We start from the raw sequence: 115,343 nt of genomic DNA, 5'->3' as shown, positions 1-115,343 counted from the left end.
GGCGGCCAAGACCGGCCGGGCAATCAACGTCAAGAAGGGCCAGTTCCTCGCCCCCTGGGACATGAAGAACGTACTGGCGAAATTCACCGAGAGCGGCAACCCGAATGTCATGCTCTGCGAGCGCGGCGCCTCCTTCGGCTACAATACGCTCGTGTCCGACATGCGCTCGCTGCCGATCATGGCTTCCCTCGGCGCACCCGTCGTTTTCGATGCGACCCATTCCGTGCAGCAGCCGGGCGGGCAGGGCGGCTCTTCGGGCGGCCAGCGTGAATTCGTCGAGACCTTGGCGCGCGCCGCCGTCGCGGTCGGTGTCGCCGGTGTGTTCGTCGAGACGCACGAAGATCCGGACAACGCGCCGTCGGACGGTCCGAACATGGTGCACCTGAAAGACATGCCGCGGCTGCTCGAAAAGCTGCTCGCCTTCGACGCGATCGCCAAGGGCTGAGCCATCAGCGGCGCTTCGTGAAATTTTCATGAACCGCAATGGCGCGAACGGTTTTGCATCTTGCGCGCCATTGAAATTTCGAGGCCTTGGCGTATGACAGGCCCCGACCATTCCACCGTCCTCAAGCAGGGAAGAGATCATGACTGCAATCATCGACATCATCGGCCGAGAAATTCTGGACAGCCGCGGCAACCCGACCGTCGAGGTCGACGTGTACCTGGAAGACGGAAGCTTCGGCCGTGCGGCGGTCCCGTCGGGCGCCTCGACCGGTGCGCATGAGGCTGTCGAGCTGCGCGATGGTGGTACGCGTTACCTCGGCAAGGGCGTCGAGCGCGCCGTCGAAGCCGTCAATGGCGAGATCTTCGAAGCGATCGGCGGTCTCGATGCCGAGAACCAGATCCAGATCGACAAGACCATGATCGAACTCGACGGCACGGCCAACAAGTCGCGCCTCGGCGCCAACGCCATCCTCGGCGTTTCGCTGGCCGTCGCCAAGGCTGCGGCCGAAGCGGCCGGCCTGCCGCTCTACCGTTATGTCGGCGGCCCGAACGCCCACGTGCTTCCGGTTCCGATGATGAACATCATCAACGGCGGTGCCCATGCCGATAACCCGATCGACTTCCAGGAATTCATGATCGTTCCGGTTGGTGCCGATACGATGCGCGATGCGGTCCGCATGGGCTCGGAAGTGTTCCACACGCTGAAGAAGCAGCTTGCAGCCGACGGCCACAACACCAATGTCGGTGACGAAGGCGGCTTCGCTCCGGGCCTCGCTTCCGCTCCGGCAGCGCTCGACTTCATCATGAAGTCGATCGAGAAGGCCGGCTACAAGCCGGGCGAAGACATGTTCGTCGCGCTTGATTGCGCCGCGACCGAATTCTTCAAGGACGGCAAGTACGTGCTCGAAGGTGAAGGCCGCACGCTGGAGCCGGGCGCAATGGCTGAATACCTGGCGGAACTCGCTGCCAAGTACCCGATCTTCTCGATCGAAGACGGCATGGCGGAAGACGACTGGGACGGCTGGAAAGCCGTGACCGACCTCATCGGCAACAAGTGCCAGCTCGTCGGCGACGACCTGTTCGTCACCAACTCGGCGCGCTTGCGCGACGGTATCAAGATGGGCGTCGCCAACTCGATCCTCGTCAAGGTCAACCAGATCGGTTCGCTCTCCGAGACGCTCGATGCCGTCGAGACCGCACACAAGGCACGCTACACGGCCGTCATGTCGCACCGCTCGGGCGAAACCGAAGACGCCACGATCGCCGATCTCGCGGTTGCCACCAACTGCGGCCAGATCAAGACCGGTTCGCTCGCCCGTTCGGACCGGCTCGCCAAGTACAACCAGCTGATCCGCATTGAAGAGCAGCTCGGCCTGCAGGCCACGTACGCCGGCCGTTCGATCCTGCGCGGCTGATCCTGTAGCGCCGCGCGTCTTGTCAGACGCGCAAAGGTCGCTGTAGCTGACAAATGAAGTCCGCCCACGTTCCCACGTGGGCGGGTTTCTGTTTTCCTGCCATTCATGGTCAACGGTCGGTTAATCAATCGCCGCTAGTCTCATCTCCGTAATGCGTATCAGGGCGTGAATGGATGTGGACACGGCATCATAAGAAACGGAAACTGGGCCGGCTGGTTATGCCGTTGATCGCGGTCGCCTTTCTCTCATACTTCGGCTATCATTCCATCCACGGCGGCTATGGCTTGAAGGCGACGGAGCAATTCGATCGCCAGATCGTCGAGCGGCAGGCGCGGCTGGATGAACTCACGAAGCGGCGAATGATCCTCGAGCGAGAGGTTCAGCTGATGAGTGACGGGTCGTTGGAACGGGACATGCTGGATGAAAAGGCTCGCCTCGCGCTCAACATGTCGCGAAGTGATGAAATTGTTATTTTTCATCGCGCCCAAAATTAACTTGAATTCAGTTAATTGAAATTTGTAAAGTAAATTCAATTGTTTGCGTGGAATGCGAGCCATGCAAATATGGCATTGCTGTGGCGCTTTTCTTTCCCTATGGTAACCGCCAAAGGCTAACCATTGGGAGGAATGAATGGCTCCGCGAAAAACCGCGTCCGTCTCCAGCCGTAAGGCCGCCGCAAAGCCGGCCAAGAAGGACTTCAACGGCGGCACCATCGCCGATTTCACCAAAGAAGATGACCTGAAGGCTTACCGCGAAATGCTGCTCATCCGGCGTTTCGAGGAAAAGGCCGGCCAGCTCTATGGCATGGGTTTCATCGGCGGCTTCTGTCACCTCTACATCGGCCAGGAGGCTGTTGTCGTCGGCATGCAGATGGCGCTGAAGGACGGTGATCAGGTCATCACCGCCTATCGTGACCATGGCCACATGCTGGCCTGCGGCATGAGCGCTCGTGGCGTCATGGCCGAACTCACCGGTCGTCGCAGCGGTCTTTCCAAGGGGAAGGGCGGCTCGATGCACATGTTCTCCAAGGAAAAGCACTTCTACGGCGGTCACGGCATCGTCGGCGCGCAGGTGTCGCTCGGCACCGGTCTTGCGTTTGCCAACCGCTACCGCGGCAACGACAATGTCAGCGTTGCCTATTTCGGCGACGGTGCTGCCAACCAGGGCCAGGTCTACGAAAGCTTCAACATGGCGCAGCTCTGGAAGCTGCCGGTGATCTACGTGATCGAGAACAACCGCTACGCCATGGGTACGGCAGTATCGCGTGCCTCGGCCCAGACCGACTTTTCGCAGCGCGGCGTTTCCTTCAACATTCCGGGCTTCCAGGTCGACGGCATGGACGTTCGCGCCGTCAAGGCGGCCGCCGACGAGGCCGTCGAGTATTGCCGTTCCGGCAAGGGCCCGATCATCCTCGAAATGCAGACCTACCGTTATCGTGGTCACTCCATGTCCGACCCGGCGAAATACCGCTCGAAGGACGAAGTGCAGAAGATGCGGTCGGAACACGACCCGATCGAGCAGGTGAAAGCCCGTCTGACCGAAAAGGGTTGGGCGAGCGAGGAAGAGCTGAAGCAGGTCGACAAGGACGTCCGCGACATCGTCGCCGACAGCGCCGATTTTGCCCAGGCTGATCCGGAGCCGGATGCATCCGAGCTCTACACCGATATCCTGCTTTGATCCGGGGAGGGACAAACATGCCAGTAGAAATTCTTATGCCCGCCCTTTCCCCGACGATGGAGGAAGGAACACTCTCGAAATGGCTGAAGAACGAGGGCGACAAGGTGTCCTCCGGCGACGTCATCGCTGAAATCGAGACCGACAAAGCGACGATGGAAGTCGAAGCCGTCGATGAAGGCACGATCGGCAAGCTCTTGATTGCCGCCGGCACCGAGGGCGTCAAGGTCAACACGCCGATCGCCGTGTTGCTGCAGGACGGCGAAGCGGCAGGCGACATCGCCGCTCCGAAGGCCGAAGCGCCGAAGGCGGCAGCCACTGAGGCTCCGGCTGCGTCCGCGCCGGCGCCGGTCGCCGCCCAGCCGAAGGTTGAAGTTGCCGCCGACCCGGCAATCCCGGCCGGCACCGAAATGGTGACGATGACCGTTCGCGAAGCGCTTCGCGACGCCATGGCCGAAGAAATGCGCTTGAGCGACGACGTTTTCGTCATGGGCGAAGAAGTCGCCGAGTACCAGGGCGCCTACAAGATCACCCAGGGCCTGCTGCAGGAATTCGGTTCGCGTCGCGTCATCGACACCCCGATCACCGAGCACGGCTTTGCCGGTGTCGGCGTCGGCGCTGCCATGACCGGTCTTCGACCGATCGTCGAGTTCATGACCTTCAACTTCGCCATGCAGGCGATCGACCAGATCATCAACTCCGCCGCCAAGACGCTTTACATGTCCGGCGGCCAGATGGGCGCTCCGATCGTCTTCCGTGGCCCGAGCGGTGCCGCTGCCCGCGTGGCCGCCCAGCACTCGCAGTGCTACGCCGCCTGGTACAGCCATATCCCCGGCCTCAAGGTCGTCATGCCCTACACGGCTGCCGACGCCAAGGGCCTGCTCAAGGCTGCGATCCGCGACCCGAACCCGGTCATCTTCCTCGAAAACGAAATCCTTTACGGTCACTCCTTCGAAGTGCCGAAGCTTGACGATTTCGTGCTGCCGATCGGCAAGGCCCGTATCCACAAGGTCGGCAAGGACGCAACGATCGTTTCCTTCGGTATCGGCATGACCTACGCCGTCAAGGCGGTTGCCGAACTCGAAGCCCAGGGCATCGATGTCGAACTGATCGACCTGCGCACCATCCGTCCGATGGACCTGCCGACGGTCATCGAATCGGTCAAGAAGACCGGTCGCCTCGTCACCGTCGAAGAAGGCTACCCGCAGTCGTCCGTCGGTACCGAGATCGCGACCCGCGTCATGCAGCAGGCCTTCGACTACCTTGACGCCCCGATCCTGACGATCGCCGGCAAGGATGTGCCGATGCCTTACGCCGCGAACCTCGAGAAGCTCGCGCTTCCGAACGTCGCAGAGGTTGTCGATGCGGTGAAAGCCGTTTGCTACAAATAAGGGGAGGGCCCTTCGATGCCTATCAACATCACAATGCCTGCCCTCTCTCCGACGATGGAAGAAGGCAATCTGGCCAAGTGGCTGGTCAAGGAAGGCGATAAGGTCAAGTCCGGTGACGTGATTGCCGAGATCGAGACCGACAAGGCGACGATGGAAGTCGAAGCTGTCGACGAAGGCACCGTTGCCAAGATCGTCGTTCCCGCCGGCACCGATGGCGTCAAGGTCAATGCGCTGATCGCCGTTCTCGCCGCCGATGGCGAGGATGTCGCTGCCGCCGCAAAGGGTGGCAACGGCGCAGCCGCACCGGCTCCCGCGGCCAAGGCGGAAGCACCGGCACCGGTAGCGCCGAGCGCACCGGCTGCGGCTGCTCCGGCTCCGGTTGCAGCCCAGCCGGCGAAGTCCGAGGGCGCTCGCGTCTTCTCCTCGCCGCTCGCCCGTCGCCTGGCCAAGGACGCCGGCATCGACCTGTCGGCAATCGCCGGCACCGGCCCGCATGGCCGCGTCGTCAAGAAGGACGTCGAAACTGCCGTTGCCGGCGGTACGGCGAAGCCCGCAGCCGCCCCGGCTGCCGGCACTGCCGCTCCCGCGGCCGCTCCGCTTGCTAAGGGCCCGTCGGACGACGCCGTTCTCAAGCTGTTCGAGCCGGGCTCTTACGAGCTCGTACCGCATGACGGCATGCGCAAGACGATCGCCAAGCGCCTCGTCGAATCCAAGCAGACGATCCCGCACTTCTACGTGTCGCTCGACTGCGAACTCGACGCGCTTCTTGCACTGCGCGCCCAGCTCAATGCCGCTGCTCCGGAGCAGGGCGGCAAGCCGGTCTACAAGCTCTCCGTCAACGACATGGTCATCAAGGCCCTGGCGCTGGCGCTGCGCGACGTTCCGAATGCGAACGTCTCCTGGACCGAGAGCAATATGGTCAAGCACAAGCACGCCGACGTCGGCGTTGCCGTGTCGATCCCGGGCGGCCTGATCACCCCGATCGTGCGCCAGGCGGAGCTGAAGAGCCTGTCTGCCATCTCCAACGAGATGAAGGACCTCGGCCAGCGCGCCAAGGACCGCAAGCTGAAGCCCGAGGAGTACCAGGGCGGCACCACGGCGGTCTCCAACATGGGCATGATGGGCGTCAAGAACTTCGCCGCCGTCGTCAATCCGCCGCATGCCACGATCCTCGCGGTCGGTGCGGGCGAGGAGCGCGTCGTCGTCAAGAACAAGCAGATGGTCATCGCCAATGTCATGACCGTCACGCTCTCGACCGACCATCGCTGCGTCGATGGCGCGCTCGGCGCCGAACTGCTCGGAGCCTTCAAGCGCTACATCGAAAACCCGATGGGCATGCTGGTCTGAGTTGGATAGGGACCGGCCTTCGGGCCGGTCCGTTCCATTTCGCGCAGTCGAAGGCGGGCCCGGACGATGAAAACAGTTCTCTGCTATGGCGACAGTCTGACCTGGGGCTACGATGCCGCGGATGGCGGTCGTCACGCGTTTGCCGATCGCTGGCCGAGTGTCCTCCAGAAAGCGCTGGGCGCGGATGTCCAGGTCATCGCCGAGGGACTGAACGGTCGTACGACCGCCTATGACGATCATCTCGCCGATTGCGACCGCAACGGCGCAAAAGTGCTGCCGACGGTGCTGCACAGCCATGCGCCGCTCGATCTCATTATTTTCCTTCTCGGCGCCAACGACATGAAGCCGGTGATCCACGGAACCGCCTTCGGTGCCGTGAAGGGCGTCGAGCGTCTGGTCAATCTCGTGCGCCGGCATGACTGGCCGGTCGAAGACGAGGCTGGGCCGGAGATCCTGATCGTGTCGCCGCCGGTGCTTTGTGACACGGCCAATGCCGGCTTCGGCGCGATGTACGCCGGCGGTGTCGAGCAGTCGGCGATGCTGGCACCGCTCTATCGCGATCTCGCCGACGAACTCGATTGCGGCTTCTTCGATGCCGGCTCGGTCGCTCAGACCACGCCGCTCGATGGTGTGCATCTCGATGCGGAGAATACGCGTGCGATCGGCCGGGGTCTCGAACCGGTCGTGCGGATGATGCTTGGGGTCTAGGGATGGTGGGGGGCGTCACCATTCGTCCGGCGGAAAAGCGCGAGGCGGCCGAGCTTGCCATCCTCGTCGATATCGCCGCGCATGGCTTTGCCTCCTGGCTCTGGTACGGCGCCGTTCTTCATGCGGTGACGGATACGGCCTTCGAGCGTGGCCGCAACAAGCTGCGCGGAGAGCCCGGGCCTGGAAACTGGCGCGACGCTCTCGTTGCTGAAGTTGAGGATGAGGTTGCCGGCCTGACGGTCGGTTATTCGATCGGTCCGGAAGTGCTGGAGATCGTTCCCAAGCATCCGGTTCTGGAACCCTTGCTGGCACTGCAGAGGCAGATCGTCGGTCACTGGTTCATCGAGAGCCTCGGCGTCTATCGCCATCAGCGCCGCCGGGGAATCGGCAGCGCGCTCCTGACAAAGGAATTCGAACGCGCCGGATCGGCGCCGGTGAGCCTGATCACCGAAAGCCACAACGACAGGGCCCAGGCATTATACAGAGCAAACGGTTTCGGCGAGGCAGCGCGCGCCGGGGCGGTTCCGCTCTTTGAGGAAAGCAAGAAACACGACTGGGTGCTGTTCACCCGCAAGGTCGCTTGAGACAAAGGCAGGAAACATATGGCTGAGAATTACGACGTCATCGTCATCGGTTCGGGTCCAGGGGGCTATATCGCCGCCATCCGTGCGGCGCAGTTGGGTCTCAAGACCGCGGTCGTCGAGCGCGAGCATCTGGCCGGCATCTGCTCCAACTGGGGCTGCATCCCGACCAAGGCGCTGCTGCGCTCCGCCGAAGTGCTGCACTACGCCCAGCATCCTGGCGCCTATGGCGTCAAGATCGAAGGCACGGTGACACCGGACCTGAAGGCGATCGTCGCACGCTCGCGCGGCATTGCCGAACGCATGAACGGCGGCGTCGGCTTCCTGATGAAGAAAAACAAAGTCGATGTGATCTGGGGCGAGGCGAAGCTGACGAAGCCCGGCGAGATCGTCGTCGGCAAGTCGACGAAGCCGGTCGTCCAGCCGCAGGCGCCGCTGCCGAAGAACACCAAGGGCGAGGGCACCTACACCGCCAAGCACATCATCATCGCGACCGGTGCCCGGCCGCGCGCGCTTCCGGGTATCGAGCCCGATGGCAAGCTGATCTGGACCTATTTCGAGGCGATGAAGCCCGAGGAAATGCCGAAGTCGCTGCTGGTCATGGGCTCTGGTGCGATCGGCATCGAATTCGCCTCGTTCTACCGCACCATGGGCGTCGACGTGACGGTCGTCGAACTCTTGTCGACCGTCATGCCGGTCGAAGATGCGGAAATCTCGGCGATTGCCAAGAAGCAGTTCGAGAAACAGGGCATGAAGATCCATCTCGACGCCAAGGTGACGAAGGTCGAGAAGGGCGCCAACTCGATCACCGCTCATGTCGAGATGAAGGACGGCAAGGTCGAGAAGATCACCGCCGATCGTTTGATCTCGGCCGTCGGCGTCCAGGGCAACATCGAGAACCTTGGTCTTGAAGCGCTTGGCGTGAAGACCGACCGCGGCTGCATCGTCATCGACGGCTATGGCAAGACTAATGTTCCCGGCGTCTACGCGATTGGCGACGTCGCCGGTCCGCCGATGCTCGCCCACAAGGCCGAGCACGAGGCCGTGATCTGCGTCGAAAAGATCGCCGGCCTGCCGAACGTCCATCCGATGGACAAGCTGAAGATCCCGGGCTGCACCTATTGCCATCCGCAGGTCGCCTCCGTCGGCCTCACCGAAGCCAAGGCCAAGGAACTCGGCCGCGACATCCGCGTCGGTCGTTTCCCCTTCGTTGCCAACGGCAAGGCGATCGCGCTCGGCGAGGACCAGGGCATGGTCAAGACGATCTTCGACAAGAAGACCGGCGAGTTGCTCGGTGCCCACATGGTTGGCGCCGAAGTCACCGAGCTCATCCAGGGTTTTGTCGTCGCGATGAACCTCGAGACAACAGAAGAAGACCTGATGCACACAATCTTCCCGCATCCGACGATCTCGGAAACGATGAAGGAAAGCGTGCTCGACGCTTACGGCCGCGCGCTCAACGCCTGATGGTTTCGGCGCCGGAGCTTTTGGTGTAGCTTTGCCATTGATAATGGGCGCATTTTCAATGCACGGAGACCAAAATGAGCGTGAACGGCGTCGGTATTCTGGCTGCGATCATCATCGGCGGGTTGGCCGGGTGGCTCGCGGAGAAGTTTATGAGCAGCAATATGGGGCTGTTCATGAACATACTGCTCGGCATCATCGGCGCGGTGGTGCTGAATTTCGTCCTGGCGGCCCTCGGCATGGCCTTTGCCGGCTGGATCGCCTACCTGGTCATCGGCTTCATCGGCGCCTGCCTGTTGATCGCCGTTGCTCGAGTTGTGAAACGATAGCCTGCCGGGCCATCTGCGCTTCCGTCGGGCATGTGCTTAAGACGGCCTGACATTTCTGGTCGGGCCGTCTATATAGAGCGAAAATGGGTCAACCGGCCTGATGCCGGCCCACCGCGACGAGGAAGACAGTATGGTAACGGTATTCGATGCCGTCTCTGACCGGGCGCAGCGCGTCCGCCATCCGGAAAAGGCCCACAAGCCCGATACGGAAGTGATGCGCAAGCCGGAGTGGATCCGCGTCAAGGCGCCGATGTCCAAGGGATATCAGGAGACGCGTTCGATCGTGAAGAGCAACAAGCTCGTCACTGTTTGCGAAGAAGCGGGCTGCCCGAACATCGGCGAATGCTGGGACAAGAAGCACGCCACCTTCATGATCATGGGCGAGATCTGTACCCGCGCCTGCGCCTTCTGCAACGTCGCGACCGGCAAGCCGAATGCGCTCGATCTCGAAGAGCCGGCGAACATCGCCAAGGCCGTCAAGCAGATGGGCCTCAGCCACGTCGTCATCACCTCCGTCGACCGAGACGATCTGGAAGATGGCGGCGCCGAGCACTTCGAGAAGGTCATCTGGGCGATCCGCGAAGCGTCGCCGGCGACGACTATCGAGATCCTGACGCCGGACTTCCTGAAGAAGCCGGGTGCACTGGAGCGCGTCGTTGCCGCCAAGCCTGACGTCTTCAACCACAATATGGAAACCGTGCCGGGCAACTATCTGACGGTCCGTCCGGGTGCGCGCTACTTCCACTCCGTCCGCCTGTTGCAGCGCGTGAAGGAGCTGGACCCGACGATGTTCACCAAGTCCGGCATCATGGTCGGCCTCGGCGAAGAGCGCAACGAAGTGCTGCAGCTGATGGACGACCTCAGAACCGCCGATGTCGACTTCCTGACGATCGGCCAGTACCTGCAGCCGACGCGCAAGCACCACAAGGTCGAGAAGTTCGTGACCCCCGAGGAATTCAAGTCCTACGAGACCGTCGCCTACACCAAGGGCTTCCTCATGGTCTCCTCAAGCCCGCTGACGCGCTCGTCGCACCATGCCGGCGACGACTTCGCCCGCCTCAGGGCAGCGCGCGAGAAGAAGCTGCAGGCTGCCGAGTAAGGCAGGCTGCGGTTTTCGAGAACGATCGGCTCCGGCGCTTGCGCCGGAGTTTTTGTTTTGGGGAGGGCATTGGAGCGACATCGGGCCGCTCGCGCCAGACTTGCGTCCGCCCTCTCGATCGCCTAACGGCTGTCTCCAGAGGAGGCGAGCCGATGCCGCGAAACATGAGCAACTGGGACGGAGCGGCGTCGCATCTCAAGAATGCGCAACGTATTCTGGTGATCGGCTGTTCCGGCAGCGGCAAGAGCACGCTTTCTCGGGAGTTGTCCGAGCGGCTCGGCCTGCCGCATCTGGCCATGGATCGCGAGTTCTTCTGGCTGCCGGGATGGCAGCTGCGGCCGCGGCACGAAATGCTGGCTTTGATCTCGAAGGCCGCGGCTGGCGAACGCTGGATCATGGATGGTACCAGTCCGAAGACGCTGCCGCTCCGCCTGCCACGCACACACGTGGTGATCTGGATGCGGCCGTCGCGCTGGATTTCGTTGCGCGGTGTGCTCTGGCGCTGGTTCGCCCATTGGAAAAAGACCCGCCCGGATATGGCCGACGATTGTCCGGAGAAAGTCGATCTCGATTTCCTTCGCTACATCTGGAACTTCGAGCGCAGGGATGCGGTTGAGATCGAGGCGCAGCTGGCCGGTCATGCCAACCTGCCGGTTCTCGTGTTGAAATCGCACGCGGAAACGGCGTTACTACTTGCGAAGATAAAGCCGGGCGACTAGCTCTCGATCATGCCGCATTTCGAAACCAACCATGTCGTCAAGCATACCGCCGACCAGATGTTCGATCTGGTTGCCGATGTCGAGCACTATCCCGAGTTCCTGCCGCTCTGCGAGGCACTGACGGTGCGCACGCGCAAGGAGCGCGACGGCAAGGTGTTGCTGCTGGCCGACATGACCGTCGGCTACAAGGCGATCCGCGAGACTTTCACGACGCAGGTGCTGTTGAACAAGGCCGAGCGGGCGATCGACGTCAAGTACATCGACGGGCCGTTCAAATATCTCGACAACCGCTGGCGCTTCGAACCCGCGGGCGAGGGGCAGTCGATCGTGCATTTCTACATCGACTACGAGTTCAAGAGCCGCATTCTCGGCGCCTTGATGGGATCGATGTTCGACCGCGCCTTCCGCATGTTCTCCGACGCCTTCGAAAAGCGCGCCGACAACATCTATACGGCCTGAGCGATTTCCATGAGCATGTCGAGCGCGGTGCGGACGGTCGCAAGCCGGATGCCGCTGCGGCCGATATCGCCATAGCGCATCTCCCGATGCAGCATCGCGCCGCTTCGCCCGGATGCCGCAAGGTGCACGAGGCCGACGGGCTTCTCGACGGAACCGCCGCTGGGACCCGCAATGCCCGTGACGGCAACGGCGAAATCCGCTGCCGAATGCGAGATGGCGCCACGCGCCATTTCGATTGCCGTCTCCCGCGAAACAGCGCCATGAGCCGCAAGCGTCGCGGTCTCGACGCCAAGCATCGCGACCTTCGCCTCGTTGGAATAGGTGACGAAGCCGCGATCGAAGACCGCGGACGAACCGGAAATTTCGGTCAGCGCCCCCGCGATCAGGCCGCCGGTGCAGGATTCGGCGGTGGCGACTTTGAGGTCCCGCGCCGTGAACTTGGCGATGATCTCACCGGCTTTGACTTCGATATCGGCGGGCCACATTACGAAAGGCTCCCATAGACGACGGTCGCCGTGGCGATGGCGGCAATGCCTTCATCGCGGCCGACGAAGCCGAGGCGTTCGTTGGTCGTTGCCTTGACCGAGCAGCGGTCGAGCGAGATGCCGAGCATGTCTGCAAGGTTCTCGCGCATCGTCAGCCGATGCGGGCCGACCTTCGGTGCCTCCGCGATCAGGGAAACGTCCGCATTGGTGATGATGCCGCCGCGCTCGCGCACGATCCGTGCGGCATGCTCCAGGAAGATGCGTGACGGCGCGCCCTTCCATTGCGGGTCGGACGGTGGGAAATGGTCGCCAATGTCGCCGGCGCCACAGGTGGCAAGCAGCGCGTCGGTGAGCGCGTGCAGCGCCACATCGGCATCGGAATGGCCCGAGAGTTTCTTCGTATGCGGGATGAAGACGCCGCAGAGCGTGACGCCGTCGCCCTCGATGAGCTGGTGCACGTCGTAACCGTTGCCCGTGCGTACATCGGGCAGGGCGGTCCGCGTGAGTTTCTCGTCGGCCATGGCGATATCCCTTTTCAATGTCAGCTTGATGTTGTCGATCGTGCCCTCGACAAGGACGACCTTGAGGCCGGCCCATTCGGCGATCGAGGCATCGTCAGTAAAATCGGTGCGGCCGCTCTTGGCTGCATCCCGGTGGGCAGCAAGAATGGCGGGAAGATCAAAGGTCTGCGGTGTTTGCGCGCCATAGAGACCGTCGCGCGGCACCGTCTCCAGTACGACGCCATCCTTGCCCGCGCGCTTCAGCGTGTCAGCGACGGCAACCGCCGGCAACACGGCCTTGACGTCGTCGCTGAGAGCGGCTGCGCAGCGCGAGAGTAGTGCGTGATCGGCAAAGGGACGGACCGCATCGTGGATCATCACATGGCCGACGCCAGTCTCAGCGAGGGCTTCGAGGCCCGCGAGTACGGAGATCTGCCGTGTCGCGCCACCATGGACGATGATCACATCGCCGACGACTGAGCGTTTGCGTGCTGCATCGAACAGGGCCTCGTCGTCCGGATGGATGACAACGACGATCGGGCCGGCGCCCGGCCATGTCGCGAAAGTGTCAAGCGTATGGGCGATAACGGGCCGGTCGCCGATGGTTCGATACTGCTTCGGGCCTTCGGCGGATTGCCCGGCACGCTCGCCGCGTCCGGCCGCAACGATCACCACGCCGCACTTAAGCTGTTCTTGAGGCTGCATCTTCTGTATGAGGTCCCGCATTCGCCGATCTTCGCCGTGATGTACCGCGAAGGGTCGTGCTTTGCCAGCACTGCATAATTCCTTAGATCGGAATCGATCTAAGGAATTATGCAGCAGGTCTAAAATCTTACAGCGACCTTAGTGCCTCTTGAGGGACGCGCGGCGCTGTAAGCCGGGAATTTTGCGCAAGGCGCCGAAATCGCTTGGCAAGCCTGAGAACAATGTCTAAAAATAGTGCAGGAACAACATGTGCCTGAAAGATATGCATTTGCCAATTCCGGCTCTTTCGTCTCCGCTCCGGATCGGGACTATCGAACTCCGCAATCGCGTTGCGCTTGCGCCTATGTCCGGCGTCACCGATCTCCCGTTCCGCAGGCTCGCCTGGCGTTTCGGTGCCGGATTTGTCGTGACCGAGATGGTGGCGAGCCGCGAACTGGTCGGCAACGCGTCTGAATCGTGGGCGCGCCTCAAAAACTCGGGCATCGAGCCGCATATCGTTCAGCTTGCCGGCCGTGAGGCCCATTGGATGGCGGAAGCCGCCAAGATCGCTGCAGACAATGGTGCCGATATCATCGACATCAACATGGGTTGCCCGGCCAAGAAGGTGACGGGCGGCTACTCCGGCTCGGCGCTCATGCGCGATCCCGATCACGCGCTGTCGCTGGTGGAGGCGACCGTCAACGCGGTCGAAGTGCCGGTCACACTGAAGATGCGGCTCGGTTGGGACGAAAACTCGATCAATGCGCCGCTCATCGCCAAGCGCGCCGAAGACGCCGGGGTGAAGGCGATCACCGTGCACGGCCGCACGCGCATGCAGTTCTACAACGGCAAGGCGGATTGGGATGCCATTCGCCCAGTTCGCGAGGTCATTACCGTCCCCCTGGTCGCCAATGGCGACGTCGAGACGATCGCCGACGCGGAAGAGATTCTCCGCCGGTCGGGCGCTGATGCCGTGATGGCCGGGCGTTCGTCGCAGGGACGCCCGTGGCACGTCGGTTTTCTTGCCGGTGCCGTCGAGCACCCGTCACAGGCGGAAATCGCCGATATCTTTGCGGAGCACTACGAAATGATGCTCGAATTCTATGGCGTCGAGGTCGCCGTGCGGCACGCGCGCAAACATGTCGCCTGGTACCTTGACCGCTTCGCCCCTGATATCGCAGGCCCGGAAAAGGCAGCGATCCTGACTTCGACCGATGCCCGTTTCGTCTGCGACAGGGCACGCGCCGTGATACGCGACGCCGCTCCGGCCAAGCTGGATGGCGAGGCGGTCGCGGAAGGAATGGCCGCATGACCGAGAAACCGAGCATTCCCGATGCGGCCGCAAACGGTCTGTCGATGGCGGTTCTGAACGCCATTCAGAACCCGGTGATTCTGGTCGATGCCAATGGTTTGGTCGCGTTTGCCAACTGGGAAGCCGAATCGTTTTTCGGCGCCAGTGCTCATCACCTTGCGCGTCATAACATCAGCGCCTTCATCCCCTTCGGCAGCCCGCTCTTGACCCTGATCGAGCAAGTTCGCGAACGCAAGGCGCCGGTCAACGAGTATCGCGTCGACCTGAGTTCGCCGCGTCTCGGCGCCGATAAGCTCGTCGATCTCTATGTCGCCCCGGTCCTTTCCGAGCCAGGCTCGGTCGTCGTCGTCTTCCAGGAACGTTCGATGGCCGACAAGATCGACAGGCAGTTGACCCATCGCGGTGCTGCCCGTTCGGTGACCGGGCTTGCCTCGATGCTGGCGCACGAAATCAAGAACCCGCTTTCGGGCATCCGCGGAGCCGCCCAACTGCTGGAAACCTCCGCCAATGACGAAGACAGGGCGCTGACGCGTCTGATCTGCGATGAGACCGACCGCATCGTCTCGCTGGTCGATCGCATGGAGGTGTTTTCCGACGAGCGCCCCGTGGATCGCGTGCCGCTGAACATCCATTCGGTGCTCGACCACGTGAAGGCGATCGCCAAGGCAGGCTTTGCCCGTCACATCAAGTTCGCCGAAAACTACGATCCGTCCCTGCCGCCCGTTTATGCCAATCGCGACCAACTGGTTCAGGTGTTCCTGAACCTGATCAAGAATGCGGCCGAAGCGATCGGCGATCGCAGCGATGGCGAGATCGTGCTGACGACAGCCTACAGGCCGGGCATCCGCCTGTCGGTCGCCGGGACGCGTGAGAAGATCTCGCTGCCACTGGAATTCTGCGTGCACGACAATGGACCGGGCGTGCCGTCCGATCTGCTGCCGCTGCTCTTCGATCCCTTCATCACCACCAAGACCAACGGTTCCGGCCTGGGGCTGGCGCTGGTCGCCAAGATCATCGGTGCCCATGGCGGCATCGTCGAATGCGACAGCCAGCAGAACCGAACGACTTTCCGTGTCCTGATGCCGGCCTCCAAAGGCCAGGCAGCGGATGAAGACGACATGCCGATGACAAAAGGAAACCTTGCATGACGGGTGCCACGATCCTCGTTGCGGATGACGATGCCGCCATTCGCACCGTGCTGAACCAGGCGCTGAGCCGCGCCGGCTACGATGTCCGCATCACCTCCAATGCGGCGACGCTCTGGCGCTGGATCGCGGCGGGCGACGGCGATCTCGTCGTGACCGACGTTGTCATGCCCGACGAGAATGCCTTCGATCTCCTGCCGCGCATCAAGAAGGCACGTCCCGATCTGCCGGTGCTGGTCATGAGTGCCCAGAACACCTTCATGACGGCGATCAAGGCTTCGGAGAAGGGTGCCTACGACTATTTGCCGAAGCCCTTCGACCTGACCGAATTGATCGGTATCATCGGCCGGGCGCTGTCGGAGCCCAAGCGCCGGCCGGCCAAGCTCGACGACGACACCCAGGACGGCATGCCGCTGGTTGGTCGTTCGGCGGCGATGCAGGAAATCTACCGGGTGCTGGCGCGCCTGATGCAGACGGATCTGACCCTGATGATCACCGGCGAGTCCGGCACCGGCAAGGAGCTCGTCGCCCGCGCGCTGCACGATTATGGCAAGCGGCGCAACGGTCCGTTCGTTGCGATTAACATGGCGGCGATCCCGCGCGACCTGATCGAATCGGAGCTTTTCGGCCACGAGAAGGGCGCCTTCACCGGTGCCCAGGTGCGCTCGACCGGCCGTTTCGAACAGGCCGAGGGCGGCACGCTCTTCCTTGATGAAATCGGCGACATGCCGATGGACGCACAGACCCGCCTGCTGCGCGTGCTGCAGCAGGGCGAATACACGACCGTTGGCGGCCGCACACCGATCCGTTCGGACGTGCGCATCGTGGCGGCGACCAACAAGGACCTGAAGCAATCGATCAATCAGGGCCTGTTCCGCGAAGACCTCTATTACCGCCTCAACGTCGTGCCGCTGCGTCTGCCGCCGCTGCGTGACCGCGCGGAAGACATTCCGGATCTCGTTCGTCACTTCGTCCAGCAGGCCGAAAAGGAAGGGCTCGACGTCAAGCGCTTCGATCACGAAGCGCTGGAACTGATGAAGGCGCATGCCTGGCCGGGCAATGTGCGCGAGCTGGAAAACCTGGTGCGGCGCCTGACGGCACTTTATCCACAGGACGTGATCACCCGCGAGATCATCGAAAACGAGTTGCGTTCCGAGATACCGGACAGCCCGATCGAAAAGACCGCGGCGCGGCCTGGATCGCTCACCATCTCGCAGGCCGTCGAAGAAAACATGCGCCAGTATTTCGCAAGCTTCGGCGAAGCTTTGCCTCCGGCCGGCCTTTACGATCGCGTGCTTGCCGAAATGGAGTATCCGCTGATCCTTGCGGCGCTCACCGCAACCCGTGGTAACCAGATCAAGGCGGCCGATTTGCTCGGCCTCAACCGTAACACGCTGCGCAAGAAAATCCGCGAACTCGGCGTTTCGGTCTATCGCAGCTCACGCAGCGCTTGACTTGCACACGGCCACCGTTGCATTTTCGCCACAATGCGTTGCTTGAACGTGTGACGATCGCCGAATCGCGTGTCGTTGCCGTCTCGTTCAATCGATTTGACCCAATTGATTGACTGGGGGCGCAACGCGGCAGCCCATTTGGGCGGTGAGGTCAACCTTTGACCAGAGAATGCTCGCAAGTGATGCCGTCGCCGGCTGGCGCCGGTTGGGGGAACGCTTTTCATGGTGGACGCAATGGCCTTGCCGCTGGGCACAGATGAGGGACTGGCGGCGCAGGACCGGCGCGCGTCCTTTGCCCTGCCGGGGCTGATGCTGGCGACCGGCGCCTTGATCTGCGCCACCGTCTCGCTGCTCGTCCTCCTCGGATTGACGCCGATACGGCTCGAGCGAAATGTCGTCATCGCCTGCGCTGCCATCAACAGCCTGTTCGTCGTCGGCCTGATCTACCTGATCGCTCGTGAAATCCTGCGGCTGCTGCGCGCCCGCAGCAAAGGCCGCGCCGCCGCGCGCCTTCACGTGCGCATCGTTGCCCTGTTTTCGATCGTGGCGATCACGCCTGCGGTTCTTGTCGCGATCTTTGCCAGCATCACCCTCGACGTCGGTCTCGACCGCTGGTTTTCGCTTCGGACCCAGGCGATCGTCCGCTCGTCGATCAACGTCGCCCAGGCCTATGTACTCGAGAATGCCAGCTATCTGCAGGGCCAGACCGTGTCGATGGCGAACGACCTCGAACGCAACCGCCAGCTCTACAGCCTCGATCGCACCGGTTTCACGGAACTGATGACCCGCCAGGCACGCGGCCGCGGCATGCTTGGCGCATTCCTGGTTCGTGCCGATGGGAGCGCCATTATTCAGGCCAACATCTCCACGGACCGTCCGCTGCCCTCCATTCCGCCAGACGCGCTGAAGAGCTCGGTATCCGGTCAACCGACGCTGATTCCGCCAGGGGTCACCAACCTTGTCGGGGCCGTTATTCCGCTCGACGACATTCCGGGCACCTATCTCTACACGGTTCGCAATGTCGATCCGGAAGTGATGCGCTCGCTGCGGCTGATGGAAGAGAACACGGCCGAGTACAAGATGCTTGAGGCCGGACGAACCTTCACGCAGATCGCCTTCGGTGTTCTCTACATCGGGTTTGCGCTCATCGTTCTCCTGGCTGCGATCTGGACCGCGATCGCGGTTGCCGACCGGATCGTCAGGCCCATTCGCCAGTTGATCGGCGCAGCCGACAGTGTCGCTTCCGGCAATCTCGATGTTGTCGTGCCGGTCCGTGCCGTCGACGGCGACGTTGGTAACCTGTCGCGCACCTTCAACAAGATGGTCTCGGAGATCCGCAGCCAGCAGGAACAGATCCTGGAGGCCAAGGACGAAGTCGACCATCGCCGTCGTTTCATCGAGGCTGTTCTTTCAGGCGTGACTGCGGCGGTGATCGGTGTCGGGCGCGATCGACAGATCACCATCGTCAACTCGTTTTCCGAAGAATTCCTGAAGAAGGCGGCACCTGAGCTTCTCGGCGCGGACCTGCGCACGGTGGCGCCGGAGGTCGAAGAGGTTCTGGTGGAGGCCGAAAGCCGCCATCGCAACGACTACCGCAAGCAGATCAACATCATGCGCGGCGGAACCGAGCGGACGCTGAACGTTCAGGTGACGCGTGAAGAGGGTGGCGAAGCGAACGAATCCTACGTCATCACCATCGATGACATTACCGACCTCGTCATCGCCCAGCGTTCGACCGCTTGGGCCGACGTGGCGCGCCGTATCGCGCACGAGATCAAGAACCCGCTGACGCCGATCCAGCTCTCCGCCGAACGCCTGAAGCGCCGTTATGGCAAGCAGATCAACCAGGAAGACAAGGCTATCTTCGACCAGTGCACCGATACGATCGTGCGCCAGGTGGAAGACATCGGCCGCATGGTGGACGAGTTCTCGGCCTTCGCGCGCATGCCGAAGCCGACCAAGGAGAAGGCAGATCTCCGCGCGATCCTGAAGGATGCGGTGTTCCTGCGCGAGATGGGCAACAATCACATCGAATTCGTGCGGGACTTCGGCGAAGAGCCGCTCGAGGGCCTGTTCGACGGGCGAATGCTCGGCCAGGCCTTCGGCAATATCGTCAAGAACGCGGTCGAATCGATCGAGGCGGTGCCGGCCGATGCGGTGCGCGGCCACCCGAGGATCGTCGCACGAGCACGAACCGACGTGGCAACGGGTCGCTTTGTCGTCGATATCATCGACAACGGCAAAGGCCTGCCGACGGAGAACCGGCACAGGATTCTGGAGCCATACATGACGATGCGCGAGAAGGGCACGGGCCTGGGCCTCGCCATCGTGAAGAAGATCATTGAGGACCATGGCGGACAATTGGAATTGCACGACGCGCCAGCCGATTTTGACGGCGGTGTCGGGGCGATGATCCGCGTGGTCCTGCCGCCTGCCGGAGAAACCGGGGGCGAGGACAGTTTGAAGGATAAGGGTGCGAGCGATGGCCGCTGATATTCTGGTTGTGGACGATGAGGAAGATATCCGCGAGATCGTGTCGGGTATTCTCTCTGACGAAGGGCATGAGACCCGCACCGCCTTCGACAGCGACAGTGCGCTGGCGGCGATCAGCGATCGCGTGCCGCGCCTGGTCTTCCTCGATATCTGGATGCAGGGAAGTCGGCTCGACGGACTGGCGCTGCTCGACGAGATCAAGGGGCGGTATCCGGATCTTCCGGTCGTCATGATTTCCGGTCACGGCAATATCGAGACCGCCGTCAACGCCATCAAGCGTGGCGCCTACGATTTCATCGAGAAGCCCTTCAAGGCCGACCGGCTGATCCTGATTGCCGAGCGGGCGCTGGAAAACTCGAAGCTCAAGCGTGAAGTCTCGGAGCTGAAGAAGAAGTCCGGCGATCCGGTCGAACTGATCGGGACGTCGGTTGCCGTGTCGCAGCTTCGTCAGACGATCGAGAAGGTCGCGCCGACCAACAGCCGCATCATGATCCAGGGGCCGTCAGGATCGGGCAAGGAACTGGTTGCGCGGATGATCCACCGCAAGTCGACGCGGTCGACCGGTCCTTTCGTGGCGCTGAACGCGGCGGCGATCACGCCGGACCGCATGGAAATCGCGCTGTTCGGAACCGAGGGAACGCCGGGACAGCCACGCCGCACCGGTGCGCTCGAGGAAGCCCATGGCGGCATCCTCTATCTCGACGAAATCGGCGAGATGCCGCGCGAGACGCAGAACAAGATTCTTCGGGTGCTCGTCGACCAGCAGTTCGAGCGTGTCGGCGGTACCAAGCGCGTCAAGGTCGATGTCCGGATCATCTCCTCGACCGCGTACAATCTCGAGAACATGATCTCCGAGGGCCTGTTCCGCGAAGACCTGTTCCACCGGCTTGCCGTCATCCCGGTGCGGGTGCCGGCGCTCGCCGAGCGGCGCGAGGATATTCCGTTCCTCGTCGACATGTTCATGCGCCAGGTCAGCGAACAGGCCGGCATCCGGCCGCGCAAGATCGGCGACGATGCCCTGGCCGTGCTCCAGGCCCACGACTGGCCGGGCAACATCCGCCAGCTTCGCAACAACATCGAACGCCTGATGATCCTTGCCCGCAGCGACGGTCCGGACACGCCGATCTCCGCAGACATGCTGCCGACGGAGGTGGGCGATACGCTGCCGAAGATCTCCGCGCAGGGCGACCAGCACATCATGACGTTGCCGTTGCGCGAGGCTCGCGAAATGTTCGAGCGTGATTATCTGATCGCGCAGATCAACCGATTTGGCGGCAATATTTCGCGCACGGCGGAGTTTGTCGGCATGGAGCGGTCGGCGCTGCATCGCAAGCTGAAGTCGCTGGGCGTCTGAGACATTTTCCCGGCCATCGCGGCAGCGCTCCCACGTGAAAGTACGACATGAAGATAGTCATTTGTGGTGCGGGCCAGGTGGGGTACGGCATTGCCGAGCGGCTGGCGCAGGAAGATAACGACGTATCGGTGATCGATACGTCGGCGGCGCTGATTGCCAACATCACCGAAAGCCTGGACGTGCGCGGCTATGTCGGCCACGGCGCGCATCCGGATGTGCTGGCCAAGGCAGGCGCCGACCAGGCCGACATGCTGATTGCCGTCACGCTCTCCGACGAGGTCAATATCGTCGCCTGCGAAGTCGCCCATGCGATCTTCAACGTGCCGACGAAGGTCGCGCGCATCCGGGCGCAAAGCTATCTCGCGCCCGAGTATTCGAATCTGTTCTCGCGTGAAAACGTGCCGATCGACGTCACCATCTCGCCCGAAGTCGAGGTTGGGCGGCTGGTGCTGCGCCGTATTTCCTTTCCCGGCGCGATCGACGTCGTGCGTTTCGCCGAAGATCGTATCGCCATGGTCGCCTTCGAGTGCCTGGAAGATTGCCCGGTCGTCGGCACGCCGCTGCAACAGCTGAGCGAACTGTTCCCCGATCTACTTGCAACAGTCACCGGCATCTTCCGCAACGGCAAGGTCATGGTGCCGCATTCGGATGACCAGCTGCAGGCCGGCGATATCGCCTATGTCGTTTGCGACCGGGACCACGCCCGCCGGACCTTGACGCTCTTCGGCCATGAGGAGCAGGAAGCGCGGCGCATCATCATCTTCGGCGGCGGCAATGTCGGCTACTTCGTTGCCAAGTCCATCGAGGAGCATCAGCCGCGGACCCGGGTGAAATTGATCGAAAGCGATCGCGACCGGGCCGTGGTGATGGCGGATAAGCTGAGCAACACGGTTGTGCTCAACGGCTCGGCGATGGATCAACGGATTCTGACACAAGCTGACGTTCAAGATGCCGATCTCGTGGTAGCGCTGACGAACAACGACCAGATCAACATCCTCGGCAGCATGATGGCGAAGCGGCTGGGCGCGAAGTCGACGCTGGTGCTGATCAACGAGCCGTCCTATCAGGATTTTGCCGGCACGGCTGGTGTCGACGCCTATGTGAACCCACGTGCCGTTACCATCTCGCGCGTGCTGCAGCATGTCCGCAAGGGGCGCATCCGCTCCGTCTATGCGGTGCAGAAGGGCATGGCCGAGGTGATCGAGGCCGAAGCATTGGAAACCTCGCCGCTCGTTGGCAGGGTACTGCGTGACCTCGATCTTCCCGAAGGCATCCGCATCGGTGCACTCTATCGCGACAAGACGTTTATTCGCCCGGACGGCAATACAAAGATCAAGGCGAAGGACCGTGTTGTGCTCTTTGCCACCGCCGATGCCGTACGGCACGTCGAACAGCTTTTCCGCGTCAGCATCCAGTACTTCTAGGGCCGAGATCCATGCCGAGAATTGCCTATGTCAACGGTGCCTACGTGCCGCATGCCGACGCCGGTATCCATATCGAGGATCGCGGTTATCAATTTGCGGACGGCGTCTACGAAGTCTGTGAGGTACGCCATGGTTACATCGTCGATCTCAGCCGGCATCTCGATCGCCTCGACCGTTCGCTTCGTGAACTGCGCATCGACCGCCCGATGAGCCGGGCGGCGCTTGTGCATGTGATCCGCGAGGTGGTCCGGCGCAACCGGGTCCGTAATGGTCTGTTCTACATCCAGGTCACGCGCGGCGTGGCGCGCCGTGATCATGTGTTTCCAGCCAAGGAGACGATGCCGACGATCGTGGTGACGGCGAAGCGCACCGATGCCGAGGCCATCGCCAAAAAGGCGACGCATGGGATCGCGGCGATCACCGTGCCGGAAAACCGCTGGGACCGGGTGGACATCAAGTCCGTAGGCCTCCTTCCCAATGTGCTCGCACGCCAGAAGGCGAAGGAGGAGGGCGCGCAGGAGGCGATTTTCGTCGATGCCGACGGCACGGTGAAGGAGGGCGCCGCGACCAATGTCTGGATCGTCGATGGCGACGGAACGCTGCGCACACGTCCGGCCGAGCACGGAATTTTGAAGGGAATCACTCGCACCACCCTGATGGATGTGGCGGGCCCACTCGGGCTGAAGGTTGAGGAGAGAGCGTTCTCGGTCGAGGAAATGCTCGCGGCGCGCGAGGTCTTCATTACCGCTGCCACCAGCATCTGCTTTCCGGTCATTTCGGTGGACGGCAGGCCGATCGGCAATGGTCATCCGGGAAGCATAGCACAGAATATTCGTGAAGCCTTTTTCGGCGTTGCGGAAAAGACATTGATTTGATACCAAACTTAAAGAGGTGTCGGGGAAGGTACTTGTGGCGCCTCTGATTGCAGATATCGACAAAAATGCACCGGCGCGAAACGCCGGCAAATAAGAAAGAAGCGGCGCGATGGCGGAACGTTCTCAAAACTTGCAGGATCTCTTTCTCAATACGGTCCGCAAGCAAAAGATTTCATTGACAATTTTTCTTATCAACGGTGTCAAGCTCACCGGCGTCGTGACGTCTTTTGACAATTTCTGCGTCCTGTTGCGTCGCGATGGCCATTCGCAACTGGTCTACAAGCACGCAATCTCGACCATCATGCCCGGCCAGCCGCTGCAGATGTTCGAGAACGAAGAAGCTGCATCCTGACGGGACGTTAGGCACATTACCAAGCGAGATTCAAAGTCGTCGTCGATCATTCCGGAGCTCGAAAAGCTCCGCGACGACATGCGCGCGGTCGTCATCGTTCCGGTCTTGAAGAAGACCGGAAGGCAGTCCGCGGAAATCCTCTCGACGACAACCACGCGTACCGACGAAAGTCGCCTTGAAGAGGCGACCGGTCTGGCGATGGCGATCGATCTGGAAGTCGTGCATGGCGCCATCGTTCCGGTGTCGCAGCCCAAGCCAGGCACGCTGCTCGGCAGCGGCAAGATCGAGGAAATCGGTCATATCCTCGTCGAGCTTGATGCTGGCCTGGTGATCGTCGATCACCCGTTGACGCCGGTGCAGCAGCGCAATCTCGAGAAGGAATGGAACGCCAAGGTCATCGACCGAACCGGCCTCATCCTCGAGATTTTCGGTCGCCGCGCCTCCACCAAGGAAGGCACGCTGCAGGTCGATCTCGCCCATCTCAATTACCAGAAGGGCCGCCTGGTCCGAAGCTGGACCCACCTTGAGCGTCAGCGCGGCGGCGGCGGCTTCATGGGCGGTCCGGGTGAAACCCAGATCGAAGCGGACCGGCGCTTGCTGCAGGACCGCATCGTCAAGCTCGAGCGCGAATTGGAGCACGTCCGCCGGACCCGGCAGTTGCACCGTTCAAAGCGCAAGAAGGTGCCGCATCCGATCGTCGCACTCGTCGGCTACACCAACGCTGGCAAATCCACGCTTTTCAATCGCATGACCGGGGCGGGCGTTCTGGCCGAGGACATGCTGTTTGCGACGCTGGATCCGACCCTTCGGCGCTTGAAGCTGCCGCATGGCCGCATGGTCATCCTCTCCGACACCGTCGGGTTCATTTCCGATCTGCCGACGCACTTGGTCGCCGCCTTCCGTGCGACGCTTGAAGAGGTGCTGGAAGCGGACCTGATCCTGCATGTGCGCGATCTCTCGGATCCGGATAACCAGGCGCAGGCAAGTGATGTGCTTCGCATTCTCGCCGATCTCGGCATCGACGAGAAGGAAGCCTCCGAACGGCTGATCGAGGTCTGGAACAAGATCGACCGGCTCGATGCCGAATCGCGTGAGGCGCTGCAGAGCAAGGCGGCAACCTCGTGCAACACGGTTGCTGTCTCGGCGATCACCGGTGAGGGCGTCGACGAACTGCTCGCCGAAATCGGCCGACGGCTGTCGGGCGTTCTGACGGAATGCACCGTCGTGCTCGGCATCGATCAGTTGCAGCTTCTGCCGTGGATCTATCAGCACGCCATCGTCGATGGCCGTGCGGACCTGGAGGACGGGCGTGTGAGCCTTGAACTCAGGCTGACCGAAAACGAGGCCGCCGATCTGGAACGCCGCCTCGGAAACGGGCCAAAGCCCGTTGAGGAAGACTGGTAGGCCTGCGCCTTCCTCCGATTCGCTTACTGTTGGCCTCAGCTTTCGCGCGAGGGGGCGCATAGGATATATGCGCTCCCGATTGCCTTAGAGCAATTCACTGTTTCATTGAAACAGTGAATTGCTCCAACTGTTTGAAATTGCGCAATTCCGGACGGAAAACCGTTTCACACTTTATCCTGGAATTGCTCTAGCCGAGTTGCCGCTCGATTGACTTGGCTGCCTGCCAAAGCTCTTCCATCCGCTCGAGCGTCGCGCCGTCCAGCGTCTCGCCGGCGTCGCCGAGTTCGCGCTCGATATGGGCGAAGCGGCGGCGGAACTTGGTGTTGGTGCCGCGAAGGGCCATTTCCGGATCGGTCCCGACGTGACGGCCGATATTGACCACCGCAAAGATCAGGTCGCCCAGTTCGTCGCTGACCTTGGCGCGGTCCTTTTCGCGCAGCGCCTGGCGCAATTCGCCGATCTCCTCCTCGATCTTATCGAGAATAGGCTCGGGCTCCGACCAGTCGAAGCCGACCTTGGCGGCCCGTTCCTGCAGTTTCAGCGCCTCGACCAGTGCCGGAAACGATCGCTGGACCGAGCCGAGATGGCTTGCGGCGGCGTCCGGAAAAAGGCCGCGCTTAGCGCGCTTTTCCTGCCGCTCAGCCTTTTCGGCCTGCTTGATCTCGTCCCACTGCAACTTGACCGCTTCAGGCGTATCGGCATCGGAACGCGCAAAGACATGCGGATGGCGGCGGATCATCTTGCGCGTTACCGCCTCGACGACGTCGCCGAAGGCGAAGTCACCGGCTTCCTCCGCCATACGGGCGTGGAAGACGACTTGCAGCAGCAGATCGCCGAGTTCGTCGCAGAGGTCGTGCATGTCGCCGCGCTCGATGGCGTCGGCAACCTCATAGGCTTCCTCGATCGTGTAGGGTTTGATCGTCTCGAAGGTCTGGACGATGTCCCAGGGGCAACCGGTTTCCGGCTGCCGGAGTGCTGCCATAATATCGAGCAGGCGTTTTATATCGCGTGAAGGTTCCATGGATCTCAGTTCAGCGGAATGGCGTTGTCGTCCTTGCCCGACTGGTAGTTGTCGGAAAGGCTCTGGTAGCGGGCGCGGATGCGCAAATCTTGTTCGGCGAGCCGCGCCTTGGTCACAGGGTCGGCATCCCTGACGAGCGCGGCGATCGAGGCCGAATGCCAGAAGGCGTTGTCCTGCGCATAGCCGCCCGGCTCCAGCCGAAAGACTTCCTTCAGGATCTTGAGGTCATGCGGGATCGCGAAGCTGTCACGCGAATCCTCGTGGCTGAAGAAGTAATAGAAATTGTCGAAGCCGGCCCAGGTGATGGCCGAAAGGCACATGGAGCAGGGCTCGTGCGTCGAAAGAAAGATGAGGTCGCGGGTATCGGGCTTTTCCGCCATCTCGTAGAAACGCTTCAGCGTGTGAACCTCGCCATGCCAGAGCGGATTTTCCGTCTCGTTGTTGGTTTCGGCCAGCACCAGCGACAGATCGGACTTGCGCAGGATCGCGGCGCCAAACACCTTGTTTCCGGCGGCCACACCCTTTTCGGTGAGCGGCAGGATATCCTGCTCGATGACGGTCAAAAGCCGTTCGGCGAGTTCGGTTTGCGTCATGTCTTGCATCTCCGGCAGGTCAGTGACCGCATTTAACGGAGGTTGCCCCCGTGGCGCAATGGCTGCGGAACTTCAGGCGATTTGGTGACCTCGGAGATATTTGCTCAAAATGATGCACCGCCGAGCAAAACAATACGTGCCCGGAAAGGCAATGAAATTTCTGTTCCTTCAAATGTGATGCCCTATGCGGGATATTCGGCGCAGCCTGTAGAAGGAACCGTTTGCCAGACCATGACGCAGCAGCTCGCCGTTTTCCCCGCATTCTTTCGCGTCGCGCAGAAGCGCGTGGCGGTGTTCGGCAATGGCGACGAGGCCTACGCGAAGGTGCGGCTGCTGTTGAACACGGAAGCGGCTCTCGTCGTCTTTGCTGATGAGCCTGAAGCGGATTTTGCACAGTATCTGCGCGACCGCGGCGTTGAACATGTTCGGGCTGCCTTCGCAGCCGAGCAGCTTGACGGCGCCATCCTCGTTTTCGCCGCAACCGGCGACGCCGCGGAGGATCGCCGTATTGTCACTGCGGCGCGCGCGCAGAAAATCCCGGCCAACGCCGTCGACCAGCCCGACTATTGCGATTTCTTCACCCCCGCGCTCGTCAACCGCGCGCCGGTCGCCGTTGCCATCGGTACCGAAGGTGCGGGCCCGGTGCTCGCGCAGATGATCCGCGCCCAGATCGACCAGCTTCTTTCGCCGTCGCTCGGAGTCGTCGCCTCGCTTGCGGCAAGCTACCGCGAAGCGGTTGATCGCCTGGTGCCACGTGGCGTGGCGCGCCGGCTCTTCTGGCGCCGGTTCTTCCAGGGGCCGGTTGCCGACAAGGTCGCTGTTGGTGATCTGGCCGCTGCGCGCCGTGAGGCTTCACGTCTGCTCGATGCGCCCGAGAAGGCTCCGGGCCATGTTTGGCTCGTGGGCGCCGGTCCGGGCGCTGAAGATTTGCTGACGCTGCGCGCCCAGCGCGTGATGATGGAAGCCGACGCGATCGTCTATGACGCGCTGGTGCCGCAGGCGATCGTCGACATGGGCCGCCGCGATGCCGAGCGTCTCTCCGTCGGCAAGCGCAAGGGCTGCCACACGAAGTCTCAAGGTGAGATCAACCAGTTGCTGGTGACGCTCGCGGCCGAAGGCAAGCGCGTCGTTCGTCTGAAGTCCGGAGATCCGCTGGTTTACGGCCGTGCCGGTGAAGAGATGGCCGCGCTGCGCGAAGCCGGCATCAGCTATGAGATCGTCCCGGGTATTACGTCGGCCTTCGCCGCTGCCGCTGATTTCGAACTGCCGCTGACGCTTCGGGGTGTCGCATCGTCGCTGGTCTTCACGACAGGTCACGATCTGACCGGCGAGGTCCTGCCCGATTGGGCGCGGCTTACCGTTTCGGGCGCGACGATCGCTGTCTATATGGGCCGCACGGTCGCGGCCTCCGTCGCCGAGCGACTGATGCAGGCGGGTCTGCCTGCGGAAACCACGGTCGCGGTCATCGAGAATGCCAGCCGCGCGGATCGCCGCCTGCTGCATGGCACGCTCAAGGACCTTCCGGACCTGGAAAACCGGACGGAGCTTTCGGGTCCGGTGATGGTCATCATCGGCGATGCCGTCGCCGGCGCCAATTTCGAGCGGTCCGAGCCGCTTGTGGTCGGTACCAAGCGCGGGCCCGAGCGCGGGGTTGAAGTCGTCGCCGCGCGTAACGAACAGATTTTGAACTGAGGAAGAGGTCATGGTGAGCAAGGTTTTGACGGCAAACAGGCTTTCGGACGGCATTTCCGTCTGGCTGGATGCCGCGGGCAACTGGGTCGAGTCGCTTCAGGACGCCTTCATCGCCCGCCATGCCGAGGCCGTGACGGCGCTCGAAGCCACGGGCAAACAGGCTTTTGAGGATAACAAGGTCGTCGACGTCAACGTCGTCGATGTCGAAGAGGTCAATGGCACACTTCGGCCGCTGCGCATGCGCGAGCGCATTCGTGCCGAAGGCCCGTCGATCCCCTATGCTGCCGGCTACAACGGGCTGGCCGGCCCGAAACACGCTGCCTGAGGAACCGATACCCGATGTACCGCTACGATGAATTCGATCATTCCTTCGTTTCCTCCCGCGTCGAACAGTTTCGCGACCAGGTCGAGCGCCGCCTGAGCGGCGAGCTCGCCGAGGACGCCTTCAAGCCGCTGCGCCTGATGAACGGCGTCTATCTGCAGCTCCACGCCTATATGCTGCGCGTCGCCATTCCCTATGGCACGCTGTCCAGCCGCCAGATGCGCATGCTTGCCCATATTGCGCGCAAGTATGACCGCGGCTACGGCCACTTCACCACGCGTCAGAACATCCAGTACAACTGGCCGCGCCTGTCGGACACGCCGGATATCCTGCAGGAACTGGCAAGTGTTGAGATGCATGCGCTGCAGACGTCAGGCAATTGCATTCGCAACGTCACAGCCGACCATTTCGCCGGCGCGGCTGCCGATGAAGTCGCCGATCCAAGACCTTACGCCGAAATCTTAAGGCAGTGGTCGAGCGTGCATCCGGAATTCTCGTTCCTGCCGCGCAAGTTCAAGATTGCCGTGACCGGCGCCGAGCGCGACCGCGCCGCGATCCAGGTTCATGACATCGGCCTGCACCTGAAGAAGGACGAGAACGGCCGCATAGGCTTTGCCGTCTATGTCGGCGGTGGCCAGGGCCGCACGCCGATGATCGCCAAGAAGATCCGCGACTTCCTGCCGGAAGAGGATCTGCTGTCCTACACCACGGCGATCATGCGCGTGTACAACCTGCATGGCCGTCGCGATAACAAGTACAAGGCGCGCATCAAAATCCTTGTGCACGAAACCGGTGCCGAGGAACTGTCGCGTCAGGTCGAAGTCGAATTCGCGGCGTTGAAGGACACCGAGCTGAAGCTGCCGGAAACCGACATCCAGGCGATCTCCACCTATTTCGCGCCGCCCGCGCTCGAAAACCGCGCCGAGGGCTGGGAAAGCCTCGCACGCTGGAAGAAGACAGATCCGGAGTTTTCGCGCTGGGTCCACCAGAACGTCCAGCCGCACAAGCACCCGGACTACGGCATGGTGACGATCTCGCTGAAGCCGATCGGCGGCATTCCGGGTGACGCCAGCGACGCGCAGATGGATGCCGTTGCCGATATCGCCGAGGAGTATGCCTTCGACGAGATTCGCGTCAGCCATGAGCAGAACCTCATCCTGCCGCATGTGGCGCTGGCCGATCTTGAGCCGGTCTACCGTGCGCTGGTCGCCGCAGGGCTTGCTACCGCCAATGCCGGCCTGATCACGGACATCATTGCCTGTCCCGGGCTGGACTATTGCGCGCTCGCCAATGCGCGCTCCATTCCGGTGGCCCAGGAGATTTCGACCCGCTTCGGTTCGCCCGAGCGCCAGGCCGAGATCGGAGAGTTGAAGATCAAGATCTCCGGCTGCATCAACGCCTGCGGTCATCACCATGTCGGCCATATCGGCCTGCTCGGCGTCGAGAAGAAGGGTGCGGAACTCTATCAGATCACGCTCGGTGGCTCCGGCGACGAGAACACGTCGATCGGCGAGATCATCGGCCGCGGCTTTGAACCGGAGAAGGTGACCGATGCCGTCGAGACGATCGTCGACACCTATCTGGGACTGCGCCGCGACAGGCAAGAGACTTTCCTCGAAGCCTATCGCCGCGTCGGCCCGCAACCCTTCAAGGATGCGCTCTATGGCAGCGCGCAGGAAGCTGCCTGAGGCGCAAGGAACGGACATGACGAAAATCTGGAAGGAAACCGGCTTCGTGGGCGATGATCCCTGGATCATCGAGACCGAGGAAACGAAGGCAGGCTCGAACGAGAAGGCGATCGTCGGCCTCGACGCATTCCTCGCCAAGGTGGAGACGAGCGACGAAACCGGCCTCGGAGTGGCCATTGCGCCGGCGGACGACGTGACGAAGCTTGCGCCCCATCTCGATCGCGTTGCTCTTGTGGCAGTGGTGTTCCCGGCGTTCAACGACGGCCGCGCCTTCAGCCATGCGTCGCTGCTGCGTTCGCGCCTGGGCTTTGGCGGCGAGGTGAGGGCAGTCGGCGACGTGCTGATCGACCAGATCCCGCTGATGCTGCGCTGTGGCGTCGACAGCTTTACCGTCAGCAATGCGACGGCTCTCAAGCGCCTTGCAGAGGGACGCCTGCCGGGCATCGCCGTGCACTACCAGCCGACGGCAAAGCCTTCGGCCGACGCGAAATCCTATAGCTGGCGGCGGGTTTCTTAAGTTTCGATCAGCCGCGACAGTGTGAAGCACGCGGAAATCCCCGAAAGCGACTATATTTGGAAGGGTTTTCCTTCCCATTGCGCGTGGCTTGGAATATCCGATCATTGTTGATAAACAGGGTCATCATTACAGGACTTTAGCCAGATGAATGCTCCGGCAAAAACGGAAGATTTCGCGATCCAGGCACCGGCAGGCGTATACGTCGAGACGGTGACGAGCGTTGAGCACTACACGGATCGGCTCTTCCGCTTCCGCATGACCCGCCCTGCCGAATTCCGCTTCCGCTCGGGCGAATTCGCTATGATCGGCCTGATGGTCGGCGACAAGCCGGTCTATCGCGCCTATTCGATCGCCAGCCCCGCCTGGGACGAAGAGCTGGAGTTCTTCTCGATCAAGGTGCCGGATGGCCCGCTGACCTCGCATCTGCAGGCGATCAAGCCCGGCGATAAGGTGCTGATGCGCAAGAAGCCGACCGGCACGCTGGTGCTCGATGCGCTGGTTCCCGGCCGCAGGCTCTACATGTTCTCGACCGGCACCGGCATTGCGCCCTTCGCAAGCCTCATCCGTGATCCGGAAACCTATGAGAAGTTCGAGGAAGTGATCCTCACCCATACCTGCCGCGACGTTGCCGAGCTGAAATACGGCTTCGACCTCGTCGATGAAATCCGCAACCACGAGTTCCTGAACGAAATCGTCGGCGACAAGCTGCGCCACTATGCGACAGTCACGCGCGAGGATTATCCGTTCAAGGGCCGCGTCACCGACCTGATGGTCAACGGCAAGTTCTTCTCCGATCTCGGCCTTCCGCCGCTCGATCCGGCGATCGATCGCGGCATGATTTGCGGCTCGACGGCGATGCTGAAGGACACCAAGGAAATCCTCGAAGCTGCGGGCTTGACCGAAGGCGCCAACAACAAGCCGGCCGAATTCGTGATCGAGCGGGCCTTCGTCGGCTGATCCTTTTTGTACAGTCTTATCGTTTGAAGGGCGCGCCTTGGGTGCGCCCTTCGTCGTTTGCGGCGATGCGTGGTGGAGCTATGCATTTGCGGTAGCTCGGCCCTGTCCATTCTGCGTAACGTGCAGCTTCGCCAAGGGCTATCGTGCCTCCGTAAAACTTCATAACGTGTGCGTGCAGCCATGCAGATTTAGCGCACCAAAACCAAGCCCGCGCCGTCCTGATGTGAGCCCCGCGGGCTCTGCAGGGAGTGCCCGATGAGCCGCGATACTCGAACAAGCCTTGAGACCAGGATTCGCTGCAAGCCGCTGCGTGATCGCATCGCCACGCCGGAAGCGGCGGCCGCGCTCATCAAGGATGGCATGACGATCGGCATGAGCGGTTTCACCAAGGCGGGCGATGCCAAGGCGGTTCCGCTCGCGATGGCCGAACGTGCCGCCACGGAGAAATTTCGCATCACTCTGCTGACCGGCGCTTCGCTCGGTCACGATATCGACAAGACGCTGACGGAAGCCGGCGTCCTTGCGCGGCGCCTGCCGTTTCAGTCCGATCCGGTTTTGAGGGCCGCGATCAACCGCGGCGAGGTGATGTTCATCGACCAGCATCTCTCGGAAACCGTCGAGCAGTTGCGCTCCGGACAGATCAGCCCGATCGACTATGCGGTGGTCGAGGCGGTGGCGATCACCGAGGATGGCGGCATTGTGCCGTCGACATCGGTCGGCAACTCCGCAAGCTTCGCGATCCTGGCGAAGAAGGTGATCGTCGAGCTCAATCTCAGCCATAGCCCCGAGCTCGAAGGCCTGCACGACATCTACATTCCGGCGAAGCGTCCGAGCCGCACGCCGATCCCGGTCGTTGCTTGCGACAGTCGGGCGGGTTCGCCCTATATTCCCGTTGATACCAACAAGATCGTCGCCATCGTCGTCACGGAGAAACAGGATAGTGCCGCGCGCATCTCGCCGCCGGATGCGGAGACCACCGCGATTGCCGGCCACCTGATCGGCTTCCTGCAGGAAGAGGTGCGCAAGGGGCGCCTCGACATGACGCTCAATCCGCTGCAGGCCGGCATCGGCGTGATCGCCAATTCAGTGCTGAGCGGTCTCGTCGACAGTCCCTTCCATGATCTGCGCATGTATAGCGAGGTGCTTCAGGACAGCACTTTCGAGCTCTTCGAGGCAGGTAAGCTGAGCTTCGCTTCGGCATCGTCGATGACGCTGAGCAGCGCCTGGGCCGATCGGGTGTTCCGCAACATCGGCGCGTACAAGGACAAGCTGGTCCTCAGGCCGCAGGAGGTGAGCAACCATCCGGAGATCATTCGCCGCCTGGGTGTCATCGGCATCAACACGGCGCTCGAATTCGATTCTACGGCAACGTCAATTCGACCCATGTCGGCGGCACCGACATGATGAACGGCATTGGAGGCTCTGGCGATTTCGCCCGCAACGCCTTCTTGTCCATCTTCGTCGCCAAATCGGTTGCGAAGGGCGGCGCCATCTCGTCCGTCGTGCCGATGGTGTCCCATGTCGACCACACGGAGCATGACGTCGATATTCTTGTGACTGAGCACGGACTTGCCGATCTGCGCGGGCTGGCGCCGAGGGAGCGTGCGCCCGTCGTCATCAGCAACTGTTGCCACCCGGCCTACCGCGAATTGCTCTCCGCCTACTTCGAACGTGCGGTCGCGACCCGTGGGGGTCAGACGCCGCATATCCTTGAAGAGGCATTCGATTGGCATGTACGACGCCTGAAGACTGGAACCATGATGCCAACTGCGTGATTTGAAGGATTGAAGGCGAAGAAATAATTGTGAAAGCAAATGCTTGTGATGATTTCTTCGAGTTCATTCCAGCATCTTCATGCGTCTGAAAGATAGTTCATCAACTCCGTCATGGCTGCCGACGCACCTGGAGCGTCAGCCCTCTCGATCGCTTCGATCACGATGACATGGCGGCGGACGGATCCCGCCATCTTCTCGGGAGAGGATGACGCAAACCAGATCCGGCGCGCATGCGTCTGCAAAGGCGCCAGCGCCGCAGTCAGGAAGCGGTTGGGACAGGCCTCCTCCATCAGTTCGTCAAAGACCTTGTCGGCCACGAGGAACCCTTCCATGTCGCCTGCGTCGAGGCGGGCGGCCATTTCCGCGCCGCAGGCTTTCATCGCGCTCCTGTCATCGGCGCTCGCGTGTGTCGCTACCAAAGCGGCCGCAAGCGGCTCCAACTTCTGCCGGGCCTGCATGACATGGACCTGGTCGTCGGGGCGGATCGTGGTGATCTGCAGGCCGACGCGTGGTCGCACCTCCATCAGGCCCTGCCAGGCAAGCTTCTGGATCGCCTCGCGAACCGGCGTTCGGCCAAGCCCAGCGAGCTCGATCAATTGCCTCTCGGTGACCAGCGCCCCGGGCTCGAGCTTCAGTGTAACGATGAGGCGTTCGAGCGCGAGGTAGGCGAGGTGAGCATGGGATTGCAGTGACATGCCGTTCCTTTGCTTCTGATATATCAGGAGCTTGCACAATTATTCAGAGGGAGGCAAGCAAGGCGATCGTCGCATCTCTGTATCGCCTTTCAAGCTGATGCGAGCCTTGAGAAACATAATTAAGCGAGCGCTCAAAAATCACAAATTTCAAAGGCATGAATAAAGGAAGCTCATAGGCCGTTTCCAAGGGGATTGATGTTGACGAATGGTAAGGGGCTTGTCAGTCTTCCCCTTGGCAACAACCGTCTGACATCGGCGTTGAGGGGCGCAAGGTGCAAGTGGGCGCGTTTCTGGTCTGGTCGCTGATGGCATTTGCAGGGCTGCTGGCCGTACCGGCGGTCAGTCACACCAATGCATTGACGACATTCTCGCTGATGGCGTCGTCCACGGCCTTCGTCGGCATGGCGATCGCCCAGTTCATGGCGACCCGCCCACCATTCGTCGAAGCCTTGTTCGGCGGGCTCGATCGCGTTTATCACTTCCACCGCAGGATCGGCATCTCGGTGCTGTGCCTTATCCTCATCCATTATTTCCTGAAACCGGATTTCAAGGGCTTGGCGCTGACGAGCGGTTTGAACCAGCTGGCGGCTTCTGCCGGAAAATACGCCTTCTATGGTTTCGTCGTCTTGCTCGTTCTCAGCATCGTCAAGATCATCCCGAGGACGAAGATCGAGATTCCCTACCATCTCTGGCGCTACACCCACCGCCTCATCGGCTTGCTCTTCGTCCTGGTCGCCTTCCATCAGATGTTCATCAAGCGTCCCTATGACGGCACCGCGCTGCTGGCGGTTTATCTCAATGCCTTCGCCGCGCTCGGCATCCTGAGCTATGCCTACACGCAGCTTCTGCCGTGGCTCAGAACACGCGGCTACGAAGTTTTCGAGGTGGTGAGGGAGGAGGGCGCGACGGTGATTGCGGCGCGGCCGTTGGGGCGTCGGCTCCGTGCGAAGCCGGGGCAGTTCGGCTTCCTGCGCGTGATGAAGCCAGGCCTGCGCGAGCCGCATCCGTTTACGATCGCCGGCATCGACGCTGACGGCATCCTGCGCTTCGCGATCAAGCCGCTGGGTGACTATACGCGGGCGCTGCGCGATGGTGTCGCGGTCGGTGACCGGCTGAAGCTCGAAGGTGGCTATGGCCGCTTCAACCATCGCCGCGGCGGCAAGAAGCAGATCTGGCTTGCCGGCGGCATCGGCGTCACGCCGTTTCTGGCAATGGCCAGGCACCTGAAGGGCGATGAAGGCCAGGAGATCCATATGGTCTATTGCGTGCGCGACCGTCGCGAGGCGATCGGTCTCGAAACCTTCGAGGGGCAGGCGCAGAAGCTCGGAAACTTCAGTTTTGTCCTGCACGATTCTTCCGTGGACGGGCGCTTGGACGCTGCCAAGCTGGCGACCGGAAGCGCGATCGATCCGGCGGAGGCCGACCTTTGGTTCTGCGGTCCGCCGCCGCTGAGGGAGGCAATCGTCAAAGGCTTGAAAGATCTTGGCAAGAGGCCGCGTCGGGTCGAATTCGAGCGATTTCAGTTTCGATAACAGCAGATTTCATTAGCGACTTTTTGATTGAGGAGAGGGTTTCATGCGTGGTCTGCGGAAAAGGCGGGAGAACGTCTCGCAAGGAGCCGGCCTTGGCGCACGATCATTGGCAGCGTCGGCGATGGCCGTGCTCGCCGTCTCGCTCTGTCCCGCCCTTGCCGAAGCGCGCGACGCCTTCGCTGACGACGCGTTTTCGACCTACAGGGCCAATGTCGATAACGGCAAATACATGTTCAACGCCGCGGGCTGCGGCGCCTGTCATGGTTCCGGCGACGACACGGAACTGCTTTCCGGCGGCATGGAGATGAACACGGCGATCGGCACCTTCTATGCGCCGAACATATCGCCCCACGCCAACGGCATCGGCGGCTGGACCAACGCCCAGTTCTTGAACGCTGTGCTGGTCGGCCTCGACCGGGACGGCAACAATCTCTACCCGGTCATGCCCTATACATCCTATGGCGGGATGAAGCCGGAGGATGCGCTCGACATCAAGGCCTATATCGAGACGCTGCCGCAGTCTGACGCCGCGTCGAAGGAACACGAGATCGCCTTCCCCTTCAGTCGTCAGACGACGATCACGCTGTGGAAGCGCAGCCACTTCACGGTGCCGGGCTATCAGCCCCGCGAAGAGACGCAAGCCGAGCGCGGCCGCTACCTTGTCGAGAACGTCGGCGGTTGCGGCGACTGCCATACGCCGCGCACCACCACCTACGGGCTCGATCTGGAGCGCGCCTACCAGGGTGAAAAGGATCTGACGGGTGCGGTCGCCCCGGACATCAGCAAAGCGAAGATGGCGGGGCTTGCTTCGCCCGATGCGTTCACCAGGGGCCTGATCGACGAGGGCAAGAAACTCTCGGGCGCGCCGGTCAGCGATCCCGGGATGCGACGCATCGCCAAGGGCCTGAGCGTTCTGACGGAGGAAGACCGCCGGGCGATCTACGCCTTCCTCTCCGATCGTGAGGTGAAGGCACCGGCGCCGGTGGCGCAATCTGTAACCGCCGTCTGCAAGGAAAATACCGCCGCGGAAGCGCTCGGCGGCGACAATGCGGTTCTGGCACAGCAGGCGGATGCCTTCATCGGCAAATATTGCCGTAACTGCCACGGGCCGGGCGAAAGTTCGCAGGGGAGCTACCCTGCCGGCGACCTCGCCTCGATCGGCGCGGATGCCAATTTCGTGGCGCCGGGCGACGCATCGAAGTCACGCCTCTACACGACCGTCGTTAGCGGCCGCATGCCGCTTGGCAAGCGGCCCTCGGCCGAAGAGATCAAGGTGCTGGAGGACTGGATCAATTCCCTCAGCGAGAAGAGCCTGCCGCAAACGGCGGCGGCCAAGCCCGACCGTTCCCGCCCGATGCTGAGCTATGTCCAGTTCGTCGAGGCGGCGCTGAAGGACATCGGCAAGGTCAACGAACTCGACCGTCCGTTCATGCGCTATTTTTCCTACCGCGACCAGTATAACGGCATGATGGGTTGCGAGGACGACCAGACCTTCATGAAGCGCATGGACGTGCTTGCCGGCGGCTTCAAGAAACTGCTGAATTCACTCTCCTACGGTCCGAAACTGGTCGTGCCAACCGAAGTCGATGGCACCAATGGGTTGCTCGTGCGTGTCGATCTGCGCGAGCTGCAATGGGAAACCGCGGACTACGACTTCCTGATCAAGCGCTATTTCTACGGTGTCGACCCTGAGAGCGATGCGTCGTTGGCCGCACTTTCCAAGGAGACGGCGACGCAATTGCCGATCATGCGGATCGACTGGTTCATGAGCAATGGCGCACGGCCGGAGATCTACAACCGGCTGATGCGGCTGCCGACTGAGATCAGCGAACTCGAAAAGCGCTTCAAGATCGACGTGGCCGACAACATTCGCCGGCGCAACGTCCTGCGCGCCGGTTTCGCCGATGGTTCGTCGGGCGTTTCCGACCACAACCGCATGCTGGAGCGGCACGATATGCCGTTCGGCGGCTACTACTGGAAGTCCTATGATTTCGGCGGCGACCTGGGCAAGCAGGTGCTGAAGCGCTTCCCGCACGGGCCGAAGGAACTCGCTCCGCTCGACGCCGGTTTGGTGCCGTTCGAACACGACGGCGGCGAAATGATCTTCTCGCTCCCGAACGGTCTGCAGGGCTACTACCTCTCCACCTCCGCGGGCAAGCAGCTCGATGTTGGCCCCACGACCATCGTGTCGTTTCGCAAGCGCCCGATCGGCAAGGGCGTTGAGATCATCAATGCGCGTTCCTGCGTCGATTGCCACGCCGACGGCATTCTATCGAAGCGCGATCAGTTGCGTGACCATATCGAGACATCGACGCTCTTCAGCAAGGACCAGCAGGACGTGCTGCTCGCCATGTATGTGAAGCAGGAGGAATTGGACGAGGCCTATCGGAACGACCGCGAGCGCTTCGTCAATGCGCTGAAGGCGCTGGGTGTCACCGAGCCGACGCCGGATGGCGGTCTCCAGAGCAAGCACGCGCCAGGCGATGCAGAGATCATCACCTACTTCGCGGACAAATACGAAGACGAGCTCGACTTTGACGGTTTGGCGGCCGAGTTCGACATGACGCCGAAGCAATTCTCCGATGCGATCAAGCGCGTGACGAATACGGATGTTCTGCGCCTGGGGTTGGACTGGGTAACGACGCTCGAAGCAGGCGGAACGATCCCGCGCAACGAGGTCGAACAGCAATATGCCTTGCTGCTGGAACCCTTGCTGCAGCGTCGCCCGCTGGATACCGCAGCGATCGTCGTTGCCGGTTCCGAGCAACCGGTGGATGCCAAGACGCAATCGATCGTGGCTGCCGTGCCCGAGTATCGCAAGGAGGATGCGGCGGCTGGCAACAAGCTCGCGCTCGCGCTCAACGTGAAGTCGACGACGGCGAAAGTTGGCGATCAGCTTTCTTTCGAACTTAGCGCCAACCAAGCCTGCGAGTTGCAGATCCTCTATGTCGAGGAGAATGGCAATGTCGAGGTCATCCCGGATGTGATGATCGGCAACATCACGCTGCAGCCGGGCGAACGGCGCCTTATCCCGCAGCCGGGGACGGGCACGCTGACGTTCGACACCCCCGCGCCATCCGAGTCGATGTTGGCCTTCTGCCGTGTCGGCGGGCTTGGCGATCAGAGGCTCACCGTGGAGAAGGCGCGGGACTACGTGGCGAAGTCGAGGCTGCCACCGACAAGGGGGCTGGCAATCAACCTGGCCAAACAGGCCCAGGGCGATGCTGGGGCCAGCAGCGTTCAGATGGTGACCTTCGAGATCAGGAACTGACGAGCGAACGATGGCAAAGGTGATCCGGTCTCTTATTCTCGCGTCGGCAATGGTGCTGCCAGTCGCCGCGCCCGCGATGGCCTGCGACGGCCTTCGCCAGGCGTCCGAAGCGCTGAACCGCGGCGACGAGGCGGCCGCGCGTGCTGCCGCTGCTCCGGAGAGGGTGGCGGGATGCTCGCCAACCGAGATCGCGCTGACGCGTCGCGTCGTGGCGCTGGCGACCTTCAACCGTGTCGCGGCTGCCGTGGGGCAGGGCGCCAAGCTCGAAAGCTTCGAAGGCGATCTGACGACAGCGAGCAGAGACGCCGGCGGCCCGTGGCAGATCCTCGATGCGCTCGGCGACATTAGCCGGGAGCGCCGGGACTATGAGGCGGCAGCGACCTATTATCAGCAGGCGCTGGAGGATACCGCGAACGAAGAACTGACGCCCGATTGGATGGCGCCGGACAAGGACTACATTCTGCGGCTGGACAGGCTGGCCTCGGAAATGCGGCTTGCGGCAACCAAGCCCGTCAGGCTTGCCGCGCGCGGCGCCTGCAAGTTTTCCTATCGCGGCATCTCGATCAAGAAGAAGGCCACACCGGTGCGCTACGTCTTCGGCACCGCCGAATTCACGCCGGAGGGGCTGCAGTCGGCAAAGGACCTCTTCGAATGCCTGAAGTCGGCGAAACCGCCGACAATCACCCTGATTGGCCATACCGATCCGGTTGGCACGACCGAGGCGAACAAGGCATTGTCCATCGCCCGCGCCGAGGCCTTGGCGCATTACCTTGTGGATGCCGGATATCCGGGTACTTGGACAGCCGTCGGCAAGGGCGAGGAAGAGCCGTTCAAGCCGGATGACCCGAGCGCCTACGACGAGGCGATGCTGCACCAGCTCGACCGGCGGGTGGAAGTGGACGTGGGGAACTAGTTGTGTTGCACAGAATCCTGCTTTCGACAGTCCTGTTCGTCCTGCCCGTGCCCCCCGTCCTCGCGGCCACGTCGGCGCTGGTCGTCGGGGTGGATGCCTATCCGCATGAAGTGAGCCTCGACGGCGCAGTGAAGGATGCACGCGATGTCGCGCAGGCGCTAAAGGCGGCCAATGTCGACACGATACGGCAGTTCATCAATGAGCAGGCGACGAAGGACGCCATCCGCTCCGCCTGGACCGAACTGGTCGCCGGCGCAGCCCGCGGCGATACGATCGTCTTCACCTATGCCGGGCACGGCGCGCAGATGCCGGAGTTGATTGCGGGCAGCGAAGAAGACGGTCTGGACGAGTTCCTGGAACTACCCGGCTTCGACAGGAGCCGCGCGGAAGAAACCAGCAAGGAGATCATTGTCGACAACGAGCTGAACGCCTGGTTCGCGGAAGCGGAGGCTAAAGGCATTCAGGTTCTGTTCCTTTCCGACAGTTGCTTTTCCGGCGGCATGAACCGTTCCATTTCCGGTAAAACGCGGCTTGCGCCGATCGTGCGTGCGAAGGTGCCGCCGCCGTCCGAAGAGGCGCTCAGGGGCGCGAAGGTGAACGATGGGGACCTGTCTCGGGTGACGGTCCTGGCTGCGTCGCTCGAAAGCCAGCCGACGCCGGAGGTGGTGATCGGCGGCGAGCCGCGCGGCGCCCTGAGCTGGAGCTTTGCCCGCGCCATAGAGGGGGCTGCGGATCGTGACGGTGATGGCCGGATCTCGCGCATCGAGCTCGAGGATTATGTCTTCTCCAACGTCAAGCTTCAGTCGGAAGCGCTGCAGGTGCCGAATTTCACGCCGCAAGTGCCGCGCTCCGACAAGGAGATTGTTCTGTCCCTGCCGCGAAGCGCGACCATCGGCGCGGGCGCGACCGGCGATGCCGGAGCGAAATTGAAGTCGCCGCGTGAAATGGGCTGGACGGGGAAACTGGCGCTGAGCGTCACCGCTACAGCGCCGCCGCTCAACAATCTCGGCGGCAGCGGCGTACCCTATCGCTGGGATGCGGCCACCGGCGTATTCTACACGCCGAACGGCGATGTCGCCGGCGAACATATCACGTCCAACATGCTCCAGGGCGCCGTCGACAAGTATATCCTGGTCGATTTCCTGAAGGCCCTGGCGACGCAGAGCCCCGGCAGCGTTTCGCTCACGCCGTTGAAGGACATCTACGCGGCAGGCGACAGGCTGAATTTCAAGGCGGCGCAGGGCGACTACGCCAACATGCTGGTTTTCAATCTGGCGAATACCGGCGAAGCACAGCTTCTCGACGCGCAGATTGCCGGCAGTGGCAGCCACGCGTTTCAGCTTCAGGGCCTGGAGGTGGTGAAACCCTTCGGCGCCGATCACCTCGTCGTCATATCGACGAATGCGCCGATCGACGCCATCGTGGCGGCTTTCTCCAATTCGAAGCTCGATCCCGCAGCACTTCTACGCCTTCTTGAGGCGCGGTTGGGGGGCAGTGAAAGCACGATCGCCATCCAACCGCTTTACACCAGGGACCGGGGCCAATGAGCACGCGTGGCAAGTCCTGGTGTACCGCGCTTTCTGTGGTGACATGTCTCGCCTTGCATGCGGCTCCGGCCGTGGCCGGCGACCGCGCCTTGCTCATCGGTGTCGGAAGCTATCCGAACCTCTCGCCTAAGTTCGCGCTGCAAGGTCCGAAGAACGATCTCGTGGCAATGCAGGGCCTGCTGACGGGAAAACTTGGTTTCGATCCGTCCTCGATCCGCATTTTGAAGGACGAGCAGGCGACGCGAGCAGAAATACTCTCGTCCTTGAACACGTGGCTTGGCGAAGCCACCGGTCCCGGCGATCGCGTCTACATCTACTTTTCCGGCCACGGCCTTCAGGTGACGGACGGGGATGGCGACGAGGAGGATGGACTGGACGAGGCACTGGCGCCCGTCGATATCGTCTCCGGTGAAACGGACTGGCAAGGCGCGATCCTCGACGATGAGATCGACCGGATCCTGGAGCGATTGCAGGGGCGGGCGGTAACGATGGTGATCGACGCCTGCCATTCCGGCACGATCTCGCCTTCGCTCTCCGCTGACGTCTCATCGGGCATCGAGGGCGCTCGTTTCCTACCGCGCCCCCACGCCAAACCGGTTGAGCAGGCATCGACCCGCGGCCTCAGGATCGACCTTGCCGTAGTCGATAAGCCGAAGCTGGTGGAAGCGGGCGTGACCGCCTGGAGCGCGGCTGCCCCCTATCAGGTGGCCTGGGACGATGTGCGGCTTCCCGTCGAGGATCGGCACGGCGTGTTCACCGCGGCTTTCGTCGCTGGCCAGACCGGCAATGCGGCGGACGCCAACGGCAACGGCTTGACGAGCAACGCCGAACTGCTCGAATTCGCAAAGGCGCAGTCGACCGCCTACTGCTCCTCACAAGAAAAATGCGGCAATCTCGACCCGCAATTGGAAAGCAAGGCGCAGACGCTTGGCGATAGTGCAATCACACCTGAAAAGCTCGGTGCGGGTGGCAACGGGCAGGGGACTTACCAGCAATCAAGCGCTCCAAGTGGGACGCCGACGACCTATCAGGACTCCGATGCGGTCAACGCCGTCGGTGACATCATCGGCAAGACCGAGACCGGCGAAGTGAAACTCGCCATAGACCGACCCACGACCATGAAGGCCGGCGACGTTTTCAAGCTGACCGTCACCAGCCGAACCAGCGGCGACCTGCTGCTCTTCGACGTGAACAGCCAGGGCAAGGCCACGCAGATCTTCCCGAACGAGTTCGCGCAGAAGATCACGCCGCTTGCGCCAGACGTGCCGCTGACATTGCCTGACGACTACTATGGCTTTGATTTCGAAGCGTCGGGTGAGGGCGAGAGTGCCTTCATTGCACTCGTGGTCAGCGATGCCGTCAATTTGAGCGACGTCGCGCCGAAATCCCGTGGGCTGAAGGTTGAGCTGAATACCCGGGAGACCTTGAGCGACATCGTCGCGCGGCTACAGAAGACCTGGGCCGATGATCTTGACAGGCGTAGTATCCGCTGGTCCGTCGGCACTTTGCGCTATCGCGTTGAATAGGACCGAGCCAAGCAATCCGAATAGAAAAAGCCCGCCTCGATGAGACGGGCTTCCTTGTGAAGGTGTCTGCCGATCCTAGTGCAGGATCTGGCTGAGGAAGAGCTTGGTGCGCTCGTGCTGCGGATTGTCGAAGAACTCGGCCGGCGAGTTCTGCTCGACGATCTGGCCCTGGTCCATAAAGATCACGCGGTTGGCGACCTGGCGGGCAAAGCCCATTTCGTGGGTCACGCAGAGCATGGTCATGCCTTCCTCGGCGAGGCCGACCATCGTGTCGAGCACTTCCTTGATCATTTCCGGGTCGAGCGCCGAAGTCGGCTCGTCGAACAGCATTATCTTCGGATTCATGCACAGCGAGCGGGCGATCGCCACGCGCTGCTGCTGACCGCCGGAGAGCTGGCCCGGATATTTGTTCGCCTGTTCCGGGATCTTGACGCGCTTCAGGAAGTGCATCGCGATTTCTTCCGCCTGCTTCTTCGGCATCTTGCGCACCCAGATCGGCGCAAGCGTGCAGTTTTCGAGGATCGTCAGGTGCGGGAAGAGGTTGAAGTGCTGGAACACCATGCCGACTTCGCGGCGCACTTCGTCGATCTTCTTGAGGTCGTTGGTCAGCTCGATACCGTCAACGACGATCTTGCCCTTCTGGTGCTCTTCGAGGCGATTGATGCAGCGGATCATCGTCGACTTGCCGGAGCCCGACGGGCCGGCAATGACAATGCGCTCGCCTTTCATAACCTTCAGGTTGATGTCACGAAGGACGTGGAAGTCCCCGTACCACTTGTTCATTCCAGTGATTTCAACCGCGACATCGGTTGCGGAAACAGTCATTTTGGAAGCAGTGGCTGCGTTTGCCATGCGATCCTCCCCTCTTTTTATCGTTTATGGGCCGTGTCGAGCACGCGTTCCATGAAGCCTGAATAGCGCGACATACCGAAGCAGAAAAGCCAGAATATGAAGCCAGCGAAAATAAGGCCAGAGATCGGCGTGACCGAAGAGGCCCAGTTGGCATCGGTGAAGTTGAAGCGAACGATGCCGAGCAGATCGAACATGCCGATGATCGAAACCAGCGACGTATCCTTGAACAGGCCGATGAAGGTATTGACGATACCCGGGATCACCAGCTTCAGCGCCTGCGGCAGCACGATGAGGTTCATCTTTTGCCAGAAGCTGAGACCAAGCGAATCCGCTCCTTCATACTGCCCCTTCGGAATGGCCTGGAGACCGCCGCGCACCACTTCGGCCATGTAGGCCGAGGCAAAGAGCGACACGCCGATCAGCGCACGGAGGAACTTGTCGAAGGTGACACCCTGCGGCAGGAACAAGGGCAGCATGACGCTGGCCATGAACAGGACGGTGATCAGCGGAATGCCGCGCACCAGCTCGATGAAAGCGGTGCAGAGCATCTTGATCACGGGCATGTGTGATCGCCGGCCAAGTGCTAGCAGGATGCCGAGCGGCAACGACACGGCGATGCCGACGAAAGAGAGAATGAGCGTCACCATCAGGCCGCCCCAGAGCGGCGTCTCGACGAATGTCAGCCCAAACCAGCCGCCCGGAAGCAGGATCAAGGAGATGAGCGGCAGAACGGCGAAAAGCAGGATGGCGTTGATGCCCTTGTAAGGGACCTTCGGTATCGCCATCGGCACGAGGAAAAGAATGAAGAGGATGCCGACCAGCGTCGGTCTCCAGCGTTCATCGAGCGGGTAGCGGCCGTAGACGAACTGGTCGAGCTTCGCGTTGACGAAGGCCCAGCAAGCACCGCTCCAGCCTTCCGGCTGCGAGCCGCCCTGTGCAACCGTGGCGCAGACGCCACGGCCGCCGCCGGTCCAGGCGGCGTCAAGGAACAGCCACTGGATTGCAGGCGGCAGGAACCACGCGAGCGCAAGCGCGCCGATGATGGTAAGCACCGTATCCTTCGGCGTGGCGAAAAGGTTCTCGCGCAGCCAGTGGACGACGCCGCCTTCTGCGATCGGCGGTGCTGAAGCCTCGATCATCGAGGCGCGGACGAAAGTTGCCTGGGGTGTGTTCATGGTCTTATCTCTCCACCAGGGCCATTCGAGCATTGAACCAGTTCATGAACAGCGACGTCGCGAGGCTCAGCGACAGGTATACGACGATCCAGATTGAAACGATCTCGATCGACTGCCCCGTCTGGTTGAGGATCGTGCCGCCGACGGCCACGAGATCGGCGTAGCCGATGGCTACGGCGAGCGACGAGTTCTTGGTCAGGTTCAGATACTGGCTGGTAAGCGGTGGAATGATGATTCTCAGCGCCTGCGGAACCACCACGAGGCGCGTCGTCAGACCCGGGCGGATGCCGAGCGCGTGCGCGGCCTCCGTCTGCCCCTTGGACACGCCGCGAATGCCGGCGCGCACGATTTCCGCGATGAAGGCTGCGGTGTAGAACGAGAGCGCCAGGAACAGCGACAGGAATTCTGGCCCGATGACCGAGCCGCCGGTGAGGTTGAACTTGCCGGCGACAGGGACGTCGAAGGTGATCGGCGATCCCGTGGCAAGGAACGTCAGCAACGGCAGGCCGATGATCAGACCGAGAGCCGTCCAAAGAACCGGGAAGCGCTGTCCGGTGGCCTCCTGCTTCTTGCGCGCATACCGCGCCACGAAGAAGCTGGCGACGATCGCGATGACGAGGGCAAGAACCGTGTACAGCGAGCCGTCGCCAAAGATCGGTTTGGGAAAGGCAAGGCCGCGGTTGTTGAGGAACATGTTGAGCGGCAGTGCCGCCGATTCGCGCGGCTGCGGCAGGATCGCCAGAACGCCGCTGTACCAGAAGAAGATGACGAGCAGCGGCGGGATATTGCGGAAGATCTCGACATAGGCGAGCGACAGCTTGGCGATCAGCCAGTTGTGCGACAGCCGGCCGATGCCGACCGCAAAGCCGATGATGGTGGCGGTGAAAATACCGCAGACAGCGACCAGCAGCGTGTTGAGCAGACCAACGACAAGCGCGCGCTGATAGGTCGAATCGCTGGTAAAGGTGATCAGCGACTGTCCGACGTCGAAGCCGGCGCGCCCATTCAGGAAGCCGTAACCGGAAGCGATATTCGCCCGTTTGAGGTTCTCGATCGTATTGTCGGCGATCCAATAGACGAAGGCCGCGAGAACGACGAGGGTGAGTACCTGATAGAAGATCCCGCGCACTTGCGGGTCGTTGATGATCGACCCCGACGGTTTGCTTTTCTCAGGCGTAGTTGTGACGCCAATCGCCATGCAATGCCTCTTTCCCCTTTGTCACCCTTTGGGTGTTTTTATCGTTGGATGGGGAAGCGGTGACCCGCTTCCCCAGTCTCGGATAATCGCTTAGCGGACCGGCGGGGCGTACTGGATGCCGCCCTTGCTCCACAATGCGTTCAGGCCACGCTCGATCTTGAGCGGGCTGCCGGCGCCGATGTTGCGATCGAAGACTTCGCCGTAGTTGCCGACGGCCTTGATGATGTTCACGGCCCATTCGTTGGTGAGGCCGAGGTCAGTGCCGATCTTGCTGTCAGCTTCGACGCCGAGGAAGCGCTGAACGTCCGGGTTGGCGGACTTCTTCATTTCTTCGACGTTAGCCTGGGTGATGCCGAAATCTTCGGCCTGGATCAGCGCGTAGTGAACCCAGCTGACGATATCGAACCACTGGTCGTCACCTTGGCGTACGGCCGGACCGAGCGGCTCCTTCGAGATGATTTCCGGCAGGATCATGTGATCGTCGGGCTTCGACAGCGTCAGACGCAGCGAATAGAGGCCCGACTGGTCGGTCGTGTAGACGTCGCAACGGCCGGCGTCATAGGCGGCGTTCACTTCTTCGAGCTTTTCGAAGACCACCGGATTGTACTGCAGGTTGTTGGACTTGAAGTAGTCGGCAAGGTTGAGTTCGGTGGTGGTACCGGTCTGCACGCAGACGGCTGCGCCCGAAAGCTCGAGGGCCGATTTGACGTTCAGGCTCTTGCGAACCATGAAGCCCTGGCCGTCATAGTAGTTGACCGGGCGGAAGTTGAAGCCGAGCGCGGTGTCGCGGTTGATCGTCCAGGTGGTGTTACGCGCAAGGACATCGACCTCGCCGGACTGCAGCGCCGGGAAGCGTTCCTTGGCGGAGGTGGGCGTGTACTTCACCTTGCTGGCATCCGCGAAGATCGCGGCGGCGATTGCCTTGCAGTAGTCGACGTCGAAACCGCTCCAGTTGCCCGAGGCATCCGGGGCAGCAAAGCCGGCGAGACCGGTGTTCACGCCGCATTGGACAAAGCCCTTGGCCTTCACGTCATCAAGGGTAGCGCCCGAAGCCGCCTGTGTGCCAATCCCCATGACAGCGGCGCCAACGAGAGCTGTCAGAATTCTTTTTGCCATTTTTAGAACCTTTTTCTGTTGTCGTTAGTTCCCGTCTGCACCGGCGCGTCTCCTGGCGCGTGCAGCCTCCGCCACCCTCCTGGCGCGAGTACCGGCTATCTCATGCTCAAATTCCATGAGGGTCAAGAGAGGTCGCCGATTTTCTGGTTTTGCATGTGAAAAACCCGAAACAAGCCAGAAAGTTAGGCAGTTTTCAGGGAGGATGAGCAGACCCTGGGCGAAAAATCGCCAAATGCCGGCCTGTGACGGCCAAAACGACACTTCATGATTTTTGCCACTTGACCGCGGTTGTGGCTCATTCGAAGAGTTTCTCTTTCGAAATCAGAAGCGGAACATGCAATGGCAGACAGCGGCAATGTGAATGGCAAGGCGGGCATCAACACCCGTCTCGCTCATAGCGGCAACAATCCCTCCGACTATTTCGGCTTCGTCAACCCGCCCGTGGTACATGCCTCCACCGTGTTGTTTCCGAATGCGAAGTCGATGGAAATGCGCGCGCAGAAATACACCTACGGCACGCGCGGAACGCCGACCACGGATGCGCTTTGCGACGCGATCAACGAACTTGAAGGTTCCGCCGGGACGATTCTCGTACCCTCGGGCTTGGCCGCCGTAACGGTGCCGTTCCTTGCCTATCTCTCGGCAGGCGATCACGCGCTGATCGTCGATTCGGTCTATTTCCCCACGCGCCACTTCTGCGACACGATGCTGAAGCGTCTTGGCGTCACCGTCGAATACTACGATCCGATGATCGGTGCCGGGATCGAAAACCTGATCCGCCCGAACACGCGCCTGGTGCATACCGAAGCGCCGGGTTCGAACACGTTCGAGATGCAGGACATTCGCGCCATTGCAGACGCTGCCCATCGCCATGGCTGCGTCGTCACCATGGACAACACCTGGGCGACGCCGGTTTACTTCAGGCCGCTCGATCACGGCGTCGATGTGTCGATCCATGCGTCCACCAAGTATCCGTCCGGTCATTCAGATGTTCTCCTGGGTACGGTGTCGGCGAACGCCGCCCACTGGCCGGAGTTGACGGAAGCGATGGTGACGCTTGGTGTCTGCGTTTCGCCCGACGACAGCTACCAAATCCTGCGTGGCCTCAGAACCATGGGCATTCGCCTCGAACGCCATCAGGAAAGTGCCCTGGCGTTGGCGCAGTGGCTCGAAACGCGGGACGAGGTCGCCCGCGTTCTGCATCCGGCACTGCCGAGCTTCCCTGGCCACGAACTCTGGAAGCGCGACTTTACCGGCGCAAGCGGCATCTTCTCCTTTGTGCTGAAGGCGGAAAATTCGGATCGTTTCAAGGCCAAGGCGCACGCCTTCCTCGATGCGCTGAAACTCTTCGGGCTTGGCTATTCCTGGGGCGGCTTCGAGAGCCTCGCGCTCCATGTCAGCCTGTCGGACCGCAAGGTGGCGCTGGCGCCGACAGAAGGTCCGGTCATCCGCCTGCAGATTGGGCTTGAGGACGTGCCGGATATCCGTCGCGACATCGAAGCCGGATTGGCCGCGGCCAACGCCGTTTGACGGCCTGAGGCGCCGCGTTCATTCGCGGCGCCTCGTCACCACCGACTATGGAATCTGCGTGTTGCCCAGTCGCCTGTCCGCAGTCAGCGCTGGGCGCCGTAGCCGTAGAGCCAGTCAAGGTCGGCTGCGAGCGCGTCCGGTCCCTTGAGTTTCAGGACGATGTCGCGGCCGAGGCGTAGCGGCCCACGGGCGTGGTAGGCGAAATGATTGAACGCCGCACGGCGCCGGACCCGGGCGATGCGTGGTCGGCGCCTCGCTTCGAATGCAGCTAGCGCCTTCGGGATATCGATGCCGGTCGCCAGGCAGTCGGAAAGCTCGAAGGCGTCCTCGATCGCCATGGCCGCGCCCTGCGCTGCAAAGGGCGTCATCGCATGGGCCGCATCGCCGATCAGCACGGTCTTTCGCCCGTCTTGCCAGGCCCCGTCGTCGACTGTGCACAATGGCCAGTAGGTGGGGGCGGCAGCCTTTTCGAGCAGCGAGCGGATGCCCGGATTCCAGCCCGAGAAGGCATTCAGACAATCCTGACGCCGCTTGTCCGAATCCTTGCCGACCCAGACGGCGTCGGTCTCCTTGCCCTCGATGATCGCGACGAGATTGAAACCGTCAACTTCCCGCAACGGATAGGCGACGAGATGGGCGCGAGGGCCGAGGAACGCCGTGACCTGGTTCGGCTTGAGAAGGCCGGCGGCCGTGTTGCGGGCGAGCGTCATGCGCCAGGCAACGTTGCCTGAAAAGCGTACGCGACCAGCACCGGGGACGCCGTTGCGCAACTGCGACCAGATCCCGTCGGCGCCGACGATGATGTCCGGGCGGCGCCCCGTCAGTGTTATGATCGTCTGCTCATCAGGATTGTCGATATGGCAGCCGAGTTGCAGGCGGCAGCGCGGTTCTGCCTCCACGGCGGCAAGCAGGACTTTCTGCAGGCTCGCGCGGTGCATGACGGCGTAGGGCGCGTGCCAGCGGCGACGCGCGAAAGCGCCCGCCGATACGCTGGCAAGAGGGCTCAAGGATACGCCGTCAACCAGGCCGATGTGCTCGGGCTCGCTCCAGTAGGCTTCGAGTTCCGCAAGCAGGCCGAGCTCGATGAGGATACGTGAGGCGTTCGGCGACAATTGCAGGCCGGCGCCGACCTCGGTCAGCGCCGTTGCCCGTTCAATGATGTCGACTTCGAAGCCTCGGCGGGCGAGGCAAAGCGCAGCGGTAAGCCCGCCGATGCCGGCGCCGATGATCGCGACAGGGCGCGACATCGTGGCCTATCAGGCGGCTTTGTGGGCGAAGAGGCAGCCCGGCGGGTTGGTTTCCGTCGCCTTCAGCTTCGGATTGTAGCGATAGAGCGTGGAGCAGTAGGAGCAGACCTTCTCGTTGTCGTCGCCCATATCGATGAAGATGTGCGGGTGATCGTACGGAATGGACGCGCCGGTGCACATGAATTCCTTGACGCCGATTTCGATTGCCTGATGTCCGCCGTCGTTTTGGAAGTGCGGGATGCTGTGGCCGGCCATGTCATGCTCCGATGAATGCAAGTCTCTAAAGTTGGCGGCACCATAGTGAGCTTTGCTGCAAAAGTGTAGCGGCAAACACGCCGCAGCTGTGGTTTTTGCCAGGGCGGGGTTTCACTCGTCAGAGCGACGAACTAGGTTGCGCCGGATCGATACCTCCCAGGATGATAAAGATGGATCTCACTCCGCCGCCGTTTTCCCGCTTTACCCATGAAGGCCTGGAGATCGCCTTCTTCGACGAAGGTGATCCAGCCGGCGCGCCCATTCTCCTCATTCATGGTTTTGCATCGAGCGCCAACGTCAACTGGGTTTTCCCGGGCTGGCTGAAGACGCTGGGCGACGCCGGCTACCGTGTGATCGCGCTCGACAACCGTGGGCATGGCAAAAGCAGTAAACCCTACGATCCAGTGCTTTATCATCCGCAGCAGATGGCGGGCGACGCCGTTGCGCTTTTGGGTCATCTCGGCATCGCCGAAGCGCATGTGATGGGCTATTCGATGGGCGCACGTATCTCGGCCTTCCTGGCACTCGCCCATCCCGACCGCGTCCGCTCGCTGGTCTTTGGCGGGCTCGGCATCGGCATGGTGACGGGGGTAGGGGATTGGGACCCGATTGCAGATGCCTTGTCGGCGCCGTCTCTGGATGTCGTGACGCATGCACGCGGCCGCATGTTCCGCGCCTTTGCCGACCAGACCAAAAGCGACAGGCAGGCGCTTGCGGCCTGCATCTCGACGTCTCGCGACCTGCTGACGGCTGAGGACATGGGACGCATCGACGTGCCGACCCTGATCGGTGTCGGGACCAAGGACGACATTGCCGGCTCACCGCAGGAGCTAGCGGAGTTGATGCCCAACGCGCGTGCGCTTGATATTCCGGGCAGGGATCATATGCTCGCCGTGGGTGACCGGGTTTTCAAGAAGGCCGTGGTCGAATTCCTCGAGGAAGTGGGGCGCGCCTAGACTGCCGAACGAGACGGAACGCGGGAAGCACCGCACGCTTGCCCGCTTCCGAGCCGTTCGACCGAGGGTGGAACTGAGGCCGGGCCATTTAAGTCATACCGGATTTCCCCTATAGTGACTGTAGGACGGACAGGAAGGAGAGCGACGATGGTCGCCAAGACCGAACTTCGCCAGACGGAAGCTTTGAAGGTGATGGACCCGATCTGGAACAGCCTGCGTGAGGAGGCCCGCGTGGCAGCCGAGCAGGACCCGATGCTTGCGGCCTTCCTCTATTCGACGGTGGTCAATCAGCACTCGCTCGAAGAAAGCGTCATCTATCGCATCTGCGAAAGGCTCGATCATCCCGATCTTCAGGCGAACCTCTTGCGACAGACCTTCTCGGAGATGCAGGAGGATTGGCCGGAATGGGGCACCATTCTGCGTGTCGACATCCAGGCCGTCTATGACCGCGATCCCGCCTGCACCCGTTTCATCGAGCCAGTACTCTACTTCAAGGGCTTCCATGCCATCCAGACGCACCGCCTGGCCCATTGGCTGCTGAAGCGCGGCCGCAAGGATTTCGCGTTCTATCTGCAGAGCCGCGCGTCGAGCGTTTTCCAGACGGACATCAATCCCGCTGCCCGCATCGGGCGCGGCATCTTCCTTGATCACGCCACCGGTCTTGTCGTCGGCGAGACGGCGGTGATCGGAGACAATGTCTCCATCCTGCACGGCGTGACGCTCGGTGGCACGGGCAAGGAGGGCAGCGACCGCCATCCGAAGATCGCCGATGGCGTCCTGATCGGCGCCGGCGCCAAGATCCTCGGCAACATCCATATCGGCCATTGCTCGCGGATCGCCGCCGGCTCGGTCGTGTTGAAGCCAGTGCCGCCGAAAACGACGGTCGCAGGCGTGCCGGCGAAGGTGGTGGGCGAGGCCGGTTGCTCCGAGCCGTCGCGTCAGATGGACCAGATCCTGAGCAGCTTCGATATCTGAACATACGGGAACCGTGCGTAAGCCTCTTTCGAGGGGTTTACACCCGGCGATGCAGCGTGCGAGAAGCGCCGCACAGATAAACGGCTACGGAGACGTGTTTTGAAGCCCGAAGAAATCCGCAAGCTTGAAGCCTATTTCAAGCGCACCTTCAACCAGCAGATGGTCGTCAAGGCTCGCCCGAAGAAGGACGAGTCCGCTGAAGTCTATCTCGGTGACGAGTTCCTCGGTGTCGTTTTCCGCGATGAGGAAGATGGCGAGCTTTCCTACAATTTCTCCATGGCAATCCTCGACATCGACCTCTAAGTCTGACGAGGACGTGCGGAGACAATAAACCCCGAAAATCCCCTGAGATTTTCGGGGTTTATTGTTTTTGGTGGGGATTTATGCATTGCGCTGAGCAATTGCTCGCGTCGCTCATCTTGGTTCTTCATCGCGCCGTAAGAATTTTTTTCGCGAGAGCGCATTTCTTCATCAAGTTGTTGCATCCGTTGCGTTTTATTGCGTCGCACACTCGTCTTGACTTTTTGTGCAGTGCACATAAACTGAAGCCTCCAGATCAGGCCGTCACTAAGGAGACACCCGATGTTCAACTTCGACGATGCAAACAAGAAGAGCAAAGAAGCCATTGACGTGGCTGTAAAGAGCTATTCCGCTTGGACCAAGGGTCTCCAGGCTATCGCGACTGAAGCTGCGGACTACTCCAAGAAGTCCTTTGAAGATGGCGTCGCGCACGTCGAGAAGCTGTCGAGCACCAAGAGTGTCGAAGCTGTTTTCGAACTGCAGACCAATTTCATCAAGGCGAGCTACGAAGGCTTCGTCGCCGAGGCAACGAAGATCGGCGAAATGTACGCTGATCTCGCCAAGGACGCTTACAAGCCCTACGAAGCGCCGGTTGCCAAGGCAACGGCAGCAGTGAAGGCGGCCGCTGCCGCCGCCTGATCGCTAAGTACAGAGCAAGTTTCTCAAGGGCCGGTCGCAGCGATTGCGACCGGCCCTTTTATTTTCCCGCTTTAGCTGTGAGCAGCCCGAAGAAAGTTGATCAATCTTGCGCGCGGTCGTGCGATTATGATTGCAGTGCGTTGGTTCGGTCTTAAAATCTGGAAACGAACCATTAGATAAAGGGCAAGCACGCTGCGGCCAAGTTCAGTGGGGTCGCTGCTGTACAAGGAACTGACAAGAATGATCGCCATGCCGGTCCGGATGCAGCAAGGTAGCGATGACGAGGGAAACGGCAACAACCGCAGCACGTCCGTCATCACGCGTACCAAGCCGAAGACCAAAAAGCCGAGTTTGTATCGTGTTCTGCTTTTGAATGACGATTACACGCCGATGGAATTTGTCATCCATATTCTGGAGCGCTTCTTTCAGAAGAACCCGGAAGAGGCGACCCGCATTATGCTTCATGTCCACAATCATGGCGTGGGAGAGTGCGGCGTCTTCACCTATGAGGTCGCCGAAACCAAGGTGACGCAGGTGATGGATTTTGCCCGGCAGCATCAGCATCCGTTGCAATGCGTCATGGAAAAGAAATGAGGAACTAACGTGCCAACATTTTCGCCCAGTCTCGAAAAGGCGCTACACCAGGCACTGACTTTTGCCAACGAGCGCCACCATGAATACGCCACGCTCGAGCATCTGCTTCTGGCATTGATCGATGATGCCGACGCGGCGGCCGTGATGGGCGCCTGCAACGTCAATCTCGAGACGCTGCGCAAGACCGTGACGGATTATGTCGACAACGAGCTTTCCAATCTCGTGACCGGCTACGACGAGGATTCCAAGCCGACGGCGGGATTCCAGCGTGTCATCCAGCGCGCGGTCATCCATGTCCAGTCGTCCGGCCGCGAGGAAGTGACCGGCGCCAATGTGCTGGTTGCCATCTTCGCCGAGCGCGAAAGCCACGCTGCCTATTTCCTGCAGGAGCAGGAAATGACGCGTTACGACGCCGTCAACTTCATTTCACACGGCATCGGCAAGCGCCCCGGCAGCTCCGAGTCCCGGCCGGTACGCGGCGCCGACGATCACGAATCCGAGCAGAAGCCTTCGCGCGACACCGAGGAAACTGGCGCCAAGAAGCAGCAGGACGCGCTCACGGCCTATTGCGTCAACCTCAACGAAAAGGCGAAGTCCGGCAAGATCGACCCGCTGATCGGGCGTCACGCCGAGGTGAACCGCACCATCCAGGTGCTGTGCCGCCGCTCGAAGAACAATCCGCTCTATGTCGGCGACCCCGGCGTCGGCAAGACGGCGATCGCCGAAGGCCTTGCCAAGCGGATCGTCGAAAAGAAGGTACCGGAAGCGCTGCAGGATGCGACGATCTTCTCGCTGGATATGGGCACCTTGCTCGCCGGCACGCGCTATCGCGGTGATTTCGAAGAGCGCCTGAAGCAGGTCGTCAAGGAGCTTGAGGACTATCCGGGCGCCGTGCTCTTCATCGACGAGATCCACACCGTCATCGGCGCTGGAGCCACCTCCGGTGGCGCGATGGATGCGTCCAATCTCCTGAAGCCGGCACTCTCCTCCGGCGCGATCCGTTGCATCGGTTCGACCACCTACAAGGAGTACCGCCAGTTCTTCGAAAAGGACCGGGCACTTGTCCGCCGCTTCCAGAAGATCGACGTGAACGAGCCGACGATTGCCGACGCGATCGAGATCATGAAGGGGCTGAAGCCTTACTTCGAGGAATATCATCACCTGAAGTACTCGAACGAGGCGATCAAGGCCGCGGTTGAGCTTTCGGCCCGCTATATCAACGACCGCAAGCTGCCTGACAAGGCGATCGACGTGATCGACGAATCCGGCGCGGCACAGATGCTGTTGCCCGCAAGCAAGCGCCGCAAACTGATCACCGAGAGGGAGATCGAGGCGACGGTCGCGACGATGGCGCGCATCCCGCCGAAGACCGTTTCGAAGGACGACGAGGCGGTGCTCGCCAACCTTGAAAAGGAACTGCGGTCCGTTGTCTATGGCCAGGACCTGGCGATCGAAGCGCTCGCGTCTTCGATCAAGCTGGCGCGTGCGGGCCTGCGGGAGCCGAACAAGCCGATCGGCTGCTACGTCTTCTCCGGCCCGACCGGCGTCGGCAAGACGGAAGTCGCCAAGCAGCTTGCGACGTCGCTCGGCGTCGAGCTCCTGCGCTTCGACATGTCGGAATACATGGAGCGGCACACGGTTTCGCGTCTGCTCGGTGCACCTCCCGGCTATGTCGGCTTCGACCAGGGCGGCCTGTTGACCGATGGCGTAGACCAGCATCCGCATTGCGTGCTGCTGCTCGACGAGATCGAAAAGGCGCATCCGGACCTGTTCAACATCCTGTTGCAGGTCATGGACCACGGCTCGCTGACCGATCACAACGGCAAGAAGATCGACTTCCGCAACGTCATTCTGATCATGACCACCAATGCCGGCGCATCGGAAATGGCCCGGGCCGCCATCGGCTTCGGTTCTTCCAAGCGTACGGGTGAAGACGAAGAGGCGCTGAACCGCCTGTTCACGCCGGAATTCCGCAACCGTCTGGACGCGGTCATTCCCTTCGCTTCGCTGCCGACCCCGGTTATCCACCAGGTCGTGCAGAAGTTCGTCATGCAGCTGGAGACCCAGCTTGCCGAGCGCAACGTCACCTTCGACCTCGCGCCCGAGGCAATCGCCTGGCTCGCCGAGAAGGGCTATGACGAGAAGATGGGTGCCCGGCCGCTCGCCCGCGTCATCCAGGAAAACGTCAAGAAGCCGCTCGCCGATGAAATCCTCTTCGGCAAGTTGAAGAAGGGCGGCGTCGTCAAGGTGACGATCGGCACCAAGGCCGATGGCACCAAGGGCTTGCTGCTCGATGCGGTTCCGGAAACGACGCCGATCAAGCCGAAGGCGGAGGTTTCCCGCCCGGCGATGAAGGCGACCAAACCGAAGAAGGCTGATGACAAGGAAGAAGTGGGCGCCGAGCCTGCACCGAAGTCCAAACCGAAGAAGGCCGCCGCCAAGGCATCGTCCGATGGCGAGGCCGGGGCAGGCGACGCGGCTCCGAGAAAGGGCCGCACGGTGCCGAAGGTGCCACGCAAGAAATAGGCCCCTGCAAGAGATGTTACGGTGCCGGATGCAAACCATCCGGCACCGTTTTTTTAAGAGCGGGATGAGGAAAAGTGTGCGCGGTTTTTCGCCCGCATCCCGCTCCAATAACCTATATTCGATCACGATGATCTCGGGTCGATTCGACCCAAGATCATCGTGATCGGAATCAAACACAATCCGGAATTGCCAATGGATAGGGAAGAAGACGAGCAATCATCGCTCGCCTGGTTCGCGAAGGGTATGCGCGGCATCTTCAGCCTGCCAGCCTTCATCCTGATGCTGTCCTTCGTCGGCTTCTGTTCACTGACGGCGCAAGCCGGTATCCCAGTGCAGCAGGTCGTCTTCATGGTCGGCATGGTCTGGGCGCTTCCGGCCAAGGTCATTCTTGTCAGTTCGATGATGAGCGGCGCGAACTTGGCGGCGGCTTTCCTGGCGGTTTCGCTGTCGTCCGTCCGGCTGATGCCGATGGTTGCAGCACTCGTCCCGGAACTGCGCACATCGAGAACGCCGACCTGGCTGCTCCTCTTCCTTTCGCACTTCGTCGCGATCACAGCCTGGGTATTCGCAATGGAGAAGGTGCCGAAGGTGCCGCGTGAGCGGCGCGTTGCCTTCTTTGCCGGCTTCGGCATCACGCTCGTTGCGGCGAACATGCTGCTGGTTGCGGTCGTCTACCATTTCGTCGCGGACTTCCCGCCGATCGTTGCCGGCTGCCTGTTCTTCCTGACGCCTGTCTATTTCCTCGCATCGATCTGGCATTCGGCGCGCCACCCCGTCGTCTACGTCGCGCTGCTCTTCGGCCTTGCCGGCGGGCCGCTGTTCTATTGGCTGTTTCCGGAATTCGACATCCTGCTCGCCGGCCTTGTCGGCGGCACGCTCGCCTGGTTGGGCGAGCGCCTCTGGCGCCAGCGCAAGGAGGTGGGCGCATGACGTGGCAGGACGGTTGGTGGGCCTATGCCTTCATCGCGATTGCCGGCTGGCTCGCGACCGACATCTGGCGCTGGCTCGGCGTCGTTGCCGGCAACAAGCTACGGGACGATTCCGAGGCGCTGAACTGGGTGAGGGCGGTCGCGACCGCTCTTGTCGCCGCGGTCATCGCGAAGCTCATTCTTTATCCGACAGGCGTTCTCGAACAATCCCCGCTCTGGCTGCGCGTGGGGTCCGTCACACTTGGGGCGGTCGCTTTCTTTCTGTTCGGACGAAAGCCGGCGATCGGAATAGCGACAGCCATCGCAGCGCTCGCCCTGGGGCTCTGGCTACTCGGCTTTTGATCGCGCACTCTGCAGAGCTGGTCCCGGGAGAAAGCCTTCCGCCGAGCCGTGAAGCCGGCTCGGCGGAGCAACATTTCTGAGGTGGCTTGAAGGCGCGATCAGAGCGCCTGCCGAACCTTTTCGGCATTGGCCGCCAGCACAGCGCCGTCTTCCATCGTGCCGGAATGCGGCTTCAGCGGCACGCCGGCCCGTCGCGGAATGACATGGAAGTGCAGGTGGAAGACCGATTGGCCGGCCGGTGCCTCGTTGAACTGCATGACCGTCACGCCATCGGCCTCGAAGGCCTCTTGCGCCGCGACCGCCAGTTTCTGCACGGTGGCGATCAGCGCTGGCAGCGTCGCCGGATCCGCATCGAGCAAGTTGCGCGAGGGCGTCTTCGGAACGACGAGCAAGTGGCCTTCGGCCTGCGGCATGACATCCATGAACGCGATCGTCGCGTCATCCTCGTAGACGCGGTGCGAGGGAATTTCGCCGCGCAGGATCTTGGCGAAGATGTTGCTGTCGTCGTAGCTCATTGTTCTTCCTCGTGAATTGGCGCGGGCGGACCTGACCGAAAGCCGTTCAGTCGTCTTGCCGCTCACCTTTGCGGAAAGGCCCGTGTTCTGCAAGAATCTCGCCCGTTTCCTCCACATCCCTGCGCTCGCGCTGGAGATAATCGGCGACAGCGCGGGCGAGCCCTGGATGCGTGATGAAATGCGCGGAATGGGTGGTGACGGGCATGTAGCCGCGCGCGAGCTTGTGTTCGCCTTGGGCACCGGCCTCGACCCTCTTCAGTCCCTTGGCGATCGCGAAATCGATCGCCTGGTGATAGCAGATCTCGAAATGGAGGAACGGATGGTCTTCGATGCAGCCCCAGTGCCGGCCATAAAGCGCGTCGCCGCCGATGAAGTTGATTGCGCCTGCGATGTAGCGTCCGTTGCGGCGCGCCATCACCAGCAGGATATCGTCGGCCATGCGCTCGCCAATCAGCGAATAGAAGGCGCGTGTCAGATAGGGCCGGCCCCACTTGCGGCCGCCGGTATCCATGTAGAAGGCGAAGAACTGATCCCAGATCGCTTCGGTCAGATCGCTGCCGGTCAGCCAGTCGATCGAGATGCCGTTTTCGAGCGCAGCCCTGCGTTCTTTCTTGAGTGCCTTGCGCTTGCGTGAGGCAAGGGTCTCCAGGAAGTCGGCGTGCGATCCATAGCCTTCGTTGGTGAAATGGAACTGCTGGTCGGTGCGGTGCAGGAATCCGGCGCGCTCCAGGGCAGGCATTTCGGCTTCCGGCACGAAGGTGACATGCGCCGACGAGACATCGTGTCTGCGCGCAAGCTCCTTCAAGCCTGCGGCGAGCGCATCTTCAACGGCGCTCTGGTTTTCACCCGGCGCCGCAAGCAGCCTCGGTCCGGTGGCTGGCGTGAAGGGAATGGAGCTTTGCAGTTTCGGATAATAGCGCCCGCCGGCCCGCTCGAAAGCGTCGGCCCAGCCATGGTCGAAGACATATTCGCCCTGGCTGTGGTTCTTCAGATAGCAGACAAGGCCGCCGCGCAGATGGCCGTCCGACCCTTCGAGAAGCAGGTGTTGGCCGAGCCAGCCTGTTTTCGCGGTTGCGGATCCGGATTCCTCGAGAGCCGAGAGATAGGCATGCGAGAGGAAGGGATTGTAGACGCCGCCGGGATGTTCCTTCGATGCGCCAGAAAGCACGTTCCAGCGTGCTGCCGGCACATCGGCGAAGGATTGGGCTATGCGGATGGTGACGGCGTCTGACATCAGATCAGGAAACCAGGGCCTCCCGCGGGTCGAAGCCCTCGAAGGTCATCTGATCCGCGTTGGCGAACGTGTAGGCCTCGGCCTGGCGGTCGCGCACGGTCCAGGTGATGATCGTCTTGCCGAGCGTTCGCTCCTTGGTGATGAACGAGTTCGGCAGGTGGCCGTAGTGGTAGGAGATGAAGTCGAGCCCGAGCTGCATGGCTTCCTCGTGCACGAAGAACGTCTCGGGATTGGCGCCTTCCGCAGTGAGGCCGAGCGGGTAGGGCGCGTCGAGCGCCTTCAGGTCCTTGAGCAGCCAGTGATCGAAGCTCATCAGGGCGACGTGTCCCTTGTAGCCTTCGAGCGTCTCCAGCACGGCGGCGGCAAAGCCCTCGTCGTCGCCTTTGCGGCCCTTGAGTTCGATGACCAGCGGTACCTTGCCTGCGACCAGGCGCAGCATCTGCGTCAGCGTCGGCACCTTGTCCTTCGTCCCGCCGATCGCCATCAGGCCGAGCTCGCCGGCGGTGCGCGAGCGCACGTCGCCCTTGATGCCGCAAAGGCGCTGGGTGTCGTCATCATGGAAGACGACCGGGATGCTGTCGGCGGTGTATTGCAGGTCGCACTCGATGGCGAAACCGGCATCAACGGCGCGGGAGAATGCCGAAAGCGTGTTCTCCCACACGTCTCTGTTCATGTCGTGATAGCCGCGATGGGCGATCGGTTGGGCCTTCAGCCAGGAAATGTCAGCCATGGTGCGCACCTTGATCAGGCGATCTCGATGACGGCGTCGATCTCGACGGCGGCATTGAAGGGAAGCGAGGCCATGCCGACGGCGGCGCGGGCATGTTTGCCGGCTTCACCGAGCACGGTGGCCAGCAGATTGGAGGCGCCGTTGATGACGAGGTGCTGCTCGACAAATTCCGGCGTCGAGGCGACGAAACCGTTGATCTTCACCAGACGACGGATGCGTCCGAGGTCGCCGCCGAGCGCGGATTTTGCCTGTGCGAGGATGTTGATCGAGCAGAGTTCGGCGGCGCGTTGCGCGCGGGCGACGTCGACATCCTTGCCGACAATGCCTGTCACGGCGACCTTGCCGTCCTCCATCGGAAGCTGTCCGGAGATGTAGAGCATCGAGCCGCTGATCACGTACGGCACATAGTTCGCGACCGGGGTCGCAGCCTGGGGAAGGGTGACGCCGAGGTCCTTGAGGCGCGTTTCGATCTCTGCGGACATGGAAAGCTCCATTGTTGTCTTTTGTGTTAAAATCCTGCATTCAGGCCGGATCGCGGCGGGCGCCGGCTTTTTCCTGCAAACACCGCCTCGCTTCTGCCGAACGCTTGTTTATAGCATTGCCGGCGAGTCCAATAGGAGGAAACGGATGTTTCATAAAGGCTTCGGTCTCGTCACTCTGGGCAGCGTTTGTTTCGCCGTCGTGACGGCGTCAGGTGCTACGGCGGCGAGTGCGAATGTCCTCGTGCCGCATCGCGCCGTCTATGATCTTGAGCTCAAGGATGCGTCGGATCGTTCGGGCATTGCCGGAATGTATGGTCGCATGGTCTATGAATTCAATGGTTCGTCCTGCGAGGGCTACACGGTCAGCTTCCGCTTCGTCACCCAGGTCGACACCGGCGAGGAAGTTCGCCTCACGGATCAGCAGACGACCACCTATGAGGATCTGAAGACGGGTAACTTCCGCTTCCTGACGCGCTCTTTCACCGACGAGAAGCTGGACAAGGAAGTGCGCGGAACGGCGCATGAGGAAAAAAGCGGCGTCAAGGTGGAGCTGACCGCGCCCGACAAGCGCGAAGTGGAACTTGCGGCCAGCCGTTTCCCGACTGCCCACATGATGGAAGTGATCTCGCGGGCGAAAAAGGGGGAAGGCCTGTTTGAGGCACGCATCTTCGACGGCTCCGATTCGGGCGACAAGACGCTGATCACCTCGACCTTTGTCGGTAAATCGCGCAAGCCCACCGCCGATGAGCCGGATGCCGGCAAGGCTGGCAAGTTCGGCAGCGAAGCCTATTGGCCGGTGACGATCTCCTATTTCAATGACGACAAGAGCGGCGATGCGCTGCCGATCTATCGCATGTCGTTCAAGCTCTACGAAAACGGAATCACCCGCGACCTGACGATGGACTACGGCGATTTTGTCCTCAGCGGTAAGCTTGCCGATCTCGAAGTCTTCAAATCCGAGGACTGCAAATAGCCGATCTCGTCGAAAAGCGGCTTGCGCGTCTTGATTTCTTGGGCGGTTGCGGTTAAGGGGCTGCCATTCCACACGTGAAGCAAGGGATGTTCCGGGAGAAATCCGGATCGTTCCGCCGGTGGGCTGTTCGAAAGACCATGCTCGACGCTTCGCGGAGGTTCAACCGGAAAAGGAGAAAAAGGCATGGCATTGCCTGATTTTAGCATGCGTCAGCTTCTGGAAGCTGGCGTTCACTTCGGCCACCAGACGCACCGCTGGAACCCGAAGATGAAGCCGTACATTTTCGGCGATCGTAACAACGTTCACATCATCGACCTCGCTCAGACCGTACCGATGCTGTCGCGCGCCCTTCAGATCGTCAGCGACACCGTCGCCAACGGCGGCCGCGTTCTGTTCGTCGGCACCAAGCGCCAGGCTTCGGAAATCATCGCTGACGCTGCCAAGCGTTCGGCCCAGTACTACGTCAACGCTCGCTGGCTCGGCGGCATGATGACCAACTGGAAGACGATTTCGAACTCGATCCAGCGCCTGCGCAAGCTCGACGAAATCCTCGCTTCGGAAGCTTCGGGCTTCACCAAGAAGGAACGCCTGAACCTCGAGCGCGAGCGCGAGAAGCTGAACCGCGCTCTCGGCGGTATCCGCGACATGGGCGGCACTCCGGACCTGATGTTCATCATCGACACCAACAAGGAATCGATCGCGATCGACGAAGCCAAGCGCCTCGGCATCCCGGTTGTTGCCGTGATCGACTCGAACTGCGATCCGGACCAGATCGACTATCCGATCCCGGGCAACGACGACGCTTCGCGCGCCATCGCTCTCTATTGCGACCTGATCGCCCGCGCTGCCATCGACGGCATTGCGCGCCAGCAGGGCGCATCGGGCCGTGACCTCGGCGCCTCTGCCGAAGCTCCGGTCGAGCCGGCGCTCGACGAGGCCTCCGACGCCTGATCGGCCCCAGGCGGCAGCTGACACTGCCGCCCCCAATGAAATGTCGGGACAAGGCCGTTTGTGATGAAAGTCTGAACGGCCTTGTTCTTTTCAGCCGGGGATGGCGCGATCCGTTCGGGTCGTTGAATCCGAGCAGCGGCCACGATGACGCGTTCATCATGGTGTCACATTGAAAAGCCATTCCCTGCCAAACCTCCTGGCATCGCGCCACGCGCGGGCAACGCCCGCCAAACAGACAAAGAGGCAAAAAAGATGACTGTGACTGCAGCAATGGTGAAGGAACTGCGCGAAAAGAGCGGCGCAGGCATGATGGATTGCAAGAAGGCACTTGCTGAAACCAACGGCGACATGGAAGCAGCGATCGACTGGCTGCGCGCCAAGGGTATCGCGAAGGCCGACAAGAAGTCGGGTCGTACGGCTGCCGAGGGCCTCGTCGGCATCGTCAGCGGCGGCGTCAAGGCCGTCGTCGTCGAGATCAACTCCGAAACCGACTTCGTTGCCCGCAACGAAGCCTTCCAGGAACTCGTCCGCGGCGTTGCCAACGTAGCGCTCACCACCGACGGCTCCGTCGAAGCCATCGCGGCTGCAACCTACCCGGCGACCGGCAAGTCGGTCGACGAGACGATCAAGGACGCGATTGCCACGATCGGCGAAAACATGACGCTGCGTCGCGCAGCTCTGCTGCAGGTCGAAGATGGCGTTGTCGCCACCTACATCCACAACGCTGCTGGCGACGGCATCGGCAAGCTCGGTGTTCTCGTCGCGCTGAAGTCGATCGGCGACAAGGAAGTGCTGTTCTCGGTCGGCCGTCAGGTTGCCATGCACATCGCTGCGACCAACCCGCTGGCGATCCGCGCTGAAGAAGTCGACGCCGCTGTTGCCGAGCGCGAGCGCAACGTCTTCATCGAACAGTCGCGCGCTTCGGGCAAGCCGGACAACATCATCGAAAAGATGGTTGAAGGCCGCATGCGCAAGTTCTTCGAAGAAGTCGCACTGCTGTCGCAGGCCTTCGTCATGAACCCGGAAATCACCGTCGGCCAGGCCGTCAAGGACGCTGAAAAGCTCGCTGGCGCACCGATCGAAGTGACCGGCATGGCTCGCCTGCTGCTCGGCGAAGGCGTCGAGAAGGAAGAGTCCGACTTCGCCGCAGAAGTTGCAGCCGTCGCCAAGGGCTGATTTCTTCACCCATATTGGGAAAACCTCGGGGCATCGCGTGACAACGCGGTGCCCTTCGTGTATCGGGCTTCGTCAATGCGCCGGACCCGCCGGAAATTACTCCGCAGCGGTTGAAACCGGGTAGCGCAATATGTCCTTATGCGCTGTGCGCCGTCGTCGTGCGCACGCGCACCGATCTGATCAGGAGCGATGATGCCGGCCGAAGCAATCTACAAGCGTGTTCTCCTTAAAGCCTCCGGTGAAGCCCTGATGGGTAGCCAGGGCTTCGGTATCGACGTGGCGGTCGCCGACCGCATCGCCGCCGACATCGCCGAAGCGCGCGCGATGGGCGTCGAAGTCGGTGTCGTCGTCGGCGGCGGCAACATCTTCCGCGGCGTCGCGGTGGCCTCCAAGGGCGGAGACCGGGTGACCGGCGACCACATGGGCATGCTGGCAACGGTCATCAACGCGCTGGCGCTCGCAACCTCGCTGCGCAAGCTCGACATCGACACGGTCGTGCTTTCGGCAATCGCGATGCCGGAAATCTGCGAGAGCTTCTCGCAGCGCGCAACGCTTCATCATCTCTCGCTTGGCCGCGTCGTAATCTTCGCCGGTGGCACCGGCAATCCCTTCTTTACGACGGACTCGGCCGCAGCGCTCCGCGCGGCGGAAATGGGTGCGCAGGCCATTTTCAAGGGCACGCAGGTCGATGGTATCTATTCTGCCGATCCGAAGAAGGATCCGACCGCGACCCGCTTCGATCGCCTGACCCACAGCGAGGTGCTTGAAAAGGGCCTGGCCGTCATGGATGTTGCCGCCGTTGCGCTTGCACGCGAAAATACCATTCCGATCGTCGTCTTCTCGATCCACGAAAAGGGTGGCTTCGCGGAAATCTTGACCGGCGGCGGTCGCGCGACCATCGTCACAGACAACTAAAGAGCTGCAAAGCGGCCCCCTGCGGCCGGCGAATGTTAGAACGGGAGTTTTGACCATGAGTGAAGGTGTTGAACTGAAGGAACTGAAGCGTCGCATGGATGGCGCCATTTCCGCATTCAAGAGCGATATCGCATCGCTTCGTACCGGCCGGGCGTCGGCGAACGTTCTCGATCCGGTGACCGTTGAAGCCTACGGCTCGCGCGTGCCCCTCAACCAGGTCGCCAACATCACCGTTCCGGAGCCGCGCATGCTCTCCGTTTCGGTCTGGGACAAGCAGATGGTTGGCGCCGTCGATCGTGGCATTCGCGAATCGAACCTCGGCCTCAATCCGATCATCGACGGCCAGAACCTGCGCATTCCGCTGCCGGAGCTCAACGAAGAGCGTCGCAAGTCGCTGGTCAAGGTGGCACACGATTACGCTGAAAAGGCCAAGGTTGCCGTCCGCCACGTACGCCGCGACGGCATGGACGACCTGAAAAAAGCCGAAAAGGATGGCGACATCGGTCAGGATATCAGCCGTTCTCAGTCCGAGCGCGTGCAAAAGATGACCGACGAAACGATTTCCGAGATCGACCGCTTGCTCGCCGAGAAGGAAAAGGAAATCATGCAGGTCTGATCTGCTCGTGATCTGAGTCTCCTTTCGCGGACGCCTTATGCAAAACCTCATCTCCACGACCGTTCCGGAACATGTTGCCATCATCATGGATGGCAACGGGCGTTGGGCGAACGCACGTGGGCTACCGCGTACCATGGGGCATCGCAAAGGCGTCGAGACCGTTCGCGATGCCGTCAAGACGGCGGCCCAACTGGGTATTCGCTATCTCACGCTTTTTGCATTCTCTTCGGAAAACTGGAGCCGGCCGGAGCCGGAGGTGAGCGACCTCATGGGGTTGCTCAAGACCTTCATCCGCCGGGATCTCGCCGATCTGCACCGCGAGAATGTCCGCATCCGTGTCATTGGCGACCGCTCGAACCTGCGTGGCGACATCCTGCCTCTGTTGATAGAGGCCGAGGAAACGACGCGGGCGAACACGGGAGTTACCCTGGTGATCGCCTTCAACTACGGCGCGCGTGACGAGTTGACCCGGGCGATGCGTCGCCTCGCAGTGGAAGTCGCCGAAGGGCGTTTGCGCCCCGAGGACATCAATCAGGAACGCATTGCAGCCTCGCTGGACACCGCAGACATACCCGATCCGGACCTGATCATCCGCACGAGCGGCGAAGAGCGACTGTCGAATTTCCTGCTCTGGCAGGGCGCCTATTCCGAACTGATCTTCGTTCCGGAACTGTGGCCGGATTTCACGCGTGAGATTTTCCTGTCGGCTCTGGAGAAGTATGCATGCCGGGAGCGCCGTTTCGGCGGACTGGTCGAGCCGACGCGGGCGGTTGGTTCTTGATGCAAACTGAACTCAAGCTTCGCATCGCTTCGGGAGTGGTGCTCGCGGCGGTCGCTCTCGCTGCGACCTGGTTTGGCGGTCTCGCTTTCCAGCTACTTTCGGTCCTGATTGCGCTTCTCGTCTACTACGAATGGTCGACGATCACCGGCCTTGTCGAGCGCGATTTCCAGGGCAACGCCTTCGGTTGGCTCTCGATAGTCGTGATCGCGGGTCTCGTTGTCACCGGTTACATCGGCTACAGCCTTCCTTTCCTGGCGTTCGGCCTTGGAGCGGCATTGCTTTGGGTCCTTACTCAAAAGACAAGCTGGTGGCTTCCGGGCGGCATCGCCTATGCGGGCCTCACCGGCATATCGCTCGCGGCACTTCGTGGCGCCGACGATCTCGGCCTGATCGCAACGCTGTTCGTCTTCGCGGTGGTCTGGGCAACCGACATTTTCGCCTATTTCACCGGCCGAGCGATCGGGGGGCCCAAGCTTGCGCCGCGCATATCGCCCGGCAAGACCTGGTCCGGCGCCATCGGTGGCACGATTTGTGGCATTCTTGCTGGCGTTGCCGTCTTTATGGCTTATTTTTCGCTGCAAGATCTTCGGATCCCGATCATCGCCCTGGTGCTCTCGGTTGCCAGCCAGGTTGGGGACTTGTTCGAGTCCTTCATCAAGCGGCGCTTTGGCGTGAAGGATTCGAGCCGTCTCATTCCGGGGCACGGCGGGGTCATGGATCGGGTCGACGGTTTGATTTTCGCCTGCGTGGCGGCGTTGATTCTGGTCATGATTCAGTATTTCGTCAGCGATGGGCGCCAGATCGCCTTCGGTTCGGTCCTGCTTGGCCCTTGATGCTGGCCGCAGGGACTTGAGGAACGTTCATGACATATCTGCTTGATGCCTTTCAGCTTCTGACCGGCTACATCATTCCCTTCCTCCTCGTGCTGACCCTTTTGGTCTTCGTGCACGAGATGGGGCACTATCTCGTAGGCCGCTGGTCGGGAATCCGTATCCTCGCCTTCTCGATCGGTTTCGGCCCCGAACTTTTCGGTTGGACCGATCGGCACGGAACACGTTGGAAACTGTCGGCGATCCCGCTTGGTGGCTACGTCAAGTTCTACGGTGACGAGGACGCGGCGAGCGTGCCGGACTACAAGCGTCTGGAGGCGATCGCCCCGGAAGAGCGCGGCAAGACCTTCCTCGGTGCCAGGCTCTGGAAGCGGGCAGCGACGGTTGCCGCAGGGCCGATCGCCAACTTCATCCTCGCGATTGCCATCTTCGCCGTTCTGTTCTCCGTCTACGGACGCCAGGTCGCAGATCCCGTGGTGGCGCGCGTGAACGAAAATAGCGCAGCCGCACAGGCGGGCGTTATTCCGGGCGACCGTCTGATCTCGATCGACGGCTCGCCGGTGACGACCTTCGATGACGTTCGTCGCTACGTCAGCGTGCGCCCCGAGCTGAAAATCACCATCCGAATCGAACGCGACGGCGCGACACTCGATTTGCCGATGGTGCCCCAGCGGACGGAGCTCACCGACCAGTTCGGCAACAAGATGGAGATTGGCGTCATCGGTATTCTGACCGATCAGGAAGCCGGCAATTTCCGCACCGTCACCTATGGCCCGATCGAAGCCGTAGGGCAGGGCGTCCTGCAAAGCTGGCACGTCATCACGGGCACCTTCGACTACCTCGGCAACGTGCTGACCGGACGGATGAAGGCGGACCAGATCGGTGGTCCGATCCGCGTCGCCCAGGTTTCCGGGCAGATGGCGACGCTCGGCATTCCTTTCCTGCTGAATATTGCCGCGGTTCTGTCAGTTTCCATAGGATTGCTTAACCTCATGCCCGTGCCGGTGCTTGATGGCGGCCACTTGATGTTCTATGCGGTTGAGGCCTTGCGCGGGAAGCCTGTCGGTCCTGCCGCGCAGGATGTCGCCTATCGGATCGGCTTTGCCATGGTGCTGATGCTCATGGTCTTTGCCACCTGGAACGACATATCGATGTTCTTCGGCTAGCGTTCGGTCGGGGAAACGGCGAGGGGAAATTCGGCGGATACTGTGAACGATTGGTTTTCAACGGCTTGCGAAGAAAGGTTTTGTTTACGATAACTCGAGGCTGTAGTGGCCGTTAAGCCACGGTTCGAATTGAAGTAAACAGAAATTAACGAGCTGGCTTGCTTGTATGGGAAAAGCGGTTAAAACGGCAACCGTGACCGGAGTCGGCACGAAACTGCCGCGCGACGTTTGGAAAAGGTAAGATTTGAACATGAAAGCTGGTTCAAGGTTTTTGAACGCGGTGTCGGCGGCTGCGCTGTCAACAAGCATTGTTGTTTCAGGCGCGGGTGTTGGGTTGCTCGCAGGCACGTCCGTCGCAGAAGCTGCGGTCATCAATCGTGTCGAAGTACGCGGGGCAACGCGCGTCAGCGCTGAGACGGTCCGTGCGAACATCACGATCGTTCCCGGCAAGGCCTTCAGCAACGCTGATATCGACGCTTCCGTGAAGCGCCTGTACTCCACCGGCTACTTCTCCGACGTCAGCATCAACGTCGCCGGCGGCACGCTGGTCGTCAGCGTGAGCGAGAACCAGCTGGTCAATCAGGTCGTCTTCAACGGCAACCGCAAGATCAAGGACGACAAGCTGCAGGGCGTTGTGCGCACGCAGCCGCTCGGCCCGTACAGCGAAGCGACAGTCGAAACGGATATCCAGTCCATCAAGGACGCCTACGCTGCCATCGGTCGCAGCGACATCACGGTGACGACGCAGGTTGTTCCGGTTGCCGAAGGGCGCGTCAACCTTGCCTTCGTGATCAATGAAGGTGAGCGCACCAAGATCTCCCAGATCAATTTCGTAGGCAACGAGGCCTATAGCGACGGTCGTCTTCAATCGATCATCGCGACGAAGGAATCGGGCATCTTCTCGTTCATCACACGCAAGGATGTCTACAATCCGGACAAGCTTCGCGCTGACGAAGAGCTGCTGCGCCAGTTTTATTTCAACCGCGGCTACGCGGACTTCCAGGTCGTTTCCTCGGACGCGGCGCTCAATGAAGCGACGAACGAGTACACGGTGACGATCACCGTCGAAGAAGGTCCGCGTTATGACTTCGGCGCCGTCAATGTCGAATCGACCGTCGAGGGCGTCAATGCCGAAGAGCTGAAGGGGCTTGTCCTCAGCCGCGAGGGCTCGGTCTACAAGGCCAAGGACGTTCAGGCGACGATGAGCGAGATTTCGCAGCGTGTCGCTTCGGCCGGTTATCCTTTTGCGCGCGTTACGCCGCGCGGCAACCGCGACCTCGCCAACCACACGATCGCCGTCGACTATCTCGTCGACCAGGGTGAGCGTGCTTACGTCGAGCGCATCGAGATCCGCGGCAACACCCGTACGCGTGACTACGTTATCCGTCGCGAATTCGACATGGGTGAAGGCGACGCCTTCAACCAGGAAATGGTTGCCCGCGCCAAGCGTCGCCTGGAGGCACTCGGCTACTTCTCGACCGTCAACATCTCGACCGCACCGGGCAGCGCTGCCGACCGCGTCGTCGTGATCGTCGACGTGCAGGATCAGTCGACCGGTTCGTTCGGTATCGGTGCTGGTTATTCTGCGGGCAGCGGCGGCGGCTTCCTCGTCGAAGCGTCGATCGAAGAAAAGAACTTCCTTGGTCGTGGTCAGTACATCCGCGTCGCCGCCGGTCGCGGCGACGAGAGCCGGACCTACAACGTTTCGTTCACCGAGCCGTACTTCCTTGGCTATCGTCTGGCTGCCGGCTTTGACGTCTTCAAGAACGAGAACGACTTCGACGACGAGGACTACAGCTACGAAGATCAGGGCTTCAGCCTGCGCGTAACGGCGCCGATCACCGAAAATCTGTCGACCACGCTGCGCTACAACTTCACGCAGTTCGACTATAGCGGTAACGTCGCGAAGCTCTCGTCGCCCTACGTTCGTGCAGTTGAGGGTGGAAACTGGGTCCGTTCGTCGGTGTCGCAGTCGATCACCTACAACACGCTCGACGATCCCCAGCTGCCGCATGACGGCATCCTGGCGACCTTCACGCACGAGTTTGCAGGTCTTGGCGGCGACTCCGATTTCTACAAGATGACCGGTAAGGCCAAGTGGTACTACACGGTCAACGACGAGGCGGACATCATCGCGTCGCTTGCTGGTAGCGCCGGTCATGTCTTCGAAACCGGCAGCGATCTGCAGGTCTTCGACCAGTTCCAGCTCGGCTCCAACGATATTCGTGGCTTCGAGCGCAACGGTATCGGTCCGCGCGATCAGGCGACGGGCGATGCGCTCGGCGGCACGACCTACTTTACGGCTTCGGCCGAAGCGACGTTCCCGCTTCCGGGCATCCCGCGTGACAGCGGCTTCCGCGGTGCGGTCTTCGCCGATGCCGGTACGCTCTACAGCAACAAGGTCGCGACCCTTCCGTCTGAAACGGTGCAGGGCAACGACTCGTCGCTGCGTGCATCGGTCGGTATCGGCCTGATCTGGGCTTCGCCGTTCGGTCCGCTGCGTGTTGACTATGCTTGGCCGGTTGCCAAGGAAGACTTCGACCGGGTACAGAACCTGAAGTTCGGTATTTCCTCGTCGTTCTGATAAAAAGCAGTCCAGAACTGCCAGAAAAGATCGTTCTGGAGTGTCCATGGAACAAAACTGGTTTTTTCCGCCCCATAAAGGGATTCGCTTGGGTGACCTGGCGAATCAAATTGGGGCGGAGCTGAGCAATGGAGCGGTCGCCGACAGCACCATTCATTCTGTAGCGCCAGTCTATCGGGCCAAGCCCGGCGACATTTGCTACATGTTGTCTCGCAAGAGCCGCGCCGAGCTTGATACCTGTCAGGCTTCCGCGATCATCTGCGACAAGACGATCTCCAGCCTTGTGCCTGCCCATATCCCGGTCCTGCTGACGGCGCGCCCGCATACGGCCTTCGCCCTTGCCGGCACCTTGCTGCACGAGGTCGCGATGCGTCCTGCGCGCAACACCAGCCTCAAGGGCGTGGCGCCGGGTGCTTTCGTGGATCCGACTGCGCGTCTGGAAGACGATGTCGAGGTCGAGCCGACGGCGGTCGTCGGAGCCGGCGCCGAAATCGGCCGCGGCACCCGCATTGCTGCCGGCGCCGTTATCGGACCGGGCGTGCGCATCGGCCGTGACTGTACGATTGCCTCTGGCGCAAGCGTGCTCTGTGCTCTCATCGGCAACAGCGTGATCATCCATCCCGGCGCCCGTATCGGGCAGGATGGTTTTGGTTATGCGCCCGGACCGAAAGGCGGAATGATCAAGATCGTTCAGGTCGGGCGCGTGATCATTCAGGATCACGTGGAGATCGGTGCCAACACGACGATCGACCGCGGCACGATGGATGACACCGTAATCGGCGAGGGGACGAAGATCGACAATCTCGTCCAGGTCGGCCACAACGTGCGCATTGGCCGCTATTGTGGCATCGTCGCCCAAGTGGGCATTGCAGGCAGTACGAAGATCGGCGACGGCGTGATGATTGGCGGCGGCAGTGGCGTCAATGGCCATATCACGATCGGTGATGGCGTACAGATCGCGGCGATGAGCGGCGTGGCGAGCGATGTTCCCGCCGGCGAACGTTATGGTGGTATTCCGGCGCGCCCGATGCGCGATTTCCTGCGCGATGTCGCGGAGATGGCGATGCGGGCAAGCGACAGACAGAAAAAGAAGAAGGGCGGCGCGAATGAGTGAGGCAGCAACGGTTCTCGGTACGGCGGACATTCAGGAAATTCTGAAACTGCTCCCACATCGCTACCCATTTCTGCTCGTCGATCGGATCATCGAGATCGACGGTGACAATTCGGCGATCGGCATCAAGAACGTCTCGGCGAACGAACCGCATTTCACCGGTCACTTCCCCGAACAGCCGATCATGCCTGGCGTTTTGCTTGTCGAGGGCATGGCCCAGACGGCCGGTGCGATCTGTGCCCGCAAGGTGGGTAGCGGAACGAACCTCGTCTATTTCATGACCATCGACAATGCGCGCTTCCGCAAGCCGGTCGTTCCCGGCGATCGCGTCGAATTCCATGTCGTGAAGCAGAAGCAGCGCGGCAATATCTGGAAATTTCACTGTGATGCAAAAGTTGACGGGCAACTGGTCGCAGAAGCTGATATCGGCGCGATGATCGTCAGCAAGGAAGACGCCTGAACATGATTGCAGTAACAGCGAAGATCCATCCGTCCTCGATTATCGAAGACGGCGCTGTGATCGGCGAGAACGTCAAGATCGGCCCTTTTTGCCACGTGGGGCCGAAAGTCGTTCTTGGCGACGATGTCGAGCTTCACAGTCATGTCGTGGTCACCGGCCGTACGACGATCGGCACGGGAACCAAAATCTTCCCGCAGGCCGTGATCGGCGCCGATTCGCAGAGCGTTCATCATAGTGCCGTCGATACGGAACTGTTGATCGGCGCGAATTGCACGATCCGCGAAGGCGTGACGATGAATACGGGCACTGTCGAACATGGCGGACAGACGGTCGTTGGCGACAACAATCTCTTCCTGGCCTATTCGCACGTGGCGCATGATTGCCGGCTCGGCAACCATATCATCCTGTCGAACAACGTCATGCTGGCGGGCCATGTCACGGTTGAAGACCGCGCCATTCTTGGCGGCGGCTGCGCCGTGCATCAATTTACCCGTGTCGGCCGTCAGGCGTTTATCGGGGGCCTGTCCGCCGTCAGCTACGACGTCATTCCCTACGGTATGCTCAACGGCAATCCGGGCATACTGAGCGGGCTGAACGTAGTGGGCATGACGAGAGCCGGGATCGACCGTGCGACGATCCATGTCGTTCGTCGCGCCTACAAGCAGATCTTTGAAGGCCCGGAGTCGATCCGCGCCAATGCGGCGGCCATTCGCGAAGAATATGCCGACTGCGCACCGGTCGTCGAAATTCTCGATTTCATCGCGGCCGAGAGCGACCGGGCACTATCGTCGCCGTCTCGCGGCAAGGCGTGAGCGTGATGTCGGCTGCTGCGGGCCACGCAGCGACCGGCGGTCGGCTCGCAATCATCGCCGGCGGTGGCGCGCTACCGCACCACGTAGCCGAAGCTGTGCGCGCGCGCGGCGAAGATCCTTTCATCATCGCATTGTCGCGAGAGGCGGAAGAAGCCGATTGGGTCGGCTTCGATCATTCCGTGCTCGGGATCGGCGACTTCGCCAATATCAGCCGTACCTTCAAGGAAGAGGGGATCGATCGCGTCGTCCTGTCGGGTTGGGTTCGCCGCCGGCCGGAATGGCGTGATATTCGCCCGACGCTGAGAACGCTGGCAAAGATCCCGGCCGTCTTGAAGACGCTGATGTCCGGTGGAGACGACGCCGTCTTGCGCATGGCGATGGCACTGATCGAAGCCAGTGGCGCCCATGTCATCGGCGTTCATGAAGTGGTGCCCAATCTCCTGGCAGAACCGGGACCGATCGGGGCGGTGACACCTGATGCCGACGATCGCCGTGACATCGAGGCGGGCATCGCTGCCGCCAACGCGCTCGGCGCGCTCGATGTGGGGCAGGGTGCTGTGGCCGTCGGCGGGCGCGTCGTGGCGTTGGAGGGCGCTGAAGGTACCGATTCTATGCTGGAGCGTGTCGTCGCCCTGAAGGCCGAGGGCCGTGTCTCTTCTCGCCGGCGAGGGGTCCTCGTCAAGCTTTGCAAGCCCGGGCAGGATTTGCGCGCCGATCTCCCGTCGATCGGGCCGTCGACCGTTGCACTTGCAGAAAAGGCCGGTCTCGCCGGCATCGCGGTCGAAGCAGGCAGGGCTCTGGTCCTGGAGCGCGGCAACGTGATTGATGTCGCCAATCGCGCGGGTCTGTTTGTCGCCGGTGTCGAACGATCGGCCAAAGGAGCCGAGCGATGAGTGCATCCAGCTACAAGCTTGCAGTCATCGCAGGCGAGGTTTCCGGCGATCTCCTGGGCGCCGATCTCGTCCGGGCGCTTCGAACGCAAAGCAGCAGCACGATAGAGCTCGTCGGTGTCGGCGGCGAGGCGCTGGAGGCCGAGGGCCTTCGATCGCTCTTCGACTATTCCGAACTATCCATCATGGGGTTCACCCAGGTCTTGGCACGATTGCCGAAGCTCATCATGCGCATTCGCCAGACGGCAAAGGCGATCATCGCCGCGCGCCCCGATGCGTTGCTGATCATCGACAGCCCGGACTTTACCCACCGCGTGGCACGCAAGGTCCGAGCGGCGCTGCCGGATGTGCCCGTCATCAACTATGTCTGCCCGAGCGTCTGGGCCTGGAAGCCGGAACGCGCGCCGCGCATGCGTGGCTATGTTGATCACGTCTTGGCCGTGTTGCCGTTCGAACCGCAGGCGATGGAGAAGTTGCAGGGCCCGCCGACGACCTATGTCGGTCACCGCCTCGCAAGCGATGCGAATGTGCTCGCGGTTCGCGCGAGCCGCCAGCAGCGCCTTGCCGGCGCCATCGATGGTCGGGTCGCGACGTGCCTCCTTCTGCCGGGCTCCCGCTCGAGTGAGGTCGGCCGCCTGTTGCCCACCTTCGGCCGGGTGGTCGAGGAGCTTGCCGGCCGACATCCCGGCATTCGCTTTCTGTTGCCAACCGTTTCGCGGCAGGAAAAGCTGGTGCGCGAAATTACGGCATCCTGGCCCATCCAGCCGGAGATCACCGTAGGGGCGGCGGAAAAATGGGCCGCTTTCGATCGGGCCGATGCGGCGATCGCTGCCTCGGGAACGGTTCTCTTGGAACTGGCGCTCGCCGGCGTTCCCGTCGTTTCAACCTACGATCCCGATTTCCTGGTGAAGCTCTTGCACAAGCGCATCCGCATCTGGAGCGGCGCGCTGCCGAATTTGATCGCAGACTTCCCCATCGTGCCGGAATACTTCGGCGAGTCCATCCGCCCTGGTGCCTTGACGCGTTGGATGGAGCGGCTTTCGGGTGCAACGGCGCAGCGCGCCTCGATGCTGGATGGTTATGCACTGGTGCAACAGCGCATGGCGACAATTCATCCGCCCGGTGAGAAGGCAGCCGAGATTGTTCTTGGCTATCTCAAGAAGAACAATAGGTAAGCTTCATAGATCCTTGAGCGAGCGCGATGCTCGCTCGATGCGTCGACGTCGTCGTAAGTGTGGGCAAGAATCCCGCCGGCGGAGCCGGTTTGCGACCGGCATTGCTTGCGGCCAGCCCGATGGGAGACGGGGTTCGAACCGATGTTCCCGGACCGACAAAATAAAAGCCCGGTCATCGCTGACCGGGCTTCGTTTTTCTTGGCTGATACCGATCAGCGCTTGGAGACCGGGACGTAATCGCGCTGCGGGGCGCCGACATAGAGCTGGCGCGGCCGGCCGATGCGCTGTTCCGGATCTTCGATCATCTCGTTCCACTGCGCGATCCAGCCGACGGTGCGGGCGAGCGCGAAGAGCACGGTAAACATGGTGGTGGGGAAGCCCAGCGCCTTCAGCGTGATGCCGGAGTAGAAGTCGATGTTCGGATAGAGCTTCTTCTCGATGAAGTACTCGTCGGTCAGCGCGATGCGCTCGAGTTCCATCGCGACTTCGAGCAGCGGATCGTCCTTGTGGCCGAGTTCCGCCAGCACTTCATGCGTGGTCTTCTGCATGATCTTGGCGCGCGGATCGTAGTTCTTGTAGACGCGGTGGCCGAAGCCCATGAGGCGGAACGGATCGTTCTTGTCCTTGGCGCGCGCAATGAATTCCGGAATGCGGTCGGCCGTGCCGATTTCGGCGAGCATGTTGAGCGCCGCTTCGTTGGCGCCGCCGTGGGCCGGGCCCCAGAGGCAGGCGATACCGGCAGCAATGCAGGCGAACGGGTTTGCGCCCGACGAGCCGGCCAGACGGACCGTCGAGGTCGACGCGTTCTGCTCGTGGTCGGCGTGCAGGATGAAGATACGGTCCATGGCGCGCGACAGAACCGGGTTGACGACATATTCCTCGCACGGAACGGCGAAGCACATGCGAAGGAAGTTCGAGGCGTAGTCCAGGTCGTTCTTCGGGTAAACGAAGGGCTGGCCGATGTGGTACTTGTAGGCCATTGCCGCGATCGTCGGCATCTTGGCGATCATGCGCAGCGAGGCAACCATGCGCTGATGCGGATCGGTGATGTCGGTCGAGTCGTGATAGAAGGCCGAAAGTGCGCCGACGCAGCCGCACATGACAGCCATCGGGTGCGCGTCGCGGCGGAAGCCCGTGAAGAAGCGCGACATCTGCTCATGCACCATGGTGTGGTGCGTGACCCGATAATCGAAGTCGGCCTTCTGTGCCTTCGTCGGCAGTTCGCCGTAGAGCAGCAGGTAGCAGACTTCGAGGAAGTCGCCATGTTCTGCAAGCTGCTCGATCGGGTAGCCGCGGTGCAGGAGCACGCCTTCGTCGCCGTCGATATAGGTGATCTTGGATTCGCACGACGCCGTCGACGTGAAGCCCGGGTCGTAGGTGAACATTTTCGTCTGCTTGTAGAGCGAGCCGATGTCCACGACGTCAGGGCCGATGGACCCCGATCGCACCGGAAGATCCGCAGACTTTCCATCGAGTGTTACAACCGCGGTTTTTTCAGTCATCGGACCCTCCGTCTTATGGCAACGTGGCATAGAGACATGCCACGACAATGAACGTTGCGAATTTGCTATATGATTTATTTTCGACTGCCAAGCTGTACGAAAGGCAAATTGTGCGATGCGAAAATGTGCATATGGCGACGCAACAATGGCATGTTACGGCAATAAGTCCAAGGAGATCAATAATCTCGTCGGATGATGGTGCGGTACCATTCTATATAGGTTTGCCGCTTTTTTCAGCAGATAGCGCATCGGTTGCGGTTATGTGCCTTTGGTTGCATGATCGACGGGGTATTCGGGGGAAAGAGCGCTGGCGCAATGAGCGATACTGAAAGGCGGCAGGCGTCGCAGGACGCTGAGCGCGGCAGCTTCATGTTGCCCGGTTCCGATGCCGCCACTGCCGTTACCGTGTTTGCTCCCAATGCGCCGCGCGGCTTGCTTTCGACACAGGTGCGCCGCGGCATGTCGACGCTCTCGGCGCGCCTCGGTCCGCGCACGGTCAAGGCATCGGTCGCCTCCGCAATCGAGGAAGAACGCGCATTCGGTCACGGTTTTGTGTTGATACCGGTGCTGCTGGTCTCAGGCGTCCTCACCTGGCTGTCGCTCCCTTTTGGCGTCGGAATTGTCAAACTTGCACTGCTGCTTTGCGTTTTCGGCATGGCGGCGGTGGCATGCATCGGAAAATTTGCACGGCTGCGGGTACCGCTGATTGGGGCGATACTGTTTGTGGCCGGAATGGTGCTGGTCGCGGCCGAGACGGCGCGGACCGATACGATCATCCTCGACGCACCGGTGACAACGAACGTGCGGGGCGTGGTGTTTTCGCGTGAGCAGGACGACCGCGGCCAGTGGCGTTACGGGGTCGAGATTCACGAGACGACCAGGCCGCACCTGCGCCGTCAACCGACGAAAGTCACGCTGGTGGCGCGGGGCCGGGAAGATCCGCTGCCAATAGGTGCGACCATCGAGGGCAGGGCGCGGCTGTCGCCGCCCTCCGGTCCGGCATTGCCGGGTTTGAACGACTTTGCGTTTGACAGCTACTTTCGGGGGATCGGTGCAGTCGGGTTTTTCTACGGTCCACCTACGGGCGGAATAGCGACTGCGACCGGAGGAAAGGAAGAGGCCTCTTCCTTCGCTTCATCCCTGGCGACCAGCATCGCCGCGATGCGGGAGGCTGTCGGAGAGCGCATCCGTGCATCGATCGGCGGCGACACCGGAGCGCTTGCGGCAGCGCTGGTGACCGCGGAAGAGCGGGCAATCAGCCGTGAGACGGTCGAGGTGTTGCGGCAAGCCGGGCTTGCGCATGTGCTGGCGATCTCCGGCCTCAACATGGCGCTGGCCGCCGGAACCTTTCTGATCGGCGCCCGCACCGTTCTCAGCATGATCCCAGGCCTGGCGCATCGTGTGCCGATCAAGAAGGTTGCGGCGACCGGCGCACTGCTGATGGTTTGCCTCTACATTCTCATCTCCGGCGGTGCGGTGTCGGCACTGCGCGCCTGGATCATGATTTCCATCATGCTCGTGGCCGTGTTCTTCGATCGTATGTCGATCAGCCTGCGCAACGTTGCTCTCGCGGCGATCGTCATCGTCGCCATAACGCCATCGGCGGTTGCCGGCCCGGGGTTTCAGATGTCCTTCGCCGCGACGCTTGCGCTCGTGGCCGGCTATGCGCGCTGGCGCGAGCGACGGGAGGCGGAGGTACCGGCGGCGGAGAGGCAGGGCAAGCGAAGGGGCCTGGTCACCGGCGTGATCGCCGGTGTTGTCATCACCTCTCTCATCGGCGGTTTGGCGACGTCGGTCTATTCGATCGCCTATTTCCACAGGTTGCCGGCCTATGGCCTGCTCGCCAATGTTCTCACCATGCCGGTGATCAGCATCGTGATCATGCCGTTCGGCCTGTTCGCCATGCTTCTGATGCCGTTGGGACTTGAACACTATCCATTGATGGCCATGGCGTGGGGCCTCGACCGGATGCTCGACATCGCCCGCTTCGTAACCTCTCTCGACGGCGAGATCGTCACGGGCCGCATCGGGCATTTCGGCTTTGCGTTGATTGCCGCAGGCGGTGTCCTCGTCTGTGTGTTGCGGAGCTGGCTGGCTCTGTCGGGAGCGGTATTGATCAGCGCCGGTCTCGTCAGCCTCGCAGTCGAGCGCGATCGTCTGCCCGATCTCGTAATTGCCGAGGATGGTCGCCTCGTCGGCATCATCGCGAACGGTACGATAGCGACCAACAGGACGCGCCCGTCGGATTTCGTGTTTTCGCAATGGCAACGGGCCCTCGCGGTGGAAGACCACCTCAAGCCGGCGATGCTTCCGCCCCCGTCAGCTGTCGATCCTTATCCGGCTACGGAGCCGGCCGGGAAGGGCGCTCCGCCGCTCGACCAGGAAAAAGTGGCCGCGATCCGCTCGGATCTGTCGTCGGCGATCGAGGCGAATGCTGCGGGTGTCTTCATCTGCCGGGAAAAGCAATGGTGTGCGGCGCGCAACGGCTACGGCTGGACGATCCTTGCACTCGAGAACCCGCGCCTCTTTCCGGCCTTGTGCGACCAGGCGGATCTTGTGGTGACTGCGGTGCGGGTCGATGGCGCGACGTGCCCGACCAACCGCGCCCGTATTGTGAATGCGCAGACGCTGCGTCGCACGGGCGCAATCGAAATTCGAGCGCGGTCGGATACGGAGCACGCGCCGCCCGCAATGCAGTTTCGAACGGCATTCACGACCCTTGCCCGCCCATGGGAACGGCACCGCGCGTATGATTGGCGGACCGGCTCCTTCATGGAAGTTTCGCCAGGCTTCTGACCACAGACACCCGTCGCGCCCTGAGTGGGCGGGTTGCGAAATTATTCTTGATTGATAAACTCCACAAATCCTTGTCATTCCGCTCCCCTTTGCGTAAAGAGCCCGAAAGCACGCAAGGGATGTGACGGGTGGCGGCAATCCCTTCGCTCTGAAATGACGAAACGGACCAGTACGTGAGGAACAAGATGCCGAACCGAGCTCGATCGACGATCAATCTGCTGGCAGCCGCAATGCTGGGTCTGTCATCGGCTGCTATGCCCGTGGTTGCGTTCGCTCAGTCAGCGAGTGAAGGGGCATCGTCAGCCCCGGCTACGAACGGCACTCAGGGCACTGTCGCACAATCTCCCACGCCGACGCCGGTCGTAGAGGGCCAGACGGCAACCGGCAGCGCACCGGTAAACCAGGCGACGCCGATCACTCAGGTGCAGCCCGCACCACAAGCCGCTTCGCCGGAGACTGCCCCCCTTGCTGTCGAGGGCACTGCCGTTGCGACCGAAGGTGCGGCGAACCCGGTGCTGCCGCACGATCTGTCGCCGATCGGCATGTTCATGGCGGCGGACCTGGTCGTCAAAAGCGTTATGGTCGGCCTGGCGGTGGCGTCCATTGCCACCTGGGCGATCTTCCTGGTCAAGGCACTCGAGCTTTTCAGCGCCAAGGCGCGCCTCAAGCGGGCGGTGCGTCTCCTGTCAGCCGCCAACGGTCTGGCTGATGTCAATACTGCATTCGACGGGAAGTCGGGCCCAGCACCCGAGATGGTGGCTGCGGCGATCGACGAGATGGTGCGTTCGGAAGCGGTTGTCGACCATGCGCCTGCGAGCGGTATCAAGGAACGCGTCTCTTCGCTGCTGACCCGCATCGAGGTTCGCGCCGGCAAGCGCATGACGAGCGGCACCGGTATTCTGGCCTCGATCGGCTCGGTCGGTCCGTTCGTCGGCCTCTTCGGCACGGTGTGGGGCATCATGAATTCCTTCATCGGCATCAGCAAGGCGCAGACGACCAATCTCGCGATCGTCGCACCCGGTATTGCCGAAGCGCTGCTCGCCACTGCCATCGGCCTTGTTGCGGCCATTCCGGCGGTGGTGATCTACAATTATTTCGCCCGTGCAGTGGGTGGCTACAAGGTGATCCTTGCCGATGCTGCGGCCGCCGTGGAACGGCTCGTCAGCCGCGACCTCGACCACCGCATGGTCCGCAAGGCGCAGCCCCGCCGGCAGGAAGGCTTCGTCCATGCCGAAACGGCCATTGCACGGATCGGGTGACCCATGGCCGGAAAAGTAAGCCAGGACGGCGGCGATCTGGACGAGAACAGCGAAATCAACGTCACGCCCTTCATCGACGTCATGCTCGTGCTGCTGATCATCTTCATGGTGGCGGCGCCGCTTGCCACGGTGGATATGAAGGTGGATCTGCCGCAATCGGCGGCAAAGCCAGCGCCGCGCGACGACAAGCCGGTCTTCGTGACCTTGAAAACCGATCTGGCGCTTGCCATCGGCAACGAGGAAACGGCGCGTGAGACCTTCACCGACGAGCTGAAGCGCCTGACCGAGGGCAACACGGAGACGCGCGTCCTGCTCCGGGCCGACAAGGCCGTGGACTACGGCGAGCTGATGACGGTCATGAACCTCATCCAGAACGCCGGCTACACCAAGATCGCCCTCGTGGGCCTGGAAGGCGCACCCGGGCGCTGAGTTTGCCCGCGGTCCACGTGCCAGCAATGCGTCGCGCACGTGTCCGCGCGCCGCCGCCTTGACCGATCAGGGCTCTTCTTCCCCGTTTTTCCGGCGCAATTTGCCGCTGTCGCTTGAATCCCGCGGGGCGGCGATTTAAGAGCTTACGTCAAAGGCTTTCCGTTGAGAGCCACAAGACGATCGCGCGGGCGTCTCCGAAAAGCGGCGCCGCGCCTATCCGGATACGAGGGCACCAGCATGAATTTCGAAGCAGCGCGCACCAAGATGGTGGACAACCAGATCCGGACCACGGATGTGACGTCTCACTCGGTCTTGTCCGCCTTCCTCACCGTGCCGCGCGAGGAGTTCGTGCCCGCGAAGATGAAGGAGCTCGCGTATATCGACACCGACATCGCGCTTGACGCCGCCAACGGCGGAGCGCCGCGCTTCCTGATGGAGCCTTCGCCGCTTGCCAAGCTTCTGCAGCTTGCCGAGATCTCCAAGTCCGACGTCGTGCTCGAGATCGGTTGCGGTACCGGCTATGCCTCGGCACTGCTTTCCCTGATTGCCGGTTCCGTCGTCGCGCTCGAAAGCGATCAGGGTCTTGCCGCCACCGCGACCGAAACGCTAGCGCGTCTCGGCTATGACAATATCGCGGTCGTCACCGGTGAACTCGAGAAGGGCTACGCTGCCGAAGCGCCCTATGACGTCATCTTCGTGCACGGTGCGGTAGAGGTTCTGCCAGCAGGCCTGTTCGAGCAGTTGCGTGATGGCGGCCGACTCGTGGTGGTTGAAGGATTTGGCAACGCTTCGCGCGCTAAACTCTATGTGCACGAGCACGGAAAAACCTCCGAGCGTGCCGACTTCAACACTGCGGTGAAGCCGCTTCCCGGCTTCCGCCGCGAGCAGGAATTTGTTTTTTGAGGTCCCGCTTATTGAGGGATATCAACATTTGAATGTACTGCTAAAATAACAATGTTGCCAATTCGCAACGCGGTACTTGTTTCTTTTTGAAATGCCTGCGCAGAGTAGGGCTGCGCAGTTGTCGGAATTTGGAATCCGGGTTTCAAAGAGTGCAGTGGTAGTGATTTGCTCACCAGTGGGCGGTGTGAGCGCTCATCGCCGTGTCTAGGCAGCGCCGTTTTGTAACGAGGACAGCGCTGCGGGAAATGAGGGCAGGCTTTGCCGCCCCCGATCGGAGAGAGAAGTAATGGTGTCGATTGTCCGCAAAGCGGCCCTGTGGGCCGCCGTTTCGACGAGTGTGCTGCTTGCCCCGCACGCAGTACTGGCCGAGACGATCTTCGGCGCAATGGCCAAAGCCTACGCAAACAACCCGGATCTGAACGCTGCGCGGGCGGGCCTGCGCGCCACCGATGAGAGCGTGCCGATCGCCAAGTCCGGCTTTCGCCCCCAGGTGGCTGCTTTCGCCAGCGGGACGCTTTCGACCATCGACAGGGAGAGTTCCGGAAGTCAGGACGTTCACCAGGGGCAGGTCGGCGTCTCCATAACGCAGATGGTCTTTGATGGCTTTCAGACGCTGAACAATGTTCGCGCGGCCGAATCGAACGTGTTTGCCACCCGCGAATCGCTGCTCGCCAACGAGATGCAGATCCTGCTTTCGGCGGCGACCATCTACTCCAATATCGCCCGCGATCAGCAGCTCGTGTCGATCCGCAAGCAGAACATCGCCTTCCTTCAGGAACAGGTGAACGCGGCGAAGGCGCGGCTTGATGTGGGTGAGGGCACCCGTACGGACGTGAGTCTGGCAGAGGCTTCGCTCGCCAACGCGCAGTCGCAGCTTATCGTCGCCGTTGCGCAGCTGAAGCAGAGCGAAGCGACCTATGTGCGGATCGTCGGCGACTTGCCGAAGAACATCAAGCAGGCGTCTCCCGCATCGAAGAACCTGCCGCGCTCGCTCGACCAGGCGGTCGCAAGCGGCCTGCGCGACCACCCGACCATTCTGGCGGCGCAGTACTCGGTCGATTCGGCAGGTTTCCAGGTGAAGTCGGCCGAGGGCACGATGCTGCCCGGCGTCACGCTTCAAGGGCAGGTTGGCCGGACCACCGGCAATGTCGGTGACGGCATTGACAGCAACACATCGAGCATAACGGCTCGCCTCGAGGTTCCGATCTATCAGGGTGGCCTCGAATACGGCCAGATCAGGCAGGCGAAGGAACGCCTCGGACAACAGCGCATTTTGGTTGATTCGGCGCGAGCATCGATCCAGGAAACGATTGTTTCGGCCTATGCTCAGCTCGAGGCGGCGATCGCGCGCATTTCCGCCAACAAGGCGCAGATCTCTGCCGCCAAGCTGGCACTGGATGGCGTCATTGAAGAGCGCAAAGTCGGCCAGCGCACGACCCTCGACGTTCTCGATTCGCAGCAGGACGTGCTGCAGGCGCAGGAACTCCTGGCGCTTGCGCAGCGCGACGCGGTCGTCGCGAGCTATACCTTGCTTGCAGCCTCCGCGCGGCTGACCGTGAAGAGCCAGGGTCTGCAGGTGGCCGAATATCGCGCCGAAGAACATTACGAGGCGGTCAAGGATAAATGGTTCGGTCTTCGAACCGTCGACGGTCGCTAAAGAAAACGCCCCGGTCTCCCCGGGGCGTTTCTATTTTTTCCCCTGAAAACAAATCTGTGCAAGGATCTGAGTGGCTGATTCGTGGCGTATGTTTCGTCCGCGAACTCACATAAGGTTTGTCGGAAATCGGCGCATGTCCTGTTTTGAAACACATGCCGGCCGCGTCAAACGGGGATAGAAATGGCACAGCTCAATGTCGCGCGTGAACCTTCGATGGATGAGATCCTGGCATCCATTCGCAAGATCATCGAGAGCAATGAGCCTGGGCAGGCCGGGCTTTCACCGCAGGAGCATTTCGAGGACGAGGCGGGTGACGAGATCGAGCTGACGATCGACAGCGAGATCGAGACCGTTGCCTTCGGCCGGCGCGAGGAACCTGCCGAAACATCGCGGCCCACGCCAGCGGCTCCTGCCGTAGAGCTTTCCATCGTCTCCTCCGAGACTGGCACTGCGGCTGCGCAGCCGCCGCTTTCGCTGGCTGATGTCGCCGCACGCGTTCGTGCAGCGTCGGAGCGCCACGCGACGGGGTTTGCCCCGCGCGAAACGCAGCCGGTCGCGCCAGCGCCGGCGATCCAGGACAGCCCCGTCGTAACGTCGCGCATGGCCGCGGTATCAGCGCCCAAGGCTCCGGCCGTTCAGCCGATCGTGGCCCCAGAGACACACGAGGATGCGGAAGCCGTCGCTGCTCCGGCGCTATCGGAGCGTCGCGACACCGTCGAATCGCCAGCGCCGGCGGCGCCCGTGATCGACACGGTGGTCCCCGAGAAGGCGATCGCAGCCATCGTCTCTCCGGAAGTCGGCCGGAAGGTCGCGCAATCCTTCGACAATCTCGCTCTCGCGGTGGATCAGGGCGCAAGGCGTTCGTTCGACGAAATTGCCCAGGAAATGCTGCGGCCGATGCTGCAGGAATGGCTGGACGACAATCTGCCGACACTCGTCGAACGGCTGGTTCGCGAGGAAATCGAGCGTGTTGCCCGCGGGCCGCGTCGCTGAAATTCAGATCTTTTGATGCGTGGGGCCGCGGCGACCGTCGCGGCTTTTTGCGTTCGTGTTGACTTGCACCGGCCGTTCCGGTTTACAAGACACAGACATCACTCTCCAAAATTGGCTCCAAAATGCTTGATAAGACCTACGATTCCGCATCCGTCGACCCGCGTATCGCCAAGAAGTGGGACGAAGAAAACGCGTTTCGTGCAGGTGCGGGTGCCAAGCCCGGCGCCGATAGCTTCTGCATCGTGATCCCGCCGCCGAACGTGACCGGTTCGCTGCACATGGGCCACGCGCTCAACAACACGCTTCAGGACGTCATGGTTCGCTTCGAGCGCATGCGCGGCAAGGACGTGCTGTGGCAGCCGGGCATGGACCATGCGGGTATTGCGACCCAGATGGTCGTCGAGCGCAAGCTGATGGAAACCCAGCAGCACCGTCGGCAGATGGGGCGCGAGGCTTTCATTGAGAAGGTCTGGGAGTGGAAGGCCGAATCCGGCGGCTTGATCTTCAATCAGTTGAAGCGGCTCGGTGCATCCTGCGACTGGTCGCGTGAACGCTTCACCATGGACGACGGCCTCTCGGAAGCCGTTCTGGAGGTCTTCGTCTCGCTCTACAAGGAAGGGCTGATCTACAAGGACAAGCGCCTGGTCAACTGGGACCCGAAGCTTCTGACGGCGATTTCCGATCTGGAGGTCGAGCAGCACGAGATCAACGGCAATCTCTGGTATCTGCGCTATCCGCTCGAGCCGGGTGTCACCTATGAACATCCGGTTGCCTTCAATGAGGAAGGCAAGGCGACCGAATGGGAGAAGCGCGACTACCTGGTCGTCGCGACCACCCGCCCGGAAACGATGCTCGGGGACAGCGGCATTGCCGTCAACCCGGACGACGAGCGCTACAAGCCGCTCCTCGGCAAACATGTGATCCTGCCGATCGTCGGCCGGCGCATTCCCGTTGTCGCCGACAGCTATGCGGATCCGACGGCCGGCACCGGCGCGGTGAAGATCACGCCTGCGCACGACTTCAACGACTTCGACGTTGGCAAGCGTGCAGGCCTCAGCGCGATCAACGTCATGACGATCGAAGGTCGCATCACCATCAAGGACAACGAAGAGTTCCTCGAAGGGCTTTCCGATCCGGCAGCCTTGCATGGTGCTTGGGACGAACTCGAAGGCAAGGATCGCTTCGAGGCTCGCAAGATCATCGTCCGCATCTTCGAAGAAGCTGGCCTGCTCGACAAGATCGAGCCGCACAAACACATGGTCCCTCATGGCGACCGTGGCGGCGTGCCGATCGAGCCGCGCCTGACGGAACAATGGTACGTCGACGCCAAGACGCTTGCGAAGCCTGCGATTGCCGCCGTCAAGGAAGGCAGGACGAACTTCGTTCCGAAGAACTGGGAAAAGACCTACTTCGAGTGGATGGAGAACATCCAGCCCTGGTGCGTCTCGCGCCAGCTCTGGTGGGGGCATCAGATCCCGGCCTGGTACGGCCCGGATGGCCAGGTCTTCGTCGAGAAGACCGAGGAAGAGGCGCTGCACGCCGCGATCCAGCACTATCTCGCGCATGAAGGCCCGATGAAGGCCTATGTCGAGGACCTGCTCGAAAACTTCAAGCCGGGCGAAATCCTGACCCGCGACGAAGACGTGCTCGACACCTGGTTCTCGTCGGCGCTCTGGCCGTTCTCCACGCTCGGCTGGCCGAACGAGACGCCGGAACTGGAGAAGTACTATCAGACCGACGTTCTGGTGACGGGCTTCGACATCATCTTCTTCTGGGTCGCCCGCATGATGATGATGGGTCTGCACTTCATGAAGGATGCAGACGGCACCCCGGTCGAGCCGTTCCATACGGTCTACGTCCATGCGCTCGTTCGCGACAAGAACGGCCAGAAGATGTCGAAGTCGAAGGGCAACGTCATCGACCCGCTCGAACTCATCGACGAATACGGGGCTGACGCACTGCGCTTCACGCTGGCGATCATGGCTGCCCAGGGCCGCGACGTGAAGCTTGATCCCGCCCGCATCGCCGGTTATCGCAACTTCGGCACGAAGCTCTGGAACGCGACGCGTTTTGCCCAGATGAACGGCGTGGTCGACAGCGACGGCTTCATCCCCGAAGCCGCGTCGCTCACCATCAACCGCTGGATCCTGACGGAGCTTTCGCGCACCATCCGCGACGTCACCGAGGCGATCGAGGCCTATCGTTTCAACGAAGCGGCCGGCAGTCTCTATCGTTTCGTCTGGAACCAGTTCTGCGATTGGTATCTCGAACTGCTGAAGCCGGTCTTCAACGGCGAGGACGAGGCGGCCAAGCGCGAGTCGCAGGCCTGCGTCGCCTATGTTCTCGACGAGATCTACAAGCTGCTGCACCCGTTCATGCCGTTCATGACCGAGGAGCTCTGGGGGCAGACGGCAGGCGAGGGCCGCGAGCGCGAGACGCTGCTCTGCCACGCCGAATGGCCGGCGGCTTCGTATGCCGATGATGCGGCCGCCGACGAGATCAACTGGCTGATCGACCTCGTTTCGGGCATCCGCTCCGTACGCTCGGAGATGAATGTTCCGCCGGCAGCAACCGCGCCGCTGATCGTCGTCGGTGCGAACAATCTGACGCGCGAACGCCTGCAGCAGCATGCTCCGGCAATCGCGCGCCTGGCGCGTGTCGAACACATCGACTATGCGACTGTCGCCCCGCGCGGCAGTGCCCAGATCGTTGTGGGCGAGGCGACCGCGTGCCTGCCGCTGGGCAACCTGATCGATCTCTCTGCCGAGAAGTCGCGCCTGGAGAAGGCGATCGCCAAGGTGGATGCGGAGCGCGAGCGTATTCTTGGCAAATTGGCCAATGAAAAGTTCGTCGCGAACGCAAAACCGGAACTGGTGGAAGCAGAGCGTGAGCGCCTGGTGGAGCTTGATCTTCAGAAAGATTCGCTTGGCGTCGCGCTTACACGCGTGGCGGAAGCCGGCTAGGAAGCACGCTAAGGGTGCAACCGCCTACAGGGTTGATCGACCAAGGAAGTCAAAATCCGCGACAGGTCCGTCGCGGATTTTTTATTTTAGTATGATTTTATATACTTGCCGAGGCGCGCTTCGCGATCGAATCGCTGAGCTGAATACTGTCGACCGTTCACGAAATCGCTTGGCATGGGCAGGCGGAGTTTCAACGGCCATTTTTGTTGATCTCCAGCAAAAACCAATATTGTTGTCTCCACGACACAGCTTTCGCGAGTGTTGGAAGTTTTTCCTATTTTATTGGGTTATTTACCTATTTTCCGGAATATCATTTCGGAAATGCGCGAATGTGTCTAAATCATGAGAATCTTACGTAAATTATGTGACGCATAGTGCCGCACCGCCTCTGCATCTGGCATTTGCGATTTCACATGTTCGTGAGAATACTTCCGCCACACGCGGCATGAGGTGGAATGTCGCAGATTGCAGTGCAGGGGAGGAGCTTGATGGCTCACATGAATTTTAAGCGTGGCGTCCTGACGGTGGCGGCTGGTTTGCTGTTTGCGTCGGCGGCCCACGCCGGCGGTCTTGAGCGCGGTGGTTACAACATCGATCTGCTGTTCGACCCGTCGGACTACGCCGGTGAAGCTTCGGCGACCTACGTCAATCCGCAGCGCGAACTGAAGAATGTCAGAGACACGGATACGACGTCTGCGGTTTTCCCGTTTAATGGAACGGGGCCGGGTGCTGGCGGTGGTAACTTGAATTCCCGACCGAATACCGCCGACGATACCGAGAGCTATTGGGTTCCGCGCGTTGGGGTCAAGGCGCGCTTTGCTGACGATATCGACTGTATGGCCGACTATTCGCAGCCCTGGGGTGCGCATACCAACCCGGGCCTCAACTGGGCCGGTGCAAACAACAACGTCGAGACGAAGGTCGAAAGCGACAACTACGCCGCAACCTGCTCCTATAAATGGGACGTCGGCCAAGGTCAGTTCCGCATCATCGGCGGCGTCTTCTACCAAGAGGTCAGCGGCTTCAAGGAGCGGTTGGTTCAGGATTTCACGGGCGTGCCACCGGTATTGGCCGCCGGGCGTACCGGCATCGGTCGGCTGGATCTCGAGGGGGATGGTTGGGGCTGGCGCGCTGGCGTCGGCTACGAAATTCCTGAATACGCAGTGCGGGCGAGCCTCGTCTACAACAGTGCCGTGGACCTCGACAACCTTGCGGGAACGATCGACCTGCGTGACGTTCGCGGGCCGGCTCCGGTTAACTTCTATGGGGTCTCCGGCTTTGCATCGATGCCGGATTCACTCGAATTGAAGATTCAGTCCGGTATTGCGCCCGACTGGGTCGCCTTCGGCTCGGTCAAATGGACGGATTGGAGCCAACTCCAGGTTCTCAAGTTTTGCCCTTCGTCGGGCGGAACCCTGGCTCAGCCCTGCACCTCGCTTGACCTGCTTTATCGAGACGGCTGGACGATTTCAGGCGGCTTTGGTCACAAGTTCAACGATCAGTGGAACGGCGCTATTAGCCTGACCTGGGACCGCGGTACCAGCCACGGCTATGGCACTCAGTCCGATACTTGGTCGCTTGGCTCGGGTGTATCCTATTCGCCAAACAAGAATATCGAGCTTCGACTGGCTGGTGCAGTGGGCATCCTGACGAGCGGCAGTTCGGGCCCCGTTAACTTCGACGGGCAGGTTATCGGCGGCGATGTGTCCTACGACTACGGTAACGATTTCTTCGGCGCCATATCGACGTCCCTTAAGGTCAAGTTCTGATCCTTCGCCAATCTGACTGTTTGGGCCCGGTTTCGACCGGGCCTTTCTTTTTGATGTGGAACTGTTCGCTGTTGCCTTTGCACCGTTCGCTAATGTGACGATTCAGCAACACATTTAATGCTAGAGTTTGCTAGCATCGGACTCGTCCCGGCTATGTCCATTTCCCGCCACAAACAGGGAGCAGCGATAGTAGAGACAAACCTGCAACCGTGAAAACGAAACCTGCGGCGTTTGGTGTGAAGTGAAACTTGGACTGTCGATGTTCATCTCAGATGTGGCCTTCGGCACCTTTGTGCAAGTGGTCGACTGAAATGGTCTTTTCGAAGCACGTGTCGAAGTTTCGTTCTGGAATGGGTGCGTCGATGTTCTCGGCGGAGTTGGTGAAGTTTTGGGCGGCGTCGTGTCGTCCGGGCGTTTGTGTTTGCAGCGGTGATGAGTTCGGCGTGGCCGGCTGGAACGGAAGAATTAGACTGTGATGCTTGCGGGTGAACTGAAGTCACTAAAGGTTGCGATACTCGGCGTGTCGCTGGCGGTCTGCGGGACCAGCACCATGCCGGCCCTTGCCTTTGATCCGGGGGCAGGCGTCACGAAGGAATCCGGTCCCTTCGCGCTCTTCAAGTTCGGTTTCTCCGCTTATAAGAACGGCCGCAAGGACGAGGCCGTCGAGGCCTACAAATACGCTGCGGAGAAGGGGCATACCGGCTCCCGCTGGGCTCTGGCCAATATGTATGCCTATGGCGACGGCGTCGCCGAAAACGACCTCGAGGCCTTCAAGATCTACAGCGAGATCGCCCAGCAGGGTGTGGAGCCGGGTTCTGAGGATACCGGCTATTTCGTCAACGCGTTGATCTCTCTTGCCGGCTACTACCGACGCGGCATTCCCGACAGCCCGATCCAGTCGGATATGGCCCAGGCGCGGCAACTCTATTTCCAGGCGGCGTCGACCTTTGGTGTCGCTGAGGCGCAGTTCCAGCTTGCGCGCATGCTGCTTTCGGGCGAAGGCGGTAGCGTCAACGTTCAGCAAGCCAAGAAGTGGCTCAACCGTGCCCGCAAGAGCGGCCATGCCGGTGCCATGGGTGTCTTCGGCAACGTGATCTTCCAGGAAGGCCAGACCATTCGCGGTCTCGCCTATATGACCGCCGCGCTCGACCAGTGTTCGCCGAAGGATCGGCCCTGGCTCCAGTCGATGCAGGAGCAGGCATTCTCGCTTGCCACCGAAGATGATCGCCGTACGGCGATCTCGCTTTCGCAGAATCTGCATATGCAGGGTGACGACGACTGAGTTCGCCGCGCGGCTACCCCTCAGCCAGCACTGAATAGCCGAACGGCAGATCCGCGCCTCAGGCGGCCGCGAAAGCAAACTCGCCGATAACAGGGACGTGGTCCGAGGGCTTTTCCCAGGCGCGAACATGTTTGTCGATCGATGTCGAAACCAGGCGATCGGTTGCCTCCGGCGACAGCATCAGATGGTCGATGCGAATTCCGAAATTCTTCGGCCAGCAGCCGGCCTGATAATCCCAGAACGTATAGAGCGGCACCGCGTCTGAGGTGGCCCGCACCGCGTCGGTGAAACCGAGATTGCGTAGGCGCCGATAGGCCTCGCGCGTCTCCGGCAGGAAAAGTGCGTCGTTCTGCCAGACTTTGATGTCCCAGCAGTCGTGCTCCTCCGGGATGACGTTGTAGTCGCCGGCCAGGATGAAGGGCTCTTCGAGCAGAAGGCGCTGCTCGGCATAGGCGGTCAGTCGGCGCATCCAGGCGAGCTTATAGGGGTACTTCTCACTATCGACGGGATTGCCGTTCGGCAGGTAGAGCGAGCAGACGCGGATCACGCCGCCGGCAACCGAGAACACGCCTTCGATGAAACGCGACTGCTCATCCGAGTCGTCGCCGGGCAGGCCGCGGTTGACTTCGTCCGGACGCAGCTTGGAGAGGAGGGCGACGCCGTTGAAGCCCTTCTGGCCGTGGGTCTCGACATGATAGCCGAGCGCTTCGATCTCCAGACGAGGAAAGCCGTCGTCGACAGACTTGATCTCCTGCAGGCAGACGATGTCCGGATTGGCTTCCCTCAGCCATGCCAACAGGCTGTCGATTCGCGCCTTGACGCCATTGATGTTCCAGGTGGCAATCTTCATGGCTCGAAACGCCCTTCCATATAGGTGAGTCCTTACGGCGGGACTCTTCTAGCTGCTCCGGATTCTTTTGACAAATCCGATACCTGCGGACTTTCAGCCCTGCGGCGGAGCGGCAACGACGACGTGCGGCGCCGCGCGCAGTTTATATACGGTATAGGTGCGGCTGCTCGAATTGATTCCGATCCATGGCCGGCTATAGTCCGGCGCATGATCGATCTCGTGCAGAACTACTGGCCGCATATCCTGGCGCTGCTGTCCTTCGCGCTTGGCATCCCGGCTGCCATTCACGCCGCCATGACCAAGGACGACGTTCGCGCCGCCGCCGGTTGGGTCGGTGTCGTTCTGCTCTCGCCGATCGTCGGGGCATTGCTTTATGCGGTTGCCGGCATCAACCGCATCCGGCGCTCCTCGATCGGCTCGCAACGCGCACTGCTGCGCGGGCAAGGCCCCGATCAGTTCGGCAGGTTCGATATCTCTGAAACAGACATTGCCGGACGTTTCGGGAATCGTTTTGCCGCGATGAAAATCCTCGGCGACCGTGTTTCCCGGCACCGCATGTGTTCCGGCAACGGCATCGAGGTGCTGGCCGGCGGGGACGCTGCCTATGCGGCCATGCTGGCGGCCATTGCCGGTGCGCAGCGCAGCATCCTGATAGAGAGCTATATCTTCGATCGCGACGTGGTCGGCCTTCGCTTCGCCGACGCCTTGATCGCCGCGATCGCGCGTGGCGTCCAGGTGCGCGTACTGATCGACGCAGTCGGCGCGCGCTACTCCGTCCCCAGCATTGTCGGCCATCTGAAGACGGCCGGCGTTCCGACGGCCGTCTTCAACGGCAATATCATCATGGGGCTGAGGTTGCCCTATGCCAATCTGCGCACGCACCGAAAGATTCTCGTGGTCGATGGCCGCGTCGCCTTTGCCGGCGGCATGAACATCCGGGCGGGCTTTAGCAGCGAGATTGCCGGCGAGGTGCCGGCCCTCGACACGCACTTTCGGGTAACGGGCCCGGTGGTCGCCGACATCTTTCAGGTCGCCGCCGAGGACTGGCAGTTTTCCAGTGGGGAGATGCTGACGGGCGGCGCCTGGACGCTCGAAGAAATGCCTTTGCCGGCAGAAACGCCTTCCGTGCTGATGCGCGCCATACCCTCAGGGCCGGACGCCACCAACGAAACCAATCACAAGATGCTGATGGGGGCGTTTTCGGTGGCGCGCAAGAACATCCGCGTGATGTCGCCCTATTTTCTTCCGGATCGCGAACTGATCAGCGCCTTGGTGACCGCGGCGCGCCGGGGCGTCGAGGTCGACATCATCGTGCCGGCGGTCAACAATCTGCTTCTGGTCGATCGCGCAATGACCGCGCAGTTCGATCAGGTATTGAAAGGTCATTGTCGGGTCTGGCGCGCCGAGGGCGCCTTCAATCATTCGAAGCTTCTGATCGTGGATGAGCGCTGGACCTATGTTGGGTCGACCAATCTCGATCCGCGTTCCCTGCGTCTCAACTTCGAATTCGATCTCGAAGTGCTGGACGACGGTTTCGCCCGTACGATCAGCGGAATGATATCGGATGTTCTGGCTTCGGCCGAACCGGTCACGCTCGAGGCCCTGCGCGCCGAGCCACTTATCGACCGGTTGGCGAACCGTGTGCTTTGGCTGGGGTCGCCGTATCTCTGACGGCGACCGCGGGCAGGCCAGGTGGTCGTCGGCTCAGATGGAAAAACTCGTTCCGCATCCGCAGCTTGCGACCGCATTCGGATTCTTGATCTGAAACGACTGGCCGAGCAGGTTGTCGACGAAGTCGATCTCCGAGCCGCCCATATAGACGAGCGACAGGCTGTCGATCAGCACCTTGGCGTCGTTCTTCTCCAGCACCAGATCGTCGTCGTTGGCACTATCGACCAGGTCGAACTTATAGGAGAATCCCGAGCAGCCGCCGCCTTCGACGGACACCCGCATCGCGTTGTTGTGACTGTCCGAACGAAGGATCGTGGCGATCCGCTTCGCAGCAGCGTCCGAAAGGGTCACGGTTTCTTGCGTCATATCTGCCTCCTGCCGGGGTCAAGAAACGGAGAGATTTGATTGTCGTTGCAGCATCGCCTCGGCCAATGCCGGAGGTCGTTTTAACCCCCGCAGCCAAGCCGTTGCTTTCGCTTGCGGAATCGGTCGATGCTTGCGCGACGCGTTTCCGTGGCTTTCACTATAGGTATGAAGGCTTCAATGTCCCGTCAATGGGATGACGATTTGGGTGGAAAATGACATTCGACAAAAATGCGCTGGGCTTCGGTTATGGTGAACACGCACCGTTCGCGTCGAACCCCTGGGCAACGCGCGGCAGGCTCTATGCGGAAGCGTCGAGCGCGACACGTTCGGATTTCCAGCGCGATCGCGATCGCATCGTGCACACGACGGCCTTTCGCCGGCTGAAGCACAAGACGCAGGTCTTCATCGCTGCCGACGGCGACCACTATCGGACGCGGCTGACGCACACGATCGAAGTGGCGCAGATCGCCCGTGCCCTGGCGCGTGCCCTCAAGCTCGACGAGGACCTCGCCGAAGGGGTCGCTCTCGTTCACGATTTCGGTCACACGCCGTTCGGCCATACCGGCGAGGATGCCCTGCACGAGATGCTGGAGCCCTATGGCGGCTTCGACCACAATGCCCAGTCGCTGCGCATCGTCACCAAACTTGAGCGGCGCTACGCCGAGTTCGACGGGCTGAACCTGACCTGGGAGAGTCTTGAGGGGCTGGTCAAGCACAATGGGCCGTTACTCACGCCCGACGGGCAGGGCACGCACGGACCGGTGCCTCAGCCGATCCTGGACTACTGTGCTCTTCACGATCTGGAACTGGCGAGTTACGCGAGCTTGGAGGCGCAGGTCGCGGCCATCGCCGACGATATCGCCTACAATACCCATGATATCGATGACGGCCTGCGGGCCGGCTACTTGACCTTCGAGATGCTGGAAGACGTGCCGTTCCTTGCTCGTCTGATGCGCGAGGTTCACGATCGCTATCCCGGCCTTGAAAGCAGCCGCTTCACGCACGAAATCATGCGCCGTCAGATCACGGCAATGGTCGAGGACGTGATCGGCGTCGCCCAGCAGCGTATCGCGGACATTCGCCCCGAGAGCGCAACCGACGTACGTCAGGCGGGTACGGTCATGGCGACGTTCTCCGAGGAGATGAGCGAGACGGATAAGCAGATCAAGCGTCTGCTGATGACCCGGATCTATCGCCACCCGGAAGTGATGCGGGTGCGGGAAGGTGCGGCGTCGATCGTCTGCGATCTCTATCATGCCTTCATGGACGACCCGCAATTGATGCGGGAGCACTATTGGATCGATCAGATCTCGGGCATGGCCGAGCCGGCGCGGGCCCGTCATGTCGGCGACTATCTGGCCGGCATGACCGATACCTTCGCGATCAGCGTGCACAAGCGCTTGTTTGACCACACGCCGGATTTGCGGTAGGGACGCCCCGCCCGGAGGCTTACGGTTCAACCGAACCGAGCCTCCTTTTTGAGTTTTGCGCCGGCCACATGTGGTCGGGAAAAGCGGACGGATCAGATGAATCTCTTCACGGACTTCGAATCAAGAATTAAGGACATTCTCGAAACGCTTGAAAGCGTTCGAGAAAAGCGATCCGAACTTGACTTCGGCCGTGTCAATGTCGAGCCGCCGCGCGATCCAAGCCACGGCGATGTCGCCACCAATGCCGCCATGGTGCTGGCCAAGCCCCTCGGCCTGAACCCGCGGGCGCTCGCTGAACTCATCGTTGAGAAGCTCAAGCAGGATCCGGAAGTCACCGAAGTGACCGTTGCCGGCCCGGGCTTCATCAACGTCCGGCTTTCGGTTTCCTATTGGCAGAAGCTGCTGTCGGACATGGTTCGCACCGGCGTCGACTATGGCCGCAGCACCGTCGGTTCGGGCCGCAAGGTCAACGTCGAATATGTCTCGGCCAACCCGACGGGACCGATGCATGTCGGCCATTGCCGCGGCGCCGTCGTCGGCGACGCGCTTGCCAACCTTTTGGCCTTTGCCGGTTATGCGGTGACCAAGGAATACTACATCAACGACGCCGGGTCGCAGATCGACGTTCTCGCACGTTCTGCCTTCATGCGGTATCGCCAGGCGCTTGGTGAAGACATCGGCGAAATCCCGCCGGGTCTTTATCCGGGTGATTACCTCGTTCCGGTTGGCGAAGCGCTCGCCGATGAATTCGGCACGAGCCTGCGCCTGATGCCCGAAGACAAGTGGATGCCGCTCGTCAAGGACCGGACGATCGATGCCATGATGGTGATGATCCGAGAGGATCTCGCGGCGCTGAACGTTACTCACGACGTCTTCTTCTCCGAACGCACGCTTCATGCCAATGGGGCGGCTGCGATTCGTACGGCAATCAACGACCTGACCTTCAAGGGGCACGTCTATAAGGGTACGTTGCCGCCGCCGAAGGGGCAGCTTCCGGAGGATTGGGAAGATCGCGAGCAGACGCTGTTCCGCTCGACGGAGGTCGGTGACGACATCGACCGGCCGCTGATCAAGTCGGACGGAAGCTACACCTACTTCGCCGCCGACGTTGCCTACTTCAAGGACAAGTTCGACCGCGGTTTCGACGAGATGATCTATGTGCTGGGCGCTGACCATGGCGGTTACGTCAAGCGGCTCGAGGCTCTGGCACGCGCCGTGTCAGGCGGTTCGTCGAAACTTACGGTTCTGCTCTGCCAACTGGTCAAGCTTTTCCGCGACGGTGAGCCGGTGAAGATGTCGAAGCGCTCCGGCGATTTCGTCACGCTGCGCGAAGTCGTCGATGAAGTCGGCCGTGATCCGGTTCGTTTCATGATGATCTACCGGAAGAATTCCGAGCCGCTCGACTTCGACTTTGCCAAGGTTACAGAACAGTCCAAGGATAATCCGGTCTTTTACGTGCAGTATGCGCATGCGCGTTGCCGGTCTGTGTTCCGCCAGGCGGCGGACGCCTTCCCGGGTCTGGACATCGAATCGCTTGATCTCGCCGGTGCGGTTCAGGGACAGATCGAGGATCCGACGGAGCTTCAGCTCGTTGCCAAGCTCGCAGAATATCCACGCGTGATCGAGGCCGCGGCACTGGCTCAGGAGCCGCATCGCATCGCGTTCTACCTGTATGATCTTGCCGCTGCCTTCCACGGACACTGGAACAAAGGTAAAGAGAATCCGGAATTACGTTTTGTTAACGATAAAAATAGACAATTAAGTACTGCCAGACTCGGGCTGGTGCATGCTGTCGCTTCGGTATTGAAGTCCGGCCTGTCTATTACAGGCACCTCCGCACCGGAGGAAATGCGATAAGTATTGTCACCATTTTCCCACAATGCACTGGCACATAAATACAGGCAATTGTGAGTGGAGAGCATGGCAGACAAACAATTCGCACGAAGCGGGCCGGCTGAATTCGATGTATTGGCAGACGATGATCCGTTGGCCGAACTCGCCCGGATCGTCGGTTACGATGCCCGTCCGGCCGTACAGCAATTGCAAGAGTTGCAGCGACATCAGGAGGCGGTCCGTCAGGATCCCGCCTTCGATCTCGAAGACGAACTCCTTCGCGCTTTCGACAGCTACGATGCACCCCGTGCTGGACAGCAGCCTGCTGTGGAGTCGGTTTCGGCGCCGCAACCGGTCGAAGAGGCCCGGATTGAGCCGGTAGCCGATTTCGCGGAAGAGGACGAGGCGCCGATATTCCGTCAGCCAGAGCCGGTCGCAGCGCCGGCCGCCGTCACCGAAGAGGAGCCGGAGCAGGTTGTCGAGGTGCAGTCGTTCTCGGCCGTCCCTCAGGGTGCCGAAGTCGATAGCGCGGAATTCGTCGCCGATGAGCCGGCGTTCGATCTGGAGCGCGAGCTCGAACTGTCGCTCGGCGAAGCCGATCTGTTGCCGTTCGAAGAAGAGCCGGTATCTGAGGCGAAGGAACAGGTCGTCGACGACTGGCAGGCGCCGGCCGCAGATTTGTCGACGGCTTGGGCCGAGCCCGCTGCTGTCGCCGAACCGTTCCCGGTTTACGACGAGCCGAGCCTTGAGGTTGCCAACTTTGACGTTGCCAACCTTGACGTCGCTAGCCTTGACGCCGTTCCTGAGGAACGCGTGGACGAGGCCGTATACGTGAACGAGACAATCCCGGAAGAGCCGGCTGGCCATGACAATGCCCGCGACGATCTTCTTGCGGATATCGAGCGCTTCCCGGTTCCGCCGGTGACCGCCGTGGTTGCCGCTGCCGTGCAGTCTCATCCGGCCCTTCACGCCACGCAACAGCCGGTCGTTGCTCCCGCCGCCGCCCCGGTAAATACGTTTGCGACGCCGGTGAAGAAGAGCCCCTATCCCTTTACGCCGACCTTCAGCCGCGCGACGCCCGTTGCTTCGCCCTCCGGCGCCAGCCAGCAGCGCGCCTTTGCCGGTCCGCTCGTGACGCAGGCGGCCCCTGTTGCGGCAGCTGCCGCAGTCGCCACGCCTGCCGTTACGCCGGTGGTCGAGGCTGCCCAGCCGGTCCAGCCCGTTGCAGAGCCGGAGAACGAGCCGGGCTTCGACATCGAGAACTTCGAAATGGAGCTCTCCGATGCCGCACTGAAGCTCGATCTTGCGGACCTCGGACCGACCGAACCGATTGCCGTCGCACCTGCGGTCGTGCCGCAGGCTGCTGCGCAGCCGGTCATCGAGGCGGTTGCTCCGCAGCGCGAACCGGAACGTTCTGTCGAAACCTTCGTGGCTCCGGCCCCGGTGGAGCAGCAGGACGTGCAGCCTGAAAGCACGCTGCCCTTCGATCCCTCGATGATCGCCGAAGCCGAGAATGGTGTTGCGCCGATCGCCGACATGGACGTGCCGCAGCTTCCCGTTATCGAAACGGAAAAGCCGGTCGCCTATCCGGCAGACTACGATCTCGATATCGACGCGGAAATGGCGCAGCTGTTCGGCACGCCGGCTCCGGCCGCCAAGGATGCCCGTCCGGCCGCGGTTGAAAAGGCCGAGGCGGCTCGTCCGGCCCCGGCAGCAAATGCAAATCCGTCGTTCGGAGGCGGCGCGCTCGACGATTTCGACGAATTCGAGAAGGCGATGGAAGAGGATTTCCGCCGATCCATCACCGAACGGAAGTCCCCGACGCGTGATGCCGAGCGAGTTTCCCCGGTGCAGAGCCAGGACGATGCGGGCGATTATCGCGACTACGGCTCGGGTCGGCGGTCGCAGCGCACGATGCTGCTCGCGGCTAGCGTTGCTGGCGTCATCATTCTCGGCGGCGCGGCTGTCTACGCCTGGATGGGCGGCAGTGGTGCGGTAACCTCTGCCGAGGGTCCCAAGATCATTCTCGCCGACAAGGGGCCGGTTAAGGTCGTGCCGGAAGAAAAGGGCGGCAAGACTGTCCCGAACCAGGACAAGGCCGTTTACGACCGCGTCGCTGGAGCCCAAGCCGGTGCGCCGCAGCAGGAAGCATTGGTTTCTTCGACCGAAGAGCCGATGGACGTCGTTCAGAAGACGCTGACGCCGGAAACGCTGCCGCTCGAAGGCAGCGAGGACTCGGATGGCCTGCAGGCCAACCTGCCGGCCGATGACGAGGACGGCGCTCGCTTGCTGCCGGATGGCGGCGCCCAGACTGCCGCTCAGGAAGAAGACAAGGCACCGGCCGTCGCGCCGCGCAAGGTGCGCACGATGATCGTCAAGCCGGATGGCACGCTGGTTGCTCGTGAAGAGCCGGTTGCCGCAGCACCCGCGACCGATGTTGCCGGCGCGACACAGCCGCTGCCGGAAGCGCCCTCGAAGGAAGTCGCTTCGGCTGATGTCACTGCTGCCGGTCAGGCATCGACCAATGTCGATCAGGTGGCGCTTGCCGCAACGGGCAATGCCGATATCGAACAGGTTCCGGTTCGCAGCGTGACGACGACGGCAACAGGCGACAAGGCGCCGACGCCGCAGGCGCGTCCGGTCGAGCAGCCGGCTAATGTTGCCGGCACTGCTGCCGAGCGCAGCAACGTGCGTCCGGCCCAAGAGCAGGCGGCTGCCGCTGCAGAAGCGCAGCCGGCGCAGCAGGTCGCAACCGCATCGGTTCCGGCCGGCGGATACTTCATCCAGGTCGCATCCTTGCCGTCCGAGGCCGAGGCGCAGAAGTCCTACAACAGCCTTTCCAGCAAGTTCGGGAGCGTCATTGGCGGCCGCGGCGTCGATATCCGCAAGGCTGAGATCGCCGGCAAGGGCACCTACTATCGCGTCCGTATCCCGGCTGGCTCCAAGGAAGAGGCAAATGCCCTGTGCTCCAAGTACAAGGGCGCTGGCGGAAGCTGCCTGGTGACCAAGTAAGCCGGACACAACGGATAGAGTTGAGGAGGGCGCGGCTCATAGGCCGCGCCCTTCGCATTTCAGGGTTTTCGGTTGCCCCATGGCCTTGTGCATGAACGACGGGGCTTCGTCTTTGTGGCTTCGCGCCGGGCGACGCCCGCTCTATGCTCTCTCAATGAGCGAATCAAAAGCATTTATCTCGGGCTGCAAGGGCCTCTCTCTTAACGAAGACGAACGCCAGTTCTTTGCCGGCGAGCGGCCATGGGGCTTCATCCTGTTCGGGCGCAACATCGGCGAGGAGCAGCAGATCTCCGATCTGGTGGCGTCGCTTCGCGACAGCATCGGCAATCCGAACGCGCCTGTGCTCATCGACCAGGAAGGCGGACGCGTGCAGCGCATTCGGCCACCGCTCGTCCAGCAATACCCGAATGGCGCGGCGATCGGCGAAATCTACCGCCGCGACCGGGAGCTCGGTCTGCGCGCTGCCTGGCTGATGGGACGCCTCCACGCCTTCGACCTGATGCGCTTCGGCATCACTGTCGATTGTCTGCCGGTGCTCGATGTGCCGGTGCCTGGCAGCCACGACGTCATCGGCAATCGTGCCTATGGTCACGACCCTGAGACCGTAACGGCGATCGGCCGTGCGATGGGCGAGGGGTTGAAGGCCGGCGGCATGCTGCCTGTCATGAAGCACATGCCCGGTCACGGCCGCACCTTCGTCGACTCGCACCACAATCTGCCGGTGGTCAGTGCTACTTTCGAAGAGCTTGCTGCCAGCGACTTCCTGCCCTTCGTTGCGATGAAGGACGAGGTAATGGCGATGTCGGCCCACATGGTCTTCACGACGATCGACCCGGACAATCCGGCGACGACCTCGGCGAAGGTCGTCCGCGAGATCATTCGCGGTCACATCGGTTTCGACGGTCTCTTGATGTCGGACGACGTCTCGATGAACGCGCTGGCCGGCGACATGACGACCCGCGCGCGCAACATCATTGCCGCGGGGCTTGATCTCGTCTTGCATTGTCATGGCATAATGGAAGAAATGAAGGCCGTCGCCGACGTGGTGCCGGCTCTCGCCGGTGAGAGCCTGCGTCGGGCGAAGGCTGCCGAAGCGGCATTCCGGGCGCCCGACGATGCGAACGAAAGCGATCTACGGACGGAGTTCAACGGCCTGTTCGCGACGGTGTAAGGTAGGCGCGGCCGGCAGGAAAGGATCGGACTGTCAGTGAGCAATGCGGGCGAAAGACAAGGCAAGCCTGCGTCGAAGGCGCCGATGGAGCCCCTGTGGCAGGAAGAGACTGCAGAGCGCGGGCTGCATGAAGAAGCGCTGGTGGTTGATCTTGCCGGTTTCGAAGGCCCGCTCGATCTCCTGCTTCATCTCGCCCGTAGCCAGCGTGTCGATCTTTCGCGCATCTCCGTACTTGCACTCGCCGAGCAATATATCGCCTTCATCGAGCGGGCGCGCAGCATCCGCATCGAGCTTGCCGCCGACTATCTCGTCATGGCGGCATGGCTTGCCTATCTGAAATCGCGCCTGCTGATCCCACAACAGGCGAAGGACGACGGTCCAACGGGCGAGGAAATGGCTTCGGCGCTGGCTTTCCGGCTGAAACGCCTGGAGGCGATGCGTGAGGCGGCAACAAGGCTCATCAATAGAAACCGGCTCGGCCGGGATGTCTTCGTTCGCGGTGCCCCGGAACATATCGTCACGGAGAAGAAGTCCGGTTTCGATGCCTCGCTCTATGATCTCCTGAGCGCCTATGCGAGCCTGCGTCAACGTCAGGCGATCACGCAGGTGACGATCGAGAAGCGCCATGTGTGGTCGCTCGCTGATGCGCGCCTGATACTGGCGCGCATGATCGGCGGTCTCGACGATTGGACAGCGCTCGATCATTTTCTCATCCGCTACATGACGACGCCGAAGGAGCGGGCAACGGTGATCGCCAGTTCCTTCGCTGCTTCGCTCGAGATGGTCCGCGAGGGCCGGCTGGAGATCCGCCAGGAAGAGGCCTTCGCGCCGATCTACCTTCGGCGCGGACCGAACCCGATCGATGCGGAGACGCTTGCCGAAATGGAGGCAGCCCGTGGCTGAAGCCCAAAAGTACGTGCCCGCAGCTTCCGACGAGGACGACGAGATCGGAGCGGCGCCGACCTTCGATCCTCGGTTGGAGCAGGAAGCCGAGCGGATCGCGGAAGCCCTGGTGTTTGCTTCGGCGCAGCCGGTGTCGGAGACCTATATCGAAAGTCGACTGCCGCGTGGTGCCGATGTCGGTCGCATCATGACGCGCCTGAAGGCGCTCTACGCGACACGCGGCGTCAACCTGGTTCAGGTCGCCGACCATTGGGCTTTCCGCACGGCTGCCGATCTCTCCTTCGTCGTGCAGACCGACGAACAGGAGGTCCGCAAGCTCTCGCGCGCTGCGCTCGAAGTTCTCTCGATCATTGCCTACCACCAGCCGGTGACCCGCGCGGAGATCGAGGATATCCGCGGGGTCCAGACGTCGAAGGGCACGCTCGACGTGCTGATGGAAGCGGGCTGGGTCCGCTTCAGGGGGCGCCGGCGCACGCCGGGCCGGCCGGTTACCTTCGGCACCACCCGTGATTTTCTCGATCACTTCGGTCTCGAAGAACTGCGCGACCTGCCGGGTATCGAGGAGCTGAAGGGGGCGGGGCTGCTTTCCGGCCGCGTGCCGTCCAATCTCAATATTCCCGTTCCGGTGGGCGAAGACGAGCTTGCCGAGAACGAAGACCCCATCACCCAGCTCGACCTTGAAGAACTGGGGCTCTTGACACCGAAGGGCGAAGAAGCTGATTAAAACCTGAATGGGGATATCGGCTTTCCCCGGCGCCCGGCCGTTTCAGTGGGCGCGACTGGTGTCAAGGAATGCAAGCATGGTTTCAGATCCGCAGGACGCTCCCGTCATGACAACGCGACGGACGGCGGGCGTATCCTTCGCGGCGAGCCTGACCTTCGAAGATATTCATCACAACTATCACTCCAAGGAAACGATCAAGGGCGTCAGCCTGGCGGCCAAGGCCGGCGAGGTCCTTTGCCTGCTCGGTCCGTCTGGGTCTGGCAAGACGACGTTGCTGCGTATCGCCGCAGGCATCGAGAAGCAGAGCGCGGGACGCCTTCTGCTCAATGGCCAGGAGATTTCCGGCCCCACGGTCTTCCTGCCGCCCGAAAAACGCGGTGTCGGCCTGATGTTCCAGGATTTCGCACTCTTCCCGCACATGTCCATTCGCGACAACGTCCGCTTTGGCCTGACGGCGCTTCCAAAGAAGGAAGCCCTGAACCAGGCGGACGCGGCACTCGAGCGTGTGGGGCTCTCCCACTACGCTAACCAGTACCCGCACGTGCTTTCCGGCGGCGAGCAGCAGCGTGTGGCGCTTGCGCGCGCGCTTGCGCCGCGTCCTGCCGTACTTTTGATGGACGAACCGTTTTCCGGCCTCGACTCGCGTCTGAAGGATTCGATCCGCGCCGATACGCTCGCTATCCTCAGAGAGACCCGGGCGACGGCGATAGTCGTCACCCACGACGCGGAAGAAGCGATGCGCATGGCCGACCGAATTGCGCTGCTGCAAGACGGACGGTTGGTCCAGGTCGGTACGGCAGACGAGCTTTACCGCCACCCGAGAAACCTCTTTGCTGCCGGTTTCTTCTCGGAAATCAATGTGTTCAATGCGCAGGTTCGCAACGGCCGCGTCGATACGCCGGTCGGTACCGTCGCGGCCGGGCGTCACGGTGAAGGGGAACGCGTTTCGGTCGCGGTGCGGCTTTCCGGCGTGCGCGTCGGCGAGGAGAGTGGCGACACGCCTGCGCGCATCGTTTCCCGCCGGTTCATCGGTGTGGTGGAGTTGTTGGAACTGGCCGTGCCGGGCTGCGAGGACATTGTGCGCGCCCGTATCCGCGCGGACCAATTGCCGCAAGGATTGCGTGACGTAATGCTTTCGGTTAACGAGCGGGATATATTGCTGTTTGAAAAAGACGCATCAACGTCTTAGGGTCGATCGCAAGGCGCGATTGTCCGCGGCACGCCTGAAATTTGACATGTGGCAGGCTCTTAATTTTGATGAGAGCCTCAAGGGAGTAAGAGCATGGGGTCCTTAAGCATCTGGCACTGGCTAATTTTTTTGGCGGTGGTCCTGCTATTGTTCGGCCGTGGCAAGATTCCGGAATTGATGGGCGACGTTGCCAAAGGCATCAAGAACTTCAAGAAGGGCATGAGCGAGGACGAAGCCGGTTCGGCTGACAAGACGATCGACAACAAGACGGTCGACCACAAGTCAGACGAAGTTCGCTAACGATCAAGCGTCCGTAGGGCCCGGCTGGCATTGATGCCAGGCGGGCTGGATCATGGATTTGCAGGACATATCAAATGCTTGATATCGGCTGGACCGAGCTTGTCGTCATTGCAATCGTTCTCATTGTCGTTGTCGGGCCGAAGGATCTGCCGCCGATGCTGCGGGCATTCGGGCGCATGACCACGAAATTGCGTGGCATGGCATCCGAGTTTCGTCACCAGTTCGATGAAGCGTTGCGCGAAGCGGATCTGGACGACGTCCGAAAAACGATCAGCGATGCGCAAAGTCTCAACCCGGCAAACGCGTTGCGCGAAGCGATGAACCCGCTCCGCCAGATCGGCAACGATATCAAATCGGACCTGCAGAAGGCTACGACGCCTGACAAGCCCGCCACGATGGGTACCACCGAGCCCGCGGCTGCGGAGCCGGTCATGGCCGCTCCGGTAGCTGTCGCGGAAGCGAAGCCCGCAGATGCGGTCGCCGCTGCGGCCGTAGGCTCTGCCACTCGCCAGCTCGAGCGCGCCGAGGTTGCCGTTCCGGCTGACAAGCCCAAGCGGGTGCCGAAGGCGAAGGCCGATCCGGCACCGGTGGCAAAGAAATCCGCAACGCCAAAGGCAGCTGCGCCCAAAACTCCGGCAGAGCCACCCGCAAAGGCGGTGGCCGAGAAGAAGTCGTCGAAGCCCGCTCCAGCCGAGCCTGCTACCAAGACGTCCAAGCCGCGCGCCAGCACGCGCAAGAAAGGTGAAGCATGAGCGGCGATATCGAGGACCGGCCGCAGCCGCTGATCGAGCATCTGATTGAATTGCGCAGGCGGCTCATTTGGGCCGTCGGAGCGTTCTTTGTTGCCTTCCTCGTCTGCTTCTATTTCGCCAAGGGTCTCTTCAACATCCTAGTGCTGCCCTTCAAATGGGCGGTGGGTTGGGCCGGCCTCAACCATCGCAATATCGAGCTGATTTATACGGCCCCGCAGGAATTCTTCTTTACCCAGATCAAGGTGGCGATGTTCGGCGCAATGGTCATCGCCTTTCCGGTGATCGCCGCGCAGATCTACAAGTTTGTCGCCCCAGGCCTCTACAAGAACGAACGCGCTGCCTTCCTGCCATTCCTGGTCGCGTCGCCGATACTGTTCCTCATGGGGGGCGCCCTGGTCTATTTCTTCTTCACGCCCATGGTCATGTGGTTCTTTCTGGCGATGGAGCAGGGCGGCGGCGAAGGGCAGGTGGCAATCCAGCTCCTGCCAAAGGTATCGGAATACCTGAGTCTGATCATGTCGCTGGTCTTCGCTTTCGGCCTCGTCTTCCAGTTGCCGGTGGTGACGACGTTGCTTGCGCGCGTCGGCCTCGTCACTTCCCAGGGCCTCAAGGATAAGCGAAAGTACGCGATCGTCATTGCGTTCTTCGTCGCAGCCATCTTGACGCCGCCCGATCCCGTTTCCCAGATCGGCCTTGCACTGCCAGCCATCCTTCTCTACGAAATTTCGATCTATACGGCGCGACTCATCGAAAGACAGCGGGCAGCGGACGCGCTCAAGAGCGAAGTTGCCGAGTCGCAGGAAGGATCTTCCGGAGAGGTCGGCCCCGCAAAGGGCTGAGCATTCGAGATTTCGCGCCGTGAGTTGACCAACGCGTGGAACGACAATGCTTGATATCAAATGGATCCGTGAAAATGCCGAGATGCTGGACGCTGCCCTGGCGAAGCGGGGCGCGGAGCCTTTGTCGGCGTCGCTGATCGCCCTCGACGAACGCCGCCGCACGATCCTCCAGTCGCTGCAGGACATGCAGTCGCGCCGCAATGCCGCCTCGAAGGATATCGGTGCGGCGATGGCGCAAAAGAACGCCGAACTTGCCGAAAAACTGAAGGCCGAGGTGGCCGAACTCAAGAACGCCATGCCGGCGCTTGAGGAAGACAGCCGCAAGGTGGAGGCAGAGCTCAACGACGCGCTCTCCCGCATTCCGAACATCCCGCTCGAGGACGTTCCAGTCGGCGAGGATGAGACCGGCAACGTCGTCAAGCGCGTGGTCGGCAACAAGCCCACCTGGAATCACCAGCCGCGCGAGCATTTCGAGATCGGCGAGACGCTCGGCCTCATGGATTTCGAAGGCGCCGCCCGCATTTCCGGCTCGCGCTTCACGATCCTCAAGGGACAATTGGCGCGGCTCGAGCGTGCGCTCGGCCAGTTCATGCTCGACCTGCACACCCAGGAACACGGCTACACCGAAGTGCAGCCGCCGCTCCTCGTGCGCGACGATGCGATGTACGGTACGGGACAGCTGCCGAAATTTTCCGAAGATCTGTTCCGCACGACGGACGGTCGCTGGCTGATCCCGACTGCGGAAGTGCCGCTCACCAACATCGTTCGCGAGCAGATCCTCGAAGGCGAAAAGTTGCCGCTGCGCTTCACCGCGCTGACGCCGTCCTTTCGCTCGGAGGCGGGTTCGGCCGGTCGCGACACCCGCGGCATGCTGCGCCAGCACCAGTTCAACAAGGTCGAACTGGTTTCGATCACCGATGCCGAAACTTCGGTCGACGAGCACGAGCGCATGACGGCCTGTGCGGAAGAGGTGCTGAAGCGCTTGGGTCTTCACTACCGTGTGATGACGCTCTGCACCGGCGACATGGGCTTCGGCGCGCGCAAGACCTATGATCTGGAAGTATGGTTGCCGGGGCAGGATACCTACCGCGAGATTTCGTCCTGCTCGGTCTGCGGCGATTTCCAGGCGCGCCGGATGAATGCCCGCTACCGCACCAAGGAAGACAAGGGCACGCGCTTCGTTCACTCGTTGAACGGTTCCGGTGTCGCCGTCGGGCGCGCGCTGATCGCCGTCATCGAAAACTATCTGAACGAAGACGGTTCGGTATCGGTGCCGGATGTGCTGGTGCGCTATATGGGCGGCCAGACGCGCATCGAGAAGGCCGTCTGAGCCGACGTCAAGGAAGGACGGCAACCATGCGGATCCTGCTGACAAACGATGACGGCATTCACGCTGAAGGTCTCGCTGTGCTCGAAAGGGTCGCCAGGACGATCTCGGACGATGTCTGGGTCGTGGCACCAGAAGCGGACCAGAGCGGTTTGGCGCATTCGCTGACCCTGTCGGAGCCGCTGCGGCTCCGGCAGATCGCGGAGAAGCGCTTTGCCCTCCGGGGCACGCCGACGGATTGCGTAATCATGGCCGTTCGCAAGGTGTTGGACCGGAAGCCTGATCTCGTGCTCTCCGGCGTCAACATTGGTGCCAACATGGCCGATGACGTGACCTATTCCGGCACGGTTGCGGGTGCCATCGAAGGTACGTTGCAGGGCATTCGCTCTATCGCGCTCAGCCAAGCCTATCACCACGTCGTCGGCAAGTCCGTGCCTTGGGATGTAGTTGAGACGCATGCGCCGGGCCTGATCCGCAAAATGATGGCCGTGGACCTGCCCGATGGCACGTTCCTCAACCTCAATTTCCCGAACTGCTCAGCCGACACCGTGGCCGGGATCGAGGTAACGTCGCAAGGCAAGCTCGACTTTGGCCTGTCGATCGATGAGCGGACGGACGGCCGTGGTTTTCCCTACTTCTGGCTGCGCTTCGGCGAGCGGTTCGGCGATTTTCGCGCCGGAACCGACATTCACGCTCTGCGCGAGAATCACATCTCGGTGACGCCGCTCAAGCTCGACTTGACGGACTATAGCGTCCAGGACCGTCTGATGCGGGCTTTGAACGAAGGGGCTCATTGATTGAGCGTGCGCGTTTCGGAACAGGAAGGCTTTGCCAAGATGGTGCTGCGGCTGCGCGCCGCCGGCATCATCAATCATGACCTCCTCAAGGCGGTCGAGCAGACCTCGCGCGGTCAGTTCGCGCCGCCGCAATATCAGGCCGAGGCCTACTCGCAGCGGACGATTCCGCTCGAGTGCGGCTCCTTCATGGAAGGCTATGATTTTGCGGTGCGGTTGCTGCATTGTCTGAACCTGAAGACAGGACAGCGCATCCTCGAGGTCGGCACCGGCAGCGGCTTTACCGCGGCGGTGATGGGGCGGGTGGCTGAGCGTGTCCTGACGATCGACCGCTATCAGACACTCGTCGGTACGGCGCAGAAAAACCTTGAGAAATCAGGCGTTCGCAACGTTATCGTGCGCCATGCCGATGGCAGCGCCGGTGTGCCGGGCGAGGGCACGTTCGACCGCATCCTGATCACCGCTGCCTTCAATAGCCTGCCGCGCATGTTTTCCGATCATCTCGTCTCAGGCGGAACCTTGGTGGTACCGATCATGATGAGCGAGACACATTGCCGGGTCGTTCGGGTCAACCGAACGGGAAGCCGCTTCGACCGCGAGGATCTGTTCGATGCGCCTTACCTTCCGATCGTGCCGCAGCTCGCGTCGTTCCTGTGATACGGCCGCTGCCGAACATCTCCGCCGGCGCTTTGGTGTGTTAAGGAATTCTTAACTGCGTCCAGCCTGGCGCAAGCTTCGCGCCATACCCCTCCACTGCACGATAGGTTCCGCCCACGAGTCGTCGCTCTTGCGCGACCGGGATGTTGCTGCCGGATCGTGAGTTTGACGGAGACGGCAAATGCAGATCGCGAACAGGCTGACGGCCGCAGCATCGGGCGACGGACTGAATAATCTTGCAGGGCGCAACGCCGGCCAGGCGAATTCCGCCGGCAAGGACGAACAGGCCGCACAGGCGCTCGCGGCGAGTTTCTTCGATCCCACTCCGCGCATCTCCCTTTCCGCCGATGCTCTGCTCTATCTCAGCCAGACGAAGAAGGCATCGGACGGACAGCCGGCGCTCAGCCGCGACGAGTGGAACAACCGGCTGTCTCCGCAGCTGGCGCTACGCGAATACCAGGCCTTCGGCAAATTTCTCGATGCCGGGGATCATGAGGCCTACTACAAGAACTTCATCGACTACTACGACAGCCTTCGTCCCGAAGATCAGGACAGCCTGCGCTATTTTGGGACGCGTGAGGCCGCCGTCGCCGGTCTGCGGTCGCTTGAATATGAACAGGCGAGCGGCGCCGACGGCGACACCACGTTCCAGACGCTGGTGAGTGTCCTGCTTGAAGAAGACAAGACCGCTCAGTCCGAAACCCCGGTCCGTCCCGAGGGGCGTCCGATTTTTGCCTGGGATCTGACAAGCATCAGCTATGAAGATGAACCAACGGAGCGGCGTTCCGTTTCGGAAATCGAGCGTCTCTATTCCGAACTGAGCTAGGTTCTCGCGATCGCCGCACGCGGGGCTTCTGCGCCCGCGAAACGTTGCGGGACGCTCACGGTGCCAGGCCGATCGGCATTTTCAGATGGCGGGCCGGGCCTATGGTTAGCGTTTCGTCAAATTAGTCCTTTGGTGGTGCTGACCTTAACCGGGCGGTAACTCTAATACGCTTTAATCATCCCACATCGAGTTGCGTTCGGAGTGGGTAAGCGTCATGCGTCAGTTTGTATCTCCCGGGGTTGGAAAGTCCACGATCCGCCTGTGCGTGGCGGTCCTGCTAGCAGGCGCCGCAACGGGCTGCAGTTCGGATGCCAGCCGATTTGACGGCCTGTTCTCCCGGTCGGACAACATCACCACAAATTCAATTCCGCGCGATGCGACGCCGGTTCCGCGTGGCGACGTGGCAGTCGGTCAGATGGCGGCAGCTTCTCCGGCGGATAACGGTGCTCTCGGCCAACCCTATCCGACTGCAAGCGCGCAGGGCGGCTATGATCCGGTGAATACCGCTTCCACTCCGGTATCGGCTGCCCGTGGTGCGTCAACGCCGATCTCCGTCCAGCGCACGACCCTGGCCGATCCGAGCGCGACGACGCGTCAGCCCGCAGAAGCGCAGCCGTTCCCCGCTGCTCGTCAGCAGGCGGCAATCGCGACGCAGCAGACGCTCCCGGCGGCCGTCAACGAAACCGCAAGCAAGAGCGGCTGGACGACGCAGAATGCCCCGACGATCATGGTTCGGCCCGGCGACAACGTCGCAGTTCTCTCCAAGCGCTTCGGCGTTCCCGAGAAGGAAATTCTGAAGGCCAACGGTCTGCAATCCGCTGCTCAGGTGGAAACCGGCCAGCGCCTGGTCATCCCGACCTTTGGTTCCGTCGGTAGCCCTGCGAAGGGGGCAGCGACCAACTCGATCGCCGGTCTCGATGGTAGCAAGCGCCAGCCTTCGCCCTTGCCCAACGATCAGCGCGACGTCGCAATCCTGCCGGGCTCCGCCCAGTCTCGCGACAAGAACGCTGGCAAGACGGATGTCGTTGCCGGCAAGCCGGCAACGAACGGCGAAGGCAGTGGCGGCGGCACCTACACCGTGAAGCCCGGCGACTCGCTCAATCGCATTGCCAAGACGACGGGCGTGTCTGTCGCAGCCCTCAAGCAGGCGAACGGTCTGAGCGCAGAATCGATCCGCGTCGGCCAGACGCTGCAGCTGCCAGGCGCAACGGGCGCCGCGCCGGACCAGGTCAAAACCGCATCGGTTCCGAGCAAGAAGACTGAGCAGCCGCAGGTTGCCTCACTCGAAAAAGGTAAACCGGCAGAATACCAGCCACCGGCCGCCAAGCAGAGCGTTACGGACGTTGCTGCGCTCAAGGCGGATGTCGATGAGGACTCGCCGAAGTCGACCGGGATCAGCAAGTATCGCTGGCCTGTTCGCGGCGCAGTGGTTGCCGGCTACGGCGCCAACGTCGACGGCAACCGCAACGACGGTATCAACATCTCGGTTCCTGAGGGCACGCCGATCAAGGCGGCCGAGAACGGCGTCGTCATCTACTCGGGCAGCAGCCTGAAGGAACTTGGCAACGCTGTCCTGGTCCGCCATGATGACGGCACGGTCACGGTCTACGGCAACGCTTCCGAACTCAAGGTTCAGCGCGGCCAGAAGGTACAGCGCGGCCAGACGCTCGCGGCTTCCGGCATGACCGGTCGCGCCAGCCAGCCGCAGGTGCACTTCGAGGTGCGCAAGAATGCGACCGCGGTGAACCCTTCGACCTTCCTCGAATAGTCCGGCCTCCAGGTCTGATTGGATCTACTGCATGTCTCGTTAAATCGACCTCGATTTAAGGACAAAGACATGCAGAAAATCAAAGTGCTACAGCGACCTTTGCGCGTCTGATAAGACGCGCGGCGCTGTAGGAAGCGTAGGAATCTGATACCGTCCGCCGGATTTCGGCGGGCGGTATTTTTTGTCTATGGTCGAGCAGATTTGGTAAGCGATCCGATCGCTAGGGCCTATGCGTCCAGCCGATGGCGCATGCGTCCGGCAAGATCCTGAATGAATTGCCAGGCGACGCGGCCGGACCTTGCGCCGCGGGTCGTCGCCCATTCGAGCGCTTCCGCATGCAGGGTTTCGGCCTCGACGGCGAAGCCATAGTGCTTTGCATAGCCATCGACCATGGCAAGGTAGTCTTCCTGGCTGCATTTGTGGAAGCCAAGCCATAGCCCGAAGCGGTCGGACAGCGACACCTTTTCCTCGACCGCTTCGGAAGGATTGATGGCGGTCGACTGCTCGTTTTCCATCATGTGGCGCGGCAGCAGATGGCGCCGGTTCGATGTCGCGTAGAGCAGCACGTTCGACGGCCGACCTTCGACGCCACCGTCGAGTACGGCCTTCAGCGATTTGTAGGACGTGTCGTCATGATCGAAGGACAGGTCGTCGCAGAAGACGATCACGGGCACCGGTGCGGTCTTGAGGATGTCCATCAGGGCGGGCAGGGTGGCGATGTCCTCCCGATGCACCTCGACGAGCTTGACCGCGACGCCGGTATCGCGGGCGACCTGCGCATGCACGGATTTCACCAGCGAAGACTTGCCCATGCCACGGGCGCCCCAGAGGAGCACGTTGTTGGCCGGAAAACCTTCGGCGAAGCGCAGCGTGTTGTCGAGCAGGATGTCACGGACGTGATCGACACCTGATATCAGCGACAACTCGATACGGTTGGGCTTGGCGACCGGTTGCAGGTGATGTGTGGCCGGAGCCCAGACGAAGCATTCGGCGCCGTCCCACTCATTGCTTGCTGCGGCTGGACCGGCCATGCGCTCGATCGCCGCAGAAAGCTTCTGCATTTCCCTGATGAGAACGTCGATCTTTGCTTCCGGCATATGTCTATCTCCAACAACTGAATCAATCATTTGGTCGCGCTGCAATGAAAACGGGGCGCCTGAAACGGCACGCGATTGGCCCGCAATTGCGACGCTACCGTTAACAGACACCCGGTAGCACGCAGGTTTGCGCTGGAAAAGGCCGCAGAGCCCCGTGCGGGGGGTTCTCCTCTTGTCCAAATTGTGTCAGAGGCACAGGAACGGGTAAGGGTGCCGCCGCTTTGCAGAGCGGCCGCGCGCCCCTATATTCCGGCCGATTTGGTGCGGAGGAACCGCCGATATTTGAACTCAAGGAGTGATCGATGTTCATTACCGAAGCTTTTGCGCAGACAGCCGGTGCCCCTTCCGCCGGTGGCGCGGACATTCTCATGTCCATCCTGCCGTTCCTGCTGATCTTTGTTGTCATGTATTTCCTGATCATCCGTCCGCAGCGCGCCCAGATGAAGCGCCGCGAGGAGCTGTTGAAGAACATCCGTCGCGGTGATCAGGTGGTGACCGGCGGCGGCATCGTCGGCAAGGTTACGAAGGTCGTCGATGACAACGAACTCGAAGTCGAAATTGCCGAAGGCGTGAAGATCCGCGTCGTTCGCAGCGGCGTATCTGAAGTTCGCGTCAAAGGCGAACCTGTGAAAGAATAAGGAACGCGGACAGCCACCATCCGACGAACAACTGGAGCGTTTGAGGCATGCGCAGAATCCCGCCGTTGAAACGTATCCTCGTCTGGTTGGTGGCTCTCGCCGGCATCGCCTTCGCGTTGCCGAATGTTCTGAGCCGTGAAGAGGCAGCCGGACTACCGTCCTGGATGCCGCATCGCCAGGTGGCGCTCGGCCTTGATCTCCAGGGAGGCTCGCACTTCATGCTGCGGGCCGCGCGCAGCGACATCGTCGCCGAGAGGCTCGAAGCGGTCGCCAGCGAAGTCGGCAAGTCCCTGCGCGATGCCGATATCGCCTATATCGGTCTGTCGGGCGAAGGTCAGTCGATTTCGTTCCGGGTTCGGGACCGTGCGCAACTCCCCGCCGCTCGCGATAAGCTGAAGACACTGACGGCGCCGGTCGAGGCTGGCGGATTTGACTCCGGGTCGATTTCCGAAGTTGTGTTTGACAGCGCCGACGAGGATGAACTCGTCCGCCTGCGCCTGACCGACGAAGGCATCGACTACCGGCTGTCACTGGCCCTTGCGCAGTCTATCGATGTGGTGCGTCGCCGCGTCGCTGAAGTTGGCGTTCTGGAGCCGCTGATCCAGCGCCGTGGCGAAGATCGGCTCATCGTCCAGGTGCCGGGGCTCGACGACCCACAACGATTGAAAGATCTGCTCAGCCAAAGCGCATATCTGACTTTCAGATTGCTGGATACGTCCGTGCCCGTTGAGCGAGCCGTCGATGGCCAGGTGCCAGTGGGCGCAGAAGTCCTCTATTCCTATGACGATCCGCCGGTTCCCTATCTGGTCCAGAAGGAAGCATTGCTGGCGGCGGCCAGTTTTGCCGCCGCGCAGCCGGAAGCCGATGCCGGCGCCGATACGGCGACGGTCGCGGTCAAGCTCGATGCGGCCGCGCAGCAGCGGGTTGCTGCCGTCACGGCGCAGCAGCCGGAGGCGAAGATTGCGATCGTTCTTGATGGCCAGGTTGCCGCAACGCCCAATCTTTCGGATGCCGTCAAGGGCGACACGGCGCGCATTTCTGCCGAGCTTCCGGCCGACTCTGCTGCGGATCTTGCCGCCCTCATCAGGACCGGACCGCTCCCGACACCGCTGACTTTCGTCGAGGAGCGGACGGTCGGCCCTGGTGTCGGTGATGACGCGATCGCCGATGGGCTCAAGGCAGGGCTTGTCGCGGCGATCGCCGTCGCCGCCTCGATGATCTTCTTCTACGGCGTTTTCGGTGTCTTTGCCGTCATCGCGCTCGCTTTGAATATCGTCTTGATCCTTGCGGCTCTTTCCGTGTCGGGGGCAACGCTGACCCTGCCCGGGATTGCCGGCATCATCCTGACGATCGGCGTCGCGGTCGATTCGAACGTGCTGATCTACGAGCGCCTTCGCGAGGAGGTTCGAGGTGGCGAGCCGTTGCGCCGCACGATCAACAACGCCTTCTCTCGCGTGTTCAGCAGCATCTTCGACGCCAACCTGACGATGCTGATCGCCAGCGCCATCCTGTTCTATCTCGGTTCCGGGCCGGTGCGCGGTTTCGCCGTCACTCTCGCGATCGGCAGCGTCACGACGCTTTTCACCGCCTATACGGTGACACGTCTGATCGTGAAGCGTTGGCTCCGGCAGTGGAAGTCGGAACGCCTGCCGAAGGGCATTCGAACCGGGCGCTTCAGCGATCTGGACATCCGCTTTATGCGGATCCGTAATCCGGTGTTCATCCTGATGGCCGCCTTGTCGGCCGCCTCGGTGCTCCTGCTTGCGGGTATCGGGCTCAATCTGGGTGTGGACTTCAAGGGCGGCTCGATCATCGAGCTGCACTCCAAGGGCGGTCCCGTCGACGTTGCCGACCTCCGCACCCGCCTCGACGAGCTGAACTTTGGCGAGGTCCAGGTCCAGCAACTGGGCTCGGGCGAGGACGTGCTGGTGCGGGTTCCGTCTCAAGAAGCAGGCGACAATGCCGAGCAGACCGCAGCCAGCGTCATCAGGACGGAGCTGGCCGACGAATACGACTTCCGCCGCGTCGAAGTGGTTGGCCCGGTTGTTTCGGGCGAGCTGACGCGCGCCGGAACGCTTGGGCTCGCAATCTCGTTCGTGGCGATCCTGCTCTATGTCTGGCTGCGTTTCGAGTGGCGCTTTGCCGTCGGTGCGATTATCGCGACCGTGCACGACGTGCTGCTGACGATCGGGTTCCTGGTGCTGACGGGCATCGAGTTCAATCTCGGCAGTATCGCCGCCGTTCTCACCATCGTCGGCTACTCGTTGAACGATACAGTTGTGATCTACGATCGCATTCGCGAGAATCTCGGCCGTTACAAGCGCATGCCGCTGTCGGTACTGATCGATACATCGATCAACCAGACGCTCTCGCGCACGATCCTGACGGCGCTGACGACCATTCTGGCGCTTGCTGCGCTCTATCTCTTCGGCGGCGGCCTCATTCGC

Annotated in this window: 102 protein-coding genes and 1 pseudogene (2 of these 103 running past the window's edge); 83 read left to right on the top strand and 20 right to left on the bottom strand. The window is 61.6% G+C overall.

The genetic code is table 11. From position 1 onward, the window contains the following. From kdsA to V7S54_RS22150, 13 genes are all read left to right on the top strand, one after another. A protein-coding gene (kdsA, locus tag V7S54_RS22210) for a 3-deoxy-8-phosphooctulonate synthase (protein WP_176707600.1) crosses the window boundary here: on the top strand, positions 1 to 445 show its 3' portion. 398 nt of this gene lie to the left of the window's left edge; the window shows 445 of its 843 coding nt (coding positions 399-843); its start codon lies beyond the left edge, outside the window; the stop codon is at positions 443 to 445. A gap of 139 nt (positions 446 to 584) precedes the next feature. Continuing rightward, the gene (gene eno / locus V7S54_RS22205) at positions 585 to 1,859 is read left to right on the top strand and encodes a phosphopyruvate hydratase (RefSeq protein ID WP_065376132.1); all 1,275 of its coding nucleotides are present in this window, start codon (positions 585 to 587) and stop codon (positions 1,857 to 1,859) included. 173 nt (positions 1,860 to 2,032) lie between these two features. Next, positions 2,033 to 2,353, top strand: coding sequence for an FtsB family cell division protein (locus tag V7S54_RS22200; protein WP_065376131.1), 321 nt, complete (start codon positions 2,033 to 2,035; stop codon positions 2,351 to 2,353). A 136-nt stretch (positions 2,354 to 2,489) separates the two neighbouring features. Continuing rightward, on the top strand, positions 2,490 to 3,536 hold the full coding sequence (pdhA, locus tag V7S54_RS22195; RefSeq protein WP_065376130.1) for a pyruvate dehydrogenase (acetyl-transferring) E1 component subunit alpha: 1,047 nt from the start codon (positions 2,490 to 2,492) through the stop codon (positions 3,534 to 3,536). 17 nt (positions 3,537 to 3,553) lie between these two features. Beyond that, positions 3,554 to 4,924, top strand: a complete 1,371-nt coding sequence (locus tag V7S54_RS22190; RefSeq protein ID WP_057255658.1) for a pyruvate dehydrogenase complex E1 component subunit beta — start codon at positions 3,554 to 3,556, stop codon at positions 4,922 to 4,924. Between the two features lie 15 nt (positions 4,925 to 4,939). Further along, the gene (locus V7S54_RS22185; RefSeq protein WP_065376129.1) at positions 4,940 to 6,271 is read left to right on the top strand and encodes a pyruvate dehydrogenase complex dihydrolipoamide acetyltransferase; all 1,332 of its coding nucleotides are present in this window, start codon (positions 4,940 to 4,942) and stop codon (positions 6,269 to 6,271) included. 66 nt (positions 6,272 to 6,337) lie between these two features. Beyond that, positions 6,338 to 6,979: an SGNH/GDSL hydrolase family protein gene (locus V7S54_RS22180; RefSeq protein ID WP_065376128.1), complete on the top strand. Its 642-nt coding sequence runs from the start codon at positions 6,338 to 6,340 to the stop codon at positions 6,977 to 6,979. A gap of 2 nt (positions 6,980 to 6,981) precedes the next feature. Beyond that, the gene (locus V7S54_RS22175; protein WP_065376127.1) at positions 6,982 to 7,563 is read left to right on the top strand and encodes a GNAT family N-acetyltransferase; all 582 of its coding nucleotides are present in this window, start codon (positions 6,982 to 6,984) and stop codon (positions 7,561 to 7,563) included. A gap of 18 nt (positions 7,564 to 7,581) precedes the next feature. Beyond that, on the top strand, positions 7,582 to 9,027 hold the full coding sequence (lpdA, locus tag V7S54_RS22170; protein WP_065376126.1) for a dihydrolipoyl dehydrogenase: 1,446 nt from the start codon (positions 7,582 to 7,584) through the stop codon (positions 9,025 to 9,027). Positions 9,028 to 9,101: 74 nt separating this feature from the next. Then, positions 9,102 to 9,353 (top strand): GlsB/YeaQ/YmgE family stress response membrane protein, encoded by a 252-nt coding sequence (locus V7S54_RS22165; protein ID WP_065376125.1) that lies wholly within the window; start codon positions 9,102 to 9,104, stop codon positions 9,351 to 9,353. Between the two features lie 130 nt (positions 9,354 to 9,483). Further along, positions 9,484 to 10,452 (top strand): lipoyl synthase, encoded by a 969-nt coding sequence (lipA, locus tag V7S54_RS22160; protein ID WP_057256065.1) that lies wholly within the window; start codon positions 9,484 to 9,486, stop codon positions 10,450 to 10,452. A gap of 152 nt (positions 10,453 to 10,604) precedes the next feature. Beyond that, positions 10,605 to 11,171, top strand: coding sequence for an AAA family ATPase (locus V7S54_RS22155; RefSeq protein WP_065376124.1), 567 nt, complete (start codon positions 10,605 to 10,607; stop codon positions 11,169 to 11,171). Between the two features lie 9 nt (positions 11,172 to 11,180). Further along, on the top strand, positions 11,181 to 11,630 hold the full coding sequence (locus V7S54_RS22150) for a type II toxin-antitoxin system RatA family toxin (RefSeq protein ID WP_065376123.1): 450 nt from the start codon (positions 11,181 to 11,183) through the stop codon (positions 11,628 to 11,630). On the opposite strand, the gene V7S54_RS22145 is transcribed toward V7S54_RS22150, so the two are convergent. Then, complete coding sequence (locus V7S54_RS22145; protein ID WP_065376122.1) at positions 11,618 to 12,115, bottom strand: CinA family protein; 498 nt, start codon at positions 12,113 to 12,115, stop codon at positions 11,618 to 11,620. The two genes, V7S54_RS22150 and V7S54_RS22145, sit on opposite strands and share 13 nt — an antisense overlap. Then, complete coding sequence (locus tag V7S54_RS22140; protein WP_327078087.1) at positions 12,115 to 13,320, bottom strand: bifunctional 2-C-methyl-D-erythritol 4-phosphate cytidylyltransferase/2-C-methyl-D-erythritol 2,4-cyclodiphosphate synthase; 1,206 nt, start codon at positions 13,318 to 13,320, stop codon at positions 12,115 to 12,117. Before V7S54_RS22140 ends, V7S54_RS22145 begins: the two co-directional genes overlap by 1 nt. 247 nt (positions 13,321 to 13,567) lie before the next feature. On the opposite strand from V7S54_RS22140, the gene dusB reads away from it, so the two are divergent. From dusB to hflX, 9 genes are all read left to right on the top strand, one after another. Further along, complete coding sequence (dusB, locus tag V7S54_RS22135; protein WP_065376120.1) at positions 13,568 to 14,611, top strand: tRNA dihydrouridine synthase DusB; 1,044 nt, start codon at positions 13,568 to 13,570, stop codon at positions 14,609 to 14,611. Beyond that, entirely contained in the window at positions 14,608 to 15,759 is a 1,152-nt protein-coding gene (locus V7S54_RS22130) for a two-component system sensor histidine kinase NtrB (protein WP_065376119.1), read from the top strand. The genes dusB and V7S54_RS22130 overlap by 4 nt, the downstream gene beginning before the upstream one ends. Further along, on the top strand, positions 15,756 to 17,210 hold the full coding sequence (ntrC, locus tag V7S54_RS22125; RefSeq protein WP_057255678.1) for a nitrogen regulation protein NR(I): 1,455 nt from the start codon (positions 15,756 to 15,758) through the stop codon (positions 17,208 to 17,210). Before V7S54_RS22130 ends, ntrC begins: the two co-directional genes overlap by 4 nt. A gap of 222 nt (positions 17,211 to 17,432) precedes the next feature. Continuing rightward, positions 17,433 to 19,703 (top strand): sensor histidine kinase NtrY-like, encoded by a 2,271-nt coding sequence (locus tag V7S54_RS22120; protein WP_065376118.1) that lies wholly within the window; start codon positions 17,433 to 17,435, stop codon positions 19,701 to 19,703. Beyond that, positions 19,693 to 21,057 carry a two-component system response regulator NtrX gene (gene ntrX, locus V7S54_RS22115; protein ID WP_057255682.1) on the top strand — a complete coding sequence of 455 codons (1,365 nt, stop codon included), beginning with the start codon at positions 19,693 to 19,695 and terminating at the stop codon, positions 21,055 to 21,057. The genes V7S54_RS22120 and ntrX overlap by 11 nt, the downstream gene beginning before the upstream one ends. 47 nt (positions 21,058 to 21,104) lie before the next feature. After that, entirely contained in the window at positions 21,105 to 22,481 is a 1,377-nt protein-coding gene (gene trkA, locus V7S54_RS22110) for a Trk system potassium transporter TrkA (RefSeq protein WP_065376117.1), read from the top strand. A gap of 11 nt (positions 22,482 to 22,492) precedes the next feature. Further along, positions 22,493 to 23,356 (top strand): D-amino-acid transaminase, encoded by an 864-nt coding sequence (locus V7S54_RS22105; protein ID WP_065376116.1) that lies wholly within the window; start codon positions 22,493 to 22,495, stop codon positions 23,354 to 23,356. Positions 23,357 to 23,465: 109 nt separating this feature from the next. Then, complete coding sequence (gene hfq / locus V7S54_RS22100) at positions 23,466 to 23,708, top strand: RNA chaperone Hfq (protein WP_003535434.1); 243 nt, start codon at positions 23,466 to 23,468, stop codon at positions 23,706 to 23,708. Positions 23,709 to 23,786: 78 nt separating this feature from the next. Continuing rightward, positions 23,787 to 25,112 carry a GTPase HflX gene (gene hflX, locus V7S54_RS22095; RefSeq protein ID WP_065376115.1) on the top strand — a complete coding sequence of 442 codons (1,326 nt, stop codon included), beginning with the start codon at positions 23,787 to 23,789 and terminating at the stop codon, positions 25,110 to 25,112. A 187-nt stretch (positions 25,113 to 25,299) separates the two neighbouring features. Here hflX and mazG read toward each other — a convergent pair whose 3' ends face one another. Together mazG and V7S54_RS22085 are read right to left on the bottom strand one after the other, a co-directional pair. Next, positions 25,300 to 26,133: a nucleoside triphosphate pyrophosphohydrolase gene (gene mazG, locus V7S54_RS22090; RefSeq protein ID WP_065376114.1), complete on the bottom strand. Its 834-nt coding sequence runs from the start codon at positions 26,131 to 26,133 to the stop codon at positions 25,300 to 25,302. Positions 26,134 to 26,138: 5 nt separating this feature from the next. Then, a complete protein-coding gene (locus V7S54_RS22085) occupies positions 26,139 to 26,726 on the bottom strand; it encodes a deaminase (protein ID WP_065376113.1) in 588 nt (195 codons plus the stop codon). A 231-nt stretch (positions 26,727 to 26,957) separates the two neighbouring features. Between V7S54_RS22085 and cysG the strand changes: the two genes are divergently transcribed. The 6 genes and pseudogenes from cysG (at position 26,958) to V7S54_RS22055 (ending at position 33,677) form a co-directional block, all read left to right on the top strand. Continuing rightward, positions 26,958 to 28,418, top strand: coding sequence for a siroheme synthase CysG (gene cysG / locus V7S54_RS22080; RefSeq protein WP_065376188.1), 1,461 nt, complete (start codon positions 26,958 to 26,960; stop codon positions 28,416 to 28,418). A gap of 10 nt (positions 28,419 to 28,428) precedes the next feature. After that, on the top strand, positions 28,429 to 28,743 hold the full coding sequence (locus tag V7S54_RS22075) for a DUF2849 domain-containing protein (RefSeq protein ID WP_065376112.1): 315 nt from the start codon (positions 28,429 to 28,431) through the stop codon (positions 28,741 to 28,743). A 14-nt stretch (positions 28,744 to 28,757) separates the two neighbouring features. Then, on the top strand, positions 28,758 to 30,428 hold the full coding sequence (locus V7S54_RS22070; protein ID WP_065376111.1) for a nitrite/sulfite reductase: 1,671 nt from the start codon (positions 28,758 to 28,760) through the stop codon (positions 30,426 to 30,428). A gap of 16 nt (positions 30,429 to 30,444) precedes the next feature. Beyond that, a complete protein-coding gene (locus V7S54_RS22065) occupies positions 30,445 to 30,945 on the top strand; it encodes a DUF934 domain-containing protein (protein WP_065376187.1) in 501 nt (166 codons plus the stop codon). Positions 30,946 to 31,089: 144 nt separating this feature from the next. Beyond that, the gene (locus V7S54_RS22060) at positions 31,090 to 31,902 is read left to right on the top strand and encodes a ferredoxin--NADP reductase (protein WP_065376110.1); all 813 of its coding nucleotides are present in this window, start codon (positions 31,090 to 31,092) and stop codon (positions 31,900 to 31,902) included. 255 nt (positions 31,903 to 32,157) lie between these two features. Continuing rightward, a pseudogene (locus V7S54_RS22055) lies at positions 32,158 to 33,677 on the top strand (acetyl-CoA hydrolase/transferase family protein). Between the two features lie 77 nt (positions 33,678 to 33,754). Here the strand turns inward: V7S54_RS22055 and V7S54_RS22050 are convergent. Continuing rightward, a complete protein-coding gene (locus V7S54_RS22050; RefSeq protein ID WP_065376109.1) occupies positions 33,755 to 34,372 on the bottom strand; it encodes a GntR family transcriptional regulator in 618 nt (205 codons plus the stop codon). A 278-nt stretch (positions 34,373 to 34,650) separates the two neighbouring features. Here V7S54_RS22050 and V7S54_RS22045 point away from each other — a divergent pair, with 278 nt between their 5' ends. From V7S54_RS22045 to V7S54_RS22025, 5 genes are read left to right on the top strand one after another with little or no spacing between them, the layout of a single operon-like run. Beyond that, entirely contained in the window at positions 34,651 to 35,904 is a 1,254-nt protein-coding gene (locus V7S54_RS22045) for a ferredoxin reductase family protein (RefSeq protein ID WP_336557236.1), read from the top strand. Positions 35,905 to 35,947: 43 nt separating this feature from the next. After that, positions 35,948 to 39,175: a c-type cytochrome gene (locus V7S54_RS22040; RefSeq protein ID WP_336408781.1), complete on the top strand. Its 3,228-nt coding sequence runs from the start codon at positions 35,948 to 35,950 to the stop codon at positions 39,173 to 39,175. 10 nt (positions 39,176 to 39,185) lie between these two features. Further along, positions 39,186 to 40,088, top strand: coding sequence for an OmpA family protein (locus V7S54_RS22035; protein ID WP_065376107.1), 903 nt, complete (start codon positions 39,186 to 39,188; stop codon positions 40,086 to 40,088). A 2-nt stretch (positions 40,089 to 40,090) separates the two neighbouring features. Continuing rightward, entirely contained in the window at positions 40,091 to 41,635 is a 1,545-nt protein-coding gene (locus V7S54_RS22030; RefSeq protein WP_065376106.1) for a caspase family protein, read from the top strand. Next, positions 41,632 to 43,161 (top strand): caspase family protein, encoded by a 1,530-nt coding sequence (locus tag V7S54_RS22025; protein WP_065376105.1) that lies wholly within the window; start codon positions 41,632 to 41,634, stop codon positions 43,159 to 43,161. Before V7S54_RS22030 ends, V7S54_RS22025 begins: the two co-directional genes overlap by 4 nt. 75 nt (positions 43,162 to 43,236) lie before the next feature. Here V7S54_RS22025 and V7S54_RS22020 read toward each other — a convergent pair whose 3' ends face one another. From V7S54_RS22020 to V7S54_RS22005, 4 genes are all read right to left on the bottom strand, one after another. Then, entirely contained in the window at positions 43,237 to 44,013 is a 777-nt protein-coding gene (locus V7S54_RS22020) for an amino acid ABC transporter ATP-binding protein (protein WP_057255718.1), read from the bottom strand. A gap of 17 nt (positions 44,014 to 44,030) precedes the next feature. Beyond that, positions 44,031 to 45,188 (bottom strand): amino acid ABC transporter permease, encoded by a 1,158-nt coding sequence (locus tag V7S54_RS22015; protein ID WP_065376104.1) that lies wholly within the window; start codon positions 45,186 to 45,188, stop codon positions 44,031 to 44,033. Positions 45,189 to 45,192: 4 nt separating this feature from the next. Beyond that, positions 45,193 to 46,386, bottom strand: coding sequence for an amino acid ABC transporter permease (locus V7S54_RS22010; protein WP_336408780.1), 1,194 nt, complete (start codon positions 46,384 to 46,386; stop codon positions 45,193 to 45,195). 90 nt (positions 46,387 to 46,476) lie between these two features. Next, on the bottom strand, positions 46,477 to 47,502 hold the full coding sequence (locus V7S54_RS22005) for an amino acid ABC transporter substrate-binding protein (protein WP_065376102.1): 1,026 nt from the start codon (positions 47,500 to 47,502) through the stop codon (positions 46,477 to 46,479). 339 nt (positions 47,503 to 47,841) lie between these two features. On the opposite strand from V7S54_RS22005, the gene V7S54_RS22000 reads away from it, so the two are divergent. After that, the gene (locus V7S54_RS22000; protein WP_065376101.1) at positions 47,842 to 49,032 is read left to right on the top strand and encodes a cystathionine beta-lyase; all 1,191 of its coding nucleotides are present in this window, start codon (positions 47,842 to 47,844) and stop codon (positions 49,030 to 49,032) included. A gap of 83 nt (positions 49,033 to 49,115) precedes the next feature. Here the strand turns inward: V7S54_RS22000 and V7S54_RS21995 are convergent, their stop codons facing one another. Together V7S54_RS21995 and V7S54_RS21990 are read right to left on the bottom strand one after the other, a co-directional pair. After that, on the bottom strand, positions 49,116 to 50,279 hold the full coding sequence (locus V7S54_RS21995) for an FAD-dependent monooxygenase (RefSeq protein ID WP_065376100.1): 1,164 nt from the start codon (positions 50,277 to 50,279) through the stop codon (positions 49,116 to 49,118). A 9-nt stretch (positions 50,280 to 50,288) separates the two neighbouring features. Further along, a complete protein-coding gene (locus tag V7S54_RS21990; RefSeq protein ID WP_057255736.1) occupies positions 50,289 to 50,534 on the bottom strand; it encodes a zinc-finger domain-containing protein in 246 nt (81 codons plus the stop codon). A 170-nt stretch (positions 50,535 to 50,704) separates the two neighbouring features. On the opposite strand from V7S54_RS21990, the gene V7S54_RS21985 reads away from it, so the two are divergent. The 3 genes from V7S54_RS21985 (at position 50,705) to V7S54_RS21975 (ending at position 52,768) form a co-directional block, all read left to right on the top strand. Then, the gene (locus V7S54_RS21985) at positions 50,705 to 51,490 is read left to right on the top strand and encodes an alpha/beta fold hydrolase (RefSeq protein WP_336408779.1); all 786 of its coding nucleotides are present in this window, start codon (positions 50,705 to 50,707) and stop codon (positions 51,488 to 51,490) included. A gap of 147 nt (positions 51,491 to 51,637) precedes the next feature. Next, positions 51,638 to 52,465, top strand: coding sequence for a serine O-acetyltransferase (cysE, locus tag V7S54_RS21980; protein ID WP_065376098.1), 828 nt, complete (start codon positions 51,638 to 51,640; stop codon positions 52,463 to 52,465). A gap of 99 nt (positions 52,466 to 52,564) precedes the next feature. Beyond that, positions 52,565 to 52,768 carry a DUF3126 family protein gene (locus V7S54_RS21975; RefSeq protein WP_034796738.1) on the top strand — a complete coding sequence of 68 codons (204 nt, stop codon included), beginning with the start codon at positions 52,565 to 52,567 and terminating at the stop codon, positions 52,766 to 52,768. Here V7S54_RS21975 and V7S54_RS21970 read toward each other — a convergent pair. Further along, positions 52,765 to 53,004 (bottom strand): hypothetical protein, encoded by a 240-nt coding sequence (locus tag V7S54_RS21970; RefSeq protein ID WP_141679513.1) that lies wholly within the window; start codon positions 53,002 to 53,004, stop codon positions 52,765 to 52,767. The two genes, V7S54_RS21975 and V7S54_RS21970, sit on opposite strands and share 4 nt — an antisense overlap. A 43-nt stretch (positions 53,005 to 53,047) precedes the next feature. Here V7S54_RS21970 and V7S54_RS21965 point away from each other — a divergent pair, with 43 nt between their 5' ends. The 5 genes from V7S54_RS21965 (at position 53,048) to V7S54_RS21945 (ending at position 57,795) form a co-directional block, all read left to right on the top strand. Further along, positions 53,048 to 53,404, top strand: a complete 357-nt coding sequence (locus V7S54_RS21965; protein WP_057255742.1) for a phasin family protein — start codon at positions 53,048 to 53,050, stop codon at positions 53,402 to 53,404. 240 nt (positions 53,405 to 53,644) lie between these two features. Further along, entirely contained in the window at positions 53,645 to 53,998 is a 354-nt protein-coding gene (gene clpS / locus V7S54_RS21960; protein WP_043622145.1) for an ATP-dependent Clp protease adapter ClpS, read from the top strand. A gap of 9 nt (positions 53,999 to 54,007) precedes the next feature. Next, the gene (gene clpA / locus V7S54_RS21955; RefSeq protein ID WP_065376097.1) at positions 54,008 to 56,524 is read left to right on the top strand and encodes an ATP-dependent Clp protease ATP-binding subunit ClpA; all 2,517 of its coding nucleotides are present in this window, start codon (positions 54,008 to 54,010) and stop codon (positions 56,522 to 56,524) included. A 192-nt stretch (positions 56,525 to 56,716) separates the two neighbouring features. Further along, on the top strand, positions 56,717 to 57,454 hold the full coding sequence (locus V7S54_RS21950; protein ID WP_065376096.1) for an AzlC family ABC transporter permease: 738 nt from the start codon (positions 56,717 to 56,719) through the stop codon (positions 57,452 to 57,454). Next, on the top strand, positions 57,451 to 57,795 hold the full coding sequence (locus V7S54_RS21945) for an AzlD domain-containing protein (protein WP_065376095.1): 345 nt from the start codon (positions 57,451 to 57,453) through the stop codon (positions 57,793 to 57,795). The genes V7S54_RS21950 and V7S54_RS21945 overlap by 4 nt, the downstream gene beginning before the upstream one ends. A 98-nt stretch (positions 57,796 to 57,893) precedes the next feature. Here the strand turns inward: V7S54_RS21945 and V7S54_RS21940 are convergent, their stop codons facing one another. From V7S54_RS21940 to V7S54_RS21925, 4 genes are read right to left on the bottom strand one after another with little or no spacing between them, the layout of a single operon-like run. Further along, complete coding sequence (locus V7S54_RS21940) at positions 57,894 to 58,310, bottom strand: HIT family protein (RefSeq protein WP_065376094.1); 417 nt, start codon at positions 58,308 to 58,310, stop codon at positions 57,894 to 57,896. 46 nt (positions 58,311 to 58,356) lie between these two features. Further along, positions 58,357 to 59,544, bottom strand: a complete 1,188-nt coding sequence (locus V7S54_RS21935) for a GNAT family N-acetyltransferase (RefSeq protein ID WP_065376093.1) — start codon at positions 59,542 to 59,544, stop codon at positions 58,357 to 58,359. Positions 59,545 to 59,548: 4 nt separating this feature from the next. Next, complete coding sequence (locus V7S54_RS21930) at positions 59,549 to 60,274, bottom strand: glycerophosphodiester phosphodiesterase (protein WP_065376092.1); 726 nt, start codon at positions 60,272 to 60,274, stop codon at positions 59,549 to 59,551. A gap of 14 nt (positions 60,275 to 60,288) precedes the next feature. Then, on the bottom strand, positions 60,289 to 60,756 hold the full coding sequence (locus tag V7S54_RS21925) for a RidA family protein (protein WP_057256068.1): 468 nt from the start codon (positions 60,754 to 60,756) through the stop codon (positions 60,289 to 60,291). 145 nt (positions 60,757 to 60,901) lie between these two features. Between V7S54_RS21925 and V7S54_RS21920 the strand changes: the two genes are divergently transcribed. The 14 genes from V7S54_RS21920 (at position 60,902) to lpxB (ending at position 75,196) form a co-directional block, all read left to right on the top strand. After that, on the top strand, positions 60,902 to 61,729 hold the full coding sequence (locus V7S54_RS21920; RefSeq protein WP_057255753.1) for a cell envelope integrity EipB family protein: 828 nt from the start codon (positions 60,902 to 60,904) through the stop codon (positions 61,727 to 61,729). A gap of 183 nt (positions 61,730 to 61,912) precedes the next feature. Then, the gene (gene rpsB, locus V7S54_RS21915; RefSeq protein ID WP_043622167.1) at positions 61,913 to 62,680 is read left to right on the top strand and encodes a 30S ribosomal protein S2; all 768 of its coding nucleotides are present in this window, start codon (positions 61,913 to 61,915) and stop codon (positions 62,678 to 62,680) included. Positions 62,681 to 62,932: 252 nt separating this feature from the next. Beyond that, positions 62,933 to 63,856, top strand: a complete 924-nt coding sequence (gene tsf / locus V7S54_RS21910) for a translation elongation factor Ts (RefSeq protein ID WP_065376091.1) — start codon at positions 62,933 to 62,935, stop codon at positions 63,854 to 63,856. 192 nt (positions 63,857 to 64,048) lie between these two features. Beyond that, positions 64,049 to 64,771 (top strand): UMP kinase, encoded by a 723-nt coding sequence (gene pyrH, locus V7S54_RS21905; RefSeq protein ID WP_065376185.1) that lies wholly within the window; start codon positions 64,049 to 64,051, stop codon positions 64,769 to 64,771. Positions 64,772 to 64,826: 55 nt separating this feature from the next. Beyond that, on the top strand, positions 64,827 to 65,387 hold the full coding sequence (frr, locus tag V7S54_RS21900; RefSeq protein ID WP_057255760.1) for a ribosome recycling factor: 561 nt from the start codon (positions 64,827 to 64,829) through the stop codon (positions 65,385 to 65,387). A gap of 37 nt (positions 65,388 to 65,424) precedes the next feature. After that, positions 65,425 to 66,168 carry an isoprenyl transferase gene (locus V7S54_RS21895; RefSeq protein ID WP_065376090.1) on the top strand — a complete coding sequence of 248 codons (744 nt, stop codon included), beginning with the start codon at positions 65,425 to 65,427 and terminating at the stop codon, positions 66,166 to 66,168. After that, positions 66,168 to 67,001, top strand: a complete 834-nt coding sequence (locus tag V7S54_RS21890; RefSeq protein ID WP_065376089.1) for a phosphatidate cytidylyltransferase — start codon at positions 66,168 to 66,170, stop codon at positions 66,999 to 67,001. The genes V7S54_RS21895 and V7S54_RS21890 overlap by 1 nt, the downstream gene beginning before the upstream one ends. Positions 67,002 to 67,030: 29 nt before the next feature. Then, positions 67,031 to 68,164, top strand: a complete 1,134-nt coding sequence (gene rseP, locus V7S54_RS21885; RefSeq protein WP_065376088.1) for an RIP metalloprotease RseP — start codon at positions 67,031 to 67,033, stop codon at positions 68,162 to 68,164. Between the two features lie 250 nt (positions 68,165 to 68,414). Continuing rightward, the gene (gene bamA, locus V7S54_RS21880) at positions 68,415 to 70,748 is read left to right on the top strand and encodes an outer membrane protein assembly factor BamA (protein ID WP_065376087.1); all 2,334 of its coding nucleotides are present in this window, start codon (positions 68,415 to 68,417) and stop codon (positions 70,746 to 70,748) included. A gap of 46 nt (positions 70,749 to 70,794) precedes the next feature. Continuing rightward, entirely contained in the window at positions 70,795 to 71,862 is a 1,068-nt protein-coding gene (lpxD, locus tag V7S54_RS21875) for a UDP-3-O-(3-hydroxymyristoyl)glucosamine N-acyltransferase (RefSeq protein ID WP_065376086.1), read from the top strand. Next, positions 71,855 to 72,319 (top strand): 3-hydroxyacyl-ACP dehydratase FabZ, encoded by a 465-nt coding sequence (gene fabZ, locus V7S54_RS21870; RefSeq protein WP_057255771.1) that lies wholly within the window; start codon positions 71,855 to 71,857, stop codon positions 72,317 to 72,319. The genes lpxD and fabZ overlap by 8 nt, the downstream gene beginning before the upstream one ends. Before the next feature lie 2 nt (positions 72,320 to 72,321). Next, positions 72,322 to 73,131, top strand: coding sequence for an acyl-ACP--UDP-N-acetylglucosamine O-acyltransferase (gene lpxA / locus V7S54_RS21865; RefSeq protein WP_141679512.1), 810 nt, complete (start codon positions 72,322 to 72,324; stop codon positions 73,129 to 73,131). Positions 73,132 to 73,136: 5 nt separating this feature from the next. Then, positions 73,137 to 74,024: an LpxI family protein gene (locus V7S54_RS21860; protein ID WP_065376084.1), complete on the top strand. Its 888-nt coding sequence runs from the start codon at positions 73,137 to 73,139 to the stop codon at positions 74,022 to 74,024. Then, positions 74,021 to 75,196, top strand: a complete 1,176-nt coding sequence (lpxB, locus tag V7S54_RS21855) for a lipid-A-disaccharide synthase (RefSeq protein ID WP_065376083.1) — start codon at positions 74,021 to 74,023, stop codon at positions 75,194 to 75,196. Before V7S54_RS21860 ends, lpxB begins: the two co-directional genes overlap by 4 nt. A 212-nt stretch (positions 75,197 to 75,408) precedes the next feature. On the opposite strand, the gene gltA is transcribed toward lpxB, so the two are convergent. After that, the gene (gltA, locus tag V7S54_RS21850; RefSeq protein WP_057255779.1) at positions 75,409 to 76,698 is read right to left on the bottom strand and encodes a citrate synthase; all 1,290 of its coding nucleotides are present in this window, start codon (positions 76,696 to 76,698) and stop codon (positions 75,409 to 75,411) included. Between the two features lie 315 nt (positions 76,699 to 77,013). On the opposite strand from gltA, the gene V7S54_RS21845 reads away from it, so the two are divergent. The 9 genes from V7S54_RS21845 to exoR all read left to right on the top strand — a co-directional run bounded on the left by V7S54_RS21845 (position 77,014) and on the right by exoR (position 90,749). Beyond that, positions 77,014 to 79,494: a ComEC/Rec2 family competence protein gene (locus V7S54_RS21845; protein ID WP_065376937.1), complete on the top strand. Its 2,481-nt coding sequence runs from the start codon at positions 77,014 to 77,016 to the stop codon at positions 79,492 to 79,494. Positions 79,495 to 79,679: 185 nt separating this feature from the next. Then, positions 79,680 to 80,753 (top strand): tonB-system energizer ExbB, encoded by a 1,074-nt coding sequence (gene exbB / locus V7S54_RS21840; RefSeq protein WP_234793198.1) that lies wholly within the window; start codon positions 79,680 to 79,682, stop codon positions 80,751 to 80,753. 3 nt (positions 80,754 to 80,756) lie between these two features. Then, complete coding sequence (gene exbD / locus V7S54_RS21835) at positions 80,757 to 81,182, top strand: TonB system transport protein ExbD (RefSeq protein WP_065376936.1); 426 nt, start codon at positions 80,757 to 80,759, stop codon at positions 81,180 to 81,182. Between the two features lie 237 nt (positions 81,183 to 81,419). Beyond that, a complete protein-coding gene (locus V7S54_RS21830; RefSeq protein ID WP_065376935.1) occupies positions 81,420 to 82,085 on the top strand; it encodes a protein-L-isoaspartate O-methyltransferase family protein in 666 nt (221 codons plus the stop codon). Between the two features lie 286 nt (positions 82,086 to 82,371). After that, entirely contained in the window at positions 82,372 to 83,742 is a 1,371-nt protein-coding gene (locus V7S54_RS21825; protein WP_065376934.1) for a TolC family outer membrane protein, read from the top strand. Positions 83,743 to 83,922: 180 nt separating this feature from the next. Further along, positions 83,923 to 84,735 carry a PopZ family protein gene (locus V7S54_RS21820; RefSeq protein WP_065376933.1) on the top strand — a complete coding sequence of 271 codons (813 nt, stop codon included), beginning with the start codon at positions 83,923 to 83,925 and terminating at the stop codon, positions 84,733 to 84,735. Between the two features lie 122 nt (positions 84,736 to 84,857). After that, the gene (locus V7S54_RS21815; protein WP_057255793.1) at positions 84,858 to 87,698 is read left to right on the top strand and encodes a valine--tRNA ligase; all 2,841 of its coding nucleotides are present in this window, start codon (positions 84,858 to 84,860) and stop codon (positions 87,696 to 87,698) included. Between the two features lie 488 nt (positions 87,699 to 88,186). Next, positions 88,187 to 89,467 (top strand): OmpP1/FadL family transporter, encoded by a 1,281-nt coding sequence (locus V7S54_RS21810; RefSeq protein ID WP_065376932.1) that lies wholly within the window; start codon positions 88,187 to 88,189, stop codon positions 89,465 to 89,467. 475 nt (positions 89,468 to 89,942) lie between these two features. After that, positions 89,943 to 90,749 (top strand): exopolysaccharide production regulator ExoR, encoded by an 807-nt coding sequence (exoR, locus tag V7S54_RS21805; RefSeq protein ID WP_058320613.1) that lies wholly within the window; start codon positions 89,943 to 89,945, stop codon positions 90,747 to 90,749. A 58-nt stretch (positions 90,750 to 90,807) separates the two neighbouring features. Here the strand turns inward: exoR and xth are convergent, their stop codons facing one another. After that, positions 90,808 to 91,599, bottom strand: coding sequence for an exodeoxyribonuclease III (xth, locus tag V7S54_RS21800; RefSeq protein ID WP_065376931.1), 792 nt, complete (start codon positions 91,597 to 91,599; stop codon positions 90,808 to 90,810). 207 nt (positions 91,600 to 91,806) lie between these two features. Between xth and V7S54_RS21795 the strand changes: the two genes are divergently transcribed. Continuing rightward, the gene (locus V7S54_RS21795; RefSeq protein WP_065376930.1) at positions 91,807 to 93,270 is read left to right on the top strand and encodes a phospholipase D-like domain-containing protein; all 1,464 of its coding nucleotides are present in this window, start codon (positions 91,807 to 91,809) and stop codon (positions 93,268 to 93,270) included. 33 nt (positions 93,271 to 93,303) lie between these two features. Here the strand turns inward: V7S54_RS21795 and erpA are convergent, their stop codons facing one another. Continuing rightward, positions 93,304 to 93,636: an iron-sulfur cluster insertion protein ErpA gene (gene erpA, locus V7S54_RS21790; protein WP_057255803.1), complete on the bottom strand. Its 333-nt coding sequence runs from the start codon at positions 93,634 to 93,636 to the stop codon at positions 93,304 to 93,306. A 212-nt stretch (positions 93,637 to 93,848) separates the two neighbouring features. On the opposite strand from erpA, the gene V7S54_RS21785 reads away from it, so the two are divergent. The 15 genes from V7S54_RS21785 to V7S54_RS21715 all read left to right on the top strand — a co-directional run bounded on the left by V7S54_RS21785 (position 93,849) and on the right by V7S54_RS21715 (position 111,161). Beyond that, the gene (locus tag V7S54_RS21785; protein ID WP_065376929.1) at positions 93,849 to 95,066 is read left to right on the top strand and encodes a deoxyguanosinetriphosphate triphosphohydrolase; all 1,218 of its coding nucleotides are present in this window, start codon (positions 93,849 to 93,851) and stop codon (positions 95,064 to 95,066) included. Positions 95,067 to 95,162: 96 nt separating this feature from the next. Further along, complete coding sequence (gene argS / locus V7S54_RS21780; protein WP_065376928.1) at positions 95,163 to 96,923, top strand: arginine--tRNA ligase; 1,761 nt, start codon at positions 95,163 to 95,165, stop codon at positions 96,921 to 96,923. A 63-nt stretch (positions 96,924 to 96,986) separates the two neighbouring features. Then, a complete protein-coding gene (locus tag V7S54_RS21775) occupies positions 96,987 to 99,911 on the top strand; it encodes an SPOR domain-containing protein (RefSeq protein ID WP_065376927.1) in 2,925 nt (974 codons plus the stop codon). A 154-nt stretch (positions 99,912 to 100,065) separates the two neighbouring features. Next, complete coding sequence (gene nagZ / locus V7S54_RS21770; protein WP_065376926.1) at positions 100,066 to 101,082, top strand: beta-N-acetylhexosaminidase; 1,017 nt, start codon at positions 100,066 to 100,068, stop codon at positions 101,080 to 101,082. A 36-nt stretch (positions 101,083 to 101,118) separates the two neighbouring features. Next, on the top strand, positions 101,119 to 101,985 hold the full coding sequence (locus V7S54_RS21765) for a segregation and condensation protein A (protein ID WP_442892591.1): 867 nt from the start codon (positions 101,119 to 101,121) through the stop codon (positions 101,983 to 101,985). Then, positions 101,978 to 102,709, top strand: coding sequence for an SMC-Scp complex subunit ScpB (gene scpB / locus V7S54_RS21760; protein WP_065376925.1), 732 nt, complete (start codon positions 101,978 to 101,980; stop codon positions 102,707 to 102,709). The genes V7S54_RS21765 and scpB overlap by 8 nt, the downstream gene beginning before the upstream one ends. Before the next feature lie 76 nt (positions 102,710 to 102,785). Beyond that, a complete protein-coding gene (locus V7S54_RS21755; RefSeq protein ID WP_065376924.1) occupies positions 102,786 to 103,898 on the top strand; it encodes an ABC transporter ATP-binding protein in 1,113 nt (370 codons plus the stop codon). A gap of 93 nt (positions 103,899 to 103,991) precedes the next feature. Then, positions 103,992 to 104,198, top strand: coding sequence for a twin-arginine translocase TatA/TatE family subunit (locus V7S54_RS21750; RefSeq protein WP_065376923.1), 207 nt, complete (start codon positions 103,992 to 103,994; stop codon positions 104,196 to 104,198). Positions 104,199 to 104,272: 74 nt separating this feature from the next. Next, the gene (tatB, locus tag V7S54_RS21745; protein WP_065376922.1) at positions 104,273 to 104,950 is read left to right on the top strand and encodes a Sec-independent protein translocase protein TatB; all 678 of its coding nucleotides are present in this window, start codon (positions 104,273 to 104,275) and stop codon (positions 104,948 to 104,950) included. Then, on the top strand, positions 104,947 to 105,789 hold the full coding sequence (gene tatC / locus V7S54_RS21740; RefSeq protein ID WP_065376921.1) for a twin-arginine translocase subunit TatC: 843 nt from the start codon (positions 104,947 to 104,949) through the stop codon (positions 105,787 to 105,789). The genes tatB and tatC overlap by 4 nt, the downstream gene beginning before the upstream one ends. A 46-nt stretch (positions 105,790 to 105,835) precedes the next feature. Next, complete coding sequence (gene serS, locus V7S54_RS21735; protein ID WP_065376920.1) at positions 105,836 to 107,119, top strand: serine--tRNA ligase; 1,284 nt, start codon at positions 105,836 to 105,838, stop codon at positions 107,117 to 107,119. Between the two features lie 26 nt (positions 107,120 to 107,145). Next, positions 107,146 to 107,913, top strand: a complete 768-nt coding sequence (gene surE, locus V7S54_RS21730) for a 5'/3'-nucleotidase SurE (RefSeq protein WP_065376919.1) — start codon at positions 107,146 to 107,148, stop codon at positions 107,911 to 107,913. Next, complete coding sequence (locus V7S54_RS21725) at positions 107,914 to 108,567, top strand: protein-L-isoaspartate(D-aspartate) O-methyltransferase (protein WP_057255827.1); 654 nt, start codon at positions 107,914 to 107,916, stop codon at positions 108,565 to 108,567. A 181-nt stretch (positions 108,568 to 108,748) separates the two neighbouring features. Beyond that, a complete protein-coding gene (locus V7S54_RS21720) occupies positions 108,749 to 109,393 on the top strand; it encodes a biotin biosynthesis protein BioC (protein ID WP_065376918.1) in 645 nt (214 codons plus the stop codon). A 214-nt stretch (positions 109,394 to 109,607) separates the two neighbouring features. Next, positions 109,608 to 111,161 carry a peptidoglycan DD-metalloendopeptidase family protein gene (locus V7S54_RS21715; protein ID WP_065376917.1) on the top strand — a complete coding sequence of 518 codons (1,554 nt, stop codon included), beginning with the start codon at positions 109,608 to 109,610 and terminating at the stop codon, positions 111,159 to 111,161. 227 nt (positions 111,162 to 111,388) lie between these two features. Here the strand turns inward: V7S54_RS21715 and V7S54_RS21710 are convergent, their stop codons facing one another. After that, positions 111,389 to 112,258, bottom strand: coding sequence for an ATP-binding protein (locus V7S54_RS21710; RefSeq protein WP_065376916.1), 870 nt, complete (start codon positions 112,256 to 112,258; stop codon positions 111,389 to 111,391). Between the two features lie 302 nt (positions 112,259 to 112,560). On the opposite strand from V7S54_RS21710, the gene yajC reads away from it, so the two are divergent. Further along, positions 112,561 to 112,896, top strand: a complete 336-nt coding sequence (gene yajC, locus V7S54_RS21705) for a preprotein translocase subunit YajC (RefSeq protein WP_065376915.1) — start codon at positions 112,561 to 112,563, stop codon at positions 112,894 to 112,896. 47 nt (positions 112,897 to 112,943) lie between these two features. Beyond that, positions 112,944 to 115,343 carry the 5' portion of a protein translocase subunit SecDF gene (gene secDF / locus V7S54_RS21700; RefSeq protein WP_065376914.1) on the top strand. 171 nt of this gene lie beyond the right edge of the window, so 2,400 of the gene's 2,571 nt are visible here — the first part of the coding sequence; its start codon is at positions 112,944 to 112,946; its stop codon lies beyond the right edge, outside the window.

Source organism: Ensifer sp. CCNWLY38 (assembly GCF_037120565.1).
Classification (GTDB): Bacteria; Pseudomonadota; Alphaproteobacteria; order Rhizobiales; family Rhizobiaceae; genus Ensifer; species Ensifer adhaerens_H.
Note: the sequence above shows the minus strand (reverse complement) of the source record. Positions and strands in the feature narration are given on the sequence as shown.

Bases quoted from the DNA above. Each gene is read 5' to 3' on its own strand.
- eno (WP_065376132.1), top strand. From the start codon at position 585: ATGACTGCAATCATCGACATCATCGGCCGAGAAATTCTGGACAGCCGC.
- V7S54_RS22200 (WP_065376131.1), top strand. From the start codon at position 2,033: ATGTGGACACGGCATCATAAGAAACGGAAACTGGGCCGGCTGGTTATG.
- pdhA (WP_065376130.1), top strand. From the start codon at position 2,490: ATGGCTCCGCGAAAAACCGCGTCCGTCTCCAGCCGTAAGGCCGCCGCA.
- V7S54_RS22190 (WP_057255658.1), top strand. From the start codon at position 3,554: ATGCCAGTAGAAATTCTTATGCCCGCCCTTTCCCCGACGATGGAGGAA.
- V7S54_RS22185 (WP_065376129.1), top strand. From the start codon at position 4,940: ATGCCTATCAACATCACAATGCCTGCCCTCTCTCCGACGATGGAAGAA.
- V7S54_RS22180 (WP_065376128.1), top strand. From the start codon at position 6,338: ATGAAAACAGTTCTCTGCTATGGCGACAGTCTGACCTGGGGCTACGAT.
- V7S54_RS22175 (WP_065376127.1), top strand. From the start codon at position 6,982: ATGGTGGGGGGCGTCACCATTCGTCCGGCGGAAAAGCGCGAGGCGGCC.
- lpdA (WP_065376126.1), top strand. From the start codon at position 7,582: ATGGCTGAGAATTACGACGTCATCGTCATCGGTTCGGGTCCAGGGGGC.
- V7S54_RS22165 (WP_065376125.1), top strand. From the start codon at position 9,102: ATGAGCGTGAACGGCGTCGGTATTCTGGCTGCGATCATCATCGGCGGG.
- lipA (WP_057256065.1), top strand. From the start codon at position 9,484: ATGGTAACGGTATTCGATGCCGTCTCTGACCGGGCGCAGCGCGTCCGC.
- V7S54_RS22155 (WP_065376124.1), top strand. From the start codon at position 10,605: ATGCCGCGAAACATGAGCAACTGGGACGGAGCGGCGTCGCATCTCAAG.
- V7S54_RS22150 (WP_065376123.1), top strand. From the start codon at position 11,181: ATGCCGCATTTCGAAACCAACCATGTCGTCAAGCATACCGCCGACCAG.
- V7S54_RS22145 (WP_065376122.1), bottom strand. From the start codon at position 12,115: ATGTGGCCCGCCGATATCGAAGTCAAAGCCGGTGAGATCATCGCCAAG.
- V7S54_RS22140 (WP_327078087.1), bottom strand. From the start codon at position 13,320: ATGCAGCCTCAAGAACAGCTTAAGTGCGGCGTGGTGATCGTTGCGGCC.
- dusB (WP_065376120.1), top strand. From the start codon at position 13,568: ATGTGCCTGAAAGATATGCATTTGCCAATTCCGGCTCTTTCGTCTCCG.
- V7S54_RS22130 (WP_065376119.1), top strand. From the start codon at position 14,608: ATGACCGAGAAACCGAGCATTCCCGATGCGGCCGCAAACGGTCTGTCG.
- ntrC (WP_057255678.1), top strand. From the start codon at position 15,756: ATGACGGGTGCCACGATCCTCGTTGCGGATGACGATGCCGCCATTCGC.
- V7S54_RS22120 (WP_065376118.1), top strand. From the start codon at position 17,433: ATGGTGGACGCAATGGCCTTGCCGCTGGGCACAGATGAGGGACTGGCG.
- ntrX (WP_057255682.1), top strand. From the start codon at position 19,693: ATGGCCGCTGATATTCTGGTTGTGGACGATGAGGAAGATATCCGCGAG.
- trkA (WP_065376117.1), top strand. From the start codon at position 21,105: ATGAAGATAGTCATTTGTGGTGCGGGCCAGGTGGGGTACGGCATTGCC.
- V7S54_RS22105 (WP_065376116.1), top strand. From the start codon at position 22,493: ATGCCGAGAATTGCCTATGTCAACGGTGCCTACGTGCCGCATGCCGAC.
- hfq (WP_003535434.1), top strand. From the start codon at position 23,466: ATGGCGGAACGTTCTCAAAACTTGCAGGATCTCTTTCTCAATACGGTC.
- hflX (WP_065376115.1), top strand. From the start codon at position 23,787: ATGCGCGCGGTCGTCATCGTTCCGGTCTTGAAGAAGACCGGAAGGCAG.
- mazG (WP_065376114.1), bottom strand. From the start codon at position 26,133: ATGGAACCTTCACGCGATATAAAACGCCTGCTCGATATTATGGCAGCA.
- V7S54_RS22085 (WP_065376113.1), bottom strand. From the start codon at position 26,726: ATGACGCAAACCGAACTCGCCGAACGGCTTTTGACCGTCATCGAGCAG.
- cysG (WP_065376188.1), top strand. From the start codon at position 26,958: ATGACGCAGCAGCTCGCCGTTTTCCCCGCATTCTTTCGCGTCGCGCAG.
- V7S54_RS22075 (WP_065376112.1), top strand. From the start codon at position 28,429: ATGGTGAGCAAGGTTTTGACGGCAAACAGGCTTTCGGACGGCATTTCC.
- V7S54_RS22070 (WP_065376111.1), top strand. From the start codon at position 28,758: ATGTACCGCTACGATGAATTCGATCATTCCTTCGTTTCCTCCCGCGTC.
- V7S54_RS22065 (WP_065376187.1), top strand. From the start codon at position 30,445: ATGACGAAAATCTGGAAGGAAACCGGCTTCGTGGGCGATGATCCCTGG.
- V7S54_RS22060 (WP_065376110.1), top strand. From the start codon at position 31,090: ATGAATGCTCCGGCAAAAACGGAAGATTTCGCGATCCAGGCACCGGCA.
- V7S54_RS22050 (WP_065376109.1), bottom strand. From the start codon at position 34,372: ATGTCACTGCAATCCCATGCTCACCTCGCCTACCTCGCGCTCGAACGC.
- V7S54_RS22040 (WP_336408781.1), top strand. From the start codon at position 35,948: ATGCGTGGTCTGCGGAAAAGGCGGGAGAACGTCTCGCAAGGAGCCGGC.
- V7S54_RS22035 (WP_065376107.1), top strand. From the start codon at position 39,186: ATGGCAAAGGTGATCCGGTCTCTTATTCTCGCGTCGGCAATGGTGCTG.
- V7S54_RS22025 (WP_065376105.1), top strand. From the start codon at position 41,632: ATGAGCACGCGTGGCAAGTCCTGGTGTACCGCGCTTTCTGTGGTGACA.
- V7S54_RS22020 (WP_057255718.1), bottom strand. From the start codon at position 44,013: ATGGCAAACGCAGCCACTGCTTCCAAAATGACTGTTTCCGCAACCGAT.
- V7S54_RS22015 (WP_065376104.1), bottom strand. From the start codon at position 45,188: ATGAACACACCCCAGGCAACTTTCGTCCGCGCCTCGATGATCGAGGCT.
- V7S54_RS22010 (WP_336408780.1), bottom strand. From the start codon at position 46,386: ATGGCGATTGGCGTCACAACTACGCCTGAGAAAAGCAAACCGTCGGGG.
- V7S54_RS22005 (WP_065376102.1), bottom strand. From the start codon at position 47,502: ATGGCAAAAAGAATTCTGACAGCTCTCGTTGGCGCCGCTGTCATGGGG.
- V7S54_RS22000 (WP_065376101.1), top strand. From the start codon at position 47,842: ATGGCAGACAGCGGCAATGTGAATGGCAAGGCGGGCATCAACACCCGT.
- V7S54_RS21995 (WP_065376100.1), bottom strand. From the start codon at position 50,279: ATGTCGCGCCCTGTCGCGATCATCGGCGCCGGCATCGGCGGGCTTACC.
- V7S54_RS21990 (WP_057255736.1), bottom strand. From the start codon at position 50,534: ATGGCCGGCCACAGCATCCCGCACTTCCAAAACGACGGCGGACATCAG.
- V7S54_RS21985 (WP_336408779.1), top strand. From the start codon at position 50,705: ATGGATCTCACTCCGCCGCCGTTTTCCCGCTTTACCCATGAAGGCCTG.
- cysE (WP_065376098.1), top strand. From the start codon at position 51,638: ATGGTCGCCAAGACCGAACTTCGCCAGACGGAAGCTTTGAAGGTGATG.
- V7S54_RS21970 (WP_141679513.1), bottom strand. From the start codon at position 53,004: ATGTGCACTGCACAAAAAGTCAAGACGAGTGTGCGACGCAATAAAACG.
- V7S54_RS21965 (WP_057255742.1), top strand. From the start codon at position 53,048: ATGTTCAACTTCGACGATGCAAACAAGAAGAGCAAAGAAGCCATTGAC.
- clpS (WP_043622145.1), top strand. From the start codon at position 53,645: ATGATCGCCATGCCGGTCCGGATGCAGCAAGGTAGCGATGACGAGGGA.
- V7S54_RS21950 (WP_065376096.1), top strand. From the start codon at position 56,717: ATGGATAGGGAAGAAGACGAGCAATCATCGCTCGCCTGGTTCGCGAAG.
- V7S54_RS21945 (WP_065376095.1), top strand. From the start codon at position 57,451: ATGACGTGGCAGGACGGTTGGTGGGCCTATGCCTTCATCGCGATTGCC.
- V7S54_RS21940 (WP_065376094.1), bottom strand. From the start codon at position 58,310: ATGAGCTACGACGACAGCAACATCTTCGCCAAGATCCTGCGCGGCGAA.
- V7S54_RS21935 (WP_065376093.1), bottom strand. From the start codon at position 59,544: ATGTCAGACGCCGTCACCATCCGCATAGCCCAATCCTTCGCCGATGTG.
- V7S54_RS21930 (WP_065376092.1), bottom strand. From the start codon at position 60,274: ATGGCTGACATTTCCTGGCTGAAGGCCCAACCGATCGCCCATCGCGGC.
- V7S54_RS21925 (WP_057256068.1), bottom strand. From the start codon at position 60,756: ATGTCCGCAGAGATCGAAACGCGCCTCAAGGACCTCGGCGTCACCCTT.
- V7S54_RS21920 (WP_057255753.1), top strand. From the start codon at position 60,902: ATGTTTCATAAAGGCTTCGGTCTCGTCACTCTGGGCAGCGTTTGTTTC.
- rpsB (WP_043622167.1), top strand. From the start codon at position 61,913: ATGGCATTGCCTGATTTTAGCATGCGTCAGCTTCTGGAAGCTGGCGTT.
- tsf (WP_065376091.1), top strand. From the start codon at position 62,933: ATGACTGTGACTGCAGCAATGGTGAAGGAACTGCGCGAAAAGAGCGGC.
- pyrH (WP_065376185.1), top strand. From the start codon at position 64,049: ATGCCGGCCGAAGCAATCTACAAGCGTGTTCTCCTTAAAGCCTCCGGT.
- frr (WP_057255760.1), top strand. From the start codon at position 64,827: ATGAGTGAAGGTGTTGAACTGAAGGAACTGAAGCGTCGCATGGATGGC.
- V7S54_RS21895 (WP_065376090.1), top strand. From the start codon at position 65,425: ATGCAAAACCTCATCTCCACGACCGTTCCGGAACATGTTGCCATCATC.
- V7S54_RS21890 (WP_065376089.1), top strand. From the start codon at position 66,168: ATGCAAACTGAACTCAAGCTTCGCATCGCTTCGGGAGTGGTGCTCGCG.
- rseP (WP_065376088.1), top strand. From the start codon at position 67,031: ATGACATATCTGCTTGATGCCTTTCAGCTTCTGACCGGCTACATCATT.
- bamA (WP_065376087.1), top strand. From the start codon at position 68,415: ATGAAAGCTGGTTCAAGGTTTTTGAACGCGGTGTCGGCGGCTGCGCTG.
- lpxD (WP_065376086.1), top strand. From the start codon at position 70,795: ATGGAACAAAACTGGTTTTTTCCGCCCCATAAAGGGATTCGCTTGGGT.
- fabZ (WP_057255771.1), top strand. From the start codon at position 71,855: ATGAGTGAGGCAGCAACGGTTCTCGGTACGGCGGACATTCAGGAAATT.
- lpxA (WP_141679512.1), top strand. From the start codon at position 72,322: ATGATTGCAGTAACAGCGAAGATCCATCCGTCCTCGATTATCGAAGAC.
- V7S54_RS21860 (WP_065376084.1), top strand. From the start codon at position 73,137: ATGTCGGCTGCTGCGGGCCACGCAGCGACCGGCGGTCGGCTCGCAATC.
- lpxB (WP_065376083.1), top strand. From the start codon at position 74,021: ATGAGTGCATCCAGCTACAAGCTTGCAGTCATCGCAGGCGAGGTTTCC.
- gltA (WP_057255779.1), bottom strand. From the start codon at position 76,698: ATGACTGAAAAAACCGCGGTTGTAACACTCGATGGAAAGTCTGCGGAT.
- V7S54_RS21845 (WP_065376937.1), top strand. From the start codon at position 77,014: ATGAGCGATACTGAAAGGCGGCAGGCGTCGCAGGACGCTGAGCGCGGC.
- exbB (WP_234793198.1), top strand. From the start codon at position 79,680: ATGCCGAACCGAGCTCGATCGACGATCAATCTGCTGGCAGCCGCAATG.
- exbD (WP_065376936.1), top strand. From the start codon at position 80,757: ATGGCCGGAAAAGTAAGCCAGGACGGCGGCGATCTGGACGAGAACAGC.
- V7S54_RS21830 (WP_065376935.1), top strand. From the start codon at position 81,420: ATGAATTTCGAAGCAGCGCGCACCAAGATGGTGGACAACCAGATCCGG.
- V7S54_RS21825 (WP_065376934.1), top strand. From the start codon at position 82,372: ATGGTGTCGATTGTCCGCAAAGCGGCCCTGTGGGCCGCCGTTTCGACG.
- V7S54_RS21820 (WP_065376933.1), top strand. From the start codon at position 83,923: ATGGCACAGCTCAATGTCGCGCGTGAACCTTCGATGGATGAGATCCTG.
- V7S54_RS21815 (WP_057255793.1), top strand. From the start codon at position 84,858: ATGCTTGATAAGACCTACGATTCCGCATCCGTCGACCCGCGTATCGCC.
- V7S54_RS21810 (WP_065376932.1), top strand. From the start codon at position 88,187: ATGGCTCACATGAATTTTAAGCGTGGCGTCCTGACGGTGGCGGCTGGT.
- exoR (WP_058320613.1), top strand. From the start codon at position 89,943: ATGCTTGCGGGTGAACTGAAGTCACTAAAGGTTGCGATACTCGGCGTG.
- xth (WP_065376931.1), bottom strand. From the start codon at position 91,599: ATGAAGATTGCCACCTGGAACATCAATGGCGTCAAGGCGCGAATCGAC.
- V7S54_RS21795 (WP_065376930.1), top strand. From the start codon at position 91,807: ATGATCGATCTCGTGCAGAACTACTGGCCGCATATCCTGGCGCTGCTG.
- erpA (WP_057255803.1), bottom strand. From the start codon at position 93,636: ATGACGCAAGAAACCGTGACCCTTTCGGACGCTGCTGCGAAGCGGATC.
- V7S54_RS21785 (WP_065376929.1), top strand. From the start codon at position 93,849: ATGACATTCGACAAAAATGCGCTGGGCTTCGGTTATGGTGAACACGCA.
- argS (WP_065376928.1), top strand. From the start codon at position 95,163: ATGAATCTCTTCACGGACTTCGAATCAAGAATTAAGGACATTCTCGAA.
- V7S54_RS21775 (WP_065376927.1), top strand. From the start codon at position 96,987: ATGGCAGACAAACAATTCGCACGAAGCGGGCCGGCTGAATTCGATGTA.
- nagZ (WP_065376926.1), top strand. From the start codon at position 100,066: ATGAGCGAATCAAAAGCATTTATCTCGGGCTGCAAGGGCCTCTCTCTT.
- V7S54_RS21755 (WP_065376924.1), top strand. From the start codon at position 102,786: ATGGTTTCAGATCCGCAGGACGCTCCCGTCATGACAACGCGACGGACG.
- V7S54_RS21750 (WP_065376923.1), top strand. From the start codon at position 103,992: ATGGGGTCCTTAAGCATCTGGCACTGGCTAATTTTTTTGGCGGTGGTC.
- tatB (WP_065376922.1), top strand. From the start codon at position 104,273: ATGCTTGATATCGGCTGGACCGAGCTTGTCGTCATTGCAATCGTTCTC.
- tatC (WP_065376921.1), top strand. From the start codon at position 104,947: ATGAGCGGCGATATCGAGGACCGGCCGCAGCCGCTGATCGAGCATCTG.
- serS (WP_065376920.1), top strand. From the start codon at position 105,836: ATGCTTGATATCAAATGGATCCGTGAAAATGCCGAGATGCTGGACGCT.
- surE (WP_065376919.1), top strand. From the start codon at position 107,146: ATGCGGATCCTGCTGACAAACGATGACGGCATTCACGCTGAAGGTCTC.
- V7S54_RS21720 (WP_065376918.1), top strand. From the start codon at position 108,749: ATGCAGATCGCGAACAGGCTGACGGCCGCAGCATCGGGCGACGGACTG.
- V7S54_RS21715 (WP_065376917.1), top strand. From the start codon at position 109,608: ATGCGTCAGTTTGTATCTCCCGGGGTTGGAAAGTCCACGATCCGCCTG.
- V7S54_RS21710 (WP_065376916.1), bottom strand. From the start codon at position 112,258: ATGCCGGAAGCAAAGATCGACGTTCTCATCAGGGAAATGCAGAAGCTT.
- yajC (WP_065376915.1), top strand. From the start codon at position 112,561: ATGTTCATTACCGAAGCTTTTGCGCAGACAGCCGGTGCCCCTTCCGCC.